The sequence below is a fragment of the Burkholderia sp. Ac-20344 genome (genome assembly GCF_017104975.1).
Lineage (GTDB): Bacteria > Pseudomonadota > Gammaproteobacteria > Burkholderiales > Burkholderiaceae > Burkholderia.
On record NZ_JAAGPP010000005.1, the window covers coordinates 1 to 114,179 of the forward strand.

The window sequence follows — 114,179 nt, forward strand, 5'->3', positions numbered from 1 at the left end:
CATCCGCTCGAGGCCGCGCGGCTGCTCGGCAGCGACACGGCGACGGTCCAGCGCGACCGCGTCGAGGCCGCGCAGGCGCTCGCCTCGCGCTACTCGGCCATCGTCGTGCTGAAAGGTTCGGGTACGGTGATTGCGGCGCCCGACGGCCGCGTGACGATCAATCCGACCGGCAACGCAGCGCTCGCCACCGGCGGCACCGGCGACGTGCTCGGCGGCCTGATCGGCGCGCTGCTCGCGCAGCGCGTCGCGCCGTACGAAGCGGCGCTCGCGGGCGTCTACCTGCACGGCCTCGCGGCCGACACGCTGACCGCGAACGGTACCGGCCCGGCCGGGCTCACCGCGGGCGAGCTCGCGCCGATGGTGCGCACACTGATCAATCGCCTTTTTTACACGTCGCCGCGCGCCGACATATAACGCCGCTATACTGACTGCCCCGCCGCACGGCGGGCCCTCTCGTCCGCCGGCCTTCCGATCCCGATGAGCCGGCGCGGCATTCCTCCCGATTCACGCTTCACTCGAACTGCCATGACGCTGAATTCGCTCCCCGCCTGGACTGCCCTTCAATCCCACTTCGAACAGATCCGTCACGCCCGGCTGCGCGACTGGTTCGCACCGGAAAACGACCACGCGCCGACCCGTGCAGAACGCTTCACGATTCCGGGCGGCGGTCTCGCGGCCGATTTTTCGAAGAACCGCATCAACGACGACACGCTGCGCCTGCTCGTGCAGCTCGCGCGCGACGCGGGCGTCGAAGCCCGCCGCGACGCGATGTTCGCGGGCGAGATCGTCAATCCGACCGAAGGCCGTGCCGCGCTGCACACCGCACTGCGCGCGCCCGATCCGCACGCGCCGTTCCATGCACAGGTCAGCGCCGAGCGCGCGAAGATGGCAACCTTCGCGCGCGCCGTGCGCGGCGGCACGTGGACGGGCTACACCGGCAAGCGCATCCGCCACGTGATCAACATCGGCATCGGCGGCTCCGATCTCGGGCCGAAGATGGTCGTGCATGCGCTGCATCACGTCGCGACACCTGAGATCGCCACGCACTTCGTGTCGAACGTCGACGGCGCCGATCTCGCGCGCGTGCTCGAACAGGTCGATCCCGAGGAAACGCTCGCGATCATCGTGTCGAAGACCTTCACGACGCTCGAGACGATGACGAACGCACGCTCGCTACGCGACTGGTTCGTCGCGCGCGGCTGCCCCGAGGACGCACTTGCGAAGCACTTCGTCGGCGTATCGGCGAACCCCGCCGAAGTCGTGAAGTTCGGCATCGCCGCGGACAACGTGTTCGAAATGTGGGACTGGGTCGGCGGCCGCTATTCGCTGTGGTCGGCGGTCGGGCTGTCGATCATGATCGCGATCGGTCCCGAGCAGTTCGACGAATTGCTGGCCGGCGCGAACGACATGGACCGCCATTTCCGCGAAGCGCCGCTCGAGCGCAACCTGCCCGTGCTGCTCGGCCTGATCGGCATCTGGTACCGGAATTTCTTCGGTTCGCAGAGCTATCTCGTCGCGCCGTATTCGGAAGCGCTGCACTACCTGCCGTCGTACCTGCAGCAGCTCGAAATGGAGAGCAACGGCAAATCCGCGCGCCTGGACGGCACCTTCGTCGACTACCCGACGTCGGCCGTCACGTGGGGCGAGCCGGGCACCAACGGCCAGCACGCGTTCTTCCAGATGCTGCACCAGGGGCCGACGATCGTGCCGATCGACTTCATCGCGGTGCTGACGCCCGAGCATCCGCTCGCGAGCCATCATCCGAAGCTGCTGGCGAACTGCTTCGCGCAGAGCGAGGCACTGATGCTCGGCCGCACGCTCGACGAAGCGCGCAAGGTCGCGGGGCCGGGCAAGGAAGCGCTCGCGCCGCACCTGACGTTCCCGGGCAACCGCCCGACGACAACGCTGCTCGTCGATGCACTGACGCCGCGCACGCTCGGTGCGCTGATCGCGCTGTACGAACACAAGGTGCTCGTGCAGGCAACGGTGTGGGACATCAATCCGTTCGACCAGTGGGGCGTGGAGCTCGGCAAGATTCTCGGCAAGGTGGTGGAAGCCGACCTGTCGGCCGAGTCGGTCGATCCGGCGAAGCACGACTCGTCGACCACCGCGCTGATCGAGCGCGCCCGCGCGGCGCTGAAGCGTTGAAGCGCTGACGCAGCGGCGTCATGCCGATGCCGGCCGCTCGGCGCACACTGCGCGGCCGGCAAAAAAATTCAGACTTTGCGTTGCGCCGCGTGCGGCTCGACGATGCGCCCGGCGTCGAGCGTCACCGTCGTCGCGCAGCGGCGTGCGAGTTCGGCATCGTGCGTGACGAGCACGAGCGTGGCACCGTGCGAGCGGTTCAGTTCGAACATCAGGTCGATGACCGCATGGCCCGTGGCCGCATCGAGGCTGCCGGTCGGCTCGTCGGCGAACAGGATCGCCGGACGCGTGACGAATGCGCGCGCAAGCGCGACGCGCTGCTGCTCGCCCCCGGACAACAGCTTCGGATAATGGGCGGTGCGTTCGCCGAGACCGACCTGCACGAGCAGCGCCCGGGCGCGATCGGCTGCGTCGCGCGCGCTGATGCCGCCCTGCAGCTCGAGCGGCAGCATCACGTTCTCGAGCGCCGTCAGGTGCGGCATCAACTGGAACGACTGGAACACGAACCCGACTGCGCCGTTGCGCAGCGCCGCGCGCGCATCCTCGTCGAGCTGGTCGAGCGCGCGACCGAGCAGGCGAACCGTGCCGCTCGTCGCGCTGTCCAACCCCGCAAGCAGGCCGAGCAGCGTCGATTTACCCGACCCCGACGCGCCGACGATCGCGAGGCTGCTGCCCGGCCGCACGGCAAGCGTGATGCCGTCGAGGATCGTCAGCTCGCCCGTTGCATCGGCGACCCGCTTGCACACGTCATGGACTTCGATGATCGGATCGGTAATCTTGAACATGGACACGACATTTCGCTGGAAAAGACGCGCGGCGGTCGCCGCGCTGCTGGGCACCCTGCTGGCTGCCACCGTGCCGGCACGCGCCGCACCGACGCCGGCCGCGACATCGGGCCAGCCCGTGATCGTCGTGCTCGGCGACAGCCTGTCGGCCGAATACGGGCTGCCGCGCGACACCGGCTGGGTGGCATTGCTGCGGCAACGGCTCACGACCGAGCGAATCGATTATAGCGTCGCGAACGCCAGCGTCAGCGGCGACACCACGAGCGGCGGCCGCGCGCGGCTGCCCGCGGTGCTGCAGCGGCTCAAGCCGTCGATCGTCGTCGTCGAGCTCGGTTCGAACGATGCGCTGCGCGGCGTGCCGCTCGCGACGACCGAGCAGAACCTGCGCGACATCATCGCCGGCGCGCGACAGGCTCGGGCGAAGGTCGTGCTGGTCGGCATGTATGTGCCACCAAACTACGGCCCCGACTACACGCAGAAGTTCCACGCCGTCTATACGCGGCTGTCGAAGGATCTCGGCGTGCCGCTCGTGCCGTTCCTGCTGGCCGGCATCGAGAACAAGCCCGAGATGTTCCAGGCCGACCAGATGCATCCTGCGCAGCAGGCGCAGGGCATTCTGCTCGACAACGTCTGGCCGGCGCTGAAACCGCTGCTCGGCAGGCCGCGCAGTTGACGACGCAGCCTCGCCCCAAAGCAAAAAGCCCCGCACGAAGCGGGGCTTTTTGCTTTGGGGCAAAACGACGCTCAGTTGCCGCCGTCCTGCGACTGGCTGGCCGTCGAGCCGTACAGCTTCACCTTCGAACGATCGCGCAGCGCGGCGAGATACGCTTCGCCTTCGCTCTGCGCGTCGACCTGCGCCATCTGCTGCTGCGCGGCCGCCAGTTGCTGCGGATCGACCGCCGAACCCGGGATCACCGCATTCACGCGGTAGATCGCATAGCCGTCCGCGCCGAGATCGACCCCGACGTAGGCCGGCAGCGTCTTCGCGTCGACCTTGTAGACGGCGCTCAGCGCAGCCGGCGTCAGGCCCTGCGACTGCGTGCGCGATACCTTCTGCGCAACCGCGAACCCGTCGGCCGACTTCGACTTCTGCAGTTCGGCGAGCTTCGCTGCACCGTCCTTTTTCGCGAGTTCCGCGGCCTGCTCGGCGACGACCTTCTGGCGCACGACGTCCTTGATCGCGTCGAGCGCGGGCACGGCCGCCGGCTTGTAGTCGGTCACGCGCGCCGAGATCAGCGTGTTGTTGCCGACATCGATCGCCTGCGTATTGTTCTGGCTCTTCACCGAGTCGTTGGCAAACACGGCAGCCAGGAACTTCGGATTGTTCAGCGGGCTCGTCGGCGGCAGTTGCGGATTCGGCGTCGGCGTGACGGTGGCCGTCTGGATCGTCAGCTTGTACTTGTCCGCCGCCGGCTGCAGCGTCTTCGCCTTTTCGTAGACAGTGGACGTGAAGCCTTCCGCGTTGTCCGTGAACGCCTTCGATGCGTACTGCTGCTTCAGGTCGACTGCGATCTGGTCCTTCACTTCCGCGAACGGCTTCATGGCCGCCGGCTTCACTTCGGTCGCCTTCAGGATGTGAAAGCCCAGATCCGACTGCACGACACCACTCACGTCGCCCTGCTTGAGCGCGAACGCGGCATCGTCGAACGCCTTGCCGCCCGCCGTCGAGCCGCGCGTGATGAAGCCGAGGTCGCCGCCCTTCGCGGCCGACGGTGCGTCCTGCGAGTCCTTCTGCGCGAACTGCGCGAACTGGTCCGGATGCGCCTTCACGTCGGCCAGCAGCTGCTCGGCCTTCGTCTTCGCTGCAGCCTTGTCGGCTGCGCTTGCGCTGCCCGCCGCGGCGATGAAGATGTGGCTCACGCGCACCTGCGCGTCGGTGCGGAAGTGCGTCGGGTTGTCATCGTAGAACTTCTTGACGTCCGCATCGGTCGGCTGCGCGCTCGCGGCCGCTGCGGCCGGCGAATAGACGAGGTACTGGATCGTCGCGGTCTCCGGCGTCGCGAAGCTCTGCTTGTGCGCGTCGTAGTACGCGGTGAGCTGCGCGTCGGTCGGCTGGACCTTCGCTGCGAAGTCGCTCGTCTTCAGCACGAGCGCCTGCACTTCGCGCTGCTGTGCGGCGAGTTCGGACAGACGTTGCGCGAGGCTCTTCGGCGTGAACGCGCTCGACACGATGCTGGCCGGAATCTGCTGCAGCGCGAGGCTGTAGCGCACGCGCTCCTGGTACTGCTCGGGCGTCATCCCCTGGAACGACAGCAGCTGCGCATAGCGCTCGACGTCGATCGTACCGTCGGGCTTCTTCAGCGACGCGATCATCGGGTCGCTCATCAGCGCGTCGCGCACGGCGTTGTCGGATGCGGTCAGGTGCAGACGCTGGGTTTCGTCTGCCAGCACGCGTTGCTGGATCAGGCCGTCGAGCACCTGCTTGCGGTGCTCGGGCGTATCGAACATCTTGATGTCGAATTGCCCGCCGAGCGCCTGACGCGCCTGGTCGATCTGCTGGCGGAACGCGCCGTCGAATTCGACCCGCGTGATCTTGTGCCCGTTGATTGCCGCGACGTTCGCGCTATCGTCGAAGAAGCCGCGGAAGCCTTGGATCCCGACGAAACCCAGCCCCGGCAACACGATCAGGAGCAGGAGCGCCATCATCAGGCGCTGGTGATTACGGAAGAAATCGAGCATGCGTGACGGGAAAATTGGACAAAACGACCGATATTACAACATACGGGGTGGGACGGGAGAAAAGCAGTCGTGCTGCGGGCGAGTACGACGCGGCAAACAGGCGCACAAAACGAAAATGCCCGCACAAGGCGGGCACTTTCGTTTGCTTGGCGGAGCGGACGGGACTCGAACCCGCGACCCCCGGCGTGACAGGCCGGTATTCTAACCGACTGAACTACCGCTCCTTGGTCTGGCTGAATCAGGAAACTGGTGGGTGCTGAGGGGTTCGAACCCCCGACCTACGCCTTGTAAGGGCGCCGCTCTACCAGCTGAGCTAAGCACCCGTTTCCGATTCATTCTGGCTGCGATCTGCGTTTCGGCATCAACAACCAGCGAGCCCGCAAGTTTAATTCATCCCCGATCATTTTGCAAAGCCCTGATGTGAATTTTTTAGCACTCGCGCGCACGATTCCGATACGCATAAAAAAACCCGCGGCCACGCCGCGGGTTTCGTGAACAACCGTCAGGACGGACGGCGTCCTGATGCTTAGTGCTTGACGAATTCCGTCGAGCCGGCATCCTTCGCCGCATCGGCGACCGGTGCCGCCGCCTTCGCCTCTTCTTCCGGCGGCAACGGGGTCGGCGAACGCTCGAGCGCGAGTTCCAGCACCTTGTCGATCCAGCGGACCGGCACGATCTCGATCGCGTTCTTCACGTTGTCCGGAATCTCGGCGAGATCCTTCACGTTCTCTTCCGGGATCAGCACAAGCTTGATGCCACCGCGATGCGCTGCAAGCAGCTTCTCCTTCAGGCCACCGATCGGCAAAACTTCACCACGCAGCGTGATTTCACCCGTCATCGCGACATCGGCACGCACCGGGATACCCGTCAGCACCGACACCAGCGCGGTCGTCATCGCACCGCCGGCGGACGGACCGTCCTTCGGCGTCGCGCCTTCCGGCACGTGGATGTGGATGTCCTGCTTCTCGAATGCTTCGTCCTTGATACCCAGACGACGCGAACGCGAGCGCACGACCGAACGTGCCGCCTCGACCGACTCCTTCATCACGTCGCCGAGCGAACCGGTACGGATCACGTTGCCCTTGCCCGGCATCACCGCGGCTTCGATCGTCAGCAGGTCGCCGCCGACTTCCGTCCACGCGAGGCCCGTCACCTGACCGACCTGGTTTTCCTTCGCCGCGAGGCCGAAGTCGTACTTGCGCACGCCAAGGAAGGTATCGAGGTTCTCGCCGTCGACCTTGATCGCGCCCGACGCCTTCTTCAGCAGCAGCATCTTCACGACCTTGCGGCAGATCTTCGACACTTCCCGCTCGAGCGAACGCACACCGGCTTCACGCGTGTAGTAGCGGATGATGTCGCGGATCGCCTGCTCGGTGACTTCGATCTCGCCTTCCTTCAGCCCGTTGTTCTTCTTCTGCTTCGGCAACAGGTAACGCTGGGCAATGCTGACCTTCTCGTCTTCCGTGTAACCCGACAGGCGGATCACTTCCATCCGGTCGAGCAGCGGCGGCGGGATGTTCAGCGAGTTCGACGTCGCGACGAACATCACGTCCGACAGATCGAAGTCGACTTCGATGTAGTGGTCGGCGAACGTGTGGTTCTGTTCCGGATCGAGCACTTCGAGCAGCGCCGACGACGGATCGCCGCGGAAATCCATGCCCATCTTGTCGACTTCGTCGAGCAGGAAGAGCGGATTGCGCACGCCGACCTTCGTGAGGCTCTGCAGGATCTTGCCCGGCATCGAACCGATGTACGTACGGCGGTGGCCGCGGATCTCGGCTTCGTCACGCACGCCGCCGAGCGCCATGCGGACGAACTTGCGGTTCGTCGCACGGGCGATCGACTGGCCGAGCGAGGTCTTGCCGACGCCCGGGGGCCCGACGAGGCACAGGATCGGCGCCTTGACCTTGTCGACGCGCTGTTGCACCGCGAGATACTCGAGGATGCGCTCCTTCACCTTCTCGAGGCCGAAGTGATCCTCGTCGAGCACCTGCTCGGCGTTCGACAGGTCGTTGTTGACCTTGCTCTTCTTGCGCCACGGCAGGCCGATCAGCGTGTCGATGTAGTTGCGCACGACGGTGGCTTCCGCCGACATCGGCGACATCAGCTTCAGCTTCTTCAGCTCGGCGTCGGCCTTCTTCTTCGCTTCCTTCGGCATGCGCGCGGCGTTGATGCGCTTCTCGAGCTCCTCGAGATCGGCACCCTCTTCACCTTCGCCCAGTTCCTTCTGGATCGCCTTGACCTGTTCGTTCAGGTAGTACTCGCGCTGGCTCTTTTCCATCTGGCGCTTCACGCGCCCGCGGATGCGCTTTTCGACCTGCAGGATGTCGATCTCGGCCTCGAGTTGCGCGAGCAGGTGCTCGAGACGCTCGATGACCGGGAACATCTCGAGGATGTGCTGCTTCTGGTCGAGCTTCAGCGGCAGGCGCTCGGCGATCATGTCGGCGAGGCGGCCTGCTTCGTCGATGCCCGACAGCGACGTGAGGATCTCCGGCGGGATCTTCTTGTTCAGCTTCACGTACTGGTCGAACTGCGACACGATCGCGCGGCGCAGCGCTTCCGTTTCAGCGCTGTCGGCGTGATCGGGCTCGAGCGGCATCACTTCGCAGGAGAATTGCGTCTCCTGCTCTTCGATCGACAACGCCTTCGCGCGCTGCAGGCCCTCGACGAGCACCTTCACGGTGCCGTCCGGCAGCTTCAGCATCTGCAGGATGTTGGCGATACAACCGACCTCGTACATGTCCTTTTCGGTCGGTTCGTCCTTGGCCGCGGTTTTCTGGGCGACGAGCATGATGTGCTTGCCGCCTTCCATCGCTGCTTCGAGGGCCTTGATCGATTTCGGCCGGCCCACGAAGAGCGGAATTACCATGTGCGGGAAAACGACGACATCCCGCAGCGGCAGCAGCGGGAGCGTGATGCGTTCCGGCGGAAGAAGTTGGGTGCCTGACATTTCATTTCCCCATGAGTGGAATCAATTGTTCGGTAATTGAGGCCGCCACAACGAATTGCAAGCCTTCAAGTGCGGGAAATATTCGGTAAGAAAGTAACCACCGCGTGTCGAGTCAGAGTTACCCACAAGATAAACGAAAAAAAGCCGCCCACGGTCTCATGAACGGCCTTTTTCGCAGAACATCGTCGGCAAGCCGGTCAGTTCGAACCCGCCACCTTCGGCGTGTCCTCGTAGATCAGCAAAGGCTTGCCGTCGCCATCGATGACGTTCTCGTCGATGATGACTTTGCTGACCCCTTTCATCGTCGGCAGCTCGTACATCACGTCGAGCAGCGCCTGTTCGATGATCGAACGCAAACCGCGCGCACCAGTCTTGCGGCGGATCGCCTTGCGGGCGACTGCCTGCAGTGCGCCCGGCCGGATCTCCAGCTCGACGCGTTCCATCGCGAACAGCTTGTGATACTGCTTGACGAGCGCGTTCTTCGGCTCGACCAGGATCTTCATCAGCGCGGCTTCATCGAGCTTGCCGAGCGTCGCGACCACCGGCAGGCGGCCGATCAATTCGGGGATCAGACCGAATTTAATCAGGTCTTCCGGTTCCGTTTCGCGCAGCACTTCGCCCGCGTCACGTTCCTGCTTGCTCTTGACCGTTGCGCCAAAGCCGATGCCGGTTTTCTCGGTACGATCGGTGATCACCTTTTCGAGGCCATCGAATGCACCGCCGCAGATGAACAGGATGTTGGTCGTGTCGACCTGGATGAAATCCTGGTTCGGGTGCTTGCGGCCGCCTTGCGGCGGCACCGACGCCATCGTGCCCTCGACGAGCTTCAGCAGCGCCTGCTGGACACCCTCGCCCGACACGTCGCGCGTGATCGACGGGTTGTCCGACTTGCGGCTGATCTTGTCGATTTCGTCGATGTAGACGATCCCGCGCTGGGCCTTGTCGACCTCGTAGTTGCAGTTCTGCAACAGCTTCTGGATGATGTTCTCGACGTCCTCGCCGACGTAGCCGGCTTCGGTCAGCGTCGTCGCATCGGCGATCACGAACGGCACGTTGAGCAACCGCGCGAGCGTCTGCGCGAGCAGCGTCTTGCCGGAGCCCGTCGGGCCGATCAGCAGGATGTTGCTCTTCGACAGCTCGACGTCGTCCTTCTTGTCGAGATGCTTCAGGCGCTTGTAGTGGTTGTACACGGCCACCGCGAGGATCTTCTTCGCGCGCTCCTGGCCGATCACGTACTGATCGAGGATGTCGCGAATTTCCTGCGGGCTCGGTAGATCCGACCGGGACAGGCTGGCCTCGACGCCGGCGGCAGCCGCCTCGTCGCGAATGATTTCGTTGCAGAGGTCGATGCATTCATCACAGATGAACACCGACGGGCCCGCGATGAGTTTTTTCACCTCATGCTGGCTTTTTCCGCAAAACGAGCAATACAACAGCTTCTCGCTGTTCGAACCTTTTTTGTCCGCCATGAATGTAGAGCCTCCGGACAGGTAAATGACATGATACGCCGAATGCTCCGAGCGCCGCGCCTAGGGCGCGACCGGATCCGGCTGGATGCGCTTGCCGCAGATGCTCAGGGCGTTCGGGACGTCGCAGGGGGTGCCGCACGAATCGGGGCGGCACCCCACTTAAGCTCACGGGCGCTTCAGCAGCACCTGATCGATCAGCCCGTACGCCTTCGCATCCTCGCTCGACATGAAGTTATCACGGTCGGTGTCGCGCGCGATGCGCTCGACGTCCTGACCCGTGTGCTGCGCGAGCAACTGGTTCAGCCGCTCCTTCAGGTAGAGGATTTCGCGTGCCTGGATCTCGATGTCGGATGCCTGGCCGCGTGCGCCGCCGAGCGGCTGGTGAATCATCACGCGCGAGTTCGGCAGCGCGAAACGCTTGCCCTTCGCACCCGACGCCAGCAGGAACGCACCCATGCTGGCCGCGAGGCCCATGCACAGCGTCGACACGTCCGGCTTGATGAACTGCATCGTGTCGTAGATCGCCATACCGGCCGATACCGACCCGCCCGGGCTGTTGATGTACAGGCTGATGTCCTTGTCGGGATTCTCGCTCTCGAGGAACAGCAACTGCGCGACCACGAGGTTGGCGGTCTGGTCGTTCACTTCGCCGACCATGAACACCAGGCGCTCCTTCAGGAGACGCGAATAGATATCGTACGAACGCTCGCCGCGGCCGCTCGTTTCGACGACGATCGGCACCAGCCCCAGCGCTTGCGCCTCGAAACCCTGCGGCGCGTTCGAAGCAAGCATGTCCAGCAATTCAGCGCGAGTGATCATTCAATGAACCTTGTTCGAATGGAAAATTGAACGGAAGGAAGCCGCCCGCTCAATCGCCATATTAATGGTAACCGTGCGCTTGACGTAAAAACGGCGTGCGGGCCGTCGCTCCGACAGCCGGCACGCCGCTAGAGCAACACTTACGCTTGCGCCGATGCGCTCGCGAGTGCTTCGAAGCTCACTTCCTTGTCCGTCACCTTTGCCTTGCCCAGCACGAAATCGACGACGTTGCTTTCAACGACGAACGCTTCCATCTCGGCGAGGCGCTGCTGGTTCGAATAATACCAGCGGACCACTTCCTTCGGGTCTTCGTAGCTCTTCGCGAACTCGTCGACTTCCGCGCGGATCTGTTCCGGCTTCGCTTCCAGGTTGTTCGACTTCACCAGCTCGGCCAGCACGAGGCCCAGCTTCACGCGACGCTCTGCCTGCTCGGCGAACATCTCGGCCGGGATCGGTGCGTCCTTCGCGTTCGGCACGCCGCGCTGCGCCAGATCCTGGCGAGCCATTTCGACGAGGCGTTGCTGGTCCTGCTCGATCAGCGCCTTCGGCACGTCGAGTTCGGAAATCTTCAGCAGCGCGTCCATCACCTGGTTCTTGACGATCGACTGCGTGCGGCGCTTCGCTTCACGCTCGAGGTTTTCCTTGATCTCGCCGCGCATCTTCGTGAGATCGCCGTCTTCGATGCCGAGCGACTTCGCGAATTCGCCGTCGATTTCCGGCAGGTGCGGCCACTCGATCTTCTTCATCGTGACCGTGAACTGGGCCGTCTTGCCGGCCACGTCCTTGCCGTGGTAGTCGTCCGGGAACTTCAGGTCGAACGTGCGTGCCTCGCCGACCTTCAGGCCCAGCGCCGCGGTTTCGAATTCCGGCAGCATGCGGCCTTCGCCGAGCACGAACGGGAAGTCTTCAGCCGTGCCGCCCTGGAACGCGACGTCGTCGATCTTGCCGACGAAGTCGACCGTCACGCGGTCGCCGTTCTTCGCTGCGGTGTCCGCGCCGCCGTCGCCGTGCTCGCCGGCTTCGCCACGTGCGTGGAAGTGCACGCGCTGCTTGCGCAGGATGTCCAGCGTGCGGTCGATTTCGGCGTCGCCGATCGACGTCGTCGAACGCTCGACTTCAGCCGTCGCCAGGTCGCCAATCTTCACTTCCGGGTAGACCTCGAACGTCGCGTCGAACGCATATGCATCTTCAGCCTGCTCCTGCTTCGGCTCGAAGCTCGGCTGGCCAGCGACGCGCAGGTTTTCCGCGCGGCTGATCGTGAAGAATTCCTGGCCGATCTTGTCGCTCAGCACTTCCGCTTCGACCTGGCCCGCGTATTGTTGCGCGACCATCTTCACCGGCACCTTGCCCGGGCGGAAACCCGGCATGCGCACGGTCTTCGCGAGTTTCTGGATACGGGTGTCGATTTCCTTCTGCACGGTGTCTTTCGGCAGGGAAATCGTCACGCGGCGTTCAAGCTTGCCGAGGTTCTCAACAACGTTAGCCATGGCTTCAATCGTCCTAAAATTATTCGAGCGAATCGGGTTTTCCTTGCCGTGCCTGCCTGCGGCGTGATGTGCGTCACATCCACTCGCCGCGCCGGAGCGCCACGCCATCCCTGCACGCGCCGGATGGCTAGCGCAAGCGGCTCGGAGCACGGCTTTGGCCGGAAGAATCGACTATTCTAGCAAACAATTTTCCTCACACCGCCAGATTGGCGCGACGCACACGCGTCTGCGCCGCGTCGGCAACCCTTTGCACGGCAATGCGCGCGGATCGCCGCTATGCCGCACGCCGTATCCACCACGGGCCCGCCATCCTGTAAGCTCCGATTCAGGGGGCGCCGTCGCTGCGGCCCCAGCATTCTTCACACCAATCACGCCTTCCGGAGACACCATGCCGCAACACCCGTCCGCGCCTGTCGTCGTCATCGCGCCCGATTCGTTCAAAGGCTCGCTTTCCGCCGAGCAGGTCGCGGATGCGATCGCCACCGGCATCCGCCGCGCCCGGCCCGACGCCGTCGTGCGCCGCTGCCCGATGGCCGACGGCGGCGAAGGCACGCTCGACGCGATGCTGGCAGGCGGCGGCACGCGGCGCGCGCTGAGGGTGGCCGGCGCGTCGCTCGCGGCACGCGACGCGGCGGTCGGCGTGATCGACGCGCGCACCGCGATCGTCGAGACGGCCGAGATCGTCGGCATTACGGATCCGGTCGGCATGAGCGTGCCGGTCGACGCGCGCAGCACGCGCGGGATGGGCGAGGCGATCCGCACGCTGCTCGACGAAGGTGTACGCCGCTTCTTCGTCGCGCTCGGCGGCAGCAGCACCAACGACGCGGGCGCCGGGCTGCTCGCGGGCCTCGGCCTGCAGTGCTTCGACGCGGGCGGCCAGCCGGTCGAACCGGTGCCGTCGCGGCTCGCCGACATCGCGCGCATCGATGCGTCGGGGCTCGACCCGCGCCTGAAGGAAGCCGAATTCATCGGCATGTCCGACGTCGACAACCCGCTGACGGGCGCGCACGGTGCAACCGCCGTATTCGGCCCGCAAAAGGGCGTGACGCCCGAGTTGGTTGCGACCCTCGACGCCGCCCTCGCCCGCTTCGCCGATCTGCTCGAAACCGCGCTCGACCGGCGCAGTCGCGACCTGCCCGGCGCCGGCGCCGCGGGCGGCCTCGGTTTCGCGCTGCACATGCTCGGTGCGCAGTTCGAAGCAGGCGCCGAAGTGGTCGCGCGGCAGGTCGGGCTCGACGCGGCGCTCGCCGGCGCCGACTGGCTGATCACCGGCGAAGGCCGCTCCGACGTACAGACGCTGCACGGCAAAGCGCCGTTCATCGCGTGCCGCCACGCGCAGGCCGCCGGCGTGCCCGCGTCGCTGCTGTCCGGCGCGGTCGACCCGGCCGCGCTGCCGCGCCTGTCCGAACATTTTTCCGGCTGCTTCTCGCCGGCTCCCGGGCCGATCACCCTCGACGTCGCGATCCGCGCCGCGGCCAATCTGCTCGCGAACGAAGCGGAACAGTTGACACGCCTGAAGTACGGCGCACACTGACCGTTGACCCGAGCGCGCGATACAGGAACAATCGGGCCCGCCCTTTTTCTTCAGGATTCGACATGAAAGGCCGTCAAGCCGGGCTCGATCAGTTTCTGACCTATCGCCTCCACGCGCTCACGAAGCGATCCGACCGCGGAATCGGCGAGGTGTACCGGCACAAGCTCGACATCTCGCTGCCCGAGGCGCGCGTGATCGCCGCCGTCGGCGCCTTCGGCCCGTTCTCGATCATGGATCTCGCGCGCCACACCAATCTCGACAAGAGCCAGGCGAGCCGGGCGGCCGAGGCGCTGCTGCGCCAGGGGCTGCTCGAGCGCAGTGCGAGCGAGGAGGACGGCCGGATCGTGCTGATCGCGCTCACCGCCGACGGCCGCGCGCTGCATCGCAAGATCATGCCGATCGTGCGCAAGTGGAACGACGGTTTGCTCGCGTGCCTGTCCGACAGCGAACGCCAGACGTTCGAGCGGCTGCTCGACAAGGTCGTCGCGCACGCGACCGAGCGGGACGACTGAGTGGCAACACGAGCACAGCGCCCACCGTATTGATCCGATGAATTCGACGGGCCGCCACGGTCGCCTCACCCGCGACGCGGGCGGCCCGCTTTGCGTCATGTGCGGCGCACTGCAAGCGGATTACAGCCCCCCGCCTCCCTAGCGTTGCGCATGCAGCCGCCCAGCACGCGTTACAGCCCGCTGTTCGTCGCGCGCTGCCGGAGCAGCCCGAGCACCGCGTCGCAATACGGGGTCGGCACGCCGAGCTTGCGCCCGAGTTCGGGAAACACGCCGAGGATCGGCCCGATTTCGAGCGCGCGCCCCGCTTCGAAATCCTGCAGCATCGACGTCTTGAACGCGCCGAGCTTGCGCGTGACCGCGATCCGCTCGGGCCCGCTCATCCCCGTCGACAGGCCGAGCTTCGCGCCGATCGCGGCCGCCTCCTCCATCATGCGCAGCGCGAGATCCTGCGTGAACGGATCGTCGAGCAACTGCTCGGCCGTCGACCCTGTCAGCGCGCTCAGCGGATTCATGTTCATGTTGCCCCACAGCTTCGTCCAGATCTCGGTCCGGATCGCGGGCGTCGACTCGACATCGAAACCGCCCGCCGCGAGCGCCGCGGCGAACCGGGCGGTGGCCGTGTCGAGCCGCGCATCGGGTGCGCCGACGATCAGCCGGTTGCCGCGCCCGCGGCGCACGATGCCTGGCGCGTCGGTACTCGACGACAGGTGCACGACGCACCCGATCGCCTGTGCGGGCGGCAATGCCGCCGACACTGCACCGGCTGGATCGACCGCGTCGAGCGGCACACCGTCGAGCGCGCCTTCGAGCCCGTGCGTGAACCACCACGGCAGCCCGTTCATCGCCGCGACGATCACGGTATCCGGCCCAACCAGCGGCGCAATGTGCGCGGCCAGCGCCGGCAGTGCCTGGGCCTTCAGCGCGATCACCACGTAGTCCTGCACGCCGAGCGCGGCCGCATCGTCGCTCGCTCGCACCGGAACCGACGATGTCGCGCCGGCCTCGTCGATCACGCGCACGCCGTGCGTGTTCAGCGCGTCGAGCGTCGCGCCGCGCGCATACGCGCTTACGGTCATGCCGGAGCGCGACAGCGCGGCCGCGAGCAACCCGCCGATCGCGCCGACCCCGACCACCGCCGCGCGCACCGACCCTGAATTCGTGTCGTTCATGATGGAATTCCGTCTCCTGGGAGCTGACGAGCATAACGCCCAATGGTTGCGGGCACAACCATTCACGCGATCGCGTGCAACGCGCGGCGTTCGTGCGATTCAGCGCGGTTCGCCACCGGCTTCCGCCGGCTCGTCGTCGGCCGCGCCGCCCGTCGCGCCGAGCACGCCGGCGATCTGGCTCTTGTCGTGCATGCCGAGCTTGCGGTACGCGCAGCGCAGGTAGTGACGCACGGTCGTCGGCGAAATCGCCATCTGTTGCGCGACTTCCTTGTGCGAGCGCCCGGCGCCGTAGTAGCGGATCGCCGCAAGCTCGCGCGGGCTCAGGCGGTCGAGCAGCGAGCGCGGCCGCGCCTCGATCTGGAACAGCCCCGCTACCGGCACACACTGGATCCGCAGCGCATCGCCGACGAACGGCTGGCCCGACTGGCGCCGCAGGTGCGCGACGAGCGGCTCCGGCACGCGCGCACCGGCCCATGCCGGCCATTCGGTGCGCAGCACGTCGTCGAACCCGTGATCGGCGTGGTGAAGCACGCCGAAGTTGTCGCACAGTGCGCGCACCGCCGGTGCGACTGTATCGCCGCGCTCGCGCGTGAGCTGCGCGGCGCGATTGATCGTCAGCGCCGCCGCGAGATGCGGAATCACTTCCTCGAATCGGTGTGCATCGTCGTCGCTGAACGGGCGATTCAGGCCCTGGCGGTAGATCGACATGAACGTCGTCAGGCCGAACCGGCGATCGAGCGTGCATACGCACATCAGCTGCGCGAGCCCGTACTTCACGCACCAGTCGCGAAACCGGGCATCGAGCCCCGGCTCGACGACCGACAGCCGCACCGCGTGGCCGTGCGCGCCGCGCAGCGTGCGGTGCGCGAGCGGGTCGCAATCGCGCACGCGCTTCCAGTCGCTGAAGAACGCGTGCGGCAGACGGTACAGAAAGCTGTTGTGCATCACCGGGCCGGTCGGCACGTGGGTCGCGACGCCTGTCCATGCGGCGTCGAACGGAATGAGCGCCTGCAGCAGCGAAAAGAAGCGGTATTCGAATTCGCCGATGCCGGACCGCGCGGCAACCGCGTACAGGTCGAGCAGCATCAGCCCGAGTTCGCGCTGCGATGCGTCGCCGCGCGCGACGCCGTCGAAATCGGCGCGCCGGGACGGCAGCGGCGGCCACGCGAAGTCGTCGAGCACGATGGCGGCCGGCACGTCGCGCAGCGCATCGAGATCCGGCCCGATATCCGTCGTGATCCTCACCTTCCGCTCCCCTGCCCGATCGGGCTGCTGATGTGCGCAACGACACCGGCCGATTATAGCGATCGGCTTTTTTGACGGGCCACGGTGCCGGAACGGCTGTCAGCCCCATCCATTTGAACGGTGCGCGGCACGTTGCTGCTCCGCAGCACGCCGCGCCACGGCAGCGCGCCGCATGCATGCCGCGCACCGCGGGTTTTCCACACCGTTCATCTGTACGACTGTTCGCCGGCTTTCCCGCTGCGGACACTGCGTCGCGACAACACCAACGACACATCGATGCAGGACGGTATGGAGAACCCCTCGTGACGAAACCCCGCTTCATCCGCACGGCCGCGGCCGTCGCGACACTTGCCGCGTGCAGTGCCGCCGCGCACGCGCAGTCGACCCTCACGCTGTACGGCGCGCTCGACGCCGGCGTGCAATACCTGACGCATGCCGACGCGCGCCACTCGGCCGTGCAGTTGCAGAACTACGGCATCCTGCCTTCGCAGATCGGGCTGAAGGGCCACGAGGATCTCGGCGGCGGCTGGCGTGCGCTGTTCAAGCTCGAACAGGGCCTCAACCTCAACGACGGCACCGCGACCGTGCCCGGCTACGCGTTCTTCCGCGGCGCGTACGTCGGCATCGCGGGGCCCGTCGGCACCGTCACGCTCGGCCGGCAGTTCAGCGTGCTGTTCGACAAGACGCTGTTCTACGACCCGCTCTGGTACGCGTCGTACAGCGGCCAGGGCGTCATCGTGCCGATGAACGCGAACTTCATCGATCACTCGGTCAAGTACCAGTCGCCGACGTTCGCCGGCTTCGATGTCGAGGCGCTTGCCGCGACGTCCGGCGTCGCCGGCAATACGCGCGCCGGACGCGTGCTCGAACTCGGCGGCCAGTACACGAGCAACGGGCTGTCGGTCAGCGCGGTGCTGCATCAGGCGCACGGCGACGTTTCGGCGGCCGACGACACGTCGGCGCGCCGCCGCGAACTCGGCACGCTCGCCGCGCGCTATGCGTTCGCCGCATTGCCGCTCACCGTCTACGCAGGCGTCGAACGCCTGACCGGCGACCTCGACGCGGCGCGCACGATCGTCTGGGGCGGCGCGCGCTACCAGATGTCGAGCGAGATCGGCGTGAACGCGGGCGTCTATCACACCGACTCGCGCACGCCGGCGATCGGCCACCCGACGCTGTTCATCGCGAGCACCACGTACGCGCTGTCGAAACGCACCGTCGCCTACGTGAACCTCGGCTACGCACGCAACAGCGGCCAGAGTTCGCAGACCGTCTACGAATACGACCCCACGCCGCTCGCCGGCGCATCGCAGTTCGGCGCGATGGTCGGCATGTACCACCTGTTCTGACTCCCCCAACGAGATCCCGCCATGAAAACCCTGTCCCCGGATGCCGCACTCCCGCCCGACGATCGCGCATCGACCTTCGCGCGCTCGACGCTCGTCGCGCTCGTCGTGTTCGCGGCCATCACGCCGCTGCTGCTCCTCGTGGCGCCCGCCGTCGCCGGCCAGCTCGCGACGCAGCTCGGGCTGTCCGCGTCGCAGATCGGCACCTACTTCTTCGTCGAACTCGGCGCGTTCAGCCTCGCGACCGTGCCGTCGTACCTGTGGCTCGGCCGGGTCGACGCGCGCCGCGTCGCCGCGTTCGCCATCGCGCTGTTCGGCACGGGCAACCTGCTGACCGCGCTGTGGATGCCGGGCTTCGCCGCGCTGCTCGCGCTGCGCGCCGTCACTGCGCTCGGCGGCGGTTCGCTGATGGTGCTCTGCATGACGAGCGCCGCGACGAGCGAGAACAGCGATCGCGTGTACGGCTTGTGGGTCGTCGGCCAGTTGATCGCGGGCGCGATCGGCCTATTCGTGCTGCCGCATGTGTTCGCTGTGTTCGGGCTGCGCGCGCTGTATGTCGCGCTTGCCGCGCTCGCACTGCTCGCGGCGCCGCTGTCGCGCGGCTTTTCTTCATCGCTGGGCGCACATACCGCGGCTGCACAACACGCGCGCGGCACGGCGGCGCAAACGCCGCAAAGTTTCGTCGTGCTCGCGATCGGCGCGGTGCTGACGTTCTATCTCGCGATCGGCAGCGTGTGGACGTTCGCCAGCCGTGCCGCGGCCGAAGCCGGGCTCGATCCGCAGTCGACCGGCAACGTACTCGCGATCGCGAGCGTGATGGGCATCGCCGGCGCGGCGCTCGCGTCGTGCGCGGGCGGCCGGCTCGCGCGGCGTGCGATGCTCGCGGCCGGTTACGCGCTGCTGGCGGCCTCGCTCGTCGCGCTCGCCGTCATGCGGCACGCCAGCGGCTACAGCGCGGCGATCTTCGCGTTCAAGTTCGCGTGGACGTTCGTGCTGCCGTTCATCCTCGCGACCGTCGCGCAGATCGACACGTCGGGCCGCCTCGTGGCCACGCTCAATTTCGTGATCGGCGCCGGCCTCGCGGCCGGCCCACTGCTCGCCGGGCTGATGCTCGACGCCGGCGGCACGATGCGCGTGCTGTTCGCGGCCGCGACGGCCGTCGCGATCGTGTCGTTCGCCGCGCTGCGCCACATCGATCGCCGCACGCGCCCCTCCGTTTCCTCCCAACCGTGACAGGTCACGCACATCCATGAATCGCACTGCCTTCTTCACCGACGAACGCACTTTCTGGCACACCGGCGGCACGCACGCGCTGTTCTTCCCCGTCGGCGGCTGGGTCCAGCCGCCGTCGAGCGCGGGCTACGCGGAATCGCCCGATTCGAAGCGCCGCTTCCTGTCGCTCGTGCAGGCCTCGGGCCTGGCCGCGCAGCTCGACCTGCGCGGCGCCGAGCCGGCCGCGACCACCGACCTGCTGCGCATTCATCCCGCGCACTATCTCGACGCGTTCCGCGCACTCAGCGATGCGAACGGCGGCGACCTCGGCGATCTCGCGCCGTTCGGCAAGGGCAGCTACGAGATCGCCGCGCTGTCGGCCGGCCTCGCGATCGCGGCCGTCGACACGGTCCTCGGCGAGCGCGCGGCGAATGCGTTCTCGCTGTCGAGGCCACCCGGCCATCACTGCCTGCGCGACCGCCCGATGGGCTTCTGCCTGCTGGCGAACATCCCGATCGCGATCGAGGCCGCCCGTGCGAAACACGGCATCGAGCGCGTGGCGGTGATCGACTGGGACGTGCATCACGGCAACGGCACGCAGTCGATCTACTACGACGATCCGGACACGCTCACGATCTCGCTGCACCAGGATCGCTGCTTCCCGCCCGGCTATAGCGGCGCAGACGATCGCGGCGAAGGCGCGGGCGTCGGCGCGAACCTGAACGTGCCGCTGCTCGCAGGCAGCGGCGACGATGCGTATTGCTACGCGTTCGAGCGGATCGTGCTGCCCGCGCTGGAGCGTTTCCGGCCCGAGCTGATCGTCGTCGCGAGCGGCCTCGACGCGAGCGCGGTCGATCCGCTCGCGCGCATGCAACTGCATACCGACAGCTACCGGTTCATGACGCATGCGGTGAAGGATGCCGCACAGCGTCATTGCAACGGGCGGCTCGTGATCGTTCACGAAGGCGGCTATTCGGAGGCGTACGTACCGTTCTGCGGGCTGGCGATCGTCGAGGCGCTGGCCGGTGTTCGCACCGACGTCGCCGATCCGATGCTCGACCTCGCGATCGCGCAGCAGCCGGGCGAGCGGTTCATCGCGTTCCAGCGCCGACTGCTCGACGAACTGGCCGCGTCATTCGGGTTGTAACGCTCGCCGGCAGACGCGACGGGGGCCGGCCTGCGCCGACCCTCTTGCGCGATCGGCGCGAATGGGGTTTCCTGTGCTTTTAGCCCCGTTCCGGCCCGAAGCCGCACTCTTCCGATGAAATCGTCCCCGCGCGACAACAACGACAACGTCAAGACGCGCCGCCAGCCTTCGAAGCTGGTCCTGAACATCGCCGCCGTGACGGTCGGCCTCATCACGTTCGCGATCGGCGCGGCGTGGGTGATCTATAGCTGGGTCGTCGATCGCGAAGCGCAGTATTTCGCGATCCCCCTGGTGTTCTCGGTGCCGGTGATCGTGGCGGTCGCGATCCGGAGTTTCTGGGAATAAGCGCCCTGAAATGACGAAGCGCCGCGGTCGGGAGACGCGCGGCGCTGGGTGTCGGGCTTGTTTCAGATAAAGCGGGAATCCCCGCGGTTCGCTTGCGGGCCGGTCACAGGCCAGGCCGCGCGCACGGATTGGGGGCTGCGCCCTGATATCCACCCGCGACAGCGCCCAGCGCGGCACCGGCCAGCGACGTGCCGATTGCTTTCAGCACGTTTTCCGTGGAGAACGACTCGCCGCTCGACATCACCCGCCCCGAGTATGCAGAGCACACGGACGGCGACGACGATGCAACCGTCTGCACGGGTCTGGCGCTCCATGCAATGTTGTCGGCAGGCGTCGACGCAAATGCCGGCACGGCCAGCATCAGCGCCCAAACGGAAATCGACATGCGTGTGGTGTTTTTCATCGGCGGCCCTCGGTGTAATTGTGCTTCTTATATGAAAGGTGAACACGATATTACACGCGGCACGAATTTTCTTGCCCGTCGACTGCCTGCATCAGATGCCGTGCGCGTTCAACCGCGCCGCATACCAGCGCGAAAACTGGTCGACGTAAGCCTCGGTGAACGGCGAGAACGCGCTCGGTGAATACGCCGGATCCTGCGTGCCCGCGTGCGTGATTTCCACGAGGTGCTTGTCCTGCGTATTCGTCGCGACCCACACCGCGGTCAGATCGGATAGCTGGTAATCGATGCCCTCGACCGCATCCGCATGGACGAGCCATTTCGTGCGCACGAGCGTCTTGTCGGGTGCGAGCGGGATCACGTACGAAACCACCGCGTGGTCGCTCATCACGTGGGTCCACGAGTTGTGCGTCCACAGATGCGTATCGCCGAGATCGCGCCGCTGCAGGTTGCCGAACAGCTTCGTGCTGGCCACCTTCGTGCTCATCGTTTGCGACTCTCCGTCGCCGGCGATCACAAGCTGCTGCGTCCTGAATTGCGTGACGGCCTCCTCGTCGAGCCATTCGACGGTCGAACCGAAGAAGCCTTCGCGCTCCCAGTTTGCCTGGCAGCCGGCATTGCGCGCCTTGTATTCTTCGAACGCCTGAAGCTGTTCCTCCGTGAGGTTTTCCGGACAGAAGCCGAAATCCTCCGGCAGGAACGAAGCGGTCAGCTCGGGATGGGTGCCCGCGCAGTGGTAGCACTCGCGATTGTTCTCGATCACCAGCTTCCAGTTGCCGTTCTCGACGATCTCCTGCTCGAACGCGATCTTCGTGTTCTGCAGGTCGTACGGTGCGAAGCGCGGCGCCATCGTCTCCGCCAGCTTCGAGATGTCTTCGGGCGCATGGTCGTCGAGGCACACGAAAATGTGCGTGCCGATGATGCGCGTCTTCACCGGTATCAGGCTTCGGCATGTCGTGTCGAAATCCTTGCCCATGTGCGTCGCGTGGCGCAGCGTGCCATCGAGGTCGTAGGTCCATTGATGATAAGGACACACGAGCATTCCGACCGTCGACCTCCCGGCCTCCTTCAGGCGCGCGCCACGGTGACGGCACACGTTCCGGTAGGTCCGGATGTTTTCGTCGTCGTCGCGCACGATGAGGATCGACGACTTGCCGATGTCGACGGTCGACACGTCGCCAGGCTCCGGAACGTCGGCGGTCACGCCGACGAGGATCCAGTGCTTCTGGAAGAAGATCTCGACATCCGTTTCGAAGACGTCCTGACGGCCGAACAGCTCGCCGGACATCCCGTGGCCCGGCTGGCGACCGCGGATCAGGTCACCATGCGTCTTGACATGCACTTCATACATCGTCTTTCTCCAATCCAGCGTTGATGGAATCTCGCGGCTTCGAATGTTCCGCGTGGATTTCAGTATTGGATTGATGAAAAAGAGCGTCAACGCGCTTTATTTTCGTTCTGGCATGACGTGGAATTATGCGAATCGCAACGAGCGGGAATCGCCGGGACAATCGGCCGCCATGCCCGCATCACGCCTTCGGAACGTCCGCACGCAGCCATTCGACGAGGCCGTCGATCGCCGGCGTGATCGTCTTCCCGTGCGGCACCACGATGTAGTAGGCGTCCGTCATCTGCAGGGTCGCAACCGGCAATCGCACCAGTTCCCCGGCGTCGAGCAGGTCATGGACGAGCCGCCCCCAGCCGAGCGCGACGCCGTGACCGTAGCGCGCGGCATCGATCGCATCGGTGTACAGGCTGCACCGCAGCGCGTAATTCAGCCGGTCGGGACGAAAACCGGTGGCGTGGAACCACGCCTCCCACCCCATCCAGCCCTCCGACGTCGAATCGGACTCCACCAGCGCGACGGCGGCGAGTTCCGCCAGCGATTCCGGGGTATCGTGCTGCCGCAGCCAGGCCGGCGAGCAGACGGGAAAGACTTCTTCGTCGAACAGGTGGATCGCGGTACCGTCAGTCCAGCGGCCATTCCCGTAGCGCACCGCGATATCGATTTCGTTGTGTCGAAGATCGGCGGTAAACATCAGCGTCGCGAGACGAAGCTGCAACTCGGGCTGCGTGGCCTTCAGCGCGGCGAGCCGCGACAGGAGCCGGAAATGCGAGAACGCGGAGGTCGCCGCGAGGACGAGCTCCTGCCGGACCGGGCCGCTCGCCAGCCGGTCGAACACGCCGGCAATCTTCTGCATCGACTCGGCGACCACCTGGTACAGCGCCTCGCCCTCGTCGGTCAACGCGATCGAGCGATGCAGCCGATGGAACAGGCGTGTGCCGAGCAGGTCCTCGAGGAACTTGATCTGCCGGCTCACCGCAGCCTGCGTGACGCCGAGCTCGTGCGCGGCCAGCGTGAAGCTGCCGAGGCGGGCAACCGCCTCGAACTCGACGAGCGCCGTCACGGACGGAATGAGCCGACGATAGCCTTTGGGGGTTGCCGACGCAGGTTTCATCTGACGGGCCAGTCGTTCGAGGTTGGACGAATTCTATCAAGCGGCGAATCCGTCATCGATGGTCTGTCGCCGGCTCCGCGCGGGGAGCCGGCGACAGACCATCGGCTGCAATCAGAACCTGTGCCGCAGCGCCACGCGCGCGACGACCTGGTTGCGGCTGGACGAAACCCCGTCCGCGCCCGGCACGTACGCGACATCCAGCACGGTACCGGTGCGATCGCCGCCGACGTGCTGATACGTGCCCTGTACGTACACGTCGGTCCGCTTCGACAGGAAGTAGTCCGCCATCAGCCCCGCGCTCTGGTAGTTCGGATGCTGCTTGCCACTCGTCGCGTCGAAATCGGCCCGTGTGTAGGCATACATCGCGCCAACGAAGAACGCAGGCGTGAACTGGTATTTGCCGTTGATTTCGAAGTTCCGGAACCGCAGCCTCGACAGAGTTCCCGCCGACGGGGTGACCGCGCCGACATACCCCGAGCTGAGCGGATTCGCGATGTAGGTGTCCCAGCGTCACGGTGCCGAGCCGGTCCGATGCAATGCCGACGTAGGCCTGGCGGCCGAACATCAGCCCGCCCTGGCCGAGGCGGCCGCTGTTGACGTCGAAGCCGTTCTCCAGCTGGAACACGGCCTTCACGCCGGCGCCCAGATCCTCGGCGCCCTTCAGGCCCCAGCGGCTCCCCTGGACGAAGCCGCTCTGGAGTTCATAGACTTTCTTGCCCGATACGTTGTTCGTATAGTTGACCCCTTCGTCGATCAGGCCGTACAGCGTCACGGTACTTTGTGCCATCGCCGGTGCGGCAATCGCCGACAGGATCATGCAAGCGGGAATCTTCCTTTTCATTCAGGTATCCGAACCTAATTTTGCGATGATTGTTATCCAACCTGGCAAACCACTGGTGAAGCAGTTCGGAGCGTACCAATCCAAATAATGCTCGCCAGAAACATTTCCTGCGGCATATACGATACTTCTGGTTATGCAGGCGCGGCGTGCCGGGCGGGCGCGGCCGACGACGATGCAGCGCCCTATTGCCCGATCTCGACGCCGGCATCGAGCCAGCCACGCATCATCACCCCCACCTCGTCGCTCAGCCATTGACGGAACAGCCGGTACTCCGGGCGCGGCTGCGCATTCCGGTGCGTAATCAGATAGTGATGGCGATCACGAAACACCAGCACGTCCTGTACCGGGCGAACCAGGATGCCTTGCTCGATCTGCCGGTGCACGAGGTGATGCCAGCCGAGCAGCGTCCCCTCGCCGGCCTCGGCCTGCGCGACGAGCAGCCGGTAGTCGTTGCTTTCCAGGTACTTGTTCTCGGTCAGCGTGTCGGTACCGTCGCCTTGCTGGAACCAGTTGCGCCACACGCGCCAGTCGACGTGCTCGCATACCTGCGCGCGGCCCAGCATCGACAGGTTCAAGGTGGGGCGCGACAACAGGTCCAGCGGCTTCAGCGACCGGCCGTGAAAATGACGTTCGTGAAACGACGGGCTGCACACCGGATACACGATGTCGTGAAACAGCGGCTCGACTTCGAACTCGGCCTCGCGTGGCGGGTTCTTCGTGATGATCACGTCGGGCTCGATGAGCCCGTCGAGTTCCATGAAGTGCTCGGTGACGATCACGTGCAGCCGGATATCCGGAAACTGCTCGCGAAACGCAGGCAGCCGCGACGATAGCCACAGCGCCGAGAACGTGTGCGACACGCATACCATCAGCGCGTGCTTGTCGGTCCGGCGCACCGCCTCCGCCGCCTCGGCGATGTTCATGATCGACAGGTACGACGCGTTGTAGAGGATGCGTCCCGCATCCGTCAGCGCGATATGCCGGCCGGTCCGTTCGAACAGCGCGACGTCGAGCGAATCCTCGAGTTCCTTGATCTGCCGGCTGATCGCGGCCTGCGTCACGCACAGCACCTCGGCCGCCTGCGTGAAGCTCTCGTAGCGCGCCGCCGTCACGAAACACCGCAGCGCCCGAAGCGACGGCATCTGTGCCAAGAGCCGGTCTGCAAACAATTGCTTCTTCAACATGGCTTTCACTCTCAAAACGGAGGCCGGACGCGGCGCCGACGCACCCATCGACGACGGTCCTCCCGGCTGCCTGCGCGCAGGCTCATCGCAAACCTTTCAATTATCCGAATATTGCAGCTTGCGAGTCGGCCGGGCGGCGGCTGGCAAGGGCCGCGCCGCCGGAGTGGCGTCGCGATGACGCCATTCTCGACCGTTTGTGCACTGCATCGCTATTATCGGAAGCGATGATGGGGACTGCAAGGCGCACGTCGGATCGGCATGCCGCCTGCCGCGCCAGCCCGCCGGATCGCGCATTGGCGCAGCGCACCACACGTGATGCGTCTCGTCGTGTGTCCCGCAGCTTGCGCGGGCGGCCGAAGCCGTTCCGCGCAAGCGCGTCGCTCTTGCGCGCGCACTCAGTCGAGCTTCAGCCAGGTGGTCTTCAGCTCGCAATACTGATCGTGCGCGTAGACGGACTTGTCGCGCCCGCCGAAGCCCGATTGCTTGAAGCCGCCGAACGGCGTCGACAGGTCGCCTTCGCCGAAACAGTTCACCGTGACCGTCCCCGCGCGAATCCGCGCGGCAACCTTGTGGGCGCTGTTCACGTTGTCGGTCCACAGCGACGCGGCCAGCCCGTAGCACGTGTCGTTCGCAATCCGCACCGCGTCGTCGACGTCGTCGTATTCGATGAAGCACACGACCGGCCCGAACACCTCGTCGCGGGCGATGCCCATCTCCGGCGTCACATGATCGAAGATCGTCGGCTCGACGAACCAGCCGCCCGTCTCCGCGAGGATCGCGTGCCCGCCGCATACCACGCGCGCGCCCTCCGCCTTCGCCTTCTCGATATGGTCGAGCACCTTCTCGTAGTGCTTCCGCTCGATCAGCGCACCGAGCTTCACGTCCGGGTCGAGCGGATCGCCGGTCTTCCAGCCGGCGAGCACGGCCTGGACCTTCTCCAGCAGCTCCGCCTTGCGGCTCGACGGAACGAGGATCCGCGAGCCGGCGCTGCAGTTCTCGCCCATGTTCCAGAACGCGGCCGCCACCGCCTGTTCGGCCACCGCAACGAGGTTCGCGACGTCCGGCAGGATGACCTGCGGATTCTTGCCGCCACACTCGAGCACGACGCGCTTCAGGTTGGTATCGGCCGAGTAATGCAGGAACCGCTTGCCGGTCGCGGTCGAGCCGGTAAACGCGACGAGATCGACGTCCGGATGGCGGCCGATCGCCTCGCCGGCCTCGCCCCCGAACCCGGTGACCACGCTGAACACGCCCGGCGGCACGCCGGCCTCGAGCGCGAGATCGGCGATCCGCAGCGTCGACAGCGATGTTTGCTCGGCCGGCTTCACGACCACGCTGTTGCCGACCGACAGCGCAGGGCCGATTTTCCATGCGAGCATCAGCGCCGGGAAGTTCCACGGCAGCACGACACCGACCACGCCGATCGGCTCGCGCGTGATCATGCTCACGACGCCTGCACCCGACGGCGACAACGCGTCGTAGCGCTTGTCGGTCACCTCGGCGTGCCAGCGAATGCACGCGGCCGACTCGGGAATATCGAGCCCCAGGCATTCGCCGATCGGCTTGCCGGCTTCCAGTGCCTCGAGCAGCGCGAGTTCCTCCGCATGCTCGTCGATCAGTTGCGCAACGCGCAGCAGGACCGCCTTGCGGTGCGCGGGCGCGGCCTTCGACCAGACGCCCGATTCGAACGCGTCACGCGCAGCCGCAACCGCCCGGTCGACGTCCTGCCCGTTGCATCGCGCCACCTCGGCGAGCACCTGGCCGGACGCGGGGTTGAGCGTGGCGAACGTCTCGCCCGACGCCGCCGCGCTGCGTTGCCCCGCGATGAACGCGCGGCCGTCGAGCGACAACGCACTCGCCTTCTGTTTCCAATCCTGATGGGTCGTCATGTCTTTTTCCTCAATCATCAAAGCTCGGCACCGGCCGAGAATTCCTTGGCCCAGATCGTCGCCGACACGGCCAGGTCGACGATCGGCCGAACCGGCAGCGGGCGCGGATGCGGCTGCTTCAGCAACTGCTGCACGAGGCTGCTCGATTTGCCGAGCGCGTACTCGGCGATCAGCTTGCCGGAGGCCGACCCGCGGCTCAGGCCGAGGCCGTTGCAGCCGATCGCCTCGTAGAGGCCGTCGTCGCGCCTGCCGAACAGCGCACCGTTGTTGGCGGACAGGCACAGCGGCCCGCCCCACGTATATTCCAGCTCGACGCCGCCGAGCATCGGGAAGCGGCGCTCGAACGAGCGCTGATGCAGCTGCCGCGACTTCGCGAGATCGACCTGCGACACCTTCACGTCCGGCCTGAACGCGAAATGGTTACGCACGCAAATGCGATCGGTGACAAGGCGCCGCACCGTCGTGCCCATCGGGTCGGCCGGAATCAGCGACCACGAACGCGTGCCGCCGAGTTTCGCCACTTCGTCGGCGCTCATCGGACGCGTGAGCGACGCGAACGTGTAGACCGGCAGCAAACCGTTCGAATGCATGCCGAAGGTCGCCGCGTACGCGTTCGTGCACAGGATCACCTGCTTCGCGACGATCGTGCCACCGGCGAAATGCAGGACTCGCGAGTCGCCGCGATGTTCGATCTGCGTCACCGGACTGAGCTCGAACACCGTCACGTTGTCCGGCTGCGTCGCGGCCAGGCCGCGCATCAGCGCGGCCGGCTGCACCGTGCTGCAGCCCGGCGTGAACAGTGCGCCCGTGTAGAAGTCCGTGCCGGTCACGGCCTTGATCCCAGCGTAGTCGAGCCATTCGAACGCTTCGCCGATGCGGGTCAGACCGTCGGCAAAATGCGCGAGCGCGGCTGCGCCCTTCGTGTTGACCGACGCGTGGAATTTGCCGTCGTCGCGCCAGTCGCAATCGATGCCGAAGCGCCGCACGATTTCGCGCACGTAGTCGATGCCGTGGCGCTGAAATCGCACGTCGGCGCGATCCTCCTCGATGCTGCGCGAGTAGCTTTCGCTGCTGATGTCGTGCGGCAGGTCGACGAAGAATCCGGAATTGCGCCCAGCCGTCGTGCGGCCGATCCGGTCGGCCTCCACGAGCGCGATCGACGCGTCGGGCGCCAGCTCCGCGAGCCGGCGCGCCGCGCAAAGGCCGGTGATGCCGCCGCCCACGACCACCCAGTCGAACCGACTGTCGGACACGACGGTCTTCGCTTCCTGCGCCGGCGGCAGGCTCTCCCACCACCCGTTCATCCCGTCCGGCGCCGGAAACCGCGCGAATTCCAGATTCGAACGCATGATGGATTACCGGGCGTCGCGCAGCAGCGGCTTCACGAGCTTTGCAAACGCGTCGCGCTCGTTGGCCGACAGCGCGCCGAGCGGTGCGCGGGCGATGCCGACCGGCAGGCCCGCCAGTTCGCAGCCGTAACGCACGTACTGAATGAACTTGCCGCTGCGCTCGAGCAGTTCGAGCACCGGCAGCAGTTGGGCCATCAGCTTGCGGCCGGTCGCGAAATCGCCGCGCTTCACGCATGCGTCGAACAGGTCGGTGTGCGCTTCCGGCAGGAAGTTCGACGCGCCGCCGACCCAGCTGCGTGCGCCCCAGGCGAAGAATTCGAGCGCCTGGTCGTCCATCCCGCAGCTGAGCACGAGCCGGCCGCTGAAATGCGTCGACAGATGATGCAGATGCGCAATGTCGCCGGTGCTTTCCTTCATTGCGACGAAGTTCTTGCGCTCGAGCAGCGTCTCGAGAATGTCGTCGCCGATTTCCGTGCCCGTGCGGGCCGGGAAGTTGTACAGCATGATCGGCATGTCGAGCGCATCGTCGACCGCGAGCAGATGGGCGAGCAGTTCCTGCTGGGTCGGCTGCGCATAGTACGGCGCGGCAACCAGCAGCGCGTTCAGCCCCGCGCGTTTCGCTTCGCGGCCGAGGCGCAGCACCTCGTTCGTCGTCGTCGCGTTGATGCCCGCGGTCAGGAACGTCTTGCCGCCGGCCGCGGCGGCAACCGTGTCGAACGTGCGCACGCGCTCGTCGAAGCTCAATGCGTAGTATTCGCCCGTCGTCCCGCCGATGCCCAGCCCCGACACGCGGCCGGCGAGATCGGCCGCATGCCGGCCCAGCAGGTCATGGTTGATTTCGCCGTCCGCGTCGAACGGGGTGACCAGTGGTGTGTGTACGCCCTCGAAGCTCATTTTCGATTCCTCAATCAAGTGGTTGTGCCGAGTTCCTGCCGTCACGCGGGAAACCGGCCATTCGACAAAACGTCGCCGGTACGTCGCTGCAGGTGTGCAGCCACGCCGATCGATTCACTACGTTATCCGGACAATGTTCCGGTCCCGGCCCGATTCAGGAATCAGGCGAACGCCTCCGCATGCGCGTAGATGGGGAACTGGCTGCACAGGTCGCGCACGCGGGTCCGTACCGACCGCTCGACCGCTTCGTCACCGTTCGGATCGCGCTCGAGTGCGGCCAACACGTCGACGATCATTTCGCCGATCTGCTCGAACTGCGCCGTTCCGAAGCCCCGCGTGGTGCCGGCCGGCGTACCGAGCCGGATGCCGGACGTGACGGTCGGGTTTTCCGTATCGAACGGGATCCCGTTCTTGTTGCAGGTGATGCCGGCGCGCTCCAGCGCCTTCTCGGCCTGCGTGCCGGTAATACGTCGCGAACGCAGGTCGACCAGCAGCAGGTGGTTGTCCGTGCCGCCCGTAACGAGCGAGAGGCCGCCGGCCGTCAGGACGCCGGCGAGTGTCTGCGCGTTGCGCAACATCTGGTCGATATAGCGGGTGAACTCGGGACGAAGCGCTTCCGCGAACGCCACCGCCTTGCCCGCGACGACATGCATCAGCGGGCCGCCCTGCAGCCCCGGAAATACCGCCGAATCGATCTGCTTCGCGACCTCGGCGCGGTTCGTCAGGATGAAGCCGCCGCGCGGGCCGCGCAGCGTCTTGTGCGTGGTGGACGTCACCACGTCGGCGAACGGCACCGGGTTCTGATGCCGGCCGGCCGCGACGATGCCGGCGATGTGCGCCATGTCGACCATCAGCTTCGCATCGACGCTGTCCGCGATCTCGCGGAACGCGGCGAAATCGAGCGTGCGCGGATACGCGGAGTACCCGGCGATGATCAGCTTCGGACGATGCCGCTCGGCGAGCCGGCGCACGTCGTCGTAATCGATGCGTAGCGTGTCCGGACTCACGCCGTACTGCACCGCGTTGAACCACTTCCCCGACAGCGCGGGCCGCGCGCCATGCGTGAGGTGGCCGCCCGCATCGAGGGACATGCCCATCACCGTATCGCCGGGCTTGACGAGCGCGAGCATCACCGCGCCGTTGGCCTGTGCGCCCGAGTGCGGCTGGACGTTCGCATGGGCCGCGTCGAACAATGCGCACGCGCGGTCGATCGCGAGCGCCTCGATCCGGTCGACATGGTCGCATCCGCCGTAGTACCGCCGGGACGGATAGCCTTCCGCGTACTTGTTCGTCAGCACGGTGCCCTGTGCTTCCAGCACCGCCGCCGACGCGATGTTCTCGGACGCGATCAGTTCGATCTGGCTCTGCTGGCGGCGCAGCTCCAGCGCAATCTCCGATGCGATCACCGGATCCCGGCTCTGGAGCGTTTCGGAAAAAAAGCGGGCGTTCTCGTTCACTTGTTGACTCCGCGACGCGATTCGTGACGTACTGCGTGGACTGCATGTACCGCACCCTGTCGAGCCGGCGCCGACGTTGCGGCCCCGGCCCCATCGTCATCCGGCGATACGCCGGCCGGATCGCGAAGACGCCGATCGCGCCGTCCTCGCTACCGGGGCGCGGCTTTACTGCTGCAACCAGGCCTTCAGCTTCTCGGGATGGGCATCGACGAACTTCTTCGCGGCCGTCGCGTAGTCGTTCGTGCTGTTGCCCTCGAACTCGATTGCCTCGACGTCGGCCAACGTCAGCTTCAGGTGCTTGAAGAACACGTCGGCGCGCGGGAACTTGCCCGCGAACTTCTTCGATGCGAACGCGTGAATCTGCTCCTCGCCACCCAGCGTGCCCTTCGGATCCTTCAGGTAGCGCATCTGCCACTTCTGGAAAAGCCAGTGCGGGCTCCAGACCGTCGCGACGATCCACTGCTTCGACTGGTACGCGCGCGACACGCTCGCCAGCATGCCGGCCTCGCTCGACGCCTGGAGGTTGTAGCCGTCCAGGCTGTACGCCTTGATGGTCTTCTCGGAGGCCTGCATCAGGCCGCCGCCCGGCTCGATGCCCTGGATCGTGCCGTTCAGCTTGCTCTTGACTTCCGGCTTGTTCAGGTCGGCGATCGACGACAGTTCCGCTTCCGGAATGTAGGCCGGTACCGCCCAGCCGTTCTTGCCGCCGGTATAGATGATGCCGACGTCGTCCAGGTCGTTCCTGTACTTCGCGTAGTACGCCCCGTGCGTGATCGGCAGCCAGCCACCGACCATGATGTCCAGATCCCCGCGCGCGACGCCCTGGTACTGGATGCCGATGTCGGCCTGGACGAACTGAACCGGTTGCTTGAGTTGCGTCTCCAGCACGTACTTCGCGACGTTGGCCACCGCCAGCACGTCCGCCCAGTTGGTCACCGCGATCTTGACCGGCTCCGCCGCCACTCCCGCACCTGCGCTGCAGGCAACCACCGTCGACACCGCAAGTTTCGCCAGAAGTGATTTGAACGTATGGGTATTCATCTAGTACTCCTTTTTAATCACGCGATTCTTTCAAGGATGAGGAACGCCTTCAGCCGACGTTTCTGGTCTCCATGCACTGCCACACCGGTTCAGCCGCGGCACCGCTGCCGCGGCCCTGCATCGTTCGTCGACTGCGTCGAATTGCCGTATCCGTCAGGTGCGTGCCGCACCGCGCGGGCCGGCCTTGCCTGCACGCGCCGCCGGCCTTGCCTTCTTCTTCGCCTTTACGCCGAAACTTTCCGTCAGGCGATCCAGCACGATCGCGAGCAGCACGACGCCTAGCCCGCCTTCGAAGCCGATCCCGATGTCGAGACGCTGGATGCCGCTCAGCACGTATTCGCCGAGGCCGCCCGCGCCGATCATCGATGCGACCACCACCATCGACAGCGCCATCATGATGGTCTGGTTCACGCCGGCCATGATCGACGGCAGCGCATTCGGCAACTGGATCTTCCACAGGAGTTGCCAGTCGGTACTGCCGAACGAGCGGCCAGCTTCGATCAGTTCCTCGCGAACCTGCCGGATGCCGAGCGTCGTCAGCCGGACCACGGGCGGCATCGCGAACACGATCGTCGCGATCACCGCCGGCACGCGTCCAAGCCCGAACAGGATCACGGCCGGGATCAGGTACACGAACGCAGGCATCGTCTGCATGAAATCGAGCAGCGAGCGCAGGATCATGCCGATCCGGTTGTTGCGAGCCCCCCAGATACCCAGCGGGACCCCGATCACCAGGCTGAAGAAAGTCGCCGCGGTGACGAGCGCGAGGGTCGATACCGTCTGTGCCCACAAGCCCATGTAATGGATGACGAGCAGCGCGAAGCCAACGAAGATCGAGAACACGATGCCGCGCCGCCACAACGCCAGCCCCACCATGATCACGACCATCGCGATGAACGGCACGGCGGCCAGGCCGTCCTCGAGCAGCTTCACGACCGTGCCGAGCCCCGCCGAGAAGGTGTCGAAGCCACCGCGGAAATGCAGAAACAGAAAGTTGACGAAATCTTCCGCGAACTTCCCGATCACCGACGAATTCATGCTGCCCTCCGTTGCATCATCTGCTTGAGTATCGTCCGGCAGGACACGACACCGGCCAGTTGTCCCGCTGCATCCGTCACCGGAACGTCGTGCTGCTGCGTCAGCGCGATCGACGCAAGCCGATGCAGATCCGTATCGATCGAAACAGCGTCGAAGTCGGGCAGGAATGCCTCGCGAATCGGCCGCGCGCCGGACCGATGAAGCGTGGCGGCCGTGACGCAGCCCAGGTAATGGCCAGCGTCGTCGCACACGTAACCGCATTCCGCTCCGCTGTCGATCAGCTGGTTCAGGTAGCGGCTGGACGGCGCCCCCGCATCGCATCGCAGCAGCCCGCGCTCGATCTTCGTCATCAGGCTGGATGCCTTCAGGAAGCGCGACACGTCGACGTTGCGGAAGAAGTCCTGCACGTAGGCATCCGCCGGTGTCTGGATCAATTCGGCCGGCGTGCCGACCTGGATCAGGCAACCGTCCTTCATGATGCCGATGCGGCCGCCGATCTTCACCGCTTCCTCGATATCGTGCGAAATGAACACGATCGTCCGCTGCTCTTCCTTCTGCAGGCGCAACAACTCGTTCTGCATTTCGAACCGAATCAGCGGATCGAGCGCGGAGAAGGCTTCGTCCATCAGCAGGACCGACGGATTCACCGCCAGCGCCCGGGCGAGACCCACGCGCTGCTGCATGCCGCCGGACAGCTCGCTCGGCAGCAGCTTCTCATACGACCCGAGGCCGACGCGCTCCAGCGCGGCACGCGCGACCTCGTAGCGCTGCGCCTTCTTGATCCCCGCGACCTCCAGCCCGTAGGCGATGTTGTCGAGCACGGTCCGGTTGGGCAGCAATGCGAAAGACTGGAACACCATCGCCATCTTCTGACGCCGAACGGCGCGCAGTTCCGGCGTCGACATCGGGGCGATGTCGCGGCCTTCGAGTACGACCTGCCCGGACGTCGGCTCGATCAGCCGGTTGAGCAGGCGCACCAGCGTCGATTTCCCGGAACCCGACAGCCCCATGATCACGAAGATCTCGCCCGCCCGGACGCTCAGGCTCACGTCGTCAACCGCCACCATGTTGCCGGTTTCGGCGAAGATCTCGTTGCGCCCGACGCCGCGCTTCATCAGCTCGATCGCCCGCTCGGGTTTCGGACCGAAGATCTTCGACAGGTGCTTGACGGTCAGGATGTCGGTTCCGGTCGCGATACTCGACCGGGCAATCGACGGCGCACCGTCGGCGTGGATCGCTCCGGGGGGAAGTACGTCGCCCGGTGCAAACGTCAGATTTGGGGCCATTCTGCCATCCCGACTAACTGGTAACGGAAACCGAGAACTTCACATGCGACGGCATCCATTGCCCGCTTGCTGCCGAGGCTCGATGCCGCGCTCGCGTGGTTGACGGCGCTGATTCATTGATTGCAGCGTATCAATCCAATTTCGTCGTTCCAGATACATTTTCTGTGCGCTTTTCCATACCTTTGGTAATGCATCGAATACGTGCATTAACGCGTGACGCGCACTGAAATGTACGAAAAACGTCCGAGCCTGTAACGGCGCGGCTGAGCGGACGTTTGACGGGATTTCGACAATGTGGCGCGCGCGATCGACGCAATGGCCTGCTAAGGGAAAATCCCGACGCGTCGATTTAAGGGAAAGTACCGAGACGCAGCGGAGAAATCCGGCATCCGACAGTACTGAGGATAGGGAAGAAGGCTATATGCACCGCGACGACGTCCTGATCGTCAGGCTGAGCCTTTCCCGGCGGGGACGCGCGTCACGCATAACCTGATGTAATGGCGCGCGGAAAATATAGCGCGTTGACGCTGTTCCAGTGCATGCCAATACTCGGCACACAGCGAAGGCCATCCGGACACGGAGCGAGAAATCCAAACGGAGCACACTCCTGGTCGGTGATCGACACCCGGCTTTCGCGAATGACAGCGTGCACGTAGAACGTGCAACGCGCCCCAAGGAAGCGACGCCATGAACTCCGTAGACAGCATGTTCGATCCCGTACCCGAAGCACACGACCGATTCTCCAGTTCCGGCACGTGGGACAGCACCGGAAGAACCTGGGCGAGCGGCGAACGGCAGGTACTGACGTGTTGCCGTGTCGTCGACGAAACACACGACGTCAGGAGCTTCGAGTTCCGCGTGGGCGACGGCTCGCCCGTTCGCTTCGAACCTGGGCAGTTCATGACGGTGTCGGCGAACGCCCACGGCCAGACGGTCGAGCGCTGCTATACGATCTCGTCGCCGCCGACACGCCCCCATCTACTCTCGATCACGGTCAAGCGGGTCCCCGGCGGCGTCATGTCGAACTGGCTGCACGACAACATGAGACCAGGCGGCAAGTTGCCGGCATACGGCCCGTCGGGCAGCTTCACGCCGACCGCCGCGCCCGCCGCCAAACTGCTGTACCTTTCCGCCGGCTCGGGCGTGACACCGCTGATGTCGATGACGCGCGCGAGCATCGACCTCGGGCTGGACCTGGACATCGTATTCGTCCACAGCGCAAGAACGCCCGCCGACATCGTGTTCCGTGACGAGCTGCAGCGGCTCGAGGCGCTGTCGCCGCGCCTTCGCACGTTCTTCGTCTGTGAAGGCGCCGGCGACGACGCACAGTGGTCGGGATCGATCGGCCGGCTCAGCCTGCAGCTGCTTGCCGAACATGTGCCCGACTACGCCGACCGCGAAGCGTTCACCTGCTGCCCGGCCGGCTACATGACTGCGGTACGCGACGTGCTGCGCAGCGGCGGACACGATCCCGCGCGCTATCACCAGGAAAGCTTCGACATCAATGCCGGCGTCGCGCCGGCGCCCGCCACCGATGCATTGTCGGAGACATTCACGATCAAACTGTCGCGCTCGTCGAAAACGTTCACGATGCACGCCACCGACACCGTGCTGTCGGCGGCGAGAAAGGCCGGCGTCGCGATTCCGTCGTCCTGCAGCCAGGGCATCTGCGGCACCTGCAAGACGAAGGTACTCGAAGGCACGGTGGACATGCAGCACAACGGCGGGATTCGCGACCGGGAGGTCCAGAAGGGTTTCCGGCTGCTGTGCTGCAGCCGCCCGACGTCGGACCTCGTGCTGGAGTGCTAGTCCGTCGGCACACCGCGCGCCATACGGTCACGGGAGTGCCACGCGCGCGCGACCATCGCATTTCCCCGAAACACACGATGAGAACGGCTTAAGGAGGCAGGAAAGGCGATGGATCGGCTCAAATATTTAAGCGATGCTAACGATAATAATGGAAAGGATGCCGTGCTGCGCGGCGTACGGGCATACCGACTGGCGCGGGTTCAGGAACAGCTGCTCGCGCGCAACGCTCCGGCGATCCTGCTGTACGACCCGGTCGACATTCGCTACGCAACCGATACATCGAACATGCAGGTGTGGGCCGGGCGCAATCCCGCGCGCTACGTGATGGTGTTCGCCAACGGACGCATCGTCGCGTGGGAATTCCACAGCAGCGCGCACGTGTGGGACGGCCTGGATCTCGATGTGGAATTGCGCAGTGCGGTCAGCTGGACCTACTTCAATGCGGGTCCCGATGCGGAGCAGCGCGCCGCGACGTGGGGCGCCGAGATCGTCGACGTGTTCCGCAGCCATGCGCCGGGCGAGCGCTTCCTGGCCGTCGATCGCCTCGACCCGTTCGGCACCGCGTATCTGGAGAAGCACGGACTCGCGCTGACGGACGGCCAGGCACTGATGGAAACCGCCCGGCTCATCAAGTCGCCGGGCGAACTCGCGCTGATCGGCGAATCGCTGCGCACCGCCGAGAAAGGGATCGAGCGGATGCGGCGCGAACTGCGCCCGGGCCTGACCGAGAACGACATCTGGGCGAACCTGCATGACGAGAACATCCGCAATGGCGGAGAATGGATCGAAACGCGTCTGCTGGCGTCTGGCGACCGGACCAACCCGTGGATGCACGAGTGCTCGTCGCAAGTGCTGAAAGCAGGTGACCTGCTTGCGTTCGATACCGACATGGTCGGGCCGCACGGTTACTGCTCGGACATCTCCCGCACCTGGCTCGTCGGCGACGGCCGCCCGTCGGACGAGCAGCGCAGGCTCTACGCGCATGCGTACGCGCAGGTTCATTTCAACATGGATCTGCTGCGGCCCGGCATGACGTTCCGCGAGTTCTCGGAACAGGCGTGGAAGATCCCCGGCCCGTTCGTGAAGAACCGCTATTGCTGCCTCGCTCACGGCATCGGGATGGTCGATGAGTATCCGTCGGTCGCGCACCAGGTCGACTGGGACAGTTCGGGTTACGACGGCCGGTTCGAAGTCGGCATGACGGTCTGCGTCGAAAGCTACATCGGTGAGGAAGGCGGCCGCGAGGGCGTCAAGCTCGAACAGCAGGTCGTACTGACCGAGCGCGGCTGCGTGTCGCTCACCGATTGTGCATTCGAAACCGACTGGCTGTAACGCTTCACGGAAAGCGCCGCTTTCCGGCGTATGCATGGCGGCTGCGGACAAATCGGCCGCCCCGTTTCACCGTCCCGACCTGCGCGTTTCCGCATAGACTCATCAAGCCAGGTGACCACGGGAGCAGAGACCAGGATGAGAGAACGCCCGAAGGACATTGCGGATTTCGTCCGGATAGCCGGCGATCTGTTTCAGTCGGACAAGCTTCCCCCTGCGGCGCGCACGTTCGCGCCGCGGGTATTCGCACGGCTGCAGAACCCGTCGGATAACGGGGCACGGCTCGCAGTGCGATATCCCGCATGCGCATGGCTCGACCGCGCGCTCGAGTCAGTCGCGCGCGTCAACCCGACGTTCGCCACCGTCACGCAATTGATCAAGTCGCTCGAGCCGGCGGTCGGATGGTCGCGTCGCACGTCCGGAAAGGACGGCAGTCCGAACTACATCGAAGGGCACGTGAACGGGATGATCTGCGGGCCCGGCGGCGCGGAAAGCCGCGACGACATCCAGCTCGGCTTCTCGTTGATGATGCCCGGCGTCCGATATCCGGACCATGGTCACGCGCCGGAGGAAGCGTACGTGCTCATGACCGCCGGTGAATTCCGGCAGCAAAACGGCGCGTGGTTCGATCCCGGGATCGGCGGCGGCATCCACAACGCGCCGGGCGCGCTGCATGCGATGCGCTCCGGCAACGCGCCGTTTCTTGCGATCTGGTGCCTGCTGAATTGATCCGACGATAGTCCGAGGTCAGACGGCATTCATGGCGGCCGACGGGTCAGGCAGCGATCTTGAAGCGGTACTCCAATCAACTTCACCCTGCAACGTTCGGACCATCGCAGCATAAAAAACCCGCGAAGCCTTACGCTATCGCGGGTTTCATAAACTCTCCGGAACAAACCGGAACGGGAGTTGGTGCGTGAGGCCGGACTCGAACCGGCACACCCTTGCGGGCGTCAGGACCTAAACCTGGTGCGTCTACCAATTTCGCCACTCACGCGCCTTTTCCGTCACCTGACCGCGCGGGACGCAAGATGCGTGCCCCACGCGCCCGGGACATCTCGCCGGCCCGAAAACCGGCATGCCCGATCAGGCGAGCCCGCGATTCTACCCGATCCGTGCGGGCTTGTCTCGCCCCTGCCGGCACCCGTCGTGCTGCGGTGCTAGAATGCCGCGCTCGACGTTTCGGCACCGCGCCGCCACGCGTCCCCCGAACCCGCCCCCACACGATTCCGCCCGTGAACTTCGACGACTACTGTCAGCAAAAGGCCGCCCCTGCGGGCTCCAGCGTCTACTACGCGCTGCGTCAGGCGCCGCTCGCCACGCAGCCGCGCCTGACCGCCCTGTTCGCGCTGCGCCGCGAACTCGAGGAAACCGTCAAGGAAACCAGCGACCCGACCGTCGGACACACGAAGCTCGCGTGGTGGCACAAGGAACTCGCGGCGCTGGCCGACGGCCAGCCGTCGCACCCGGTCACGAAGGCGCTCGCGCAGCATCATCCGGCGATTGCCGCCGAGGCCGATGCATTGCGCACGCTCGTCAACGGTTACGGGATGGATCTCGAACAGGCGCGCTACCTCGATTTCGCGAACCTGCAGCGCTATATCGCGCAGGTCGGCGGCACCTTTGCGTCGCTGGTCGCGCGCGCCAGCGCCGCGAACCCGGCCGACCCGCAACCGTGGGCCGCGGACACCGGCCGCGCGCTGATGCTCGCGCAATTCGTGCAGGAACTTGGCAACGACGCGCGCCACGGCCGCATCTACCTGCCGATCGACGAACTGCAGCGCTACAACGTGACCGCGGCCGATCTGCTGAACCGCCGCTACAGCCCGGCCTTCACCGAATTGCTGCAATTCCAGACGGCCCGCGCACGAGAAGCGCTCGCGGCCGCCGAAGCGGCGATCCCCGCATCCGAACGCCGCGCCCAGCGCACGCTGCGTGCGCAGATCGCCCTTGCCGGCGCGCTGCTCGACGAAATCGAGCGCGACGGCTTCCAGGTGCTGCACCAGCGCATCGCGCTGACGCCGATCCGCAAGCTGTGGATCGCGTGGCGCGCATCGCGCCGGCGCTGACCCGGGCTCCTCACGCCTTCAGCAACGGCAGCGTGTCGAAGCGCTGCTGCAGCACGCGTGTCGCGTCGAGCCCCCACCACGGCCCGAGCACGGTCGCGTAGAGCTGGCGGAAATCGACCGCGACCGGCAGGTTGCCGTTGCCGTCGAGCCGCCCGAGCGCCGGCGGCGCACCGTACAGCCCGCCGGCCACGCGGCCGCCCATCACGAAATGCGGCGCGGCCGTGCCGTGATCGGTGCCGTTGCTCTGGTTCTCGCGCACGCGCCGCCCGAATTCCGCATACGTCATCACGAGCGTCTGGTTCCAGCGCCCGAGTTCGATCAACGCGCCGCGCATCGCGCTCATCCCTTCCGCGAACTGCTTGAGCAACGCGGCCTGCTGCCCCGGCTGGTTCTGGTGCGTGTCGAAGCCGTTGAGCGTCAGGCGCAGCACCGCGACACCGTCCTGCGCGCCAGGCCCGGACGCCTCGCAAGCGGCCAGCACCTGCATCGCGGTCTTGACCGACGTGCCGAACGCGCCAGCCGGAAAGGCCGTCCGGAATTCACGCATCCCGCCGCGCGGGCGCAGCCGGTCGGCCGCCTTCACGATGTCGTTCTCGACGTCGATGATGTGCGCGAGCGCGGGGTTCTCTTCGCGCAGCGACGACGGCTCGGCGAGCCGGGCCGCACGGATAAACTGTGCGGGATTGACGAGCGCGATCGCGCGCGCACCGTTCCCGAGCGGCCCCATCTCGGCACTGCCGAGCACGACGCCGTCCGCCGCGAAACCAGGCGGCACCGGCGCCTGCGCGAACGTGCGCGTGAGCCAGCCTTCGTGCAGGTACTGGTCCGAGCGCGACGCGGTATCCCAGATCTCGATCGAGCGGAAATGCGACAGGTTCGGCTGCGGATAGCCGACGCCCTGCACGACCGCAACCTGCCCGTCGCGCCACAGCGGCATCAGCGGCGCGAGCGACGGATGCAGCCCCGTGTGTGCGTCGAGCTGCAGCACCTGTTCGCGTTTGATGCCGATGCTGCGCCGGAACTGGTAGTACAGCGGGTCCGCATACGGCACCACCGTGTTGAGGCCGTCGTTGCCGCCCTTCAGTTCGACGAGGATCAGCACGTTCGCATATCCGGCCGCCGGCTGCCGTCCGGTCGCGGCCGCGGCCATCGCAGGCGCCTGCCACGGCGACACGCCAGCCGCGGCCGCCGCGCCCGTCAGCGTCAGAAAATCACGTCGGTTCATCGTGCATCCTTTGGTTCGCCGCCCGGCACCGTTGCCGCACCGGCTTCCCGCTTCATCGTCGTTCGAATCATTTCAGTTGATAGGCCGGATCCATCAGCAGCGCTTCGAGATATGCGCTGCCGGTCGAATCCGTGTCGATCGCCGCGACCGGCGAAAGCTGCAGCACCGCGTGCTGCAACTGAAGCTCGGTCGACAAACCCGCGATTGCCTGCGGCCGTGCGCGATATTGCGCAAGCCAGCGTTCGAGGTCGAAACGCAGGCCGGCGCGCGCGGGCCTGGCGGGCGTTCCGCGCATGCCGGCGGCGGACGCCGTATCGACCACCGGCATCGCGTGTGCACGGACATTCGCCGGCGGCACCATCGCATGCGCAGGCGGGTGCATGCCGGCCGTCTCCGTCGCGCGGAACAGTTGCTCGACGAACTGCTTGCGCGCGAGCAGCGTGGTGCTGTTGATCCACAGCGCGCCGCCCGGCCAGCCCTTCACGTTCGGCGGGTAGAACAGGTTCTGCCCGAGCGTGCGCACGGTGTTCGCGAGCATCTGCGGGTCGCCGTATGAAACGTCGAACAGCCGCACCGAGCCGACGACGAATTCCGCCGGCGACTTGACGAGCACACCGCGGTTGCGCGGCTCCCAGAAGGCGTCGGTCGACCACAGTGCGGCGAGCGCCGCGCGAATGTCGTAGCCGCTCGAACGAAACCGTTCGGCCACCGCATCGAGCGCGCCCGGATCGGGCGTATCCGACACGAACTCGCGCCACAGCTTGCCGGCGATGAAGCGCGCGGTGCCGGGCCGCTTCAGCAGGATGTCGAGAAAGCCGTTGCCATCGAACGGTCCCGTTTCGCCGAGGATCGTCTTGTCGCCCGCATCGTGCCATTCCGGCCGCACCGCGAAGCGCAGCGTATCGGGATCGATCGTCCAGCCCGTCATCGCGCGCGCGGCTTCGGTCACGTCGTATTGCGTGTAATGCCCTTCGCCGAGCGTGAACAGCTCCATCACCTCGCGCGCGAAATTCTCGTTCGGGCGCCCCTTGCGGTTGCTCGCGCCGTCGAGGTACTGCAGCATCGCCGGATCCTTCGCGACCGCGTGCAGCAGTACGCCGAAGTTGCCGAGCGCCTCGCGGCGAAACAGCGCGTTCTGCGCGGCCATCGTCTGCGGGTAAGGCACCTTGTCCTGCCCCGACGTGAAGTGCCCGTGCCAGAACAGCGTCATGCGCTCGGTCAGCGGCGACGGCGTGACGACCATCTCGTTGACCCACGCCGCACGCAGCGCATCGTACCGAATGTTGCGCTCGCGCTGCTCGTCGCGCCGCATGTCGGGGGTCAGCGCCTGGCGCTGCGCGCGCGTCGGCGGCAGCTCGGCGATCCAGTCGGGCCACGTCGTGACGGGGTCGCGGCGAACACTGCCGAGCGTGTCGGCCACGACCTGCGCGCGCGTCATGCCGACGATGCGCGCGACGTCGGCGGGCGCGGGAGAAAAACCGGTACGACTCAGGAAAAACAATGCATCGTCGGCATCGAGCGGCGACTGCATGGCGGGCGACGGCGCCAGTGCGGCAGCGTTCGCTTTCATCGTCATGGACTCCCGGAACGCACCGGCGGTGCGGATGCCGGTACAACGGCAATCGGCAGGCGAAAGTTGACGGAAAAATTGCTACGAATCTTTTCCGTGCGATGGATTCCGCACAGGGCGAAAGACGGCGCGTCAGCGCTTGTACAGCTCGCGAACGGCGTCCTCGATGTGCTGGCGCAAAAGGTGGCGCTCCTCGGGCGTCATGTGCCCGTCGCGGCGGTGCTGTTCGAGATCGGGAGGCACGGCGGAACGGACCGTCATCTCGGCGGTACGATCGGACTGCGGCGCTTTGCCGCGCGGCAGCTTGCGCGACGGTGCGCCCTGCTCGGGACGCTGCGCATACGCGAAGTTCGACGCATACGGACCGGCAAGCGCGATCGTCAGCATCAGTGCAATCCGGGCAGATCGCATGACCGTCCTCGCTTCTTTGGTCGATTTGTTCCCTTCGTCACGCGGCAACCGGTTACCTCTGGTACTTGAAAAACCCTGCGGAATTCGGGTGTGCAAAGATGAAAGATGGAGTGCAGGGGAGTATCTACCGAATTTCGGCTTCGAGTAAAGGAATCTCTATAGCCTGCCTTTACTCCGCGCGACACTACGGGTAAATTTTGTAACTGACTGTAACGCACGAAAATACGTGGCCGTGCGTCAATTCCCATTCGCGATAAGATGCCGATCATGGAAACGAAAAACCCCTCCAAGATTCTCGTCGTCGACGACGACCCGCGCCTGCGCGATCTGCTGCGCCGCTATCTCGGCGAGCAGGGTTTCAATGTCTACGTCGCGGAAAACGCGACCGCCATGAACAAGCTGTGGGTCCGCGAGCGTTTCGACCTGCTCGTGCTCGACCTGATGCTCCCGGGCGAAGACGGTCTGTCGATCTGCCGCCGCCTGCGCGGCAGCAACGACCGCACGCCGATCATCATGCTCACCGCGAAGGGCGAAGATGTGGATCGCATCGTCGGCCTCGAGATGGGCGCCGACGATTACCTGCCGAAGCCGTTCAACCCGCGCGAGCTCGTCGCGCGCATTCATGCGGTGCTGCGCCGCCAGGCGCCGGCCGAACTGCCGGGCGCGCCGTCGGAAACCACCGAGGTGTTCGAGTTCGGCGAGTTCTCGCTGAACCTCGCGACGCGCACGCTGACGAAGTCCGGCCAGGAAATTCCGCTCACCACCGGCGAATTCTCGGTGCTGAAGGTGTTCGCACGCCATCCGCGCCAGCCGCTGTCGCGCGAGAAGCTGATGGAACTCGCGCGCGGCCGTGAATATGAAGTGTTCGACCGCAGCCTCGACGTGCAGATTTCGCGCCTGCGCAAGCTGATCGAACCGGATCCGGGCAGCCCGCGTTTCATCCAGACCGTCTGGGGCCTCGGCTACGTGTTCATCCCGGACGGCGCCGCCTGATCTTTTTCCTTTCCGGTTTCGCCCGCCCACGGCCCGTCCCATGCGTATCGACCGGCGCCTCCTGCAGCTCGCGTTCGGCGGGCTGTTCTGGCGCACCTTCCTGCTGATCGCGCTGCTGATCTCGGTCAGTCTCGCCGCGTGGTTCCAGAGCTTTCGCGTGATCGAGCGCGAGCCGCGTGCGCAGCGCGTCGCGCTGCAGCTCGTCGCGATCGTGAAGCTCACGCGCACCGCCCTGCTCTATTCCGATCCCGATCTGCGGCGCGCGCTGCTGCAGGATCTCGAGAGCAACGAGGGCGTGCGCGTTTACCCGCGCGAGAAGACCGACAAGTTCAAGCTGCAGCCCGACGAATCGCTGAACCGCCTGATCGAACACGACATCCGCAGCCGCCTCGGCGACGATACCGTGATCGCGCAGTCGGTCAACGACATTCCCGGCGTGTGGATCAGCTTCAAGATCGACGACGACGATTACTGGGTCGCGCTCGACCGCGACCAGCTCGACAACGTCACGGGTCTGCAGTGGGCCGGCTGGGGGCTGTTCGCGCTCGCGTTGTCGCTGTTCGGCTCCGCGTTCATCACCAGTCTGGTGAACCGGCCGTTCTCGCGGCTCGCGCTCGCCGCACGCCAGATCGGCTCGGGCCAGACGCCCGAACTGCTGCCCGAGCGCGGGATGGGCGTTGCAGCCGAGACCAACCGCAGTTTCAACCAGATGGTGCGCGACCTCGAGCAGCTCGAGGCCGACCGCGCGCTGATGCTCGCGGGCATCTCGCACGACCTGCGCACACCGCTCGCGCGGCTGCGGCTCGAAACCGAGATGAGTCCGTCCGACCAGGCGACCAAGGACGCGATGGTCGACGACATCGAACAGATGGACCGCATCATCGCGGCGTTCATCGACTACGCGCGCCCGTCGCAACGCAAGCCGGAGCCCGTCGACCTGTCGTCGATCGCGCAGGAAGTCGCCGCGCGCGTGTCGGGCGAGGACGGTGTCGAGATCCGCACGCGGCTCGCGCCGAGCGCGGTGATCGAAGCCGACGAAACCGACATGCGCCGCGTGATCGGCAACCTCGTCGAGAACGCGCGCAAGTACGGCCAGAGCAAGCAGGACGGCGTGTCGCGCATCACGCTCGAGACGCGCGTGTCGCACGCGCGCGTCGAGCTGTCGGTGAGCGACGAAGGCCCCGGCATCCCCGAGGATCAACTGCCGCTCGTGATGCGGCCGTTCTACCGCGTCGACACCGCACGCACCAAGGCGGACGGCACGGGCCTCGGGATGGCGATCGTGCTGCGCCTCGTCGGCCGCTATCGCGGCGCGCTGCGCCTGCGCAATCGCAACCCCGACGCGGGCCTCGAAGTCACGCTCGAATTCCCCGGCGCCGGCAAGGCACGTGCGACTGCGTGACGCGCTCGCGCACGCTCCCCACCCTTCACACTATCGATCCGGTTGAAAAAAACTATGAAGATCGTTAGTCAAAATCTATTGAAGCGTTTTGCTAATAGTGTTATAGTTTTACCCATGCTGTCACACCATCGTTGCAGCACCGAGGTAGCTTGACTCAGTCTTCTTCCCAACTCATACAGGAGTATCCGCATGAAAACCGTGGGCGATAAACTCGAAGCTTTCACCGTCGTAGCCGCGAAGCCGGGCTTCAACAATCACGAGGAAAACGGCCAGTCGGCATTCGAGACCGTCACCGAAGCGTCGTTCCCGGGCAAGTGGAAGATCATCTACTTCTATCCGAAGGATTTCACGTTCGTGTGCCCGACGGAAATCGTCGAGTTCGCGAAGCTCACGAAGCAGTTCGAAGAGCGCGATGCGATCCTGCTGGGCGGCAGCTCGGACAACGAATTCGTCAAGCTCGCATGGCGCCGTGAGCACAAGGACCTCGACAAGCTGAACCACTACTCGTTCGGTGACGTCAAGGGCGAGCTGATCGACCAGCTCGGCGTGCGCGACAAGGAAGCCGGCGTGGCCCTGCGTGCAACGTTCATCGTCGATCCGGACAACACGATCCAGCACGTTTCGGTGAACAACCTGAACGTCGGCCGCAGCCCGGAAGAAGTCCTGCGGATTCTGGACGGCCTGCAAACGGACGAACTGTGCCCGTGCAACCGTGCAGTCGGCGGCGCAACGCTGTAAGCGCATCGATGCACGAAGCCCGCGGCGCACGTCCTGCCTGCGGGCTTTTTTAACGGCCAACCCATAGGAGAAATCAATGGAATTCATCGACTCGATTAAGGCGCGTATCCCCGACTACGCGAAGGACATTCGCCTGAACCTCGACGGCACGATCTCGCGCTCGTCGCTCGAAGGCACCGACGCGGTCGGCGTCGCGCTGGCTGCCGCAATCGCAGCGAAGAGCACGGTGCTCATCAAGACGATCCGCGAAGCCGGCGTCCTGTCGCCCGAAGAGACGAACGCCGTGCTGACGGCGGCCGCGCTGATGGGGATGAACAACACCTGGTATCCGTATGTCGAGATGGCCGACGATGCCGACCTGAAGACGCAACGCGCCGAGCTGCGGATGGGCGCGTATGCGACGCACGGCGGCGTCGACAAGCGCAAGTTCGAAATGTATGCGCTCGCCGCGTCGATCGTCGGCAAGTGCCACTTCTGCGTGAAGTCGCACTATGCGCTGCTGAAGAACGAGCAAGGGATGACCGTCACGCAGCTGCGCGACGTCGGCCGCATCGCATCGGTGATCAACGCCGCCGCGCAAGTGATCGCCGCAGAAGGCGAATGAGCGGTTACTCCACCCGGCCGGCAGCCGCGCCGGCCCGGTAGCCGCTCCAAACGAAAATGCCACGCATCCGCGTGGCATTTTCGTTTCCGCGGCGCGCCGGGCGAACCGCGCGCCGCAGCCGGGCCTCAGCCGCCCTGCTTCACCAGCAGCGCGGCGGCCTGTGCCTCGATTCCCTCGCCGCGGCCGAGATAGCCGAGCTTCTCGTTGGTCTTCGCCTTCACGTTCACGCGATCGAGCGGCAGCCCGAGATCGGCCGCGATGTTCGCACGCATCCCGTCGATATGCGGTGCCAGCTTCGGCGCCTGGGCGATCACGGTGGTGTCCACGTTCTGGATCGTGAAGCCGGCCGCCTTGATGCGTGCGGCGCACTCGCGCAGCAGCACGCGGCTGTCGGCGCCCTTGAATGCCGCGTCCGTGTCGGAAAAATGGCGGCCGATGTCGCCGAGCGCCGCCGCGCCGAACAGCGCGTCGGTGATCGCGTGCAGCAGCACGTCCGCGTCCGAGTGGCCGAGCAGGCCGCGTTCGTACGGAATCGTCACGCCGCCGATGATGAGGGGGCGCCCCTCGACGAGCTGGTGCACGTCGTAGCCTTGTCCGATTCTGAAATCCATGCGTGTTCCGATTGAGAGGGGGTGAATGTCAGGAAGCGTTCGCGGGGCGCGCGAGGATCGCTTCCGCGAGCGCGAAGTCTTCCGGATACGTGACCTTGAAATTGCGCAGGCTGCCCTGCACGACGCGCGGCGTATGGCCGGCCCATTCGATCGCGCTCGCTTCGTCGGTCAGGTCGTGCCCTTCGCGCTGCGCGCGCAGGATCGCCTCGCGCAGCATGCCGATGCGGAACATCTGCGGCGTCTGCGCCTGCCAGAGCGCGTCGCGCGACTCGGTGCGCGCAATCGCGTCGCCGCCGGCCGGCACGCGCTTGAGCGTATCGGCCACCGGCAGCGCGACGATGCCGCCGACCGGATCGTCCTTCAGCGTCGCCACCAGCGTGCGGATCAGCTCCGGCGTGATGCCCGGGCGCGCGGCGTCGTGCACGAGCACCCAGTCGTGGTCGGTCGCGCCGAACTCGGCCAGCTCGAGCAGCCCGTTCAGCACCGACGCCTGGCGCGAGCCGCCGCCGCAGCGGCGCACCGCGAAGCGCAGGCCCGCGAAGCGGCGCGCGTCGAAATGGGAATCGTCGGGCGCAAGCACGACGAGGGTCTGCGCGAATTCGCTGCACGCGTCGAACGCGGCGAGCGTGTAGTGCAGCAGCGCGCGGCCGGCCAGCGTGCGGTATTGCTTCGGCACGGCCGAACCGGAGCGGCTGCCCGTGCCGGCACAGGGAATCAGGGCGAAAAGTCGGGGAGTCACGAAGGGAAACGCCGGAAAGATGAAATCGAGAAGCGGATTTTATAATAGGTCTTTCGTCTCGACCGGCGCACCGTGATGCGCCCGTGCACGCCACCCCTGTCGTCCCTATGCCAGATAACGCTTCCACCCCGTCCGCCTCGCCCGTTGCCCGCGTCAAATCCGGCCAGCGCTTCGCCTTCGACGGCGCGCATGGTTCCGCCGACGCGCTCGCCATCGCCCGTTATCTCGCCGACAACCGCCAGGACGTGCCGCTCCTCGCGGTGATCTGCGCGAACGCGGTCGACGCGCAGCGGCTCTCTCAGGAAATCCGCTACTTCTCGCCCGACGCGCGCGTACGCCTGCTGCCGGACTGGGAAACGCTGCCGTACGACACGTTCTCGCCGCACCAGGATCTCGTCTCCGAGCGTCTCGCGACGCTGCACGATCTCGGCGAGGGCCGCTGCGACATTCTGCTCGTGCCCGCGACCACCGCGCTGTACCGGATGCCGCCCGCGTCGTTCATGGCCGCGTACACGTTCGCGTTCGCGCAGGGCGAGCGGCTCGACGAAGCGAAGCTGAAGGCGCAGCTCACGCTGGCCGGCTACGAACACGTGAGCCAGGTCGTGCGGCCCGGCGAATACTGCGTGCGCGGCTCGCTGATCGACTTGTACCCGATGGGCTCGCCGCTGCCGTACCGGATCGACCTGTTCGACGATCAGGTCGACTCGATCCGCGCGTTCGACCCCGACACGCAGCGCAGCCTCTACCCGGTGCGCGACGTGCGCCTCCTGCCCGGCCGCGAGTTTCCGTTCGACGAAGCCGCGCGCACGGCCTTCCGCAGCCGCTGGCGCGAGACCTTCGAAGGCGACCCGAGCCGCGCGCCGATCTACAAGGACATCGGCAACGGCGTGCCGTCGGCCGGCATCGAGTATTACCTGCCGCTGTTCTTCGACGAAACCGCCACGCTGTTCCACTACCTGCCGCAGGACGCACACCTCGTGTTCGCCGGCGATCTCGAGGCGTCGATCCGCCGCTTTACGGCCGATACGAAGCAGCGCCATGCGTTCCTCGCGCACGATCGCGAGCGGCCGATCCTCGAACCGCAGCGCCTGTTCCTGTCCGACGAGGATTTCTTCGCGTTCGCAAAGCCGTTCGCACGCGTCGTGCTGCCCGCGCAGCCGGCCGGCGGCTGGGCGACGGCCCTGCCCGAGCTCACCGTCGATCGCCATGCGGACGATCCGCTCGCGTCGCTGCGCACGTTCGTCGAATCGTCGGGCAAGCGCATCCTGCTGACCGTCGAATCGGCCGGCCGGCGCGAGACGATCCTGCAACTGCTCGCCGAACACCATCTGCGCCCCGCGTCGAACGACCACTTCGCGGGCTGGCTCGAGAGCGATGAACGCTTCGCACTCGGCGTCGCGCCGCTCGCGAACGGCTTCGCGGTGCCGGGCGAAGGCTACGCGATCGTCACCGAAACCGAGCTGTACGGCGCGCTCGGCCGCCGCGCGGGCCGCCGCCGGCAGGAACAGGCCAGCAACGTCGACGCGATGGTGCGCGACCTGTCGGAGCTGAAGGTCGGCGACCCGGTCGTCCACGCGCAGCACGGCATCGGCCGCTACATGGGCCTCGTGTCGATGGATCTCGGCGAAGGCGAGACCGAATTCCTGCACCTCGAATACTCGGGCGACAGCAAGCTCTACGTGCCCGTCGCGCAATTGCACGTGATCTCGCGCTACAGCGGCGCCGATCCCGACAGCGCGCCGCTGCACGCGCTCGGTTCCGGCCAGTGGGAGCGCGCGAAACGCAAGGCCGCGCAGCAGATCCGCGATACGGCCGCCGAGCTGCTGAACCTGTACGCGCGCCGCGCGGCCCGCGAAGGCCACGCGTTCTCGCTCGATCCGCGCGACTACGTGAAGTTCGCCGAAAGCTTCGGCTTCGAGGAAACGCCCGACCAGGCAGCCGCCATCGCGGCCGTGATCGGCGACATGACGAGCGGCAAGCCGATGGACCGCCTCGTGTGCGGCGACGTCGGCTTCGGCAAGACCGAGGTCGCACTGCGCGCCGCGTTCATCGCGGTGCTGGGCGGCAAGCAGGTCGCGCTGCTGTCGCCGACCACGCTGCTCGCCGAGCAGCACACGCAGACCTTCGCCGACCGCTTCGCGGACTGGCCGGTGCGGATCGTCGAGCTGTCGCGCTTCAAGACCGCGAAGGAAGTCAACGCGGCGATCGCGCAGATCAACGAAGGCAGCGTCGACATCGTGATCGGCACGCACAAGCTGCTGTCGTCGGACGTGCAGTTCAAGCGCCTCGGCCTCGTGATCATCGACGAGGAACACCGCTTCGGCGTGCGCCAGAAGGAAGCGCTGAAGGCACTGCGCGCGGAAGTCGACGTGCTGACGCTCACCGCGACGCCGATCCCGCGCACGCTCGGGATGGCGCTCGAAGGGCTGCGCGATTTCTCGGTCATCGCGACCGCGCCGCAGAAGCGGCTCGCGATCAAGACCTTCGTGCGCCGCGAGGAAGAGAGCGTGATCCGCGAGGCGATGCTGCGCGAGCTGAAGCGCGGCGGCCAGGTGTACTTCCTGCACAACGAGGTCGAGACGATCGAGAACCGCAAGGCGATGCTCGAGGCGCTCGTGCCCGAGGCACGCATCGTGATCGCGCACGGCCAGATGCACGAGCGCGAACTCGAACGGGTGATGCGCGATTTCGTCGCGCAGCGCGCGAACGTGCTGCTGTGCACGACCATCATCGAGACCGGCATCGACGTGCCGAGCGCGAACACGATCATCATGCATCGCTCGGACAAATTCGGCCTCGCACAGCTTCACCAGCTGCGCGGCCGCGTCGGCCGCTCGCATCACCAGGCGTATGCGTACCTGCTGGTCCACGATCCGCAGGCGCTGACCAAGCAGGCGCAGCGCCGGCTGGAAGCGATCCAGCAGATGGAGGAACTCGGTTCGGGCTTCTATCTCGCGATGCACGACCTCGAGATCCGCGGCACCGGCGAAGTGCTCGGCGACAAGCAGTCGGGCGAGATCCACGAGATCGGCTTCCAGCTCTACACGGACATGCTGAACGACGCGGTGAAGGCACTGAAGAACGGCAAGGAGCCCGACCTCACCGCCCCGCTCGCCGCGACGACGGAAATCAACCTGCATGCGCCGGCGATCCTGCCGGCCGACTACTGCGCGGACGTGCAGGAGCGGCTGTCGCTGTACAAGCGTCTCGCGAACTGCGAGCACGGCGATGCAATCGACGGGATCCAGGAAGAGCTGATCGACCGCTTCGGCAAGCTGCCGGCGCAGGCGCACGCGCTCGTCGAGACGCACCGGCTGCGGATCGCCGCGAAGCCGCTCGGCATCGTGAAGATCGACGCGAGCGAGATCGCGATCGGGCTGCAGTTCGAGCCGAATCCGCCGATCGATCCGATGCGGATCATCGAGATGGTGCAGAAGCACCGGCACATCAAGCTCGCGGGCCAGGACAAGCTGCGCATCGAGACACGCTCGCCCGATCTCGCGATCCGCGTGTCGACGATCAAGGAAACGCTGCGCGCGCTCGGCCCCAAGCAGGGAGCGGCGGCCGCGGTGCGCTGACGCGATACTGACGGGTGCGGCGTTGCTGCACCGCATCGCGTCCGGCGAAGGCGGGCCGACGCGTTTTTGAGTATGATTTTCCCATTCATCAGACGGAGTTTTGCCATGTCCACTCTCGACGCGACGGCGCCGTCCGCCGCCGACCAAGGCGACGCGTCGCTCGTCAGCCTGCCCTGGATCAAGCAACTGGTGTCGATGGACACGACGAGCCGCGTGCCGAACCTCGGCCTGATCGAAACGGTGCGCGACGCGCTCGCCGCGCAAGGCATTGCTTCGACGATCACGCACGATCCGCGCGAAGGCTGGGCAAACCTGTTCGCGACCGTGCCCGCGCACGACGGCTCGACGAACGGCGGCATCGTGCTGTCGGGGCATACCGACGTCGTGCCGGTCGACGGCCAGCAATGGGACAGCAACCCGTTCGCGCCGGAAATCCGCGACGGCCGCCTGTACGGCCGCGGCACCTGCGACATGAAGGGCTTCATCGGCGCGGCGCTCGCGCTGCTGCCCGAGATGCAGGCGACGAAGCTCGCGAAACCGATCCATTTCGCGCTGTCCTACGACGAGGAAATCGGCTGCGCGGGTGCGCCGCTGATGATCGCCGACCTCGTCAAGCGCGGCGTGCAACCGTCCGGCTGCATCGTCGGCGAACCGACCAGCATGCGGCCGATCATCGCGCACAAGGGCATCAATGCATACCGCTGCTGCGTGCGCGGCCACGCGGCGCATTCGTCGTTGACGCCGAAGGGGCTGAACGCGATCGAGTATGCGGCGCGCCTCATCTGCCATATCCGCGACATCGCCGACCGCTTCCGTGCCGAAGGCCCGTTCGACGCGCTGTACGACGTGCCGTTCACGACCGCGCAGACGAGCACGATCCAGGGCGGCAACGCGATCAACACGGTGCCGGCCGAATGCCGGTTCGACTTCGAGTTCCGCAACCTGCCGACGCTCGATCCCGAGCAGATCTTCACGCGCATCGAAGCGTATGCCCGGGACACGCTGCTGCCGCAGATGCTGCGCGAGCATCCGAATGCCGCGATCGAGTTCTCGAAGATCGCCGCGGCGCCCGGCCTCGACGCCACCGAACAGGCCGCCATCACGCAGCTCGTGCGCGCGCTGACGGCCGACCAGGACAAGCGCAAGGTCGCCTACGGCACCGAGGCCGGCCTGTTCGAACGCGCGGGCATCCCGAGCGTCGTATGCGGGCCCGGCAACATCGAGCAGGCGCACAAGCCGAACGAATATGTCGAGCTCGCGCAGCTCGCCGGCTGCGAGCAGTTCCTGCGCAAGTTCATCCGCAGCATGTCGGTCGACGCGCACTGACTGCCTCCCGCCACGCCGGCCCGCGTGTGCGGGCCGGCCCACTCCGCCACCCGCCACGTCATGTCGACTGAACAACAGGGCATCGCCCATACGACGATCGACGGCGAGCCGATCCCGACGCTCGACGAAATCGCCGCGCAGCATTTCGCGTTGTCGCCGTGGGTCGCGCGCACGCCCGTGTTCGAACGCGCCGACCTGCCATCCCTCGAGGGCACGCACGTCAACTTCAAGTTCGAGTTGCTGCAGGTCAGCGGCAGCTTCAAGGCGCGCGGCGCGTTCACGCACCTGCTCGCGCTCGACGAGGCGCGCAGGAACGCGGGCGTCACCTGCGTGTCGGCCGGCAATCACGCGGCGGCCGTCGCGTATGCGGCGATGCGGCTCGGCAGCAGCGCAAAGGTCGTGATGTTCCATACCGCGAGCCCGGCGCGCATCGCGCAGTGCAAGCAGTACCGCGCGGAAGTCGTGCTGGCCGGCAGTGCATCGCAGGCGTTCGATATGGTCCGGCGGATCGAGGCCGAGGAAGGCCGTTTCTTCATTCATCCGTTCAACGGCTATCACACGATCCTCGGCACGGCGACGCTCGGCTACGAATGGGCGACGCAGACCCCCGACCTCGACGCGGTGATCGTGCCGATCGGCGGCGGCGGGCTCGCGGCCGGGATGGCGACCGCACTGCGGCTCGCGAATCCGCGCGTGCACGTGTATGGCGTCGAGCCGGAAGGCGCCGACGCGATGAGCCGCAGCTTCGCGGCGAATCACACGATCAAGATGAGCGCGATGCAGACGATCGCCGATTCGCTGATGGCGCCGCATACCGAGGAATACAGCTACCAGCTGTGCCGGCGCCACGTCGACCGCATCGTCACCGTGTCCGATGACGCGCTGCGCGCGGCGATGCTGTTCCTGTTCTCGCAACTGAAACTGTCGGTCGAACCGGCGTGTGCGGCCGCCCTCGCCGCGCTGCTCGGCCCGCTGCGCGAGACGCTGCAGGGCAAGCGCGTCGGCGTGCTGCTGTCTGGCACCAATACCGACCCCGGCACGCTCGGCATGCATCTCGCGCACGCGAAATTGCAGCCCTGACCCCGCATCGGGCACACGTGGACAAACCTAGGGTTATCCCCAGATTATGTTGACAGCCCTGTTGATAACCCGCCGCACAAGCATGCAAGTAGTTGAGCGCGCAGCGTTTTGCACGCGCGAAGGTCGATCGTCACGAAATGGGCAGATGCGGCCGCCACGCCTATGCGCCGCGACCTGGAGGCGCCGCGCAGCGCCCGTGATCGGCGCCATCGCGATCGCGCTGCTCGCCGGTTGCGCGGCACCGCCCTCGCCCGTCGTCGGCGCACCGTCGGCCTGCACGCAGCCCGGCGAGCACCCCATGCTGCAGGCCGACCTGCTGTTCGGGCGCGACATCGCCGAGCGCGGCCCCGTCACCGATGCGGAACGCGCGGCGTTCCTCGCCGACACGGTCACGCCGAGGTTCCCCGACGGCCTCACCTACTGGGACACGCACGGCCAGTGGCGCGACCGGGCAAGCGGCGCGGTCACCCGCGAAGACAGCTTCGTGATCCGTATCGTCGCCGACGATACGCCTGACACGCGTGCGCGGCTCGCCGCGATCCGGCAAGCGTACACGGAGCGGTTCCATCAGCAATCGGTCGGCATGACGCTCGTGCCGGCCTGCGCGTCGTTCTGATTCCGCTTCTGCCGCTGCTGTTCATGCCATATAAAAACGGGCGCCCGAAGGCGCCCGTCGCATGCCGGAACAGCGGCGTGCCGCTTACTTGTTCTCGAACATGTCCATGATCTGCTGCTTCTCCTGAGCCGTCACGGGCGGCGGCGCAAGCCCCGCCGCACCGGCCGAGCCGAGTGCGTCGTTCGCGCTGATCGCGTTCTCGGCCGGGTTGATGTCGACGTTCGCGACGAAGCCGTTGCCCGGCGTGCGATCGGCATAGTACAGCTCGCCGTCGATCGAGGTCAGGCCGTCCGGCATCGGCATCTGCTGCTCGGGCACGCCGTTCAGCGCGGTGCGCATGTAGTTCACCCAGATCGGCAACGCGAGCTGCGCGCCGAATTCGCGGCTGCCGAGGCTCTTCGGCTGGTCGAAGCCCATCCATGCGACCGCGACGAGCGACTGCTGGTAGCCGGCGAACCAGCCGTCCTTCGCGTCGTTCGTCGTACCGGTCTTGCCCTGCAGGTCGCTGCGGCCCAGCGCGTTGGTGCCCGCGCCCGTGCCGGCCGTCGCGACCGAATGCAGCAGGCTGTTCATCACGTACGCATTGCGGCCTTCGATCGTGCGCGGCGCCGTGCTGCCCGCGAGCACCGGCTGCGACTTCTGCAGCGGCTGGCCGCGTGCGTCGTCGACCTCGGCGATCAGGTACGGATCGACCTTGTAGCCGCCGTTCGCGAACACCGCGTAGCCGGTTGCGAGCTGCAGCGGCGTCACGAGGCCCGCGCCGAGCGCCATCGGCAGGTACGGCGGCGTCTTCGCGGGATCGAAGCCGAAGCGCTGCGTCACATACTGCTGCGCATACTGCGTGCCGATCGACGCGAGGATCCGGATCGACACGAGGTTCTTCGAGCGCTGCAGGCCGGTACGCATCGTCATCGGGCCGTCGGGCTGGTCGTCGTCCTTCGGCTCCCACGCGGTGCCGCCCGGCACGCTCGGCGGGAAGTACAGCGGCGCGTCGTTGATCATCGTCGCCGGCCCCATGCCCTTGTCGAGCGACGCCGAGTAGATGAACGGCTTGAACGACGAGCCCGGCTGCCGCCATGCCTGCGTCACGTGGTTGAACTTGCTCTTGTTGAAATCGAAGCCGCCGACGAGCGAGCGGATCGCGCCATCCTGCGGCGCGATCGCGACGAGCGCGCCTTCGACCTGCGGCAGCTGCACGACCTGCCAGCCCGTCTTGCCGTCCCTCAGCACGCGCACGACCGAGCCCGGCTTGATGCGCAGCGTGTCGTTCGCACGGGGGCCGAGCGCGGCCGCCACGAAGCGCAGCCCGGCCGGGCCGATCGTCGTGGTCGCGCCGCCGACGAACTGCACCTCGACCGCGTTCGGCGACGCCGACAGCACGACGGCCGACTGCAGGTCGCCGTTGTCCGGGTGATCGGCGAGCGCATCGTCGATCGCCTCGTCGCGGTCGTCGCCGGCCGCGGGCAGCTTGATCGACGCTTCCGGCCCGCGATAGCCGTGGCGGCGCTCGTAGTCGAGAATGCCACGACGCACGGCCTGGTATGCGGCTTCCTGGTCGGACGAGTTGATCGTCGTCGTGACGGTCAGCCCGCGCGTATAGGTTTCGTCCTTGTACTGCTGGTACATCATCTGCCGCACCATCTCGGCGACATATTCGCCGTGCACCGCGTACTGGTTGCCCGGCGTGCGCACGTGGATCTCTTCCTTCACGGCCTCGTCGTACTGCGGCTGCGTGATGTAGCCGACCTCGAGCATGCGCTTCAGGATGTATTCCTGGCGTACCTTCGCGCGCTTCGGATTGACGACCGGGTTGTACGCGGACGGCGCCTTCGGCAGCCCGGCGAGCATCGCCGCTTCCGCGAGCGTGATGTCCTTCAGGTCCTTCCCGAAGTACACGCGCGCGGCGGCCGCGAAGCCGTACGAGCGCTGGCCGAGATAGATCTGGTTCATGTACAGCTCGAGGATCTGGTCCTTCGTCAGGGCCTTCTCGATCTTGTACGCGAGCAGCATTTCGTAGATCTTGCGCGTGTAGGTCTTCTCGCTCGACAGGAAGAAGTTGCGCGCGACCTGCATCGTGATCGTGCTCGCGCCCTGGCGTGCGCCGCCGTGCATCAGGTCGGCCACACCCGCCCGCAGGATGCCGACGAAGTCGACGCCGCCGTGTTCGTAGAAGCGGTAGTCCTCGATCGCGAGCACGGCCTTCTTCATCACGTCCGGAATGTCCTGGAAGCGCACGAGGCTGCGGCGCTCCTCGCCGAACTCGCCGATCAGCACGTGATCGGCCGTGAACACGCGTAGCGGCACCTTCGGCTGGTAGTTGGTCAGCGCATCGAGCGACGGCAGCTGCGGCGCCATCACGACCAGCGCGTAGCCGACGATCAGCGCGCCGACGATCGCCAGCGTCGCGAACAGGCCGGCGAACCACAGCACGACGCGCGAGCCGAACGAGCGACGGTGCCCGCCGCCGCCGCTGCGCTGGGTGCGGCGGTCGTCGTCGCGATCGTCGTCATCGGGGTAATAGGCTCCGGACGGCGAACGGCGCAGCGTGTAGTGGGGTTCGTTCCTGTCGGAAGAAGAAGGCGGTCGTTTGATAATTGGCATGTCGGAATGGCGGGCGGTCGTGGCGCCCTCGGACGCATGCGGAAATGCAAGCGGATGAATCAGAGCAGGTGCAGCGTGATGCGGCTGTCACGTCGACAGACCCCGCCGCGCGGCGATCCGTTCCCGCGACGTGACAGCGCATTTTAATGAAATCGACCGGGTGCCTTCGCGATTTTTTGTAAAAATTCCCGCAATGGCGTGATTTGAGGAACGTATTGTCGGCATCCTCTGCCTATCATGGACACGCTATATGGCGCGCACTGCCGATTTTCTTTCAATCGCGAAAGGTTCGACATCCTGATGCGCAAGCCGCTTGAACTCGCGCGTTTAAGCCGTATTTAAGTGAAACGGTGGTGTAATATCCGCCGGCTCATGCGGGTCGGAACCGGCTCGCAACGGGCACTGCCGCGGTCGCGCGGCGCCTTTCAACCACGGAGGATTTCATGTCGCTTTTCGACTCTGTTTCGCGCACGATCAAAGGCCTGCTGAACGATGCGGCCGATTCGGTACAGGATCCGTCGCGCGACGCACGGCAGATCGTGCGGGAGCTCGACGACAGCATCGGCCGTGCCGAGAATTCGCTGATCGAGATCGAGGCACAGGTCGCGACCCAGCGCAGCAAGCGCGATGCGGCCGACGACAAGGTAAAGAAGTACGAGGACGGCGCGAAGCGCGCACTGCAGGCCGGCGACGAAACGCTCGCCCGCGAGGCGCTCGGCGCACAGTCGAACGCGGAAGCCGAGCGCGACGCACTCGCGTCCGAGCTGTCGACGCTCGAGCCGTCGGTCGACAAGCTGAAGGGGCAGATCGCCGACATGCGCCAGCGCCGCAACGACCTGAATGCGCGCTCGAACATCCTGCAGGCCAAGCAGGAAATCGCGCAGGCGAAGGACGTCGCGGCAAGCGCCTTGGGCGGCATCGGCGGCAAGAACCTGTCGGAGGACTTCCAGAAACTCGAGGACAAGGTCGCGCTGCAGAATGCACGTTCGGACGCACGCCTGAATTCGGCCGATACGTCGAGCGGCAAGGCGCTCGACGACAAGCTCGCCGCGCTGAACAAGGGCCCGTCGGTCGAGGATCGCCTCGCCGCGCTGAAGAAGCAGCTCGACACGCCCGCGCAGTAACGGTAATTGCGGGCAACCGCGCCGCCGCCCGCCCCGGGCGTGCGGCGCGAACCGATCGTCAGGAGACGGGCGCCTGCGCCCGGTTCGACCATGAAGAAATCTCTCGCCGCACTCGGCCTCTCGCTGATGTTGCTGTCGTCCGCCGCGTTTGCGGTCCCGTCGCTGCAGCAGGTCGAGCAGTCGATCGCGCAACGCAACTGGCAGCAAGCCGACACGCAGCTGTCGCAAGTCATCGACGCCCATCCGAACAACGCGCACGCACGCTACCTGTACGCGCAGGTGCTGGATCGCGAGGGCCGCGCATCCGACGCACTCGCACAGCTGCAGCGCGCGAAGTCGCTCGATCCGCAACTGAAGTTCACCGACGCGTCGCGCTTCGCGCAGACGGAGTCGCGCATCCGCGCCGACGCCGCGCGCGTGAGCGGCAATGCGCCGTCGGCCGCGCAGGCCGGCACGCTGCAATCGTCGCTCGCGCCCGCTGTCGCGCCGGCCGAAAAACACGGCCCGTCGACCGGCATGTGGATCGGCCTCGGGCTGATCGTCGCGGTGATCGCGCTGGTGCTGCGCTGGACGCTGCGGCGCGCGCGCACGGCCGACGACAGCCGCGCCGACGACGAACGCCGCACGCAGCTCAAGCGTGCCACCGACGTGCTGAACGACATCCGCCCGCTGAAACTCGACGCGAAGCTGTCGACGGCGCCCGGCGCCGCGGCGCTCACGGGCGAACTCGAAGCGATCGAGACCGATGCGCGCACGCTCGTCGAGGCGCTGTCGAACGGCAAGAATCCGGTGCCGCCGTATCGCGTCGATGAACTCGAGCAGCGCCATGCGAGCGTGAAGGCACGCGTCGAAGGCCGTCCCGATCCAGCCGTGCAACCGGCGGCACCGGCGAACGGCAGCGGCTCCGTGTATGCGCAGGAAGCCGATCGCATGACGGGCGCGCAAGGCCAGCCGTATCCGCAGCAGCCCTACCCGCAACAGCAACCGCCGGTGGTGATCCAGCAAGGCGGCGGCGGTTTCGGCGGCGGCATGGGCGGGCTGCTGACCGGCGTCCTGCTCGGCGAAGCGATGTCGGGCGGCCGCGAGCGCGTGGTCGAACGCGACGTGATCGTCGACGGCGAGCACCGGCGGCAAGAGAACGACCCGGGCTTCGACCTCGGCCGCGGCGATGCGTCGAACTGGAGCGACGGCAACGGCGGCGGTATGGATCTCGGCAGCAACGACGACGGCTGGACCGACGACAACACCTGACACCGCGCAGCGCGTCGACGCACCCGCGACGCACTGCAGCGCACGCCACGCTTCCCTGCATGCCGGCCGCGCCGACGCGCGGATTTGTCAATCATTTCAAGATGGGCTACCGGCAATGGGGAGCGTTCGCTATCATGCGGCCATCGGCGTGCCACCGACCCTCATTCGACGCTCTGTACCCCTGCGCGTCGCGGCACGCCTCCCCTCGCCCCAACCAGGAGAAAGCCGCTCATGAGCATCATCAAGGAATTCAAGGAGTTCGCCGTCAAGGGCAACGTCATGGATCTCGCCGTCGGCGTGATCATCGGCGGCGCGTTCTCGAAGATCGTCGACTCGGTCGTGAAAGACCTCATCATGCCGGTCATCGGCGTGCTGACGGGCGGTCTGGATTTCTCGAACAAGTTCGTTCTGCTCGGCACCATCCCCCCGACGTTCAAGGGTAATCCCGATTCGTTCAAGGACCTGCAGGCCGCGGGTGTCGCCGCGTTCGGCTACGGCTCGTTCATCACCGTCGCGATCAATTTCGTCATCCTGGCGTTCATCATTTTCCTGATGGTGAAATTCATCAACAAGCTGCGCAAGCCGGAAGAAGCCGCGCCGGCCGCGACGCCGGAAGACACCGTGCTGCTGCGCGAGATCCGCGATTCGCTGAAGCAGCGCTGAGCATCGAGCGCCCCGCGTGCCAGGCCCGCCCCGTGCGGGCCTTTTTATTGCGCGCGATGCACCGCCGCATGCGGCGTGTCTCATTTTTTTGTGACCGGCGAATGCACGCGCGCGGAAAGCAGGTCTATGATGGAGACTAAACGACAGTACGGGCGCCAAGACGCTGGCTGTGTCGATCATGGCGAGCAGGTCGACGGGAGACATTGATCGTCGTACTGCACGAAGGCAGCATTTTCGTGTGCTATAAAGGATCGACATGCGGCGTACATAGCCGGGAGTGGGTCGCATGAAAGTGCCGCATTTCTTGCAATTGTTTTTGAGGCGAGTGTTTATGTCCTTCCCGAAAAAACGTCGGCGTGCCCAGCAGGATGGCCAGGAGTCATTCCTCGCGGTATTGCGCCACTCGAAACCGTTTGCCCAGCTCGACACCAAGATTGCACGCGCCCGTGCGCAGGACGAACCTGTCCTGTACGCACATGTGCTGCCCGGTCTCGACGTGCTCCTGTGCAGCGTGCGCGGCGCCCAGCCGCCCTATCCGGCCATCGCCGAGCTGCGCAAGCGTTGCATCGAATCGATCGCCAACGCGCTCGAGCAGCCGCTGGACGGCCTCGAGAACGGCGGTTATTGGTACGAAGCAAACGGCTTCGGCTTCCTCGTGTTCGCCAGCCGTGCGCGTGCGCGCATCCTGCCCGAGTTTGGTGCAGGCACGAAAGCGAGCCTGCGCGGCGGGCTCGGCCGCCAGAACGCCGGCGACACGACACCACGCTCCCTCGGCTGATCAGCCTGCCATTCGATGGGCCGCCTCCGGGCGGCCCATCTGCCATTCACGCGCCCCGCTTGCCCGTCACGATGCCGGCTGACGCCCGTTGCCGGGCCGCACGATGTCGATGAACGCGGCGAAATCGGCGCCGGCGAGCCCTTGCGCGGCGCCGAGCCGCAGCACCTGCTGCACGGTGGCCGACACGGGCATCACCGCGCCCGTGTCGCGCGCCGCGTCGGCGATCGCATCGACGTCCTTCTGGAACGTGCTGAGTGCGCCGATCGGCGGATGGCCGCCCGACGTCATGCGTGGCACGAACGTCTGCAGCAATACCGAATCGGCCCAGCCGCCGGCCAGCGCTTCGGCCAGGCGAGCGGCATCGATACCGCTCGCCTGCGCGAGCCCAACCGCCTCGGCGATCGCGGTCACCGTCGCGGTGACGATCGCCTGGTTGCACAGCTTCGCCGTCTGCCCCGCGCCCGCGTCGCCCATATGCGTGATGCGCGACGCGTACGTGTCGATCAGCGGCCGCACCGCGTCGAGATCCGCCGCGCGGCCGCCGGCCATCACCGCGAGCGTGCCGGCCTGCGCGCCGGGCACGCCGCCCGATACGGGCGCATCGATCCAGCCGACGCCGAGCGCAGCCGCGCGCGCCGCGTAATCACGCGTCGCGGCAGGCGGGATGCTCGAATGATCGACGATGCGCTGCAGGCGACGCGCAGCGGCGTCGCCGGAGAGCAGCCCGTGCGCGCCGTATGCGACGTCGCCCACCGCACGGCCGTCGAGCACGCACACGAATACCGTATCGACGCGCTCCGCGAGTTCGCGCGGCGTGGCGACCACCTGCGCGCCGTCCTTCACGAGTGCCTCGGCCTTGTCGCGCGAGCGATTCCACACGCTGACGCGATGCCCGGCCGCCAGCAAATGCCGAATCATCGGCGCGCCCATCAATCCCGGTCCGCAAAATCCGACTTCCACGATGTTCCTCGTCTCCGATATGGGTTGAACTTGCCGCCCATCATACCTATCACTCAAGAAGCCGGACACGCGCGGCGCCGCTTCGGGACCACGGCTTGCACCGGCAATCCATACCGATATCCCAGGGAGCGCATCATGAGCGACCACGTGTACAAGATGATCGAGCTGACCGGTTCGTCACAGCAATCGAGCGACGACGCCATCCGCAACGCGATCTCGAAAGCCGGCAAGACGCTGCACAACCTGCACTGGTTCCAGGTGACCGAAACGCGCGGTCACATCGAAGGCGACCAGGTCGTTCACTGGCAGGTCACGCTGAAGGTCGGCATGCGCATCGACGACTGACGCGCACATCGCATCACCCGCCGCGCCGCGATCCGGATCCGCTCGTCGCGCATCCGCGCGGCGCCGCGCGCTTCACATCGCCCCCGGCCGGGCCCCTTGTCGCGGCCCGGCCGGCGGGTGCCTGCGGGTATCCATCTCTTGACGCTGGCCCGGCTTCATATTAAAAACGATATACCCCCATACCCCCTCGATCAGCCCGGACATATAACCTGGAGATATCATGAGTCAGCAACGCGAGGCGATCGACACGTACCTCTTGCGCGTCTTGCACACCTTGTTGATGGAGCGCAGCGTCACGCGCGCGGCCGTCAAACTGAACCAGTCGCAACCGGCGATCAGCGCCGCGCTGCGGCGCCTGCGCGACATCACCGGCGATCCGCTGCTGGTGCGCGGCAAGTCCGGCATGGTGCCGACCGAATATGGGCTGCGTCTGCTCGAGCCCGTGCAGAACGCGCTGCGTGAAATCGAGCGCATCAAGTTCCAGCAGCACAACTTCGACCCGGCCACGTCGATCCGCTGCTACCGGATCGGCTGCCCCGACTACCTGAACGTGCTGTTCGTGCCGACCGTCGTCGAGCGCTTCCGCCTGGCCGCGCCGAACGCGACGCTCGAATTCCATTCGCTCGGTCCCGCGTTCGACTACGAGCTCGCGCTGGAGGACGGCAAGCTCGACATCGTCGTCGGCAACTGGCCCGAACCGCCCGAGCAGCTGCACCTGTCGAACCTGTTCGTCGACGAAATCGTCTGCCTGATGAGCAACACGCACCCGTTCGCGAAGCGCGGCGGGCTCACGCTCGACCAGTACCTGAACGCACCGCATCTCGCGCCGACGCCTTACTCGGTCGGCCAGCGCGGCGCGATCGACGTGCATCTCGCGCGCGAACGGCTCAAGCGCCACGTGGTCGTCACGCTGCCGTACTTCAATCTCGCGCCTTACGTGCTCGTGAAGTCCGACCTGATCTTCACGACGACGCGCCTGTTCGCCGATCACTACGCGAAGTTCCTGCCGCTGTCGGTCGTGCCGGCGCCGCTCGACTTCCCGCCGATGCAGTACTACCAGCTGTGGCACGAGCGCTGCCACTACTCCGACGAAGTGCGCTGGCTGCGCAGCCTCGTCGCCGAAGCCACCCGCACGCTGATCGAGACGTAATCGCGCACGACGCGGGCGCCGGCCATGCCGCTGCCGCGTGGCCCGGCGCAATGCGTGCGTGTGGCGGCCACGGCCGCCGCCGCGCGCCCGATCCGCAGCGCGCGAGCGCGACCTTCACGCCGACGCGTCAGCGCGACGCCTCCACGAGTGCCTGCGCCAGCGCGTTATGACGCGCGATGACGGGCGGCAGGTCGAGCGTCGCCAGCCGCCCTTCCCGCACCACCACCTTCCCGTTCACCACCGTGTACGCGGTCTGCGACGGCGCGCAGAACACGAGCGCCGCGACCGGATCGTGCAGCGCGCCCGCGAACAGCGGCTGGCGCAGGTCGAACGCAGCGAAGTCCGCGGCCATGCCGGGCTTCAGCGCGCCGATATCGTCGCGGTTCAGCACCTTCGCCCCGCCGAGCGTCGCGATCTCGAGCGCTTCGCGCGCGGTCATCGCATCGGGCCCGAAACCGACCCGTTGCAGCAGCAGCGCCTGCCGCACTTCCACGACCATCTGCGCGCCGTCGTTCGATGCCGAGCCGTCGACGCCGAGACCGACCGGCACGCCCGCGAGACGCATCTTCTTCACCGGCGCGATACCCGACGCGAGCCGCATGTTCGAGCACGGACAGTGCGCGACACCCGTGCCGGTGCGCGCGAACAGGCCGATGCCCGCATCGTCGAGCTGCACGCAGTGCGCATGCCACACGTCGTGGCCGACCCAGCCGAGATCTTCCGCATATTCGGCCGGCGTCATCCCGAACTTCTCGCGGCTGTACGCGATGTCGTTGACGTTCTCCGCGAGGTGCGTGTGCAGCGACACGCCGTATTCGCGCGCGAGCACGGCCGCGTCGCGCATCAGCTCGCGGCTCACCGAGAACGGCGAGCATGGCGCGACGACCACGCGCAGCATCGCGTAGCGCCCTTCGTCGTGATAGGTCTCGATCAGGCGCTGCGTGTCGCGCAGGATGTCGGGCTCGCGCTCGACGACCGAATCGGGCGGCAGCCCGCCGTCGCGCTGGCCGACGCTCATCGCACCGCGGCTCGCGTGAAACCGCATGCCGATCCGCTGCGCGGCGCCGATGCTGTCGTCGAGGCGGCTGCCGTTCGGGTAGATGTACAGGTGGTCGCTCGACGTCGTGCAGCCCGACTGCAGCAGCTCGGCCATCGCGGTGAGCGTCGACACCTCGATCATCTCGGGCGTCAGGTGCGCCCAGATCCGGTACAGGTTCGTGAGCCAGCCGAACAGTTCGGCGTTCTGCGCGGCCGGCACCGCGCGCGTGAGGCTCTGGTACATGTGGTGGTGCGTGTTCACGAGCCCCGGGATCACGAGGTGGCCGCGCAGGTCGAGCACCTCGTCGGCCGTATCGGGCAGTCCAGCGGTCGGGCCGACCGCGACGATCCGGTTGTCTTCGATGTAGAGCCCCGCGTCGCGCAGCTCGCGGCGCGTGTCGTCCATGGTCACGAGCACGTCGGCGTGCTTGACCAGCAGGGTTTTCGGGCGGGATGAGGAAGGGTTCGGCGCGCGTGCGCCAGCGTGCTGCTCGAGGTTCATGCGTTCTCCGCGTCGGTCTGCCCCAGGGGCGGATCCTGGGGACGGTCACACAGCCGTTCGAACGCTGAATCGCGGCACGCTCCGGTGCCAGCGTCCGTTCGAACGCCCTGGCCCGGTTACCCGGCGTGCTCGCCGTCTTCGGGGTACGCGCGGGCCATCGGCCGACGCGCACGGCGGGAGGATCGCCCAAGCGCGCGCCGCACACAATGCGCGATCCGGAATACCGCGCTTCACAGATTCGATATGGTACCCGCGCAACGCCTTGCCGAGTGCCCGACACGCCTGCCGCAAGCCGTATCCGGCGGGCCGTCGACAGCCGCTCATGCGCGGCGCATTATCTTTGATATCGCGCCCGTATTTGCGCGGGGAACCTTTTTACAATGCCTGCACGGCGCTCGCTTCAATCTCGCCGACGGGTATGTAGCCACGTGACGTGGAGCCTCGATCCGCCGCACAGTCAATGGATCGGGTCGCCGCCGAACCTCGCATTCACACAAGGACAATTGCGAATGGGAAAGCTCACTACCCACGTACTCGATACGGCGCACGGCCGTCCCGGCGCTGCCATCAAGGTGGACCTCTACGCGCTGGACGGCGAATCGCGCCGCGCGATCAAGACCGTGCTGACCAATAGCGACGGCCGCTGCGACGAACCCCTGCTCGAAGGCGCCGCGCTTGCCGCCGGCGAATACGAACTCGTGTTCCATGCCGGCGACTACTTCGCGTCGCACGGCGTGAAGGTGCCCGAACCCCGTTTCGTCGACCGCGTCGTGCTCCGCTTCGGCATCGCCGACACCGGCTCGCACTACCACGTGCCGCTGCTCGTGTCGCCGTGGTCGTACAGCACCTATCGCGGCAGCTGACATACGCATCGGCGCCCGCATCAAGACAAAATCTGAGTCTGGAGGAGTTTCATGGAAGGCTTCATCACCGACTGGCTGAACCTCGCGCTGCGATGGCTGCACGTCATCGTCGCCATCGCGTGGATCGGCGAGTCGTTCTATTTCGTCGCGCTCGACAACAGCCTGAAACCGCCGACGGACCCGAACCAGCGCAAGCGCGGTGTGTTCGGCGAGCTGTGGCACGTCCACGGCGGCGGCTTCTACAACATGCAGAAGTACACGGTCGCTCCGCCGGAAATGCCGGATGACCTGCACTGGTCGAAGTGGCCGTCGTACACGACCTGGCTGTCGGGCTTCTCGCTGTTCTTCGTGCTGTACCTGCTCGCGCCGAACACGTACCTGATCGACAAGAGCGTGCTCGACATGGGCCCGGTGGTCGCCGTCGCCTCCGCACTCGGCTTCCTCGCGGCAGGCTGGATCGTCTACGACTCGCTGTGCCGCATCCTCGGCACCAACGACCGTGTGCTCGGCATCTGCGTCGGCCTCTACGTGGTCGCCGCCGCGTACCTCGCGTGCCACATCTTCGCGGGTCGTGCCGCGTACCTGATCGTCGGCGCAATGCTCGCGACGATCATGTCGGCGAACGTGTTCTTCGTGATCATCCCCGGCCAGCGCAAGATGGTCGACAAGATGCTCAAGGGTGAAGAGCCGAACCCGATCTACGGCAAGCGCGGCAAGCAGCGCTCGGTGCACAACACGTACTTCACGCTGCCGGTCGTGTTCGCGATGCTGTCGAACCACTATGCGATGACGTACACGAACAAGTTCAACTGGGTCGTGCTCGTGCTGATCATGCTGGCCGGCGCGCTGATCCGCCAGTTCTTCGTGATGCGCCACCGCGGCAAGCAGCTGTGGTACCTGCCGATCGGCGGCGTCGCACTGCTGGCAGGCGCACTGGTCTGGACGACGCCGAAGCCGGTCGCGCCGGAAGCGCAGGCCGCGAACGCGCCGAAGGTCGTGATCAACGACATCATGCCGATCCTGCAGCAACGCTGCGTCGAGTGCCACTCGTCGAAGCCGACGCTGATGGGCAGCGCCCCCGCGGGCGTGATGTTCGACACGCCGGATGAAGTGTCGAAGAACGCGCAGCGTATCTACGAGCAGGCCGTGCGCCTGAAGGCGATGCCGATCGGCAACGTCACGCACATGACCGACGACGAGCGGACGAAGCTCGCCGCCTGGTTCGAGGGTGGCGCGAACAAGTAAGCCGCCGTGCGCCCGGGGTCGTTTTCCGGCGCACTCCTCTCCGTTCGCGGGCCCGGTGACGGGCCCGTTCTTTTGCGTGTTTCGGATGCCCTTCGTGCTTCAGCCGCGCATCGCGTCGCGCTGGAGTGCGACGAGCGCATCGAGCGCACGCGGGCCGTCGTCGAACGGCACGAAGATGTGATCGTGACATGCGGCCGCCATCACGTTGCAGCTGATGCCGGCCGCGCCGAGCGCCCGCGCGAACGCCGCCGTAAGGCCGACGGCCGCGAGGTCGGAATGCACGGTCAGCGTGATCCACGCGGCACGGAACAGCACGGGCCAGCCGCGACGCGCGGCCGTCTCCTCGTCGACGACGACCGTCAGTCCTTCCGCTTCACGAAACGTCGCGATCGCTTCGGATAACGATACGTCTGCATCGAGCGGCAGCGATACGAATGCGAATGCCCCCGGATGCAGTTCGGGCTGCATCGTGCGCAGCAGGATCGCGAGGTCGTTTTCAGGTTGGCTCATCGGAGGAACCCGCCCGGAGTCGGGCATCGTGCGGTGGAGATGCGGGCACGATAGCACGCGCCGACGCCAACGCTACGCGCGAAGCATCGCGCCGTGATGCGCGCCGCCCCGCTCACCCGTCGACCGTCTCCGCCAGCCGCGCGATCGCCTTGATCTCGAACTGGAACCCATACAGCCAGGTCACGCCGACGGCAGTCAGCGTCGGATACGGCGCGTCGCCCCAGTATTCAGGGACGATCTCCCAGATCCGCTCGAACGTCGCTTCGGGGTCGACGAGAAACACCGTCACGTCGACGACGTCGTCGAACGTGCAGCCCGCCGCGCGCAGCACCGCATTCAGGTTGTCGAACGCGCGGCGGACCTGCACGCCCAGTTCCGGCTCGGGCGAGCCGTCCTCGCGGCTGCCGACCTGCCCGGACACGAACAGGAAGCCGTTCGAGCGCAGCGCCGGCGAATAGCGGTTGCGGTCGTACAGTGCCTGGCGACCCGGCGGAAAAACCACGCTACGCTTTACCATCCCATACCTCCTTCGGTTTGTGGGGCGAAATCGCCCCGGCATCAACGATGAAGGCACTTTAAGATCCGTTGCACGGCGGATAAACCGGCAACCCTGTCCAACACTGTTTGCACGTCCCAAACAATTCCGACCGACGCGGAGCCCTGACCCGATGGATCGATTCGACGCAATGCAGGCGTTCGCCCGCGTGGTGGAAGCCGGCAGCTTCACGAAGGCAGCCGACACGCTGCACATGAGCCGCACCACCGTCACGCAACTCGTGCAGCAGCTCGAAGCGCGGCTGCGCGTGAAGCTGTTCAACCGCACGACGCGCAAGGTCGTCGTCACTGCGGACGGCGCCGCGTACTACGACCGCGTCGTGCGGCTGCTGGCCGACATGGACGATGCCGAAACGAGCCTGTCCGCAGCGTCCGCGTCGCCCCGCGGGCGGCTGCGCGTGGACGTGCCGAGCCCGTTCGCGCGCCTGATCCTGATCCCCGCGCTGCCCGCGTTCCATGCACGCTATCCGGACATCCAGCTCGACATGGGTGTGAGCGACCGCGTGGTGGACGTGATCGGCGAAAACGTCGACTGCGTCGTGCGCGGCGGCGAACCGACCGACCGCGCGCTGGTCGCGCGCCACGTCGGCGATCTGCGGCTCGGCGTGTACGCGTCGCCGGCCTATCTCGCGCGCGCCGGCACGCCGACTCAGCCGGACGAACTGGAGGACTCGCATCACCGGATCGTCGGTTTTCTGTGGGCGCGTACCGGCAAGGCGCTGCCGTTTGCGATGGCATGCGACGGCGAGCAGATCACCGTGCGCGGACGCTACGTGCTCGCGGTCGACGACGGCAATGCGTACCTCGAGGCCGGCCTCGCCGGGCTCGGCATTCTGTGGCTGCCCGACTACATGGCCGGCGCGCATCGCGCCCGTGGCGAACTGGTGCCGCTGTTCGAGCGATGGCAGCTCGAACCGATGCCGATGTACGTCGCGTTCCCGCCAAACCGGCACGTCAGCGCAAAGCTGCGCGTCTTCATCGACTGGGTCGCCGAGCTGATGGCGCAGCATGCGCCGGTCGCGAACCGGCGTCGCGGCACCGGCGGCTCGCGCGACACGCGCAAAACCGCGGCGACCTGAACCGCGCGGAACCGGCGGCACATAAAAAAACCCGCGCACGATGCGCGGGTTTCGACAAGCGATGGCGGAAACGCCAGTGACTCAGGCGGTCAGCGCGTGCAGCGCGTCGTCGGTGAGCCACAGCGATTCCTGCAGGTCCTGCTCGTTCAGGTTCAGGCCGTCGCCGCCGCGATCGATGACGATGAAGTCGCTGACGCCGCCGAGCGCGATCAGCGGGTGATGCCACACGCCCTTCGCGTAGTTGACGCCCTGCCACCCGCTCGTCACGAACGCGCGGATCTTCGCCGGATCGAGATCGCCGGCGGGCGCCACGACGACGAGATACGGCTGGTCGTTCAGCGGCACGAAGGCCTGGCTGCCGAGCGGGTGCCGCTCCAGCATCTTCACTTCGAACGGCAGCGTGCGCGGCTGGCCGCGGAACAGGTTGACGAGCGTGCGGCCGTCTTCATCGGTCACGTCGACCTTCGCGAGATCGTGAAAGCGGATCGTGGTGCCGAGGTTGATCGGGATCTGCTTCGCCCCTTCCGTTTCGATCACGTCGCCGAACGGCGCGAACGCTTCCCGGGTCAGCGGTTCGATGGCAAGCGTCTTCATTTGTCGAGCGTCCCCCACAGACGCAGGCGCGACACGCCGCCGTCCGGAATGATGTTCAGTCGCACGTGCGTGACGGGGCCGAGCGACGCGATGTCATGTTCGAAGTAGTGCTGCTTGTCCATCTGCAGCTTCTGCTCGCCGAGCAGCACCGGCCAGAACATCGACTGCGTGATCAGCGAGCTGTCCGTGCCACCCGACACGTACGCGGCCTGGATCGAGCAGCGGTCCGGATAGTTGCCCTTGAAGAACGCGGTATCGACTTCGATCTTGCGGATCACGCCCGGCTGCGCAAGCGCGATGATCGCCCAGTCGTTGCCCGGTTCGCGGCGGCGGCGGGTTTCCCAGCCGTCACCCATGTTCACGCCGCGGCCCGGCAGCAGCAGGTTCGACGCGACGCCGAAGTGCTGGTTGTTCGCGGCCACCACGTAACCGCCGTTTTCCATCGCCGCGAGATCGAACTGCTCGGTCGCGCTCGCGCCGGCCCAGTCGAGCTGCGGCTGGCCGTACACGCGCAGGCGTGCAATGCCGCCATCCGGGTAGATGTTCACGCGCAGGTGCGTGAACGCACGCGCGTCGCCCGCTTCGACGTAGTGATGGCTGTTGCCCTGCAGCGTCGTCGACGGCACGATCTCGACCCACTCGGTCGCCTGCGTCGGCGCGCCGTCGGCCACGAACGCGGCCTCGATCGACGCGGCCGGCGGGAAGTTGCCGGTGAAGTGGCTCGTGTCGATGTCGAAGCCCTTGATCACGCCCGGGCGCGCGAGCTTGACGATGCACCAGTCGTAGCCCGTCGTGCGCTTGCGGCGCGTCTCCCAGCCGTCCATCCACTTGCCGTGGTCGTCGTACTTGCCGGGGATGAAGACGGCCGGCTCGGGGTTCAGCATCCGGTCCTTCGGCGCGAAGAAATCGTCGCTGGCTTCGAGCGCCTGCGCACCGAGACGCGGGTCGGCAAGATTCACGTAGCGCCGCGTGAAGTCGGGAGCGTTGGGATCGAGAAGCGGAACAGCCATGAAGTTTCCTTGTTTCAGTGATGCGATCAGGCCGCTGCGACACAGCAGGCCGTATGCGGTGTCAGGCGTCGATCAGGTCGTCGAGGCGAAAGCGCGCGATCCGGTAGATCTGGTCGAGGCTCGCCCGCAGTTCCTCGGTGCGCGAATGATTCACGCGCGACTCGAAGTTCGCGATGATGCCGTGCCGGTCGTAGCCGCGCACCGCGAGGATGAACGGGAAGCCGAATTTCTCGCGATACGTGCGGTTCAGCGTCAGCAGCTTGTCGAACTCTTCCTGCGTGCACTGGTCGAGGCCCGCGCCGCTCTGCTCGCGCGTCGACTCGGCCGTCAGTTCGCCGCGCACGGCGGCCTTGCCGGCCAGCTCCGGGTGAGCGTTGATCAGCGCGAGCTGGCGCACTTCGCCGCCCGTTTCCACGGCGCCCGCCATCGTCTTGTGCAGCGCGTCGATGCTCGCGAACGGCCGCTCGCCCGCCGCGACTTCGGCCACCCACGGCGAATGTTCGAAGATCCCCGACAGCGCCGCGACAAATGCGCTCGGCGCCATCGTGTTCAGTTGATCCAACGTGTAGCGCATCGCCTTCATGCTTTCCCTTCGTCTCGATGATTGGGCTGATACGGATGATGTTCACGCCAGTGACGCGCGATATCGACACGGCGCGTCACCCATACGCGATCGTGCTTCTCGATGTGATCGAGGAAACGCTGCAGCCCGCGGAACCGGCCCGGCCGGCCGAGCAGCCGGCAGTGCATGCCGATCGACAGCATCTTCGGCGCCTCGTCGCCCTCCGCGTACAGCACGTCGAACGCGTCGCGCAGGTAATCGAAGAAGTGATCGCCGGTATTGAAGCCCTGCGGCGTCGCGAAGCGCATGTCGTTCGTGTCGAGCGTGTACGGCACGATCAGCTGCGGCGACTTCTTGCCGCCCGACACTTCGACGTCCATCCAGAACGGCAGGTCGTCGCCGTAGTTGTCGGAGTCGTACAGGAAGCCGCCGTATTCCGCGACCAGGCGGTGCGTATTGGGGCTGTCGCGGCCGGTATACCAGCCGAGCGGACGCTCGCCCGTCACGCGCTCGATCGCTTCCATCCCGAGGCGCATGTGCTCGGCCTCGAGCTCCGGCGTCATGCTCTGGTAGTGGATCCAGCGCCAGCCGTGGCACGCGATTTCATGGCCCAGCTCGACGAACGCGCGCGCGAGCTCCGGGTGGCGCTCGATCGCCATCCCGACGCCGAATACCGTCAGCGGCATCCCACGCTTCTCGAATTCGCGCAGGATCCGCCATACGCCGGCCCGCGACCCGTATTCGTAGATCGACTCCATGCTCATGTGGCGATCGGGATACGCGGCCGCGCCGACGATTTCGGACAGGAACTGCTCGGAGCCCGGATCGCCGTGCAGCACGCAGTTCTCGCCGCCCTCCTCGTAGTTCAGCACGAATTGCACGGCGACGCGGGCGCGCCCCGGCCAGTTCGCCTGAACGGGATGGCGGCCGTAGCCGATCAGGTCGCGAGGATAGTTGGGATCGAGTGACATGGTTCGAAGTGCGGCGAAGGCTCGCTGAAATAATGGGTTCGCATCGACCGCGCGGGGCCGGAGGCCGGCTGCGCAAGCCGATGCGATGACGGCCCAGTGTAGCGAAAACGCCCATACGCGCCCATACAGCGGCGCAGATAGTGCGTGTCAGACGGTGTGTATGTGCGGTTGCGGCAAATTCGGCACCGGTTCCGCCTGATCCCCGTCCGGCGGGCTGAAGCGGGCGAACGCGCCGTCGTAGCGCTTCGGCAGCGGCCGCGCGTAATCGCCGCGCTTCGCGGTCGCGAGGCGCAGCGCAACGAGCGCCTCGGCCCACTTGACGGCCGCCGTGACGCCCTCGACCACCGGCGCGCCGATCTGCTGCTCGATCTCGTGCGCGAACTCGGCCATCCCGGCGCAGCCGAGCACGATCGCGTCGGCGCCGTCCTCGTCGAGCGCGCGCCGGCATTCGTCGACGATGATCCGGCGCGCGGCCGAGCCCGGCCGGTCGAGCTCGAGCACGGCGACGTCGGTCGCGCGCACGTTGCGGCAGAACCGTTTCATCCCGTAGCGCTCCGCGAGGTGCCACGCCATCCCGCAGGTGCGCGCGAGCGTCGTGACGACCGAGAAGCCCGGCGCGAGCACGCTCGCCGCATGCATCGCGGCCTCGGCGATGCCGATCACCGGCCCGCGCGCGAGCTCGCGCGCTGCGTAGAGGCCCGGATCGCCGAAGCACGCGATCACGTACGCGTCGCAGCCGTCGCGCTCGCCCTGCGCGATCTCGGCCAGCAGCCCCGGTGTCGCGAGCGCCTCGTCGTAATACCCTTCGATCGACGGCGGCCCCATCGGCGGGCTCACCGCCACGATCTCCGTGCCGGCGGCCGCGACCTCGCGCGCGCAGCGGCCCATCGCGTCGGTCATCCGCCGGGTCGTATTCGGATTGATCAGTCGGATCTTCATCGCACGCTCCTCAGGCCTTCGCGCTCACGAGCAGCCGGTAGAACACGAAGCCGAGCCCCGCGCCGATAAACCACGAGAAGTTCGCGACGCCCTGCCAGCCCGGCACCATCACGCACACGATCGCGATCACCGCGGCCGGCAGGAGCGCGGCGAGCGCACGGCGATTCACGCCGCCCGTGTACCAGTACGTGCCGCTTTCCGACATCGTGTACAGGTCGTCGCGCACGAGCCGGCCGCGCTTGACGAGGTAGAAGTCCGCGATCAGCACGCCGTACAGCGGACCGATGAACGCGCCGAGTATGTCGAGCGTGTAGTGGATCACGGCCGGGTTGTTGAACAGGTTCCACGGCGTGATGAAGATCGACGCGACGGCCGCGAGCATCCCGCCCGCGCGCCAGCTGATCAGCCGCGGCGCGACGTTCGAGAAGTCGAACGCGGGCGACACGAAGTTCGCGACGATGTTGATGCCGATCGTCGCGATCGTGAACGTCAGCGCGCCGAGGATCACCGCGGTCGGATGGTCGATGCGGCCGACCGTCTCGACGGGATCGGTGATGAGTTCGCCGAACACCGGCAGCGTCGCGGCCGTCGTGATCACCGTGACGAGCGAGAACGCGAGGAAGTTGACGGGCAGCCCCCAGAAATTGCCGCGCTTCACTTCGCCGAACGAGCGGCAGTAGCGCGAAAAATCGCCGAAGTTCAGCATCGGCCCGGAGAAGTACGACACGACGAGCGACACGGCCGTGATCATCACCGGAATCACTTCCGCCCCGTGATACTTGACGCCGCCGAGGTTGATGCCGATGTTGCGCCAGCCCGCGCGCCACACCATGTAGCCGGCGAGGATGAACATCACGACGTAGACGGCCGGCCCCGCGAAGTCGATGAACTTCTTGATCGTCTCCATCCCGTTCCAGAACACGAACGCCTGGAGCACCCACAGCAGCATGAAGCCCGCCCAGCCGACCGCCGACAGCCCGAGGAAGCCATAGCGATGCACATCCGCGTAAGGCAGCCATTGCGGGAAGAATTTCAGCACGACGATCACGAGCGCGCTCGACGCGAGATAGGTCTGGATGCCGTACCACGCGATCGCGATCAGCCCGCGGATCACGGCCGGCACGTTCGCGCCGAGCACGCCGAACGTCGCGCGGCACGCGACCGGGTACGGCACGCCGATCTGCTGGCTCGGCCGCGCGATCAGGTTGCACAGCAGGTTCACGATGCCGATCCCGACAATCAGCGCGATCAGCACCTGCCAGCTCGTCAACCCGAGCGCGAACAGGCTGCCCGCGAACACGTAGCCGCCGACGCTGTGCACGTCCGACATCCAGAACGCGAAGATATTGTATGAACCCCATGTCTGATTTTTAAGGGGTGCCAAATCTTCGTTGTACAGACGTTCGCTGTAACCATTCGGCAGTGTCGGGTCGCCGCCCTCGCCGCCTTCTTCCGCCGGATAAGCGCTGTCGTGCGCCACACTGAACTGAGCCATGACTTCTCCTTGACGCGGCCGCATGGCCGCTCCACCGTCATCGATATCGCTCCGGGTCGACGCCCGGAGTCGGACCAGCGGCCCGCGGCAAACACCGCGGGCCTGCATTTCGCTCGTTCTGTGGCGCGCGGCCGGGTTCGCGTCGCCGCTCAGGCGCCGCCGAACACTTCGCGCAAATCGACCTGCCCTTGTGCGGGCCGGTCCAGCATCTTCAGTTCGACATGCTGCAGGTGGTGCGCCATCAGCGTCACCGCCCGCTTCGGATCGCCCGCCTCCAGCGCGGCGAGGATCTCGTCGTGGTCGTCGCACGAGCACGGGCTGCGCCCGTGCGATTCGTACAGCGCCGACATCAGCGTCGAGCGTGCGACCAGCCCGTCGAGGCACTCGCTGAGCGTCGCATTGCCCATCAGCGTGGCAAGCGCCGTATGGAATTCGCCCGACAGGCGGATCCAGGCCGCGAAGTCGTGCCGCTCGAACGCCTTGCGTTCCTTGTCGATCAGCGCGGCGACCCCTTTCAGCCGCTTCGCGCCGGGCCCGGTCGCGAGCCGCTCGACCACGGCGAGCTCGATGATCCGGCGCATCTCGAACACCTCGTGCACGTCCTGCAGCGTCGGGCTCGCGACGAACGCCCCACGGTTCGGCTCGAGATCGACCAGCTTGTCGGTCGCGAGCTGCGCGAGCGCCTGGCGGATCGTCCCCCGCTTCACGTTGAACACGTCGCAGAGCTGCGCCTCCGTCAGCTTCGCGCCGGGCGCGAGCCGATGCTCGAGGATCGCCGTGCGGATCCGCTCGGCGATCGCTTCGGGGCTGGCTGCGCCGGACGGGTGGGATTCGGGCTCGTTCATGATCGGCATCGTGTGATGATCCTCATCCTAGGGCGGACATAAAGATTGTCAACAATTCTTTTCCGGCATTGCGCACAATTGGCGTGCATCGGTGTGACCTCGTTCGGTGCACGATGCGTCGAATCCATGCACGACAAGGTTCGGAAGTACGACAGAGGCGCTTCTCGTCGTATACCCTCCCGGTCATTTTGTTGACAAAACTGGTGCAAAAATCCGCGCCGACGCTGCGGGTGTCGACGAAAATTCTTGACCGTTAGTTGCGTATTTGCATAAAGAAAAAGGCGGGGTCAGTTCACACGTGCCCGCCTTTCGATCGATCGCTCCCGCCTCAGCCAAGGTGCGGATAGTCCGACAGCGTGAGCCGGAAGCCATGCGCATTCGCGACCAGTTGCGCCTGCGCGCCGAACGGCAGCGTCAGCAGGTCGGGCACATGGCCGAACTGGAGCCCCGTGACGACCGGAATCCCGACCACCGCACGCACCTGGTCGATCATCGCCTGCATGTCGTAGCCGTTGTCGTACTCGAACGGCCGCGCGCCGGTGAACTGGCCGAGCACGAGCGCCTGCTGGCGCGCGAGCAGCCCCGACAGGTGCAATTGATAGATCATCCGTTCGATCCGGAACGGCTGCTCGTTGACGTCCTCGATGAACAGGATGCCCCCTTCGATGTCGGGCATGTACGGCGTGCCGACGAGCGACGTGAGGATCGCGAGGTTGCCGCCCCACAGCGTGCCCGTCACGTTCACGCTCTGCACCTGCGGCGCGTCGGCGACGATCGTCGTGCTCGGCTGCGTCAGCGTCTGCCAGAAGTGCTGCATCGTGAAATCGCTCGGCGTTTCCGCGCCGAAGTCGGCGGACAGCATCGGGCCGCCGAACGTCTTGATGCGCGCCTTCGCGTACAGCGCGAGCTGGAGTGCCGTGAAATCGCTGTGGCCGACGAGCGCGACCGGCTGGTCGCGCAGCCGGCGTTCGAGCCCGCGATAGTCGAGCCCGTGCAGGATACGCGCGGCGCCGTAGCCGCCGCGCACCGCGAGCGCGATGTCCGGCAGCGGCCGCTCGGGATCGGCAAGACGGTTCAGGTCGCCTGCCCGCTCGCCGTCGGTGCCGCCGAACCGCTGGAAGCGCCGCTGCGTCGCCTCGATGTTCTCGATGCGGTGCTGCGCGGTGCTGAGGCGCTCGAGCGCGCGATTGATCGCGTCGGGGTCGTGCGGATAGCCGGACGGCGCAAGCAGGCGGATGGTGTAGGACGCGGCGGGCTGGAAGGACATGGCGAAGAAAGGTGTCGGGTCGTCAAACCTGCTTAGAGGGTCCGAACCGTCTCCGGTTCACGAAGCCGGGCGCGCCCGGTTCTTGGCGGGCGACGGGCGCGGCGGGCGCGCCTATGACGCGCCGGATTCGGCGTCGCGGGCCAGCCGTGCTTCGCGCAGCGCGCGACGGCGCTCGGCGAAGAACGACTTCAGCGCGGCGCCGCACTCGTCGGCGAGCACGCCGCCGGTCACTTCGGTATGGTGGTTCAGCTGCGGATTCGCGAACGCGTCGATCACGCTGCCGCACGCGCCCGTCTTCGGATCGGCGGCGCCGTAGACGACCCGCGCGATGCGCGCATGCATGATCGCGCCCGCGCACATCAGGCACGGCTCGAGCGTCACGTACAGCTCGCAGCCGGGCATCCGGTAATTCTGCAGTTGCTGTGCGGCCATCCGCAGCGCGGCCATCTCCGCATGGGCCGACGGGTCGTGCCCGCCGATCGGATGGTTGAAGCCGCGCGCGATCACTTCGTCGCCACGCACAAGCACCGCCCCGACCGGCACTTCCCCGGCTGCGCGCGCCTCTTCGGCGGCGGCCTGCGCGAGACGCATGAAATGCAGGTCGCGCGCCGATACGGGCGCAGCTTCGGGAACGGGAGAATCGGCGGCGGGCTCGGCCGCCGGGGCGGCTGCCGACCGGGCTGCGTCGTGCAGCGCGTCGGACGTCACATCGGCCCCGCTTCAGCGGGCGCTTCGTCGAGCCCGCGCTCGCACAGGCGCTCTGCGATGCGCCGGCAGTAGTCGCGCGGCATCACCATCGGGCCGCCGCGCAGCGATTCGAGCGCCATGTCGAGCGCGAGGATCTTCGCCTGCAGCCGGCACCGCGCGGCACGGTCGCTGACCGCCTGCACTTCGTCATGCAGGTTGCGCAGCGCGCGCAATTGCTCGACGGCCGGCGGCACGAAGCCCGCGTTCTTCAGGATACGGTTGGCCACCCGCACCTCCTCGGGTACGAGCAGGTCGTCATCCAGCGCCTGCGGCGCGCCGGTACCCGGCAAATCGTCGAACTCGCCCCGCGCAGCGGCGGCGGCAATACGTTGTTCGACCAGGGCGTCAAGCAATCTCATCAGTCAATCGGAACAATGCGGCAGGCCGAATTCTAGCAGGGTGACGCGGGTATGACAGGCCCTTCGAATACATGCTCGATATTGTGCTTTTTAGGGGCCGAATCGTGGCGCATGCGCGCCGATCGGCATCATTTGCCGCTCCGCTGCGCTGCAGCGGGCTGCGGGCTGTCCGGACACCCTCGAACGCACGCGGTGTCGGGCCCTGTTTTTTGTCTGCAACGACGCGCGCCAGGTCGCGCCGATCCGGCAAAACGGAAAGCCGCCCCGCTTCCGTCGCGGGGTCACGCGGCCGCCGTTTCCGGTCGCGCTTTCGCGAACGGGCGGAACATCATCGCCATCAGGAACGCGCCGACGCCGATCGCGAACGAACCGACGTACAGCCAGCCATAGCTGCCGAACGTATCGACGATCAGGCCGCCGGCCACGGGGCCTGCGGCCATCCCGAGGCTGCCGGCCATCGCGCAGCCGCCGATCACGGTGCCCATCATCCGCAGCGGGAAGTTCTCGCGCGCGAGCACCGAATACAGCGGCATCACGCCCGCATAGATGAAGCCGAACAAGGTCGCGACCGCATAGAACCCGTCGAGCGTGCGCACGAAGTCGTACCCGAGCGCGCCGAGCGCCTGTGCAAGCAGCCCGGCCACCAGCATGCGCTTCGCGCCGATGCGGTCGCCCAGGATCCCGAACGCGATCCGGCCACCCATGCCGGCGAGCCCTTCGACGCTGTAGATCGACACCGCGACGATCAGCGGGATCCCGCACGTCACCGCGTAGCTGACCGTATGGAAGATCGGGCCCGAATGCGTCGCGCAACAGAAGAAGTTGGTCAGCAGCAGCACGATGAACTGCGGCGAGCGCAGCGCATCCGCGACCGACATTGCCGCGGGTGCGCCGGCGGGCGCAGGCGCCGCGTGCACATGCGCGGTTGCATGATCGAGCGCGGGCGCCCGTCGCACCAGCAGCGACACCGGAATCATCACGACAGCCGCCAGTGCCGCAATCAGCAGCATCGACGCACGCCAGTCGCGCACCGACACGAGCCACGCGGCCAGCGGGGCCATCGTCATCGGCGCCATCCCCATGCCGGCCGACACGAGCGACACCGCGAGGCTGCGGTGCGTGTCGAACCAGCCCGTCACGCACGCCATCATCGGCGCGAATATCGCGGCCGTCGCACCGCCGACGGCGAGGCCGAAAGTCAGCTGGAACGCGAGCAGCGACGGCGCGCGGCTCGCCAGCGCCAGGCTTGCCGACAGCAGGACGGCGCCCGTCATGACGACCGGGCGCGTGCCGATACGGTCCGACAGGCTGCCCCACGCCATGCTCGCAAAGGCCATCGCGATGAAGCCGAGCGTCATCGCGCCGGAAATGCCGGTCATCGACCAGCCCGTGTCGCGCGCGATCGCGCGCAGGAACACCGGCAGCGAAAACATCGCGCCGATCGCGATGCAGCCCATCAGGCCGCCCGCGGCGACGATGACCCAGCGATATCGGGAGTCCTGCATGGGGTGCCTCGTTTGCGTGACGGCGATCCTCGGGAACCGGGTGCCACCTGCGTGGCGCAATGCCCGGTCGACATGGATACGACGGACGACGGATCGGGAAATCGACATGCGCGGCACATGCGCCGGCAAATTTTTTATTGTCGTCCGACCCGCTCCACCCGTAACGGGTGGGCCAGGCCGACACCACGAGCCGGATCGTCGGTTCGGTCCGCCCGCTGCCGCCACGCTTTTCCGGAATCGGAAAGTCGAAATCAGAAATAGTTGGTTTGGACGCGCGACCGCGCTGACTACACTCCAGCGATCTTGTCATAACAAGTTGACCGATGACCTCCCCCAACGTCGTGCCGCTGTCTGCGGCCCCGCTCTACGTGCAGATCAAGGACACGCTGCGCGCACGCATTCTCGACGGCACCTATGCACCGCACAGCCGGATGCCTTCCGAGCACGAACTCTGCGCGATGTTCGACGTCAGCCGCATCACGGTGCGCCAGGCGCTCGGCGACCTGCAGAAGGAAGGACTGCTGTTCAAGCTGCACGGGAAGGGCACCTTCGTGTCGAAGCCGAAGGCGTTCCAGAACGTGACATCGCTGCAGGGCTTCGCCGAGGCGATGTCGTCGATGGGCTACGAGATCGTCAACCAGGTGCGCAGCTTCCGCACCGTCAAGGCCGACCGCCATCTCGCGACGAAGCTGAACGTGCCCGAAGGCGCGCCGCTCGTCGAGATTCACCGCGTGCGGCTGCTGAATCGCGAACCCGTGTCGCTCGAACAGACCTGGGTGCCCGAAGCGCTCGGCAAGCGCCTCGCGGGCGCCGACCTCGCGACCCGCGACATTTTCCTCGTCCTGGAAAACGACTGCGGCATCGCGCTCGGCCATGCCGACGTGTCGATCGACGCAATCCTCGCCGACGATGAGATCGTCGATGCGCTGCACGTCGAGGAAAGCAGCCCCGTGCTGCGCATCGAGCGCCTCACGCATGACGCGTCGGGCGCACCGATCGACTACGAAACCCTCTACTTCCGCGGCGACGCCTTCCAGTACCGGCTGCGCATCGACCGGCAGAAGCCGCGCAAACCTGCAAGGAAACAACGATGACTACCCACGTGCTCGAATACGACATCGTCGTGGTCGGCGGCGGCACCGCCGGCCCGATGGCGGCGATCAAGGCGAAGGAGCGCGACCCGTCCCTGCGCGTGCTGCTGCTCGAGAAAGCCAACGTGAAGCGCAGCGGCGCGATCTCGATGGGAATGGACGGCCTGAACAATGCGGTGATCCCCGGGCATGCGACGCCCGAGCAGTACACGCGCGAGATCACGATCGCCAACGACGGGATCGTCGACCAGGAAGCCGTGTACGCGTATGCGACGCACAGCTTCGCGACGATCGAGCAGCTCGACCGCTGGGGCGTGAAGTTCGAGAAGGACGGCACCGGCGACTACGCGGTGAAGAAGGTCCATCACATGGGCTCGTACGTGCTGCCGATGCCGGAAGGACACGACATCAAGAAGGTGCTGTACCGGCAGCTGAAGCGCGCACGCATCGCGATCACGAACCGGATCGTCGCGACGCGCGTGCTGACCGACGTGCAGAGCCGCGCGAGCGGCGTGCTCGGCTTCGACTGCCGCACCGCCGAGTTTCACGTAATCCGCGCGAAGGCCGTGATTCTCTGCTGCGGTGCGGCCGGCCGCCTCGGCCTGCCGGCCTCGGGCTACCTGATGGGCACGTACGAGAACCCGACCAACGCAGGCGACGGCTACGCGATGGCCTATCACGCCGGTGCCGCGCTCGCGAATCTCGAATGCTTCCAGATCAACCCGCTGATCAAGGACTACAACGGCCCCGCGTGCGCGTACGTGACGGGCCCGCTCGGCGGTTTCACCGCGAACGGCAAGGGCGAACGCTTCATCGAATGCGATTACTGGAGCGGCCAGATGATGTGGGAGTTCTACCAGGAACTGCAAAGCGGCAACGGTCCCGTGTTCCTGAAGCTAGACCATCTAGCCGAAGAAACGATCCAGACCATCGAGCAGATCCTGCATACGAACGAGCGGCCGAGCCGTGGCCGCTTCCATGCGGGGCGCGGCACCGATTACCGCAGCCAGATGGTCGAGATGCACATCTCCGAGATCGGCTTCTGCAGCGGCCACAGCGCATCCGGCGTGTACGTGAACGCACGCGCGGAGACGACCGTGCCCGGGCTCTACGCGGCCGGCGACATGGCGGCCGTCCCGCACAACTACATGCTCGGCGCCTTTACGTACGGCTGGTTTGCCGGGCAGAACGCAGCCGACTACGTGGCCGGCCGCGAACATGCGCCCGTGGACGACGAACAGGTCGCCGCCGAACGCGCGCGCGTACTTGCCCCGCTGCTGCGCGAGCGCGGCCTGGCACCGGCGCAGGTCGAATACAAGCTGCGCCGCATGGTGAACGACTATCTGCAACCGCCGAAGGCGACGCGCAAGATGGAAATCGGGCTGCAACGCTTTGACGCCATTACCGAGGATATCGAAGAGATCAAGGCAAACCATCCGCATGAACTGATGCGCGCCGCCGAGGTGCGCGCGATTCGCGACTGCGCGGAAATGGCCGCGCGCGCATCGCTGTTCCGCACCGAGAGCCGCTGGGGGCTGTACCACCATCGCGTCGACTTTCCGCATCGCAACGACGCCGAATGGTTCTGCCACACCTGGCTGCGCAAGGGCGCCGACGGTGCGATGCGCAGCGAGAAGCGGCCGGTCGAACCGTATCTCGTGCCGATTGCCGACGACGATCGCGGCGCTTACACGAATCTGCGTATCCGCGAACCGGCCTCGCTCGCGGCCGCCCTCTGAGGAGCCTTACCGTGTCCCATACTCCGCACGACATCTTCCAGCGCAGCAGCGCACCCGTCACGATCGACGAGGCCCTGTGCATCGCCGACAAGGGCTGCACCGTCTGCGTCGACGTGTGCCCGCTCGACCTGCTCGCGATCGACGTGACCAAGGGCAAGGCGTACATGCAGTTCGACGAATGCTGGTACTGCATGCCGTGCGAGCGCGACTGCCCGACCGGCGCCGTCAAGGTCGACATCCCTTACCTGCTGCGCTGACCGCGTCCCTCAACGCTCTTTCCCGTCGCCCATGACCGACTCCTCCTTCGCTGCCGCGCTGCCCCGCGCACACGCCCCCGACGAAGCCGCACTCGTCGCCCGCCTCGCCGCGCCCGATGCCGCCGTGCGCCGCGTCGCACTGTTCGAACTCGCCGATCTCGAGAACCCAGCGTTCGTGCCCGCGTTCGTCGCTGCACTGCGCGACGATCCGTCGGCCGACGTGCGCGGCGAAGCCGCCCGCGTGCTCGGCGCGTGGGAGCAGCCCGATGTCGTCGACGCACTGTGCGGCGCGCTGCTCGATCCGTGCGACGACGTGCGCGCTGCCGCGGCGCAGAGCCTGTCGGAACTGAAGGATGCCGCATCGGGCGCCGTGCTGTGTCGATGGGCCGACCGGCCCGAACCTGACGTGCGCCGTGCCGTACTGCGCGGATTGCGCGAGTTGCGCGACCCCGACGCGTTCGCGCCCGCGCTGAACGCGCTCGCTGCCGAACACGCTGCCGTGCGCGCCGAAGCCGTGGCGGTGCTCGGCTGGCTCAAGGATCCGCGTGCGCTGCCGCCGCTCGCGCGCATCGCGACGACCGATGCCGCAGCGGACGTACGGCGCGTCGCGGTCGGCGCGATCGGGTTCGCGTCACCCGACGATGCGTCCACCATCCACGCGCTGTTCGCCGCGCTGCGCGACCGCGAATGGCAGGTGCGCGAGGAAGCGGCCACGACGCTCGGCAAGCTGCGCGTCGCGACCGCGCGCGAACCGCTCGTCGCTGCGCTCGACGACGACTACTGGCAGGTGCGCTTGCGCGCCGCGCGCGCGCTCGGGCAACTGCGCGATGCGGCCGCGGCGCCGGCCGTCGTCGCGCTGCTCTCGCACACGATCAGCAACCTGCGCAAGGAAGCCGCGCGCGCGCTCGGCGAATTGCGCGACCGCGCGACGTTGCCCGCGCTGACCCATGCGCTGGAAGATCACGATCCGGAAGTACGCAAGGCCGTGCGGATCGCGATCCGGCAAATCGACGAGGCGTCGCAATGATCTCCCCGACCGAAATCGCACTCGATCACCCGGCGCGCACGCTGACCCTCCGCTGGCCGGACGGCCACACGCAACGCATCGGCTATACCCAGCTGCGCAGCGATTGCCCGTGTGCGGAATGCCGGAGAATCCGGCTCGACGGCGGTCGTGTCGATGCACGGCCCGACCTGACGCTCGACAACGTCGAAGCAGCCGGCTACGGCATCCGCGCGGTGTTCGGCGACGGTCACGCGCGCGGCATCTATCCGTGGCCGTATCTGGCGGACATGTCGGTGCGGCCGTGACGGGGCTCCCGCGGGTGCGCGGACGACATGGCAGGCGTACGGAAACGCTGCGATACTGACGCCCACGATCGTCTCCCTCCACCGTGAGAGCCAGAACATGCAAACCGCAGTCGGATTCGTCGGCCTCGGCGTGATGGGCACGCCGATGGCGCTCAATCTTGCGCGGGCCGGCACACCGCTCGTCGCGTGGAGCCGGTCGCACGGCAGCGACGATGCGCTGCGTGACGCCGGCGCGCGCGTGGCTGAACACATCGACGACGTGTTCGCAGCCTGCCGCACCGTGATCCTGATGCTCGCGAACGACACGGCGATCGACGCCGTCCTCGCGCGCGGCACGCCCGGTTTCGCCGCCCGTGTCGGCGGGCACACCATCGTGAACATGGGCACGAACGCGCCCGAGTATTCGCGCACACTCGCCGATGACATCGCTGCCGCGTCGGGCCGTTACGTCGAATCGCCCGTGTCGGGGTCGCGCAAGCCGGCCGAGGCCGGTCAACTCGTCGTGATGCTTGCCGGCGCGCCGGAAGACGTCGACGCCGCTCGCGCGCTCGTGAAGCCGCTGTGCCGCGACAGCTTCGTGTGCGGCGACGTACCGTCGGCGCTGACGATGAAGCTCGCCGTGAACCTGTTCCTGATCACGATGGTCACCGGCCTGACCGAAGCCACGCACTTCGCGCAACGCCACGGCATCGATCTCGCCCGCTTCGCCGACGTGCTGAACGCAGGCCCGATGACGAGCGACGTGTCGCGCGTGAAACTCGGCAAGCTCGTCGCCGCGGATTTCTCGGTGCAGGCTGCAATCACCGACGTGCTGAAGAACGCGCGCCTCGTCGCCGAATCCGCGCGCGGCATCGGCATCGCGTCGCCGCTGCTCGACATCTGCCATGCGCTGTACGGCGAGACCGAGCGGGCCGGACATGGCGCGGACGACATGGTCGCCGTGATCCGCGCAATCGAGCGGCGCACCGACGACGCACGATGAATCGTCGCCGGCCGCCCCACCCACTCGAACGCGCCCGCGCGTAGATCCATCATGTCCGATTCACCCCGCTCCCCGACCGGCGTCACTTCCTCCGTCCGGCTCGACCGCGACGATTTGCCGATGAGCGCGGGCGTTCTCGACGTCGCGCGACGAGCGATCGAGCGCGCTGCGGAAGTTGGCGACGCACGCCGTCCGACCTATACCTGAACTGGAACACCGCCGTCTTGCCCGCTTCCCTTGCGAGCGGCCCGATCGGGGCCATGACGGTGCCGGCTACCCGCCGAACTTCAAATTACAAATCAAAGATGGGCCAAACCATGATCAGAATTCGCAAGTCCACCCAGGCCGACGGCGCACGCGTGCTGGATATCTGGCGCAACGCGGTCGACGCCACGCATCACTTCCTGAGCGACGACGACCGTCGCGCGATCGAATCCGAAGTCGTCGCGTTCCTGCCCGGTGCCCCGCTCGATCTCGCCGTCGACGAGTTCGACCGCGCGATCGGCTTCATGCTGCTCGACGGCAGTCGCATGGAAGCGCTGTTCGTCGATCCCGCTCACCATGGCGCGGGTGTCGGGCGCCTGCTCGTGGAAGATGCGCTCAGGCGTCATCCCGACCTGTCGACCGACGTCAACGAACAGAACGAAGCGGCGGCGGGATTCTATGAACGGCTCGGCTTCGAGCGCTGCGGGCGATCGGCGCTCGATGGACAAGGGCGGGCCTATCCGCTGATTCATCTGCGCTATCGTGCTGCGCCTCAGCGCAACGCGCAAGAAGGCTCGTAGCTGCGTTTCGTGCGGCGACGCGACTCGTTTACGACCGTCTTGACAGATTCCGGCATCGCCGTTTGAGCAATCGCCCCGCGTCACGCGCAGCCACGAGTCGCAGCCTGCCAAAAACCTTGCCACACACGCTGAACACGGCGACACGCCCCATCAAGCAGTTTCAGTGCCACTCGCCCACTGAGCCAAAAACGCCGTGATCTTTTCTTCGATGTGACTCTCAACAGTCTGCAATCGGAGCAAGGGGATCTCGCTTTTCTTCAAAATGCTGTCTTTGAGCGCATCCCGCTCGATTTGCTGCGCCATGCCGTGCGATCCGCCATCGACTTCGATCACGCCCAACGGCGTTTTCCCCACCTTGAAATACAGCACAAAATCGCAACTGGCACGATTTCTCATGAAATCCCGCTCCCGCGGCGTCAGTGTGCGGTTGGTCAAGGAGACCAACTGATTCATGGCAATCTGCGAGTGAAACGTCATCGCCCGATACGCGTCGCCGGACAGTACCTCACGCAGTATCTGTGCCACGATCTGCTCCGACTTGTATCGAGAATCGCTTGGACGCAGCCTGGCGTTGAGCCGCTCAAGTGATGCATCGTATTCCTTGTAGAGCAGGTCGAAGGCTGACACTACCGGGGCTCGATGGACCTGCTTTTCGTCCGCGTAGTACTCGATATAACGGATCAACGCAGCGATATGTCCGTTGCGTGCCGCAAAGACATCATCCCCCGTCACCAACGTGAATTTGCGCTTCGCTCTCGATACCGCCACATTGACCAGGTGCGGATCATCGACGAAACCCAAGCCTTTCTGGCTCCAGTACTTCTTGTCCAGCACGGTGGAAAAGACGATCTCGTCGCACTCCCTGCCCTGAAACTTGTGTACCGTGTCCTTGACGAAATCGGCCGGCAATTGCGTGCGGGAGAGCGCGACCTGTGCATTGTACGGGGCTATGAAGCCCCTGCGGTGCTCGCCGTCCCAGTCGCTTTCGCCATCCCATTTGAGCGTCTCAAGCAGAGAATCCAGCTCGCGTCGATTCGCATTGTTTCGAGTGTGATTTCCCTTGGCCGTAACGAGCAGCTTCAGCGAATTTTCACCCGCGTCTTGCGTCATCGGCACGAGTTGGTTGTCGTAAAACTGCTGATTGCAAAACTGGATGATTCTGGGGTGGCACCGATAATGCTCCTTCAGAAGCGTTATCGGTATCGAATCCTTGAACACGCCGACGCACGAATCGAGCAGGCTGTATTTGTCGCAGTCATAGAACTCGCCAGGCGCGCCAATACCAAGCTTCTCCGGAATATGCGGCAGCTGCTTTCGGTCGCCGACGATGATCAGGTTCCGGGCGCAGCCCAGTGCCAGTATCCCGGGGACGATGTCTTGCTGCGATGCCTCGTCGATGATCACATAGTCGAGAATCGCACCGCCGACAGAGTTGACAATGGAGTGCGTGCCGCTACCGACAATCGGAAAACGCCGCACGAACGCATCGAAATCTCTCCTGTAATTTTTTGCATCGAACGACTCCTGCCGCAGGATGTGCTGATAAAGATGGCGCTTGAGATGGGCCATCGACCCTGTGACCAGCTCATCCAGCAATGCGTCGAAATTGCCACGTACCAGCGCTTCGCGATGGGCTTCCAATGCCGATTTTTTCTCCTGCAATGCCCTTTCATAATAGTGCTTCTGCAGCGCATAGATCACTGATTTGCGCTTTTCCCAATCATCGAACGGTTTCGCCCGCAGGATTTTGAAATTGAGCAGGAGTTCGAGTCTATCCTTGAGCCGGATACGGCTCTCGGCAAGATAGGACAAGTAAGCCATCAGGTCCGACGATTTTCGTGGGGACAGTTTGTACCTATCCAGGGAAACCGGCATCGCCACCGAGTTCTCGCGCTGCCATTCCAGCAGGTAGTTCAGCTCTACGGTCAATTCATCGACCTCGGCCTGCAGTCGCGCCACGGTATTCTGAGCATGCAGATGCTGCTTCAGCGTCTGCAGAACGGCTTGAATCTGTTCCATGGCAGGCGCAGGTGCAGGAGGCTCCAGCGGCACGACGGGAACATCGCCGAAGAAGTCCTCGCGATTCGCCGCCCGCCCGAGCTTGGCAACAACATAGTCCAGCCCGGCCTTATCCAGTTTTTCATAAACGTTTTCAACAGCGGCGTTGTTATTGGACAGGACAGCGACCGTGCCTCCCTGCAACAGGATATTGGCCAGGATGTTCAGGATCGTTTGCGTCTTCCCGGTGCCGGGCGGCCCTTCTATCAGGCTGATTTGCGAGGTGAAGGCCTGCTCCACGGCCTTGAGCTGACTCTCGTTGACGCCAAAGGGGTAAATAAAGCTTCGCCCTTGCGCCCGCCGCTGGTGCTGTGCTGTGCAATATGCGTGCAACACCGTGTCTTCGTAAGGCGTCACCTTCTCCAACTGGCGCAGCACATTGTCGGCAATAGGCTTGCTCTCCGGGCTTGCTTGCTCTGCCCGGGCCTTTGCCACGTCGACGAAATAGCGAAATATCGGTTCGTCCTTGATGTTGGTCGCGGGGGTGAGCGCGATATCATGCGCGTTTCTGACGTATATCTTTCGCGTCCCCGGGTAATGGATGGCCGCATATTTCCCGCCATAGATCACCACCTTGTCGACGACGCGGAATACCGTGCCCCCTTTCTTTGACAGAAGCTGGCCTTGCACGACCTTGGTGGGTTCAATTCTGCAATTGCGGAGCGGACTATGAAAAGACTTGCCGGACGGGAAATGGCAAGTCAACATCAACTCCTCATCATCGGTACCCCACCATATTTTCCAGTCGCTGATTTGCCTGGTTCTGTCTTCGTCGTTTACCCAGATGGAAACCATATAATCCTTATGCATGTTTTATGAAACGCATAAAAATTCAGATTTTTCATTCTAAACGACACTTAGCCACAACGATCCATCAATAGACACGACACCCAACAGTTCAGGTTATTCATGAAGATAAATTAAACGGCATCGATAGTCCGTTATTCGAGAATAGCGGAGCCCACAAACGGCCAGATGCTATCTCAAGGAGACCGGTAGACCGCATCGACATCGCCCCACAGCCGAATCATCGCCTATCGGCCGTCGCCCAGCACGACTCCGATTCATCGCCGGATTGCACATCGCGAACGGCTCAGTTTCTCAAATCGTCGGAGCGCTGTCCGTCAACGACATATCGAAGCCCCGCGCGCATCGCACCGCTAAGCGCGTCGACGCGCAAATATGCTCCAGGCGGCTGGCAACATCGCGACCGCGGGCGGATGCCTTGCGTCGCTCTATCTGACGGGATGGCTGGTGGAATCGATGTTCGATGCGGACAAACGGCGCGAGACGCTCCTGCCGTGCTGCCTGCCGGGCAACGAGAGATTGACGAAGACCTGATCGAGTTCAGCATCAGGCAGCGTGCTGGACAAACCACGGGCCCGATCCGGATGGTCGAAGACGAAAACGGGCTTGCGGCACGACACGCGGACCAACGGACTGCCGATAGCCGGCTGCCAGCCCCCTGTTGCATCGCCGTGCGTGCTGCCGAGCCAACGGCGGATCGGGACGCATTCGCGGGCGGACCGGCGTTCGCCGCACGGGGAGGGTCGTTTCCCGGGCTGAACGACTCTGTCGCGGGGCTGAAGATGCTAACCTCTCGGCCACTCTAAACGACACCGCGTGAAGCAACAGGATTCGACCATGCAAACCGTTGCGGTACTGGACTTCGAAACAACCGGACTTTCGCCGAATATGGGTGATCGTGCGACCGAAATCGCCGTCATCCTGCTCCGGGACGGACAAGTCGTCGACCGTTTCCAGAGCCTGATGAATGCAGGCAGACGCATACCGTCCGATGTCGTCGCGCTGACCGGCATCACAAACGAAATGATCGCATCGGCTCCCCCGGCGTCGACAGTCATGAAGGAAGCCGCAGCGTTCGTCGGCAAGCATGCGGTCGTCGCCCACAACGCCGGTTTCGACAAACGGTTCTGGCAGGCAGAACTCGGGCTGCTCGGCATGTCGGCCGAGCATGCCTTTGCGTGCACGATGCTGGTGGCGCGACGCATTTACCCTGACGCGCTGAGTCATCGCCTGTCGAGCCTGGCAGACATGCTGCGGTTGCCGAAATCGGGACGTGCGCACCGGGCGATGGTCGATGCCGAGATGGCCAGCCATCTGTGGTGCCGGTTGCAGCAGGACATTGCGCGGGCGTACGGACTAAATCGTATCGATCACGCGCTCATGACGCGCGTCCAGGCAACGGCGAAGGTGAAAGTGCCGATGTACCTGCGTTCGCTCGTGGGCTCGCACGCGTGAGAATCCGACGCGCGATGGCGCTGACTTGCGCAATCCGATTACGAAAAACGGCTTGGCAAGCTGCCAGGCCGTTTTCTTGTCGCAACAGTCTTCCGGTGATGCCGAATACAAGGCAACGGCAGGACGGCCATTTTGTGGCCGCCCACGACGCTGGCCGACTGAGCCGCGACTTGTTTTCGTGCTATGCAAGGCCGATAAGGAGCACTTTGAGGGTACCGCCGTGGTTGAGGTCTCCCAGATAGGCTACGACCTTCTGCTTCTGTCCAAGCGCTGTGACTGCGTTTCCAATCTGGATCAGCAACGCCGTGTTCGAGGCATTCACTGCAAACGAATTCCCGCCCTCGTTATTGAGCATGAAAGGAAGGGTATCGTGATTGTCCCAATAGCCCAGCTGGATTGACTCGACGTCCACGCGTTTCAAATCGTCCGCCTGCTCCGCGAACTTCTGAACTTCGCTGAAATTTTCGTTCGACATGACAATTTCTCCTGATGCGAGTTGAAAGAAGCCGAAAACCGGTGTCGTATAGTCCGAATCCGGCTTGTGCGAGTTACACATCGATAACGTTCATCACCATCTCCGCGGCGGCTTGGGCCAGCCATCCGCGAAGCGCACCTGCCAGGAAGAAATTAGGTCGAGCGCGCGGAGCAATCAATTACACTCGATTACAGTCGCGGCGAAATCGGGGGGAGCAGCACGTCGATTGCCGACTTCTCCGTCACGCGGGCCTCGCAGATACGCCACACACGGACGCTGTTCCAAACCCGCGCCTTTTGCGCGACGACGGGTTGCAGGTACCGATTGGGGACGGCATCGTGCAGTCGATGAGCGGAGCCGCCGGTTGCACGGTCTTGTGCAGCCGTTCGACGATCCCGTTGGTTTGCGGGCGACTGGGCCTTCGCTCGGGCCGGGTCGATGTCCTCCAAGGCCAGATGCAGCGCGTATTCGTGACGCTCGGGGCTACCGCAGTATTCGGTGCCGCGGTTTGTCGGCACGCGTAGCACCGGAATGCCGAATCCGTCGAAGAACGGAACAACGCGATCGTTGCGCAGGTCCGCCGCCGGCAAAGGTGTCTTGCGATCGTAGCGCTTGGCGAACGCAACCTTCGAGCAGGCATCGACGAACGTTTGCCGGTAGACACGGCCGACGCCCTTGAGGCCGCCGACATGGAACGTAGCCGCGAACCCTCAGCTCGCGATCGCCGGGCCGGCCTGCTGCAGCTGACCGAGCATTTCTTCCATGCCGTTGTCGGCGATCCGCTTGCCGATCGCGTCGAGGTCGGTGTCGCCGGGCGCGGCAATCAGCGCATAGGTGACACTGGCACGGCGCCAGGTCACGACATCCATGCTGCCGACCTGTTGTCGGGCGAGCTTCGTGTCGGGCCGTTCGTCCTTCATCACGCACAGCGCCACGGGCAAGCCTTTTTCGGGGAGGTAGACGATCTCCACCAGCGGCTTGTGATTGAAATTCAGCCACTGTATGCGTTTGAATGTCAGCCCGACCGAGCGCAGGTCCGGAATGCGGATCCGCAGCCCGTCGTCGCGGCGAATGTTGTCAACCCTATGCGCCGCGGCCGCGAGATTCGACGAATCGAAAGCAACGGTGTCGCGCGTATAGAGCCGCTGATAGTTCACGGCCGCCATGATCCACGGGGACATCTGCGTCTGCGCGGTCATCAGCGCATCCTGCGGCGCGAAGTGCAGGATGGCACCGCAGCAGAACGCTCCCGCGACGAAAGCGGCCGCGAGCCACGGCACCATCATGCGAACGCGCGAGCGAATCGGCGCGGACGACGGCGCGCGTGCGTCCGGCTGCGACGCCGGCGCATCCCCCCGACGCGCGCCGCCGACCGCGGACCGCGCCAAAGGCCCGGCATACGCCTGCGCGATTTCAGCGACCTTGCTGGCCAGCCTCTGCGGCAGCGGCGGCCCTTCCTGACGCTGGAACGCATACCGATAGGGCAACACCGATGCTTCGAACAGGGCAACCCGCCTGGCGATGTCGGCCGACGTGCCGATCGCCCTATCGACTTCCTCGCGCTCGTGCGACGTGAGTTCGCCATCCACGTATGCCATGAGCAGGATGTCGTCCATTTTCATGCCCCCTGATCCTCACGCTGCGCTGCGCCTTTCATGGCTCGTTCCTTTCCATCGCCGAACAGGGCGCCGATCGTCTGGCGGGCACGCGAAAGCCGGCTCATGATCGTCCCGATGGGTACGCCGAGCGCCTCGGCCGCTTCGCCATAGCTGAGCCCCTCCACGGCGACCAGCAACATGACCACGCGCTGCGCTTCGGGCAGCTGCTGCACCGCCCTGACGATCTGCGCGTCCAGCGCCTGCTGTTCCAGTGTCGGCGCGGCGGGATCGGCGACGGTTTCGAGCAGGTCGTCGTCCCAGTCCACGCCCGAGCGCCGACGCACGCTGCGTGCGCGAAGCTCGTTGAGCCACGTGGATTGCACGATCGAGAACATCCAGCTGAGCGGCGCGGTTCCCGGTCGTAGCTGATGCGCTCGTTCGAGTGCACGAACGCACGCGCCCTGCACGAGATCCTCGGCGTCGTGCCGGTCGCCGGAGATTCGCAGCGCGAAGGTCCAGAGGCGCGGCAGCATCGCGGGGAGCATGGCGGACAGTTCGGCTGCGGTCATCTACGTCGATCCTCCCGCGGTGCGACCAAGCCGACGTTGACGAACTGCAGTATCTGACATGTCTCTTTGGGTTTAGGCGAAATCAAGCGGGCAACAGCCCTGCAGTCCACGTAAACAGCTGGACGGCGCAGATATTCCATCCGCCGTCGCGTATTGCCCGGGCCCTCGTGGCCAGGGAGCGCGTTCGCTCAAGCCCGGGCGATGAATGGATAGGTCAGCAAGCCGAACTGCACCAGGTTGACGCCGAAGTGCGCGAGCACGGCCGATTGCAGACCGCCGGCGCGATAGGCGAGCCCGTAACCGATGCCTGACAGGCCGGCCAGCAGAACCAGCAGCGCGCCGCCCTGGTAATGCGCAAGGCCGAACAGCACGGCGCCTGCGACAAGCGCCAGCCAGCCGGCATTCGGTTGCGCACGCATCAACCGCGTCGCGCCCGCCTGGATATAGCCGCGGAAAAACGCTTCTTCCGCGAACGCGACCAGCAGCAGGTTGTCGAGCACCCACAGCCATGCGAAATGCGGCCACTTCGGCGCCCACGCAATCAACCCGGCCCACCAGGCAATCGAGAAGCAGACCGCCGATGTCGCCGCGCACGCGACGACCGCCGCGATCACCCGTGCCGACAGCGGCTTCTCCGGCAGAACCCATGGGTAGACCAGCACCAGCCAGAACGCGATCGGCGGCTTGTCGAAGTTGAGATACATCGTGTACGGCGCCGCATCCGGCGTCAGACGTGCCGCATGAATCACCCTGAGATTGTCGAAACCCGGCAGCCAATGCTGAAACAGACCGACCGCAATGACGCAGAAGACGACGTTGCACAAAACCTTGCCGGCGAACGGCAGATTCCGCTGCAACAGCACGCCGGTGCCGACCAGCAGCGCGATCGGCACGAGCGCGATCGGCTGCAACTGCCGCGACGCGAACGCGATCGCATAACCGGTCGCGAGCAGGATCAGCGTCAGCCCGCGCGGCATCCTCGAGATCGCCGTCAGTGCGGCAAGAAAAATCGCACACCACGTCAATGCGGTCATGGCACCTTCCGGAGCGTTGTCAACAGGTCGCCGATCGCATCGAGCGCCGCATGCGTATCAGACCACCGTGACGACCACGTCGATGTTGCCGCGCGTCGCCTTCGAATACGGACACGTCTGGTGCGCCGCGTCGACCAGCGCCTGTGCGACGTCGGCGTCGACGCCCGGCACGGTGACGTTCAGCCGTGCCTGCAGGAAGTACGCGCCGTCGTTCATGGCCAGATCGATCTGCGCATCGACATGCGTGTCGCGCGGCAGCGAGACCTTCAGCTTTTGCGCGGCCAGACCCATCGCGCCGATGAAGCATGCCGACCAGCCCGCGGCCAGCAACTGCTCGGGATTCGTGCCGGGCGCGGCCGAGCCCGGCGCGGAGAGCTTCACATCCAGGCGACCATCCGTGCTGTGCGCGGCGCCATCGCGGCCGCCGGTGGTGCGAACTTCGCCGGTGTACAGAATTTTCGTTTCGTGGTGCATGAGCGGTACCGTGTTGAACGGGGTGGATGAATGACGATGCCGAAAACCGGCATCGCGTCGGCAGCAGGCAATCAACTGCCTCGATAGAGCTTGTCGAGCGCCGCAAGCTGACCGTCTTTCTCTGCCTGCACCAGTTCCGCGCGAACCTGGGCGCGCGTCTTGCCCTTCGGCGCCTTGACGCCCGTCGCCCATTGGCTCGCTTGCCCGACGGCCTGGTCGTTGACGCTCGTGTCGACGGGGCTGCTTGCAAAAGCGGAAGTGGTGGCTGCAACGGCGGCGCACGCCGCGAAAACCAAAGCGATCGTCTTTACTTTCATGTCGTTCTCCTGGATAAATTCGGTTGCCGCGAATCTGTCCGGGCGCCCGGCGGTCGCTGATCTCGCGAAGCCGGCTCGAGCGTCCTGATCGGATTCGATCGGTGAGATGCATTAAATCCAGATCACGTATCTGACGTGTGTCTCGAGAAATAGCTTTTGCAAGGCCATGTATCCAGACCGGTTTCATACACATTGAGAAACAAATCTGCCGTCTCGTTTTCGATCGATCGCGAAACGAAGGCGGGTTTTTCCGACAAAATGGCGCCACGACAGCGCGTTCACCCTTTACGTCGCTGCCACGAAAAAACCGAAGGAGAGATAGCCGATGTCCAGATACGCCCTCGCAGCGCTGCTGTCGTTCAGCGTCATGACTGCGGTCGACGCGCACGCCGAAACGATCAAGCCGATCAAGGCGTCGAGGTCCGACCTTGCCGGTGCGATATTCAATCGCGCCGATGCCGTGAAAAAAGACGAAGGCGGCGAAACGAGCGCGGACGTCGCGACGTTCACGTCGACCGACAACGCTTACCAGACCGGCGTGTATCGATCCGGCCCGTCGCATGAGGAAATCAAGGGGCCGCACGGGCTGCCGTACAACGAGTTCCTGTACTTTCTTTCAGGCAGCGTGAAGCTGACGTCGTCGGACGGTTCGGTGATGCTCGTGAAGACCGGCGAGGCCGTCACCCTTCCGAGGGGATGGACGGGGCATTTCGACACGCCGGGCTATACGAAGCTCTATGTGACCTACAACCCCGACGACAGGAAAAAATAGTCCGGCACATGTCGAGCAATCCGGCCATGGCGGAATAGCGCACCCTCCTCGATTGTTCTGTTGAGGCAGACCATCACTTCGGGAGTCAGACGGTGCGGAATCAATCGCAGGAAATCGACGACAATCAGCGGCTCGTGCGGGCACTCGGGAGCACGGAACACCTGTTCTGGCTGCTCGACCAGAATCGGCCGACGCACTTCGCGATGGTCGCCGAGATCGACCGGCGCTTTGCGCCGGACGCATGGCACGCGGCGTTTCAGGCGCTGCAGCACAGGCATCCGCTGCTATCGACCTGCATCGCCGTCGACGCGCAACAGCATTCAGGCTTCTATCGCGTGACTGACGCCGCGGTGCCGTTGCGCGTGCTCGAGCAAGACCCGACTGCGTGGCAGGCGGAAGCGGCCCGCGAAATCGCCACGCGCTTCGACTGGTCCGCGGCGCCGCTGCTGCGCGCGACCTTGCTGCAAGACGAACGCAGCTCGACGCTGATTCTGGTTGCACATCATTCCGTGGTCGACGGCATGGGCAGTGCATCGCTGATCGACGATCTGTTGCGCATACTGTCGGGCGAGCGGCTGGCACCGCTGCCGTTAGTGCCGTCGCTGGAGACCGTGCTCGAGACCGATCTGACCCACGCCGCCGTCTTGCCGGCCCCCTCGCCGGCGCCCTCGCCGGCGCCCGCGCCCAAGCCATTTCGTCCGGACGCCGCGCAAGCGCCGCATGTCGACGCCATTGCGCTTTCCGCGGACGTGACCCGCCGGCTCGTGGTGCGCGCACGTGCCGAGCAAACCACCGTGCACGGCGCGATTGCCGCGGCCGTTCACGAAGCCGGCCGGCGTCTGTCCAGCGCGTGGACCGAACGCGCGTTGAGAACCGTCACGCCGATCGACCTGCGCGGTCTCTCCAACGACGCGCGTGTCGCCGCCGGCGTCTACATCACGCAGACCGTCACGGTCGACGATCACCCGCGCGGTACGGACGTGTGGACCGCCGCCCGCAAGATCAAACAGGATCTTGCCCCGTCGCAAGCGCGCGCGAGCGTGGCGGCGGAACTGAAGGCACTGGATGCCGCGATGTCCGCGCGGCCGAGCGTCGAGCACGCGGCCGGGTTTCTATCGGCCGTGCTGGCCTTCGACGTCATGGTGTCGAATCTGGGCAATCAGCCGATTGCTTGCGCGTACGACGGCGTGTCCCTCAAGGCGCTGTGGGGCCCCATCGTGACGTCGGGCTTCGCCGACGACCAGATCATCGGCGCGTGCACGATCGATGGCGTGCTACGTCTCACGCATACGAGCCATGGCCCAATTCGCGGACTGCTCGAAGAAGTCCGCGCAATTCTCCAGGAAGCCGTGAGCTGACCGTCGGAGGCTGCCCGTCGCGCGTCGCAGCGGCAGAGGGATTCCGGAACACCGGCGCGTGCCTTCAGCACGCCACCGTCAATTCCCGCTTGCGGTGCTCGACGATCGAGAGAAGCAGTGCCGCCACGCCGCATGCCGCGATCAGTATCAACAGCATCGTCTTGCCCATGCTCACCAGCACCATGCTGCCGAGCGCGGGGAATCCGAATACGCCGACGAAATACGACGCCACGAACCACGTCAGCACGGCGTGCCGGTGCCGCGCATCGGCACTGTTGACGGCCTGCGCCTGAACGATCGGATAGACGAGGCCATACCCGGTGCCGAGCAGCACGGCGCTGGCCGAATGAAGCAGCGCGTTGTGCGGCACGGCGAACGTCACGGCGACGCTCAGGATCATGAAGCCGAGCAGGATCTGCGTCGTCGCGCTGACGCGGATCTGAATCACGACCGCACCGAGCAGCCCGCGGATGACGACCACCGTGGCGGAATACAGACCGAAAAACGTTCCGGCCTTCACGCCGGGGCCTTGCGCCATCGACATCTGGAACGTCATCAACCCCGAGAAGACGCTCGAGCCGAGCGCGATGATCGCGATCGGATAGATCGCATGCGTGCGGGCGATCGCGCGTAGCTCGCGTACCCAGCGATCCCGCATCGGCGGCGCAACGGCATGCGACGCAGGCGAGAGGCGTCCGAAACATTCCAGCATCACCGCAGCCGTCACGCACAGCCCGCCGACGGTGAAGAACACCGCGCCCGTCGTCCAGTGCCAATTGCGAATCGCGAGTGCCGCAACTGCGGGACCGCCGCCGACGCCGGCCATCTGAAACGACCCGAACCGCAGGAACCAGCGTTCACGTTCGATATCGGCCGTGCGCTCCGCGAGCGTCATCGGCGCCGCGAGGCAGAACCCGCCCCAACCGATGCCGACCAGCAATCCGGGCACGCCGCTCAGCGAGCCGGTGCGCCCGATCAGCGCGAAGCCGACGACGCCTGCGCCGACGACCAGCGCCGCCAGCGCGGTCGCCCGCGCGGCGCCGATCCGGTGCGCGCACCACGCGACCAGCGGCAGGCCGATCAACGCACCGATCATCGCTTCGGCCAGTGCGGCCCCCGTGTCGATGTCGCTTCCGCCCGCCAGATGGAAATGCATCGACAACAGAAATGTCGCGCCGTAGCCGCATGCCGTCAGCAGCGCGCCGAGCAGCACGAACGAGGCGACGCGCGGCGACATCGTGCGTGGATCGACCATCATGCTTCCCCTTGTTTCAAGACGCCTGTCGATTCGGGCGGCGGCGCGAAAAGCTCGCCGCTCAGGGCCATCGCGATATGATCCGCACAATCCGTCATCGAAGAAATGAACTGTTCCGATGATGCGCCGCATACGTTCGTATAGGCGCAGACGACAGCCCACGTTCCCGCACGCGCGTGCGACGCGCTCAGGTATCGGCGAGCGGCGGATCAGGACGCTGCGCGACGGTTGCGGCCAGGATCGTGAGTTCCCGGCTCGCCGGAACGCGCGCCTCGCCGGTGTGAGGGCGATACACCGGATCGCCGCGATCAATGCAACGGCCGGTCAGTGCACAGACAGCCGCGCCGTCGGCAAAACCTTTGCTCCAGATCTGCTCGGTAGACTTGCCCAGACACGCGTCGCTCCACGAGACGCTGATCGCGCTTGCCGAAATCCGCCTCACGATCACGACGTTGACTGGCCGCCGCGCCGTGCGCGAACCCACACGCGCACGGCGCGGCCGGTACCCGATGGACCACTGCTTCGTGCACGCCTGGAGCTGCTCGGCGGACGGATCGAGAACGTTCAGCAGCACCCGCGCCACGATATTGGCTTCGGACAGCGCGGTCATCGGCGGTCTCCGGCAGCCGACTTCATTCGGGCTGCGCCGGCGGAAACGAAACCGATTCGCTCAATTCGCGCCATTGTGCGTCCTCTTCCGCACGGAACCTTGCCGCCGCGCCGGCTACCGCGACCGCGTCGCTGCCCATCAGCAATCGCAAAGGCGCTGTCGGCGAGCCGGCAATGCCGAGCAGCGCCCGGGCAATCCGCGCGGGATCGCCGGGTTGCATGCCGTCGATGCTGCGCAAGCGTGCCGCTACCGGTTCGATGATCGGCTTGTACGCGTCGCTGATCGGCGGAATGGTCATCGACGAGCCGGCCCAACGGGTCCGCATCGATCCCGGCTCGACGATCGTGACCTGGATACCGAAATCGCGGACCTCCTTCGCCAGCACTTCGGAGAACCCGCCCACCGCCCATTTGGCGGCCTGATAGGCGGCGAGCCCGGGGCCGCCGACTCTTCCGCCAACCGACGAGATCTGAATGATGTGGCCGGCCCGTTGCCGACGCATGAACGGCAGTGCCGCACGCGTGACGTTGCACACGCCGAAGAAGTTGACCTCGATCTGCTCGTGCAGCGCGTTGTCGGTGACGTCTTCGATCGACGCCAGATCGGCGTAGCCCGCGTTGTTCACCAGCACGTCGAGACGACCGAATTGCTCCACCGCCAGGCTGACGGCGCCGCGCGCCGCGTCCGGATCGGTGACGTTCAGCGGGATCGCCAGAATCCGGTCGCCATAGGCGTCCGTCAGGCTGGCCAGACGCGTCACGTCCCTCGCCGTTGCCGCCAGTTTGTGGCCGGCGGAAAGCACCGCGTCGGCAAGCTGAAGACCCAAGCCGCCGGAGCAGCCCGTGATGAACCAAACTTTGCTGTCGTTCATTGTCGTACTCCCGGTCATTTGTGATCGACGTCAGGTTCCCCACACGTCGTGAAAACGGGGGGTTGCCGTGCGTCCGCGGCATCGCGGACCCGCCGGACTCGACGTCATGCATCATTGGGCGCCCGCCATGTATCTCGCGTATGTCGCTGGCGTATCGGCATGTATCTGGCGATACCGTGCGTACGACGCGGAGATCGCGCAATCGTCCCGAACGACTTTCCGCAGTCCATGAGAGACCTTCACAAACCAGCCCATCATTCGGATAACTACACGATTTCATGCGCGTTGTTGAACGGCTGGCACGGTCGACCGCAGGACACCGGCAACCGATCATGAAACGCACGCCGAGAAGAACGGTGTTCTTTGCCGCGATGGCGATCCAGTCGGTCTACGCGAAAAGCGATCGGCTCCAAGTGAGTGAATGCCGGCAGGATGTCGCCGACGAGCTCACCGACGAGAGCATTCGGGCACATGCGGCTGAGCGCACCGCCCGCAAGCGCGGTTCGGAAAGCGGAAGTCGAGGCAATGCCGGAACGCCGCGCTGCACACATCGCCTGCCTGCCGTCATGCGACGGCGAGCGGCAACGTCACGCGCGCTTCGAGGCCTCCGGTGCTGCGATTGTTCAGCTGCAGGTCGCCCTGCATCGCTTGCGTCAACCGCCGTGCGATCGCAAGCCCCAATCCGGATCCCGGCGCACGCGCCGATGTCTGCGGCGCCCGATACCACGGCGTGAATACCGCTTCCATCTCCGCCGGCACAATGCCCGGCCCTGAATCCACCACCGCAAGCATCACGCGCCGGGCATCGACGCGAACGCACAGGCGGACATCACGCCCGTAACGCAGTGCGTTGTCGATCAGGTTGACGAGCACGCGCCGCAGTGCATGCGGAAACGTCACGAGCGGACTGTCCAACCGCCCGTCCAGCGCGACGGCAAGCCCCGCGTCGCGATAGTTGTCGACCAGCGAGCCCAGCAACTCGTCCACGTCGACGCTGCGCGGCGGCTCCGCCACGCTGCACTGAAGCCGTGCGCAGGCAAGGCTCGCGTCGATCAGTTCTCCCATCTCGGCAAGGTCGCGCTCCATCGCATCGCGCAACGTGCGATCTTCCAGCATTCCGCTACGCAGCATCACGCGCGTCAGCGGCGTGCGCAGATCATGCGCGTAGGCCGCGAGCACATGCAGCAATTCCGTCACGCGATCCGCATGCTGGCGATGCGCGTCGTTGATTGCGGCCGCCAGTCTCGCGATCGGCGGCGTACCGCGCTCGACCAGTGAACGGGGCAACTCTTCCAGCCCGTGGTCCTCGATTGCCGCGGCGAGTTGCCGGATTGCCGCGTCCAGTCGCAGCGCGCGCAGCCACAGCACTGCCACCACCAGCGCCAGCATCGCGCCCGCCACGCTCGCAATCAGAAGATCGCCGTCGACGGCGGGACGCAATGCATTCGCGAGCAGGTCACGAGCGTCGTACAGCGCCGCTGCGACGAACAGCACGCCTGCCACGATGAACAGCCGGGCCGGACACGCGACGAGACCGCGTGCATGCCCGCGGCATGCGCGGCTGAGGTTGCGTATGGAGCGCGTGAGCCGAGCCTCGAACCAGGCTTCGGACGATAAGGTAGGAATGTTGGCCATCTTCGTTCTCCTGTCGCCGTCGCGGCGGACGGTACAGGAACGATGAAAACATGCGTGCGGGGGTTCGCACCATCAAACAAGCGGCCATCTACCCCCTACGAAGGTTTAGGTTACCGTTGCGGCGCCGACCGGCAATCAGCCGTATCCGAGCGCACGGGCGAGCCAGCCTTCGAGCTCCTGTGCGTCGATCGGTTTCTCGAGGAGACAAAGCGCGGTGCTGGCCCGCGCCAGCTCGGACGTGCGGACGCTGACGAACGCGGTGACCAGCACGGTCGGAATGCGCAGGCTGCGTGCTTCCATCTTGGCCAGCACTTCGAGGCCATCCATTTCGGGCATCTGGAGGTCGCAGATCAGGCAACCCGTGCGCGACACCACGTCCGACGCCAGAAATGCCGCGCCCGACGCGAACTCGCGCGCCTCCCCGCCCAGCGAACGCACGAAACTTCCCGCGGCGGCGCGTACGAAGGGATCGTCGTCGACAATGGATACGAGATCGGAGGCTGAGAGTGAAAAAGACATCCCTGCTTATGGCGAGGGGGACGGAACGGCCCGTCCCGAGCACTGTTACCCAAGTCGCCAGCATACCGTCACGCCGCAGCATCGCCATCATACCTACGTATGGGTACGCTCGGCGCGGGTGCATGGGCCGGTCGCTGAAGGATGCGGGAAACGCGTGGCGCTAGCGCGACGGCACGTTGATGCCGAGCGCAGTCATCTTGCGCACCAGCTCAGCCACCGAGCGGCACTTCATTTTTCGCATCGCCTGGCTGCGATGAATCTTGGCCGTGATCTCCGCGATGCCCATGTTGCCCGCGACCTGCTTGTTCATCAGGCCCGTCGCGACGTGTTGCAGCACCTCGCATTCGCGCGGCGTGAGCGATTCCCAACACGCGCGCAGATCGAGCAGCGAGTGATCGTCCTGCAGCCGTTTCGCATCGCGCTCGAGCGCCGCGATCACCGCATCGATCACGTCCTGGTCGCGGAACGGTTTCGTCAGGAAATCCATCGCGCCGGCTTTCATCGCCTTCACCGTCATCGCGATATCGCCGTGCGCCGTGATGAAGATGATCGGCATCTGCGGACCGCCGCTCTCCACCAGCGACGTCTGAAACGCGATTCCGCTCTGCCCGCGCAGCCTGACGTCCAGTACGAGGCACGACGGTCCCGCGCCCTTCGGCGCCGCGAGAAACGCTTCCGTCGACGCAAAGGCGCGAACCTCCAGGTCGATCGATCGCAGCAGGCTGATCAGCGCGGTACGGACGAATTCGTCGTCGTCGACGACGTAGACGACACGGCTGTTCCGATCAGGTGTCGCGTGGGGCATTCTGGTTTCCGGCATCGATATTCGCTGATGAATTTTCAGGAGTGGCCGCGCAGCGGCTCAAACACAACTCGAAGAACCTGTCCGCCCGCTGCGCGTCGCGCCGACGGACGACACATCATGAATCGACACGCGGCAGCGTCACGGTTGCTCGCGTACCGGCACCCTCGCGCGGCGACAGCGTCAACGTTCCGCCGTGAGCGTCCACGATCGAATGCGAGATGGCGAGGCCCATGCCCATCCCGTTCTCCTTGGTCGTGAAAAGCGGTTCGAGCAGCCGATCCGCGATGTCGGGAGCAATGCCGCTGCCCGAATCCTCCACGCTCACGCACACACTGTCAACGCCGTGCACTTCGCACGCTAGCGAAAGACACCGGGCCGTCTCGAGCTCGGCCATCGATTCCGCACCGTTCGTCAACAGGTTGATCACGACCTGCTGGAGCTGGATCCGGTCGCCGTATACGTAGACGGGGCCATCGTGACTGCGCAGCTCCAGCACCACGTCCAGCGTGTCGAGCTGCCGCGCGACGAGCGCCGCGGCCTCGCGAACGGCCTCGGCGAGGTCGACCGTCGCAAACTGCGGCGCGGCCTTGCGTGCCTTCGCGCGCAGCGTCTGGATGATGCTCTTGGCCCGCGCGGCGCTCCGGTTGATGTGCTCGAGCATCGCCCGCGCTTCGCCGACGTCCGGCGGTTCCCGGTTCAGCCAGCGCAATGCGGCGCTTGCCGACGTGTCGACGGCGGCAATCGGCTGTCCGATCTCATGGACGATGGACGCGACGAGCTCGCCCATCGCGGTCAGCCGGCTGGCGCGCTCGAGGCCGGCCAGTGCGGCACGCAACTGTTCCTCGGCATGCGCGCGCTGACGGTTCTGCTCGACCAGCTCCTCATAGAGCCGCGCATTCTCGAGCGCGAAAGCGGCCTGCGACGCGATCACCTCAACCAGCGCCGCCTTGGCCGCGGTAAACATCCGCGCCGCCAGATTGTTTTCCATATACAGCACGCCGACGAGCGTCGCATAACGCATCAGCGGTACGCACATCACCGAACGCGGGCGCCGGCGGCGAACGTAAGCATCCTGACCATGAACCGGCGACTCCGATGCATCGTCGATCACCACCCCTTCCTGCGTCCGGGCGACCGCCTGCACGACGGAGACAGGCAGCACGCTCGCCGTCAGCGACACGGCCTCCTGCGTCACGACGATCGTACCGTCGATCACGTCCGCACGAGCCGGTACATGCCAGACGCCCTCGCGCAGCACCGCGAGCGCGCCATGCTCCGCCCCGGCGCTTTCGAGCGTCGTGCGCAACAGCGTTTCCACGAGACGCGCCGGCACGATGTCGCTCGCCAGCGCGTTCGACACGCGCAGCACCGCGCTCACGTCCAGTGCGTGCATCCGGCTCCCGACGGGATTGCCGGCTCCGGCATCGAATACATCGGGATGTGCGGCCTGCAACTGACGCACCTTCGCGAGCGCCCCCCAACGCTGCCAGGCACTTTGCGCATGACGCAAATAAGCGTGCGCGGCAATATTGTCGCGACCCGCATGGAATCGCGCCGCATACTCGGCCGCCAGCGCCTCGACCTGCGTAAAGCCATGCCTGCCCGCGTGCATCACGGCGCGCGCATAGGCTTCCGCCGCGTCCAGCGGCTGCCCGTTCACGCGCGCGTGCTCGGCGCGCACCAGCTCGCGTCGCGCGTCGAAGTTCGCCGGGCACGCCCGCGCCCAGACATCGAGTTGCTCGACATGGCGCTGCAACGCGGCCTCCTCGGACGCATCGCGGCCGGGCAGCGCAAGCAGTGCGAGCGCGCCGTAGAACGGCAAATCGGCCCGCTCGGCAAACGAACGCGCCGCATGCTCGCAAGCTTCAGCGTGCCGACGCGCATCGAGCGCGTCCGGAAGATCGCCGAATAACAGTGCGGCCTGCAGCCTGTAGACCCAGTAGGCGAGATCGACCAGGTTCGCCGGCCGGCCCGCCTGCGGCGGCAACACGTCGCGATCGTCGCTCTCGCCTTCCTGTAACCGCCTCAGCAGCATCTGCTGCACGAGCAGCCCATCGATCACGAGCTGGAAATTCGCATCGCGCGCAATCACGAGCCCGTGCGCCACCGTGTCGCGTACGTCGCCGAGAAATTCGCCGGCGAACAGCATGCCGGTCGCCTCGTTGCGCTTGCAATAGAGCGCGAACGTATGATCGCAGCACTCGACCGTGATCTCGAATGCCCGCGAGATATACCCGCGAGCCGAGCGCGCCGGCAACACCCACGGCACCACGATCGTGCCGTGCGCCATGTATACGCGGCCGCGATACCGATCGAGCCCGCGCTCGTCGACCAGATGCAGCGCGAGCTCGCCGAATGCCAGCGACGCGGCGTAATCGCCGTAACGTACGCCGAAGATCTGGTTCATGCAGACGTAGACGTCGGCCGAAGCATCGGAATGGCCATGCTCGATCGCCAGATTCACCGCGCGCAGCAGAATCATGTCGACCAGATCCTGGTCGGAATAGAGTGCCGGCGGGATCAGGTCGGCAAAGATGTCGACAATCGCGCGCTGCAGCGGATCGGCGATGATCGGCAGGTCGCGCAGCGCGTCGATCCCGTTGCGATCCAGCCAGCCGCGCAGGCGCAGGTATTCGCGATGCACGTCCGCGCTGTCCGGATGGGGCGGGATATCGATGCCGGCGCGCTTCAGGAACGCAAGGCCGACACCGAGCGCCAGATCGAAGCGGCCCAGCGCCGTGTACAACGCCGCGCGCAGGCGCGTGAGATCCGCGCCGAACGTGCCGTCGCCGGCTACCCGCTCCAGCTCGGCCAGGCGCGCTTCGGCGGCTTCGAGCGCACCGGTCATGAACTCGGCCTCGCCGCACAGCATGCGCGCCTCGAGCCCGTCGTCGCTGGTGTCCCGTTCGCCGAGGAAATCGACCGCCGCGCGAAAAAAGCCGAGCGCGGAATGATGCGCGGTGGCAGCCCGGGCTTGCTGCCCGGCCTCCAGATTCACGCGCGCGAACGCGCGGCGCTGCGCGGGCGTCTCGACCACGGTCCTGCCGAGGTTCGCCTGCGCGGCCAGCACGAACGCGTCGGCGCAGGCATCGCCGGCCGCCAGCAAACGGCAGGCGATTGCATGATGCAGCGGCGCCCGCTCGTCCTCCGGGATCGATGCATACGCGGCCTCGCGAATGCGGTCGTGCCAGAACGTCCAGTCGTCGCCGTCGCGCTGGAGACTGCCGGCCTCGAGCGCTGCCTGCAGCCCCGCGATCGCATCGGGCTCGCTCAAGCCGGCCGCCGTGGCCAGCAGGCGCGTCGACGCACGCTGGCCGATGCAGGCCAGCAGGCGCAACATGAATCGTGCGGCATCCGGCAGCAGCTCGAACTGCCGCGCCAGCATCATCGCGACGTCATCGCCGCCTCGATGCGCGGCGATGCGCGCCATGTTCCAGCGCCACAGGCCGGCGCCCGCATCGTAATCGAGCATGCCTTCGTCGGCCAGCAGGCGCAGCAGATGATGCACGAAGAACGGATTGCGGCCGGTTCTCTGCCCGATCAGGTCGGACAATGGGCGAAGCACATCGGTGTCCCGATGCAGCGCGTGGGCGATCAGCTCGGTCGTCGCGCGCTCGTTCAGCGGCCCGAGCTCCACCGTCAATGCATCGGGCACGTCGGCCAGTGGGCCTGCCCGCAACGGGTGACTCGCATCGATCTCGTTGCCGCGATAGGCGCCGACGAGCAGCAACGCCGTGTCGTGGTGTTGCTGCACCAGCCGCTCCAGCACCTGGATCGTGCCCGCATCGGCCCATTGCAGATCGTCGAGCAGCAGCGCGAGCGGGCGCTCCGGTGCCGCGAAACATGCGATCAGCCGGGCGATCGCTTGCAGCACGCGCTCGCGCTCCAGCCCCGGCGCCAGTTCGGATTGCTCCGGCGGCCCCGCCTGCGGGCCCAGCACCGCCGAGAGCGCCGGCAGGAATCGCGCGAGCGTGCGTCCGACGGGCGCGACGGCCGTTCCGATTCGCGCGCGCCACATGTCGAATTCGTCGTCCGCGCAACCCAGCACGAACTGCAGCAGCGGCTCCAGCGCCTGGGCAAGCATCGCATACGGCGTGCCGCGGCGCCCCTCCTCGCCCTTGCTGGTGGCCACGAGCGGCGCCCCGTCGTGCCTGATTCGCGCGACGGCCTCCAGCAGCAGCGTCGACTTGCCGATGCCCGAATGGCCGGAAACCCATGCGACGCGCATCTCGCCACTGGCGGCGACGGCACGGTACTGCGCGCGCAACGCATCGATCTCCTGGTCGCGGCCCACCACGTGATCCGCTTGCTGCAGACGCTGCAGCGCCGCATGAACATCGAGCGCGAACATCGGAATGCGCTCGTCGCGGCGCAGGCACTGCTCGCATCGCTGCAGGTCGGCGACGAGCCCCGCGGCCGTGCCGTAACGCTGCTCCGGCGCCTTTTCGAGCAACTTCACGACGATCCGGGAAATCTGCTCGGGTACGTGCGGAACGAGTTCGTGAGGGGCGCGCGCCGAATGCGTGGCGTGCGCATGCACGAGCCCGGCGGCATCGGTGGCATCGAACGGCGGCACACCGGTCAACTGCTCATAGAGAATGCATCCGAGCGAATAAAGATCGGCGCGCGCGTCGACACGCAGGTTCATGCGCGTGCCGAGTTCGGGCGCCGTATAGACGAAATCCGTGTCGTCCCACTCGAGACCGGTGTCGCGCAACGGGTCGGTCGCATCGGGGCCGATCGCATAGCCGAAGCCCGTCAGAAACGCACGATCGTCGTCATCCACGAGGAAGCGATGCGGCGCAAGCGCGCGATGCACGATGCCGGCCGCATGCATCTCGCCCAGCGCAGTCGCGAGCGAAATCGCGCGCCGCAGAAACGCGGATAACCGCGGCTGCGGGACATCTTCAACGGAGAGCGGCATCCCGCCCGGATCGGCCAGGATGAGCACGGCGCCGCCACCATGCGACACGATGGCTTGCGGCACGGCGGACCAGCGTTCGTGCAGTGCCGCACGCAACACGTATTCGCGCTGCAGTGCAGCGACCGCGGACGGCGCCGCGACGCCGCGCCCCGCGACCAGGACCGGCGGCGCATGGTCATCGATCGCACGGTGCAGCCGTGGCGGGCCGGGGCTCAATTCGATAAAGCGGCGTGTCGAAAGTTCGATCATGCGAATGCAGTAAGGAAACGGTGGCGTCATCGACTCGAACGCCGCCGGCACGGCGGCGTGGAGCACGGCATGCGGCACCCCTGCCACGTGCCGCGGCGGGATGCCGGGTTGTATCCGTTCGTTCGAACACGCGGTCGCGACGCGGGCCGCGGGGCGCCCTCGATTTCGCTCGTGCGGTGTTGCACCTCACCGGCCGCCGCGCCCTTCTTCCAGGTACCCGTAATAACACGTGAACCCGCCGATTATTCCAGCACGATATCGTCAATGCAACAATGCGCGCCGGTCAATGCATGCGAGCTGCCGAAGCGCACTCGCATCGCGTCATGATCGGCGCTTTCGTATCCGGATGTATCGCGTGTCCGCATCGATACATGACATTGCAAAACGCCGCACCGCGGACACATGCGGGATACCTTTGTGGCGCTCAATACACGTACGGCGGATTCTGACGACATTCGCGACGCGGCCGGCGCATCCGGCTCCCGCGTTCGCCAGATACCGTGCGTACCGCTCGACCGACCCACTTTCCGGATTCCGACATGAAGACCTCAAGAATCATCTTCGCGCTCGTCGCGTTTGCTACCGCAGCCTTCGCCCATGCAGCGGCCCCTGTCGATTCGACGACAGGGAATCAAGATGCCATGGCCACGACCCAATGGGCACCGGCCATCGCGATGCCGATGGGAAAGACACGAGCCGAAGTGCGCCAGGAGCTCGCGCGCGCGCGCCAGAGCGGCGAGCTCGACGCACTCAGGAAACTCTATTCCGGCCATTGAAGCACCGACGTTTTCCAGAGGGCCGGCACGGGCAGGCGCAATGCTCGCCCGCCGGCTCGATATGGCTCGGTGACTTGCGGCAACGCCATCATCGCAACGGCCTCGTGCTCGAACTGAGCGACGCATTGCTGGAAACGGTCTCCGATTCCGGCTCCCCCTGAAACCGGACTGGCCATCCGCCCAATCGTCGACGCCGTCGAGCGGCTGCCGGAATCCCCACGCACTGCATTGCGGCTCGTCAGCGTCGACGGGCTCGGCGATCGGCAAGCAGCCGATACGCTCGACACACCCATCGACACCATCCTGAGCCGGATCTCCCGTGCGCGCAAAGCGATTCGGATGGTGTTCGACGGATCCGGCGAATCACGAATGGAGACGGGACATCGGATCGACGCGCGACGTCGTGCGCCTGCCGATGCGAACCGGCCGCGACACGATCGCCCGCGCGGGGAATCGCATGGGAATAAACGATCGCCATCGCGTGTTCAGTGTTGGCAGTCGCGCCCGCTTCCGTGCATGTGACCGAACGCCGACTGCCTGTACCGGTGCCCGTCATGGGCGATCTTGTTCCCCGCCGCCCATATCGAAGATGTCATCGCTGTCCAGAATGCTGCTCGTCTATGACGGAACCAACGAAGCAAACGCCGCGCTCGCACGATGTGCATCGCTTTCCCGCGCATTGTCGGCCACGGTCGACGTCGTCGCCATCGTCGACAATGTCACCGCCAACGCACGGTCGGCCGGACTGCTCAGCGAGCTCGCCCATCAGCATCTTGCAGAATCCGCCCATCGCGATCTTCAACGGGCGATCGACACACTGACGGACGACGGCATCGCCGCGCGCGGCTATCTCCGCTTCGGACGCGCGGCCGATGCTGTCGCCGCCCATGCGTCGACAACCTGCGTGGACATGATCGTCGTCGGGTATCGCGCCCCCACCGGGTTCGCTCGCTGGTGGCGCGAGCCTCCCGTTCACTTCGACCTGGCCGAGCGCGTTCCGGGTGCCGCGCTTGTCGTCGTCACGATCCCATCGACCTAGCGTCGGCCGCAGCGACGCACGACTGAACGGTCGCGGCAAGAATCATCCGCTGCCGGTTGGCGGGCAGACAGACCTCGCTCCTCCGCGGACGAAACACCGGGTCCCCGCGTTGTATCGCACGCCCCGTCAGCGCACATATCGACGGGACACGCGCGCGGCTCCTGCACCAGATTTGCTCGGCATACCGCCCGGAACACGAGTCGCTCCACGAAACACTGATCATGTACAACGACAGGCGTTCCATCACGGCTATCCTGGTAGGCGGCTCGGTGCGCGCACGCGCATCGTCCTCGCCCCATTGACGCAGCCCGACGCGTCGCGCCTTGTATCGCGTGCGCTGCGCTCGCAAACACACGCTGCGCTGCTCCGGCGAAGGATCCAGGACATTGATCAATGTGCGAGCCACGATTTCCGCTTCATGCAGCATCACCATCACCTCTTCTCCCAATCAATCGGATCGATCATGTGAAAGCGGGCGCACGAATCGCCGACACACCGTCATTCGGCCCCGCGATGCGCGCGCCCTCGCTCAGGCGCCGCCTTTCTCACGCAGCATCAGCTCGCTTTTCACCGATTTGACGCCGCGGATCTTCCTGGCCGACTCGACCGCGAGATGGTCTTCGTCTTCGGTCTGCACCTGGCCGGCCAGCGTCACCTGTCCGGTCGCGGCATTGGCGAAAACCGTGATCGCTTGCCCTTGCAGCCCCTTCGTTCGCGACAGCGTGTTCTGAATCGACCGCGAGAACCTGCGATTGGCCGCACGCGTGGCCTTTTTCGCCTGGGTGGATGTCTGGGCAGACGTTACCGCTGCATCCGTGCCCGCCGCATTGGCACTTTCGTCGGCAAATGCCTGCAGTTGCAGGCAAGCGAGCAGGACGGCCGCCAGGCCGCCATTCAGGATGACTTGTCGAATTTTCATGATGGGTTCCTTGGGTTGCGGGTATCGAATGGCACGCATGTTCCGGTCGTGTGCATCGTCGCGACGCACGCGAATCGCATCATTGCCATATCGCGAAGCCGACTCGATCACCTGTCGCCGGCGTCGTCACCGATGCGATTCGTGTACCGGTGGAACCAGAATAAGGCGCGGCGTCAACGGCATCCATAGCATCTGTAGCTAGCTGCACAACCCGTCAGGATAGATGGCCACATACGTTCGTATAGGCTGTGGAAATGACTGCACGCGTCGCTGCGCATCACGCCGCCTGATTGCTACGTACGACCAAATTCCGTTTCTTGCCGCGACCCTGACCCAGGAAATAGTCCGGACCGAAAGCAGGGAAATTCGGCATGATGTGTCCGGTCGGACACGAAGGCCATGCCACGAAGACGTGCAAGTTTACGGAAGAGCAGATCGCATTTGCACTGAAGCAAGCGGAGCTGGGCACGAAGGTCGAAGAAATCTGTCGCAAGCTCGGAATGAGCGAGGCAGCGTTCTACAACGAGCGAATGAAATTGGGGGACCGGGGCATTCCGATCTACGCCGATTGCGACAGCTTGAAGAAGAGAACGCGAAGTTCAAGCGGCTCGTGGCAAACCTGAGCCTGGACAAGGCCATGCGGCGGGGCGTACTTGCAAAAAAGCGCCGAGCCTGCCCGTCGGCGCATGCTGATCGATGAATTGCGTGATCGCTATCGAACGAACCTGACGAAGACCTGCGCGTTGTTTGGCATGTCCCGTTCGCTGTATCGATATCGGTCGATCGCTCGCGATTCGTCGGTGCTGCTCATGTTGACCTGCGTCAAACACGGCGATCCGGGTGCAAACGGGTACATTCTTGAGCACGCAGACGTTCGAGCTCAAGCGACGGACTCGCGAATCTTGGCCGGCTGTGCCAGTGCTAAGACGCTCGCCTTTGGATTCGTAGCAATCCGGCCGTCCAGCCTATCTGCCCACGCCTGGAGCATCGCCCTTCTCTGCCCTGCATACTCCGCCTTGTTGTGAACCGCGCGCACGCCACGCTGTTCGTGAGCGCGGCATTTCTCGATCCAGTGGTGTTGAACCTGCGTCGTGCGACAGCGTGCCGGCAATCCGGCGCAGATCGCGCACGGTGAAAGGATCAAAATCTGCCCCGTCGTCGCGCATCTGCTTGACCGTGCTGTCTATGACACGATTCGGGGTCGCCGCACTTGTTGGGGAAGCCGTCGCATAGCGGCTGGAATGCACGGACGAACTCACTCCGAAGCACGTCTTGAATCTGATAGCAAGACGCGGCGCAGGCATCGCCGGCGTCCGTTCCAGCGCACCGAAAAACACGTGGATTTCGGCAGGCGACCGTGCCCGATCACGCGGCTTGAAGCGGGCGACGGCCGACGGGCGGATGGCCTCCGCTGGACTGTCCATCCTCAGGTCCCGCGCCTGAGGGCGCTGGAATACACCAGCCATTGCCAGACCGGAATGCAAAAAAGCCCGCAAAATCGCGGGCTTAGGTGTGTTTTACTGCCAGCAGATGCCGGCCGGTGCCGGACGCCGAATCACTCCCACTCCATCATCAACAGGTCTCGCAAGCCCGCGTAGTTAAAGGGATTTGCGATGATCGACATGGGCCGTTACCGTCGCTTTTACCGTCATCCGACAAGCGCTTTGTCTGGTGCGGAACATGGAGGGATTCGAGGGGCGACGATTCTGGCAACACCATCATCAATCGCCTTCTAGCATACCGCAGACACGCGCATTGGTCTGCCTCCAATCTTCACTTCGAAGTTGCGTGCCCTCCCCTTTTGAAACCCCGATTCCCGCGACGAACGCCTCCAACTGCACGGGGTCAGAGTCGTCGCCTCGACCGCTTCGCCGTAGGTCTGCGCATATCGCCTAGCTCAGGCGAAACGCGACAGGTCGAGCGCGGGCAACGGACCACCAGGGAACTGCGTCAGCCGTCCACCGACGGTTAGCGTTCCGAGGTCGATTCCCGCGAAACCCAGGCGACCAATCAGCGCGCCAACCGCAGCCTTGGCCTGATCGTCATCGCCTGCGTAGAACTGCACGCGCTGCCCGCCGTGTTCTGCCGGATCGGCAGCCAGCCATTCGGGCTTGAGGTGATTGAAGGCTTTGACCACGCGCGCGCCTGGAACCAAACTGGCGAACACCTCGCTGGATGTGCGGCCGTGTAGCTCGGCCGGCTTGAACAGTGGTGCTTCGATCGGATTGTTGGCGTCGATGACGATGCGCCCGCCGAAGTCCGGCAGTCCGGCCAGTGCCGGAGGCAACTTCGACCAGTTCACCGCCACCAGGACGATGGACTGGGCAGCCGCCTCCTCGCGGGTGCCGGCACGGATGCTATCGTCGATGGATCGCACCAGCGCCTGTAGGCTCTCCGGCCCTCGGCTGTTGGACAGGATGGCCGGGATGCCTTGGCGCGCCAGCGCGCGGGCGAAGGCGGTTCCGATATTGCCGGCACCGATGATGCCGATGGAAGTGGTGTTCGTGCTCATGATGGAATCCTCGGGATTCGGTTGAAGGTTCAGGACGTGAAGCCGCCGTCGGCCAGAATGTCGGCGCCGGTCACGAAGGACGCCGCCGGGCTGGCCAGAAAAGCGACCACGTTGGCGATTTCGGCCGGCTGGCCGTAGCGCCCCACCGCCATGCCGGGAATCAGCACCTTGGCCAGGTCGCCATCGGCCGGATTCATGTCGGTGTTGGTCGGGCCGGGATGCACGGTGTTGACTGTGATGCCGCGTGGCCCCAGGTCGCGCGCCAGGCTGCGGTTGAAACCGGACACCGCGCCCTTAGTCAGCGTGTACAACGAGGCCCCCGGGAATGAGGCGTACTTGGTCATCGAACTGCCGATGTGGACGACACGGCCACCTTCGCGCATGTGGCGCACGGCCTCCTGCGTGGCGACGAACACGCCGGTGACGTTCACCGCGATCATCTTCTGGTAATCCTCGAAATTGATCTGGTCGATCGGGCCGCCGCCGAGCGCGATGCCCGCGTTGTTGACCAGGATGTCCAGGCCGCCGAAGGTCTCGACCGCCTTGGCAACAGCGGCGCGCACGGCGATTGGATCGCCTGCATCGGCCAGGATGGCCAAAGCGCGCCCACCGGCCGATTGGATGGCAACGGCCGTTTCGTCCGCCAACGCCGGCGAGCCGACGTAGGTGAAAGCGACCTGGGCACCGTCGGCGGCCAGCCGTTTGGCAATGGCCGCGCCGATCGAGCGCGAGCCGCCAGTCACGAGGGCCGTCTTACCGGCCAGAGGAAGGGTTTGGGAAGAAGCGGTGGTGTTCATGGTGTCACTCCGTTGGGTTGCCGAGAAAGTTCGGTGGAGTGACTGTCTCGCTTTCATTACGCCTTGATTAGTAGTTAATTACTTGGATCATCTTCAAGCATTCGTTTAATATCTCCACATGGAGACGCTCGCCAACTTGGAATCCTTTGTGCGCAGTGCCGAGGGCGGCAGCTTCTCAGAGGCAGCCCGGCGGTTGGCGCTGACCCCCGCCGCGGTGAGTCGCAACGTGGCCATGCTGGAACGCAATCTCGGCGTGCGGCTGTTCCATCGTTCTACGCGCAAGCTGACCTTGACTGAGGCTGGCGAGCACTTCCTGCTCGCCATCAGCGGCAACCTAGGAGCTCTGCAGAACGCCATTGCCGCGGTGTCTGCTGAAGACGGTGAGCCGGCCGGCGTGCTGAGGGTCAGCCTGGCGCCGACCTTTGGCATGAGCCACATCCTGCCGC

General features: G+C 65.8%; 102 protein-coding genes, 3 tRNA genes and 4 pseudogenes (1 of these 109 running past the window's edge). 46 read left to right on the forward strand and 63 right to left on the reverse strand.

What is annotated here, in order from left to right; genetic code table 11:
* Positions 1 to 414 (forward strand): NAD(P)H-hydrate dehydratase (locus G3N64_RS02830; RefSeq protein ID WP_205782249.1); only part of this gene is annotated, 414 nt, incomplete at its 5' end.
* 111 nt (positions 415 to 525) lie between these two features.
* Positions 526 to 2,148, forward strand: coding sequence for a glucose-6-phosphate isomerase (pgi, locus tag G3N64_RS02835; RefSeq protein ID WP_205782250.1), 1,623 nt, complete (start codon positions 526 to 528; stop codon positions 2,146 to 2,148).
* A gap of 68 nt (positions 2,149 to 2,216) precedes the next feature.
* Here the strand turns inward: pgi and G3N64_RS02840 are convergent, their stop codons facing one another.
* The gene (locus tag G3N64_RS02840) at positions 2,217 to 2,930 is read right to left on the reverse strand and encodes an ABC transporter ATP-binding protein (RefSeq protein ID WP_205782251.1); all 714 of its coding nucleotides are present in this window, start codon (positions 2,928 to 2,930) and stop codon (positions 2,217 to 2,219) included.
* Between G3N64_RS02840 and G3N64_RS02845 the strand changes: the two genes are divergently transcribed.
* Positions 2,929 to 3,603, forward strand: a complete 675-nt coding sequence (locus G3N64_RS02845) for an arylesterase (protein WP_205782252.1) — start codon at positions 2,929 to 2,931, stop codon at positions 3,601 to 3,603. The two genes, G3N64_RS02840 and G3N64_RS02845, sit on opposite strands and share 2 nt — an antisense overlap.
* Positions 3,604 to 3,674: 71 nt before the next feature.
* Here G3N64_RS02845 and G3N64_RS02850 read toward each other — a convergent pair whose 3' ends face one another.
* The 7 genes from G3N64_RS02850 to tig all read right to left on the reverse strand — a co-directional run bounded on the left by G3N64_RS02850 (position 3,675) and on the right by tig (position 12,334).
* Entirely contained in the window at positions 3,675 to 5,609 is a 1,935-nt protein-coding gene (locus G3N64_RS02850; protein ID WP_205782253.1) for a SurA N-terminal domain-containing protein, read from the reverse strand.
* A 147-nt stretch (positions 5,610 to 5,756) separates the two neighbouring features.
* Positions 5,757 to 5,833 (reverse strand) — tRNA-Asp (locus G3N64_RS02855).
* 23 nt (positions 5,834 to 5,856) lie between these two features.
* Positions 5,857 to 5,932, reverse strand: a tRNA-Val gene (locus G3N64_RS02860).
* Between the two features lie 203 nt (positions 5,933 to 6,135).
* Positions 6,136 to 8,559 carry an endopeptidase La gene (gene lon / locus G3N64_RS02865; protein ID WP_011352361.1) on the reverse strand — a complete coding sequence of 808 codons (2,424 nt, stop codon included), beginning with the start codon at positions 8,557 to 8,559 and terminating at the stop codon, positions 6,136 to 6,138.
* 197 nt (positions 8,560 to 8,756) lie between these two features.
* On the reverse strand, positions 8,757 to 10,028 hold the full coding sequence (gene clpX, locus G3N64_RS02870) for an ATP-dependent Clp protease ATP-binding subunit ClpX (protein ID WP_006489345.1): 1,272 nt from the start codon (positions 10,026 to 10,028) through the stop codon (positions 8,757 to 8,759).
* A 165-nt stretch (positions 10,029 to 10,193) separates the two neighbouring features.
* Positions 10,194 to 10,847: an ATP-dependent Clp endopeptidase proteolytic subunit ClpP gene (clpP, locus tag G3N64_RS02875; protein ID WP_010092137.1), complete on the reverse strand. Its 654-nt coding sequence runs from the start codon at positions 10,845 to 10,847 to the stop codon at positions 10,194 to 10,196.
* A gap of 140 nt (positions 10,848 to 10,987) precedes the next feature.
* Complete coding sequence (gene tig, locus G3N64_RS02880; RefSeq protein ID WP_205782254.1) at positions 10,988 to 12,334, reverse strand: trigger factor; 1,347 nt, start codon at positions 12,332 to 12,334, stop codon at positions 10,988 to 10,990.
* A gap of 388 nt (positions 12,335 to 12,722) precedes the next feature.
* On the opposite strand from tig, the gene G3N64_RS02885 reads away from it, so the two are divergent.
* Entirely contained in the window at positions 12,723 to 13,868 is a 1,146-nt protein-coding gene (locus tag G3N64_RS02885; protein WP_205782255.1) for a glycerate kinase, read from the forward strand.
* Between the two features lie 62 nt (positions 13,869 to 13,930).
* On the forward strand, positions 13,931 to 14,380 hold the full coding sequence (locus tag G3N64_RS02890; protein WP_039367176.1) for a MarR family transcriptional regulator: 450 nt from the start codon (positions 13,931 to 13,933) through the stop codon (positions 14,378 to 14,380).
* A 170-nt stretch (positions 14,381 to 14,550) separates the two neighbouring features.
* Here the strand turns inward: G3N64_RS02890 and G3N64_RS02895 are convergent, their stop codons facing one another.
* Both G3N64_RS02895 and G3N64_RS02900 read right to left on the reverse strand, forming a co-directional pair.
* Positions 14,551 to 15,549 carry a 2-dehydropantoate 2-reductase gene (locus G3N64_RS02895; protein ID WP_205782256.1) on the reverse strand — a complete coding sequence of 333 codons (999 nt, stop codon included), beginning with the start codon at positions 15,547 to 15,549 and terminating at the stop codon, positions 14,551 to 14,553.
* 99 nt (positions 15,550 to 15,648) lie between these two features.
* Positions 15,649 to 16,794, reverse strand: a complete 1,146-nt coding sequence (locus G3N64_RS02900; protein ID WP_205782257.1) for a helix-turn-helix transcriptional regulator — start codon at positions 16,792 to 16,794, stop codon at positions 15,649 to 15,651.
* Between the two features lie 302 nt (positions 16,795 to 17,096).
* Between G3N64_RS02900 and G3N64_RS02905 the strand changes: the two genes are divergently transcribed.
* The 4 genes from G3N64_RS02905 (at position 17,097) to G3N64_RS02920 (ending at position 20,844) form a co-directional block, all read left to right on the forward strand.
* Entirely contained in the window at positions 17,097 to 18,143 is a 1,047-nt protein-coding gene (locus tag G3N64_RS02905) for a porin (protein WP_205782258.1), read from the forward strand.
* Between the two features lie 21 nt (positions 18,144 to 18,164).
* Positions 18,165 to 19,373, forward strand: coding sequence for an MFS transporter (locus G3N64_RS02910; protein ID WP_205782259.1), 1,209 nt, complete (start codon positions 18,165 to 18,167; stop codon positions 19,371 to 19,373).
* Positions 19,374 to 19,389: 16 nt separating this feature from the next.
* Positions 19,390 to 20,499, forward strand: coding sequence for a class II histone deacetylase (locus G3N64_RS02915; protein ID WP_205782260.1), 1,110 nt, complete (start codon positions 19,390 to 19,392; stop codon positions 20,497 to 20,499).
* 114 nt (positions 20,500 to 20,613) lie between these two features.
* A complete protein-coding gene (locus G3N64_RS02920; protein ID WP_205782261.1) occupies positions 20,614 to 20,844 on the forward strand; it encodes a hypothetical protein in 231 nt (76 codons plus the stop codon).
* A 103-nt stretch (positions 20,845 to 20,947) separates the two neighbouring features.
* Here the strand turns inward: G3N64_RS02920 and G3N64_RS02925 are convergent, their stop codons facing one another.
* The 12 genes and pseudogenes from G3N64_RS02925 to G3N64_RS02980 form a co-directional block, all read right to left on the reverse strand.
* Positions 20,948 to 21,247, reverse strand: coding sequence for a hypothetical protein (locus tag G3N64_RS02925; protein WP_205782262.1), 300 nt, complete (start codon positions 21,245 to 21,247; stop codon positions 20,948 to 20,950).
* Positions 21,248 to 21,338: 91 nt separating this feature from the next.
* Positions 21,339 to 22,595 carry an aromatic ring-hydroxylating dioxygenase subunit alpha gene (locus G3N64_RS02930; protein WP_205782263.1) on the reverse strand — a complete coding sequence of 419 codons (1,257 nt, stop codon included), beginning with the start codon at positions 22,593 to 22,595 and terminating at the stop codon, positions 21,339 to 21,341.
* Between the two features lie 178 nt (positions 22,596 to 22,773).
* The gene (locus G3N64_RS02935; protein ID WP_205782264.1) at positions 22,774 to 23,703 is read right to left on the reverse strand and encodes a LysR substrate-binding domain-containing protein; all 930 of its coding nucleotides are present in this window, start codon (positions 23,701 to 23,703) and stop codon (positions 22,774 to 22,776) included.
* Between the two features lie 111 nt (positions 23,704 to 23,814).
* A pseudogene (locus tag G3N64_RS02940) lies at positions 23,815 to 24,544 on the reverse strand (porin).
* A 182-nt stretch (positions 24,545 to 24,726) separates the two neighbouring features.
* Complete coding sequence (locus G3N64_RS02945; protein WP_205782265.1) at positions 24,727 to 25,728, reverse strand: LysR substrate-binding domain-containing protein; 1,002 nt, start codon at positions 25,726 to 25,728, stop codon at positions 24,727 to 24,729.
* A gap of 395 nt (positions 25,729 to 26,123) precedes the next feature.
* Positions 26,124 to 27,617, reverse strand: a complete 1,494-nt coding sequence (locus tag G3N64_RS02950; protein WP_205782266.1) for an aldehyde dehydrogenase — start codon at positions 27,615 to 27,617, stop codon at positions 26,124 to 26,126.
* Positions 27,618 to 27,634: 17 nt separating this feature from the next.
* Complete coding sequence (locus G3N64_RS02955) at positions 27,635 to 28,966, reverse strand: FAD-binding oxidoreductase (protein WP_205782267.1); 1,332 nt, start codon at positions 28,964 to 28,966, stop codon at positions 27,635 to 27,637.
* 6 nt (positions 28,967 to 28,972) lie between these two features.
* Positions 28,973 to 29,860: a dihydrodipicolinate synthase family protein gene (locus tag G3N64_RS02960; RefSeq protein WP_205782268.1), complete on the reverse strand. Its 888-nt coding sequence runs from the start codon at positions 29,858 to 29,860 to the stop codon at positions 28,973 to 28,975.
* 161 nt (positions 29,861 to 30,021) lie between these two features.
* Entirely contained in the window at positions 30,022 to 31,317 is a 1,296-nt protein-coding gene (gene glyA / locus G3N64_RS02965) for a serine hydroxymethyltransferase (RefSeq protein ID WP_205782269.1), read from the reverse strand.
* A 165-nt stretch (positions 31,318 to 31,482) separates the two neighbouring features.
* Entirely contained in the window at positions 31,483 to 32,358 is an 876-nt protein-coding gene (locus G3N64_RS02970) for a glycine betaine ABC transporter substrate-binding protein (protein WP_205782270.1), read from the reverse strand.
* A gap of 153 nt (positions 32,359 to 32,511) precedes the next feature.
* Positions 32,512 to 33,396 carry a proline/glycine betaine ABC transporter permease gene (locus G3N64_RS02975; protein WP_174979728.1) on the reverse strand — a complete coding sequence of 295 codons (885 nt, stop codon included), beginning with the start codon at positions 33,394 to 33,396 and terminating at the stop codon, positions 32,512 to 32,514.
* Positions 33,393 to 34,682, reverse strand: a complete 1,290-nt coding sequence (locus G3N64_RS02980; protein WP_205782271.1) for a glycine betaine/L-proline ABC transporter ATP-binding protein — start codon at positions 34,680 to 34,682, stop codon at positions 33,393 to 33,395. The genes G3N64_RS02975 and G3N64_RS02980 overlap by 4 nt, the downstream gene beginning before the upstream one ends.
* Before the next feature lie 687 nt (positions 34,683 to 35,369).
* Here G3N64_RS02980 and G3N64_RS02985 point away from each other — a divergent pair.
* The 3 genes from G3N64_RS02985 (at position 35,370) to G3N64_RS02995 (ending at position 38,549) form a co-directional block, all read left to right on the forward strand.
* Positions 35,370 to 36,491 (forward strand): hybrid-cluster NAD(P)-dependent oxidoreductase, encoded by a 1,122-nt coding sequence (locus tag G3N64_RS02985; protein WP_205782272.1) that lies wholly within the window; start codon positions 35,370 to 35,372, stop codon positions 36,489 to 36,491.
* A 108-nt stretch (positions 36,492 to 36,599) separates the two neighbouring features.
* Entirely contained in the window at positions 36,600 to 37,823 is a 1,224-nt protein-coding gene (locus G3N64_RS02990) for a Xaa-Pro peptidase family protein (RefSeq protein ID WP_205782273.1), read from the forward strand.
* 135 nt (positions 37,824 to 37,958) lie between these two features.
* Positions 37,959 to 38,549, forward strand: a complete 591-nt coding sequence (locus tag G3N64_RS02995; protein WP_205782274.1) for a dimethylsulfonioproprionate lyase family protein — start codon at positions 37,959 to 37,961, stop codon at positions 38,547 to 38,549.
* Positions 38,550 to 38,730: 181 nt separating this feature from the next.
* Here G3N64_RS02995 and G3N64_RS03000 read toward each other — a convergent pair.
* Positions 38,731 to 38,817 (reverse strand) — tRNA-Leu (locus G3N64_RS03000).
* Between the two features lie 238 nt (positions 38,818 to 39,055).
* Between G3N64_RS03000 and hpnD the strand changes: the two genes are divergently transcribed.
* Entirely contained in the window at positions 39,056 to 39,889 is an 834-nt protein-coding gene (gene hpnD / locus G3N64_RS03005; protein WP_205782275.1) for a presqualene diphosphate synthase HpnD, read from the forward strand.
* Positions 39,890 to 39,899: 10 nt separating this feature from the next.
* On the opposite strand, the gene G3N64_RS03010 is transcribed toward hpnD, so the two are convergent.
* The 3 genes from G3N64_RS03010 to G3N64_RS03020 all read right to left on the reverse strand — a co-directional run bounded on the left by G3N64_RS03010 (position 39,900) and on the right by G3N64_RS03020 (position 43,095).
* Complete coding sequence (locus G3N64_RS03010) at positions 39,900 to 41,114, reverse strand: DUF1501 domain-containing protein (RefSeq protein ID WP_205782276.1); 1,215 nt, start codon at positions 41,112 to 41,114, stop codon at positions 39,900 to 39,902.
* A 67-nt stretch (positions 41,115 to 41,181) separates the two neighbouring features.
* On the reverse strand, positions 41,182 to 42,684 hold the full coding sequence (locus G3N64_RS03015) for a DUF1800 domain-containing protein (protein ID WP_205782277.1): 1,503 nt from the start codon (positions 42,682 to 42,684) through the stop codon (positions 41,182 to 41,184).
* Between the two features lie 132 nt (positions 42,685 to 42,816).
* Positions 42,817 to 43,095 carry a hypothetical protein gene (locus G3N64_RS03020; RefSeq protein ID WP_124450473.1) on the reverse strand — a complete coding sequence of 93 codons (279 nt, stop codon included), beginning with the start codon at positions 43,093 to 43,095 and terminating at the stop codon, positions 42,817 to 42,819.
* A 267-nt stretch (positions 43,096 to 43,362) separates the two neighbouring features.
* On the opposite strand from G3N64_RS03020, the gene ompR reads away from it, so the two are divergent.
* The 4 genes from ompR (at position 43,363) to G3N64_RS03040 (ending at position 46,832) form a co-directional block, all read left to right on the forward strand.
* On the forward strand, positions 43,363 to 44,088 hold the full coding sequence (gene ompR / locus G3N64_RS03025; RefSeq protein ID WP_004199523.1) for a two-component system response regulator OmpR: 726 nt from the start codon (positions 43,363 to 43,365) through the stop codon (positions 44,086 to 44,088).
* 40 nt (positions 44,089 to 44,128) lie between these two features.
* On the forward strand, positions 44,129 to 45,490 hold the full coding sequence (locus G3N64_RS03030; RefSeq protein WP_205782278.1) for an ATP-binding protein: 1,362 nt from the start codon (positions 44,129 to 44,131) through the stop codon (positions 45,488 to 45,490).
* Between the two features lie 189 nt (positions 45,491 to 45,679).
* Positions 45,680 to 46,228 (forward strand): peroxiredoxin, encoded by a 549-nt coding sequence (locus tag G3N64_RS03035; protein ID WP_034181176.1) that lies wholly within the window; start codon positions 45,680 to 45,682, stop codon positions 46,226 to 46,228.
* A gap of 76 nt (positions 46,229 to 46,304) precedes the next feature.
* The gene (locus G3N64_RS03040; protein ID WP_011352388.1) at positions 46,305 to 46,832 is read left to right on the forward strand and encodes a carboxymuconolactone decarboxylase family protein; all 528 of its coding nucleotides are present in this window, start codon (positions 46,305 to 46,307) and stop codon (positions 46,830 to 46,832) included.
* Positions 46,833 to 46,957: 125 nt separating this feature from the next.
* On the opposite strand, the gene ispF is transcribed toward G3N64_RS03040, so the two are convergent.
* Together ispF and ispD are read right to left on the reverse strand one after the other, a co-directional pair.
* Positions 46,958 to 47,443: a 2-C-methyl-D-erythritol 2,4-cyclodiphosphate synthase gene (gene ispF, locus G3N64_RS03045; RefSeq protein WP_124594416.1), complete on the reverse strand. Its 486-nt coding sequence runs from the start codon at positions 47,441 to 47,443 to the stop codon at positions 46,958 to 46,960.
* Positions 47,444 to 47,471: 28 nt separating this feature from the next.
* On the reverse strand, positions 47,472 to 48,182 hold the full coding sequence (gene ispD / locus G3N64_RS03050) for a 2-C-methyl-D-erythritol 4-phosphate cytidylyltransferase (protein ID WP_034201609.1): 711 nt from the start codon (positions 48,180 to 48,182) through the stop codon (positions 47,472 to 47,474).
* 107 nt (positions 48,183 to 48,289) lie between these two features.
* Here ispD and mfd point away from each other — a divergent pair, with 107 nt between their 5' ends.
* The 4 genes from mfd to G3N64_RS03070 all read left to right on the forward strand — a co-directional run bounded on the left by mfd (position 48,290) and on the right by G3N64_RS03070 (position 54,782).
* Complete coding sequence (mfd, locus tag G3N64_RS03055; RefSeq protein ID WP_205782279.1) at positions 48,290 to 51,760, forward strand: transcription-repair coupling factor; 3,471 nt, start codon at positions 48,290 to 48,292, stop codon at positions 51,758 to 51,760.
* A 105-nt stretch (positions 51,761 to 51,865) separates the two neighbouring features.
* Positions 51,866 to 53,086 carry an acetylornithine deacetylase gene (gene argE, locus G3N64_RS03060; protein ID WP_205782280.1) on the forward strand — a complete coding sequence of 407 codons (1,221 nt, stop codon included), beginning with the start codon at positions 51,866 to 51,868 and terminating at the stop codon, positions 53,084 to 53,086.
* A 60-nt stretch (positions 53,087 to 53,146) separates the two neighbouring features.
* Positions 53,147 to 54,166: a threonine/serine dehydratase gene (locus G3N64_RS03065; RefSeq protein ID WP_205782281.1), complete on the forward strand. Its 1,020-nt coding sequence runs from the start codon at positions 53,147 to 53,149 to the stop codon at positions 54,164 to 54,166.
* Between the two features lie 145 nt (positions 54,167 to 54,311).
* Entirely contained in the window at positions 54,312 to 54,782 is a 471-nt protein-coding gene (locus G3N64_RS03070) for a DUF3574 domain-containing protein (RefSeq protein ID WP_241020741.1), read from the forward strand.
* An 84-nt stretch (positions 54,783 to 54,866) separates the two neighbouring features.
* On the opposite strand, the gene G3N64_RS03075 is transcribed toward G3N64_RS03070, so the two are convergent.
* Complete coding sequence (locus G3N64_RS03075) at positions 54,867 to 57,383, reverse strand: penicillin-binding protein 1A (RefSeq protein WP_205782286.1); 2,517 nt, start codon at positions 57,381 to 57,383, stop codon at positions 54,867 to 54,869.
* Positions 57,384 to 57,826: 443 nt separating this feature from the next.
* Here G3N64_RS03075 and G3N64_RS03080 point away from each other — a divergent pair, with 443 nt between their 5' ends.
* The 4 genes from G3N64_RS03080 to G3N64_RS03095 all read left to right on the forward strand — a co-directional run bounded on the left by G3N64_RS03080 (position 57,827) and on the right by G3N64_RS03095 (position 61,199).
* Positions 57,827 to 58,507 carry a PspA/IM30 family protein gene (locus G3N64_RS03080; protein ID WP_205782288.1) on the forward strand — a complete coding sequence of 227 codons (681 nt, stop codon included), beginning with the start codon at positions 57,827 to 57,829 and terminating at the stop codon, positions 58,505 to 58,507.
* 90 nt (positions 58,508 to 58,597) lie between these two features.
* Positions 58,598 to 59,758 carry a tetratricopeptide repeat protein gene (locus G3N64_RS03085; protein WP_205782290.1) on the forward strand — a complete coding sequence of 387 codons (1,161 nt, stop codon included), beginning with the start codon at positions 58,598 to 58,600 and terminating at the stop codon, positions 59,756 to 59,758.
* A gap of 231 nt (positions 59,759 to 59,989) precedes the next feature.
* Positions 59,990 to 60,421, forward strand: coding sequence for a large conductance mechanosensitive channel protein MscL (mscL, locus tag G3N64_RS03090; protein ID WP_006487991.1), 432 nt, complete (start codon positions 59,990 to 59,992; stop codon positions 60,419 to 60,421).
* Between the two features lie 331 nt (positions 60,422 to 60,752).
* Positions 60,753 to 61,199 carry a hypothetical protein gene (locus G3N64_RS03095; protein ID WP_027784713.1) on the forward strand — a complete coding sequence of 149 codons (447 nt, stop codon included), beginning with the start codon at positions 60,753 to 60,755 and terminating at the stop codon, positions 61,197 to 61,199.
* A 66-nt stretch (positions 61,200 to 61,265) separates the two neighbouring features.
* On the opposite strand, the gene G3N64_RS03100 is transcribed toward G3N64_RS03095, so the two are convergent.
* Positions 61,266 to 62,159 carry an NAD(P)-dependent oxidoreductase gene (locus G3N64_RS03100; protein ID WP_205782292.1) on the reverse strand — a complete coding sequence of 298 codons (894 nt, stop codon included), beginning with the start codon at positions 62,157 to 62,159 and terminating at the stop codon, positions 61,266 to 61,268.
* Between the two features lie 135 nt (positions 62,160 to 62,294).
* On the opposite strand from G3N64_RS03100, the gene G3N64_RS03105 reads away from it, so the two are divergent.
* Together G3N64_RS03105 and G3N64_RS03110 are read left to right on the forward strand one after the other, a co-directional pair.
* Positions 62,295 to 62,504, forward strand: a complete 210-nt coding sequence (locus G3N64_RS03105; protein ID WP_021160372.1) for a dodecin — start codon at positions 62,295 to 62,297, stop codon at positions 62,502 to 62,504.
* Between the two features lie 220 nt (positions 62,505 to 62,724).
* A complete protein-coding gene (locus tag G3N64_RS03110) occupies positions 62,725 to 63,654 on the forward strand; it encodes a LysR substrate-binding domain-containing protein (RefSeq protein ID WP_205782300.1) in 930 nt (309 codons plus the stop codon).
* Positions 63,655 to 63,781: 127 nt separating this feature from the next.
* Here G3N64_RS03110 and G3N64_RS03115 read toward each other — a convergent pair whose 3' ends face one another.
* Positions 63,782 to 65,194, reverse strand: coding sequence for an 8-oxoguanine deaminase (locus G3N64_RS03115; protein ID WP_205782306.1), 1,413 nt, complete (start codon positions 65,192 to 65,194; stop codon positions 63,782 to 63,784).
* Between the two features lie 509 nt (positions 65,195 to 65,703).
* Here G3N64_RS03115 and uraH point away from each other — a divergent pair.
* Positions 65,704 to 66,057: a hydroxyisourate hydrolase gene (gene uraH / locus G3N64_RS03120; protein ID WP_205782318.1), complete on the forward strand. Its 354-nt coding sequence runs from the start codon at positions 65,704 to 65,706 to the stop codon at positions 66,055 to 66,057.
* A gap of 51 nt (positions 66,058 to 66,108) precedes the next feature.
* A complete protein-coding gene (locus tag G3N64_RS03125) occupies positions 66,109 to 67,302 on the forward strand; it encodes a urate hydroxylase PuuD (RefSeq protein WP_205782320.1) in 1,194 nt (397 codons plus the stop codon).
* A gap of 99 nt (positions 67,303 to 67,401) precedes the next feature.
* Here the strand turns inward: G3N64_RS03125 and G3N64_RS03130 are convergent, their stop codons facing one another.
* Together G3N64_RS03130 and G3N64_RS03135 are read right to left on the reverse strand one after the other, a co-directional pair.
* Complete coding sequence (locus G3N64_RS03130; protein ID WP_205782329.1) at positions 67,402 to 67,812, reverse strand: ACT domain-containing protein; 411 nt, start codon at positions 67,810 to 67,812, stop codon at positions 67,402 to 67,404.
* A gap of 112 nt (positions 67,813 to 67,924) precedes the next feature.
* On the reverse strand, positions 67,925 to 68,329 hold the full coding sequence (locus G3N64_RS03135) for a RidA family protein (RefSeq protein WP_205782330.1): 405 nt from the start codon (positions 68,327 to 68,329) through the stop codon (positions 67,925 to 67,927).
* Between the two features lie 151 nt (positions 68,330 to 68,480).
* On the opposite strand from G3N64_RS03135, the gene G3N64_RS03140 reads away from it, so the two are divergent.
* A complete protein-coding gene (locus G3N64_RS03140) occupies positions 68,481 to 69,446 on the forward strand; it encodes a LysR family transcriptional regulator (protein ID WP_205782332.1) in 966 nt (321 codons plus the stop codon).
* Positions 69,447 to 69,527: 81 nt separating this feature from the next.
* On the opposite strand, the gene G3N64_RS03145 is transcribed toward G3N64_RS03140, so the two are convergent.
* The 11 genes from G3N64_RS03145 to G3N64_RS03195 form a co-directional block, all read right to left on the reverse strand.
* Positions 69,528 to 70,040 carry an ureidoglycolate lyase gene (locus tag G3N64_RS03145; RefSeq protein WP_205782334.1) on the reverse strand — a complete coding sequence of 171 codons (513 nt, stop codon included), beginning with the start codon at positions 70,038 to 70,040 and terminating at the stop codon, positions 69,528 to 69,530.
* Positions 70,037 to 71,050, reverse strand: coding sequence for an allantoicase (alc, locus tag G3N64_RS03150; RefSeq protein ID WP_205782336.1), 1,014 nt, complete (start codon positions 71,048 to 71,050; stop codon positions 70,037 to 70,039). The genes G3N64_RS03145 and alc overlap by 4 nt, the downstream gene beginning before the upstream one ends.
* Before the next feature lie 61 nt (positions 71,051 to 71,111).
* A complete protein-coding gene (uraD, locus tag G3N64_RS03155; RefSeq protein WP_205782342.1) occupies positions 71,112 to 71,633 on the reverse strand; it encodes a 2-oxo-4-hydroxy-4-carboxy-5-ureidoimidazoline decarboxylase in 522 nt (173 codons plus the stop codon).
* The gene (gene puuE, locus G3N64_RS03160; protein WP_205782345.1) at positions 71,630 to 72,583 is read right to left on the reverse strand and encodes an allantoinase PuuE; all 954 of its coding nucleotides are present in this window, start codon (positions 72,581 to 72,583) and stop codon (positions 71,630 to 71,632) included. The genes uraD and puuE overlap by 4 nt, the downstream gene beginning before the upstream one ends.
* A 147-nt stretch (positions 72,584 to 72,730) precedes the next feature.
* The gene (locus tag G3N64_RS03165; RefSeq protein ID WP_205782346.1) at positions 72,731 to 73,522 is read right to left on the reverse strand and encodes an aspartate/glutamate racemase family protein; all 792 of its coding nucleotides are present in this window, start codon (positions 73,520 to 73,522) and stop codon (positions 72,731 to 72,733) included.
* A 10-nt stretch (positions 73,523 to 73,532) separates the two neighbouring features.
* Positions 73,533 to 75,017, reverse strand: a complete 1,485-nt coding sequence (locus tag G3N64_RS03170; protein WP_205782348.1) for an NCS1 family nucleobase:cation symporter-1 — start codon at positions 75,015 to 75,017, stop codon at positions 73,533 to 73,535.
* A gap of 149 nt (positions 75,018 to 75,166) precedes the next feature.
* On the reverse strand, positions 75,167 to 75,871 hold the full coding sequence (locus G3N64_RS03175) for a GntR family transcriptional regulator (RefSeq protein ID WP_205782350.1): 705 nt from the start codon (positions 75,869 to 75,871) through the stop codon (positions 75,167 to 75,169).
* A 319-nt stretch (positions 75,872 to 76,190) separates the two neighbouring features.
* The gene (gene ldcA / locus G3N64_RS03180) at positions 76,191 to 77,129 is read right to left on the reverse strand and encodes a muramoyltetrapeptide carboxypeptidase (protein WP_205782352.1); all 939 of its coding nucleotides are present in this window, start codon (positions 77,127 to 77,129) and stop codon (positions 76,191 to 76,193) included.
* Positions 77,130 to 77,240: 111 nt separating this feature from the next.
* Positions 77,241 to 77,837 carry a tRNA adenosine(34) deaminase TadA gene (gene tadA / locus G3N64_RS03185; protein ID WP_205782354.1) on the reverse strand — a complete coding sequence of 199 codons (597 nt, stop codon included), beginning with the start codon at positions 77,835 to 77,837 and terminating at the stop codon, positions 77,241 to 77,243.
* Complete coding sequence (locus tag G3N64_RS03190) at positions 77,834 to 78,235, reverse strand: DnaJ family domain-containing protein (protein ID WP_012328731.1); 402 nt, start codon at positions 78,233 to 78,235, stop codon at positions 77,834 to 77,836. Before G3N64_RS03190 ends, tadA begins: the two co-directional genes overlap by 4 nt.
* A 281-nt stretch (positions 78,236 to 78,516) precedes the next feature.
* The gene (locus G3N64_RS03195) at positions 78,517 to 79,740 is read right to left on the reverse strand and encodes an MFS transporter (RefSeq protein ID WP_205782356.1); all 1,224 of its coding nucleotides are present in this window, start codon (positions 79,738 to 79,740) and stop codon (positions 78,517 to 78,519) included.
* 323 nt (positions 79,741 to 80,063) lie between these two features.
* Between G3N64_RS03195 and G3N64_RS03200 the strand changes: the two genes are divergently transcribed.
* From G3N64_RS03200 to G3N64_RS03235, 8 genes and pseudogenes are all read left to right on the forward strand, one after another.
* The gene (locus G3N64_RS03200) at positions 80,064 to 80,834 is read left to right on the forward strand and encodes a GntR family transcriptional regulator (RefSeq protein WP_205782358.1); all 771 of its coding nucleotides are present in this window, start codon (positions 80,064 to 80,066) and stop codon (positions 80,832 to 80,834) included.
* Complete coding sequence (locus G3N64_RS03205; RefSeq protein WP_205782360.1) at positions 80,831 to 82,570, forward strand: fumarate reductase/succinate dehydrogenase flavoprotein subunit; 1,740 nt, start codon at positions 80,831 to 80,833, stop codon at positions 82,568 to 82,570. The genes G3N64_RS03200 and G3N64_RS03205 overlap by 4 nt, the downstream gene beginning before the upstream one ends.
* Before the next feature lie 11 nt (positions 82,571 to 82,581).
* Positions 82,582 to 82,827: a ferredoxin family protein gene (locus G3N64_RS03210; protein WP_205782362.1), complete on the forward strand. Its 246-nt coding sequence runs from the start codon at positions 82,582 to 82,584 to the stop codon at positions 82,825 to 82,827.
* A gap of 31 nt (positions 82,828 to 82,858) precedes the next feature.
* On the forward strand, positions 82,859 to 83,854 hold the full coding sequence (locus G3N64_RS03215) for a HEAT repeat domain-containing protein (RefSeq protein ID WP_205782364.1): 996 nt from the start codon (positions 82,859 to 82,861) through the stop codon (positions 83,852 to 83,854).
* On the forward strand, positions 83,851 to 84,138 hold the full coding sequence (locus G3N64_RS03220) for a DUF971 domain-containing protein (RefSeq protein ID WP_205782366.1): 288 nt from the start codon (positions 83,851 to 83,853) through the stop codon (positions 84,136 to 84,138). Before G3N64_RS03215 ends, G3N64_RS03220 begins: the two co-directional genes overlap by 4 nt.
* Before the next feature lie 97 nt (positions 84,139 to 84,235).
* On the forward strand, positions 84,236 to 85,120 hold the full coding sequence (locus G3N64_RS03225) for an NAD(P)-dependent oxidoreductase (protein ID WP_205782367.1): 885 nt from the start codon (positions 84,236 to 84,238) through the stop codon (positions 85,118 to 85,120).
* A 99-nt stretch (positions 85,121 to 85,219) separates the two neighbouring features.
* Positions 85,220 to 85,327 (forward strand): annotated as a pseudogene (locus tag G3N64_RS03230) (ADP-ribose pyrophosphatase); the annotation flags it as partial.
* A 110-nt stretch (positions 85,328 to 85,437) separates the two neighbouring features.
* Positions 85,438 to 85,905, forward strand: a complete 468-nt coding sequence (locus G3N64_RS03235; protein WP_205782403.1) for an acetyltransferase — start codon at positions 85,438 to 85,440, stop codon at positions 85,903 to 85,905.
* 150 nt (positions 85,906 to 86,055) lie between these two features.
* On the opposite strand, the gene G3N64_RS03240 is transcribed toward G3N64_RS03235, so the two are convergent.
* Positions 86,056 to 88,758 (reverse strand): AAA domain-containing protein, encoded by a 2,703-nt coding sequence (locus G3N64_RS03240; RefSeq protein WP_205782368.1) that lies wholly within the window; start codon positions 88,756 to 88,758, stop codon positions 86,056 to 86,058.
* A gap of 387 nt (positions 88,759 to 89,145) precedes the next feature.
* Here G3N64_RS03240 and G3N64_RS03245 point away from each other — a divergent pair, with 387 nt between their 5' ends.
* Together G3N64_RS03245 and G3N64_RS03250 are read left to right on the forward strand one after the other, a co-directional pair.
* The gene (locus G3N64_RS03245; RefSeq protein WP_241020743.1) at positions 89,146 to 89,304 is read left to right on the forward strand and encodes a hypothetical protein; all 159 of its coding nucleotides are present in this window, start codon (positions 89,146 to 89,148) and stop codon (positions 89,302 to 89,304) included.
* 303 nt (positions 89,305 to 89,607) lie between these two features.
* Positions 89,608 to 90,225 carry a 3'-5' exonuclease gene (locus tag G3N64_RS03250; RefSeq protein WP_205782404.1) on the forward strand — a complete coding sequence of 206 codons (618 nt, stop codon included), beginning with the start codon at positions 89,608 to 89,610 and terminating at the stop codon, positions 90,223 to 90,225.
* 181 nt (positions 90,226 to 90,406) lie between these two features.
* Here G3N64_RS03250 and G3N64_RS03255 read toward each other — a convergent pair whose 3' ends face one another.
* From G3N64_RS03255 to G3N64_RS03285, 7 genes and pseudogenes are all read right to left on the reverse strand, one after another.
* Positions 90,407 to 90,700 (reverse strand): hypothetical protein, encoded by a 294-nt coding sequence (locus G3N64_RS03255; RefSeq protein ID WP_205782369.1) that lies wholly within the window; start codon positions 90,698 to 90,700, stop codon positions 90,407 to 90,409.
* A 407-nt stretch (positions 90,701 to 91,107) separates the two neighbouring features.
* Positions 91,108 to 91,398: pseudogene (locus tag G3N64_RS03260) on the reverse strand (IS481 family transposase); the annotation flags it as partial.
* 12 nt (positions 91,399 to 91,410) lie between these two features.
* Positions 91,411 to 92,322, reverse strand: a complete 912-nt coding sequence (locus tag G3N64_RS03265) for an anti-sigma factor (protein WP_205782370.1) — start codon at positions 92,320 to 92,322, stop codon at positions 91,411 to 91,413.
* Positions 92,319 to 92,867 (reverse strand): RNA polymerase sigma factor, encoded by a 549-nt coding sequence (locus G3N64_RS03270; protein WP_205782371.1) that lies wholly within the window; start codon positions 92,865 to 92,867, stop codon positions 92,319 to 92,321. Before G3N64_RS03270 ends, G3N64_RS03265 begins: the two co-directional genes overlap by 4 nt.
* Positions 92,868 to 93,055: 188 nt before the next feature.
* Positions 93,056 to 93,901 (reverse strand): CPBP family intramembrane glutamic endopeptidase, encoded by an 846-nt coding sequence (locus tag G3N64_RS03275; protein ID WP_205782372.1) that lies wholly within the window; start codon positions 93,899 to 93,901, stop codon positions 93,056 to 93,058.
* A gap of 57 nt (positions 93,902 to 93,958) precedes the next feature.
* Positions 93,959 to 94,375, reverse strand: coding sequence for an organic hydroperoxide resistance protein (locus G3N64_RS03280; RefSeq protein ID WP_205782373.1), 417 nt, complete (start codon positions 94,373 to 94,375; stop codon positions 93,959 to 93,961).
* Positions 94,376 to 94,446: 71 nt separating this feature from the next.
* Positions 94,447 to 94,692, reverse strand: a complete 246-nt coding sequence (locus G3N64_RS03285; protein WP_205782374.1) for a DUF4148 domain-containing protein — start codon at positions 94,690 to 94,692, stop codon at positions 94,447 to 94,449.
* A 325-nt stretch (positions 94,693 to 95,017) separates the two neighbouring features.
* Between G3N64_RS03285 and G3N64_RS03290 the strand changes: the two genes are divergently transcribed.
* Together G3N64_RS03290 and G3N64_RS03295 are read left to right on the forward strand one after the other, a co-directional pair.
* On the forward strand, positions 95,018 to 95,464 hold the full coding sequence (locus G3N64_RS03290; protein WP_205782375.1) for a cupin domain-containing protein: 447 nt from the start codon (positions 95,018 to 95,020) through the stop codon (positions 95,462 to 95,464).
* Positions 95,465 to 95,667: 203 nt separating this feature from the next.
* On the forward strand, positions 95,668 to 96,822 hold the full coding sequence (locus tag G3N64_RS03295; protein WP_241020744.1) for a condensation domain-containing protein: 1,155 nt from the start codon (positions 95,668 to 95,670) through the stop codon (positions 96,820 to 96,822).
* A 64-nt stretch (positions 96,823 to 96,886) separates the two neighbouring features.
* On the opposite strand, the gene G3N64_RS03300 is transcribed toward G3N64_RS03295, so the two are convergent.
* The 7 genes from G3N64_RS03300 to G3N64_RS03330 all read right to left on the reverse strand — a co-directional run bounded on the left by G3N64_RS03300 (position 96,887) and on the right by G3N64_RS03330 (position 107,690).
* A complete protein-coding gene (locus G3N64_RS03300; protein WP_205782377.1) occupies positions 96,887 to 98,080 on the reverse strand; it encodes an MFS transporter in 1,194 nt (397 codons plus the stop codon).
* Between the two features lie 184 nt (positions 98,081 to 98,264).
* Entirely contained in the window at positions 98,265 to 98,687 is a 423-nt protein-coding gene (locus G3N64_RS03305) for a DUF3331 domain-containing protein (protein WP_205782379.1), read from the reverse strand.
* Between the two features lie 22 nt (positions 98,688 to 98,709).
* Positions 98,710 to 99,558: an SDR family NAD(P)-dependent oxidoreductase gene (locus G3N64_RS03310; RefSeq protein ID WP_205782381.1), complete on the reverse strand. Its 849-nt coding sequence runs from the start codon at positions 99,556 to 99,558 to the stop codon at positions 98,710 to 98,712.
* Between the two features lie 564 nt (positions 99,559 to 100,122).
* Positions 100,123 to 101,193 carry an ATP-binding protein gene (locus tag G3N64_RS03315; protein WP_205782382.1) on the reverse strand — a complete coding sequence of 357 codons (1,071 nt, stop codon included), beginning with the start codon at positions 101,191 to 101,193 and terminating at the stop codon, positions 100,123 to 100,125.
* 135 nt (positions 101,194 to 101,328) lie between these two features.
* Positions 101,329 to 101,712, reverse strand: a complete 384-nt coding sequence (locus G3N64_RS03320) for a response regulator (protein ID WP_205782383.1) — start codon at positions 101,710 to 101,712, stop codon at positions 101,329 to 101,331.
* A gap of 160 nt (positions 101,713 to 101,872) precedes the next feature.
* Entirely contained in the window at positions 101,873 to 102,532 is a 660-nt protein-coding gene (locus G3N64_RS03325; protein WP_205782384.1) for a response regulator, read from the reverse strand.
* Between the two features lie 100 nt (positions 102,533 to 102,632).
* A complete protein-coding gene (locus tag G3N64_RS03330) occupies positions 102,633 to 107,690 on the reverse strand; it encodes a trifunctional serine/threonine-protein kinase/ATP-binding protein/sensor histidine kinase (RefSeq protein WP_205782385.1) in 5,058 nt (1,685 codons plus the stop codon).
* Between the two features lie 539 nt (positions 107,691 to 108,229).
* Between G3N64_RS03330 and G3N64_RS03335 the strand changes: the two genes are divergently transcribed.
* On the forward strand, positions 108,230 to 108,466 hold the full coding sequence (locus tag G3N64_RS03335) for a DUF4148 domain-containing protein (protein WP_205782386.1): 237 nt from the start codon (positions 108,230 to 108,232) through the stop codon (positions 108,464 to 108,466).
* Between the two features lie 607 nt (positions 108,467 to 109,073).
* Positions 109,074 to 109,505 carry a universal stress protein gene (locus tag G3N64_RS03345; RefSeq protein ID WP_205782387.1) on the forward strand — a complete coding sequence of 144 codons (432 nt, stop codon included), beginning with the start codon at positions 109,074 to 109,076 and terminating at the stop codon, positions 109,503 to 109,505.
* Here the strand turns inward: G3N64_RS03345 and G3N64_RS03350 are convergent.
* On the reverse strand, positions 109,486 to 109,938 hold the full coding sequence (locus G3N64_RS03350; protein WP_205782388.1) for a DUF3331 domain-containing protein: 453 nt from the start codon (positions 109,936 to 109,938) through the stop codon (positions 109,486 to 109,488). The genes G3N64_RS03345 and G3N64_RS03350 overlap by 20 nt on opposite strands.
* Positions 109,939 to 110,034: 96 nt before the next feature.
* Entirely contained in the window at positions 110,035 to 110,424 is a 390-nt protein-coding gene (locus G3N64_RS03355) for a BON domain-containing protein (protein ID WP_205782389.1), read from the reverse strand.
* 374 nt (positions 110,425 to 110,798) lie between these two features.
* Between G3N64_RS03355 and G3N64_RS39555 the strand changes: the two are divergent.
* Positions 110,799 to 111,236 (forward strand): annotated as a pseudogene (locus G3N64_RS39555) (transposase); the annotation flags it as partial.
* Between the two features lie 1,085 nt (positions 111,237 to 112,321).
* Here G3N64_RS39555 and G3N64_RS03370 read toward each other — a convergent pair.
* Together G3N64_RS03370 and G3N64_RS03375 are read right to left on the reverse strand one after the other, a co-directional pair.
* On the reverse strand, positions 112,322 to 112,936 hold the full coding sequence (locus G3N64_RS03370) for an NAD(P)-binding domain-containing protein (RefSeq protein WP_205782392.1): 615 nt from the start codon (positions 112,934 to 112,936) through the stop codon (positions 112,322 to 112,324).
* 29 nt (positions 112,937 to 112,965) lie between these two features.
* Positions 112,966 to 113,733 carry a 3-oxoacyl-ACP reductase family protein gene (locus tag G3N64_RS03375; RefSeq protein WP_205782393.1) on the reverse strand — a complete coding sequence of 256 codons (768 nt, stop codon included), beginning with the start codon at positions 113,731 to 113,733 and terminating at the stop codon, positions 112,966 to 112,968.
* 118 nt (positions 113,734 to 113,851) lie between these two features.
* On the opposite strand from G3N64_RS03375, the gene G3N64_RS03380 reads away from it, so the two are divergent.
* Positions 113,852 to 114,179: the 5' end (the start) of a LysR family transcriptional regulator gene (locus G3N64_RS03380; RefSeq protein ID WP_205782394.1), read on the forward strand. It continues 605 nt past the right edge of the window; only the first 328 of its 933 coding nucleotides appear in the window; it begins with the start codon at positions 113,852 to 113,854; its stop codon lies beyond the right edge, outside the window.

Coding starts and splice junctions, on each gene's coding strand:
- G3N64_RS03140 (WP_205782332.1), top strand. CDS start 68,481: ATGGATCGATTCGACGCAATGCAGGCGTTCGCCCGCGTGGTGGAAGCC.
- G3N64_RS02935 (WP_205782264.1), bottom strand. CDS start 23,703: ATGAAACCTGCGTCGGCAACCCCCAAAGGCTATCGTCGGCTCATTCCG.
- G3N64_RS02970 (WP_205782270.1), bottom strand. CDS start 32,358: ATGAATACCCATACGTTCAAATCACTTCTGGCGAAACTTGCGGTGTCG.
- G3N64_RS03080 (WP_205782288.1), top strand. CDS start 57,827: ATGTCGCTTTTCGACTCTGTTTCGCGCACGATCAAAGGCCTGCTGAAC.
- G3N64_RS03105 (WP_021160372.1), top strand. CDS start 62,295: ATGAGCGACCACGTGTACAAGATGATCGAGCTGACCGGTTCGTCACAG.
- G3N64_RS03015 (WP_205782277.1), bottom strand. CDS start 42,684: ATGAAAGCGAACGCTGCCGCACTGGCGCCGTCGCCCGCCATGCAGTCG.
- G3N64_RS03135 (WP_205782330.1), bottom strand. CDS start 68,329: ATGGTAAAGCGTAGCGTGGTTTTTCCGCCGGGTCGCCAGGCACTGTAC.
- clpX (WP_006489345.1), bottom strand. CDS start 10,028: ATGGCGGACAAAAAAGGTTCGAACAGCGAGAAGCTGTTGTATTGCTCG.
- G3N64_RS03215 (WP_205782364.1), top strand. CDS start 82,859: ATGACCGACTCCTCCTTCGCTGCCGCGCTGCCCCGCGCACACGCCCCC.
- tig (WP_205782254.1), bottom strand. CDS start 12,334: ATGGCTAACGTTGTTGAGAACCTCGGCAAGCTTGAACGCCGCGTGACG.
- uraH (WP_205782318.1), top strand. CDS start 65,704: ATGGGAAAGCTCACTACCCACGTACTCGATACGGCGCACGGCCGTCCC.
- G3N64_RS03065 (WP_205782281.1), top strand. CDS start 53,147: ATGTCGACTGAACAACAGGGCATCGCCCATACGACGATCGACGGCGAG.
- G3N64_RS02845 (WP_205782252.1), top strand. CDS start 2,929: ATGGACACGACATTTCGCTGGAAAAGACGCGCGGCGGTCGCCGCGCTG.
- G3N64_RS03095 (WP_027784713.1), top strand. CDS start 60,753: ATGTCCTTCCCGAAAAAACGTCGGCGTGCCCAGCAGGATGGCCAGGAG.
- G3N64_RS03290 (WP_205782375.1), top strand. CDS start 95,018: ATGTCCAGATACGCCCTCGCAGCGCTGCTGTCGTTCAGCGTCATGACT.
- puuE (WP_205782345.1), bottom strand. CDS start 72,583: ATGTCACTCGATCCCAACTATCCTCGCGACCTGATCGGCTACGGCCGC.
- G3N64_RS03335 (WP_205782386.1), top strand. CDS start 108,230: ATGAAGACCTCAAGAATCATCTTCGCGCTCGTCGCGTTTGCTACCGCA.
- G3N64_RS03200 (WP_205782358.1), top strand. CDS start 80,064: ATGACCTCCCCCAACGTCGTGCCGCTGTCTGCGGCCCCGCTCTACGTG.
- G3N64_RS03070 (WP_241020741.1), top strand. CDS start 54,312: ATGCGGCCGCCACGCCTATGCGCCGCGACCTGGAGGCGCCGCGCAGCG.
- G3N64_RS03110 (WP_205782300.1), top strand. CDS start 62,725: ATGAGTCAGCAACGCGAGGCGATCGACACGTACCTCTTGCGCGTCTTG.
- G3N64_RS02975 (WP_174979728.1), bottom strand. CDS start 33,396: ATGAATTCGTCGGTGATCGGGAAGTTCGCGGAAGATTTCGTCAACTTT.
- G3N64_RS02890 (WP_039367176.1), top strand. CDS start 13,931: ATGAAAGGCCGTCAAGCCGGGCTCGATCAGTTTCTGACCTATCGCCTC.
- mscL (WP_006487991.1), top strand. CDS start 59,990: ATGAGCATCATCAAGGAATTCAAGGAGTTCGCCGTCAAGGGCAACGTC.
- G3N64_RS03250 (WP_205782404.1), top strand. CDS start 89,608: ATGCAAACCGTTGCGGTACTGGACTTCGAAACAACCGGACTTTCGCCG.
- G3N64_RS03255 (WP_205782369.1), bottom strand. CDS start 90,700: ATGTCGAACGAAAATTTCAGCGAAGTTCAGAAGTTCGCGGAGCAGGCG.
- lon (WP_011352361.1), bottom strand. CDS start 8,559: ATGTCAGGCACCCAACTTCTTCCGCCGGAACGCATCACGCTCCCGCTG.
- G3N64_RS03325 (WP_205782384.1), bottom strand. CDS start 102,532: ATGCCGGAAACCAGAATGCCCCACGCGACACCTGATCGGAACAGCCGT.
- G3N64_RS02910 (WP_205782259.1), top strand. CDS start 18,165: ATGAAAACCCTGTCCCCGGATGCCGCACTCCCGCCCGACGATCGCGCA.
- G3N64_RS03190 (WP_012328731.1), bottom strand. CDS start 78,235: ATGAGATTGCTTGACGCCCTGGTCGAACAACGTATTGCCGCCGCCGCT.
- G3N64_RS02895 (WP_205782256.1), bottom strand. CDS start 15,549: ATGAACGACACGAATTCAGGGTCGGTGCGCGCGGCGGTGGTCGGGGTC.
- G3N64_RS03315 (WP_205782382.1), bottom strand. CDS start 101,193: ATGGCCAACATTCCTACCTTATCGTCCGAAGCCTGGTTCGAGGCTCGG.
- G3N64_RS03240 (WP_205782368.1), bottom strand. CDS start 88,758: ATGGTTTCCATCTGGGTAAACGACGAAGACAGAACCAGGCAAATCAGC.
- G3N64_RS03175 (WP_205782350.1), bottom strand. CDS start 75,871: ATGCCGATCATGAACGAGCCCGAATCCCACCCGTCCGGCGCAGCCAGC.
- G3N64_RS03320 (WP_205782383.1), bottom strand. CDS start 101,712: ATGTCTTTTTCACTCTCAGCCTCCGATCTCGTATCCATTGTCGACGAC.
- G3N64_RS03170 (WP_205782348.1), bottom strand. CDS start 75,017: ATGGCTCAGTTCAGTGTGGCGCACGACAGCGCTTATCCGGCGGAAGAA.
- G3N64_RS03040 (WP_011352388.1), top strand. CDS start 46,305: ATGGAATTCATCGACTCGATTAAGGCGCGTATCCCCGACTACGCGAAG.
- G3N64_RS03305 (WP_205782379.1), bottom strand. CDS start 98,687: ATGACCGCGCTGTCCGAAGCCAATATCGTGGCGCGGGTGCTGCTGAAC.
- G3N64_RS02945 (WP_205782265.1), bottom strand. CDS start 25,728: ATGTTGAAGAAGCAATTGTTTGCAGACCGGCTCTTGGCACAGATGCCG.
- G3N64_RS03295 (WP_241020744.1), top strand. CDS start 95,668: ATGGTCGCCGAGATCGACCGGCGCTTTGCGCCGGACGCATGGCACGCG.
- G3N64_RS03375 (WP_205782393.1), bottom strand. CDS start 113,733: ATGAACACCACCGCTTCTTCCCAAACCCTTCCTCTGGCCGGTAAGACG.
- G3N64_RS02960 (WP_205782268.1), bottom strand. CDS start 29,860: ATGAGCTTCGAGGGCGTACACACACCACTGGTCACCCCGTTCGACGCG.
- G3N64_RS03030 (WP_205782278.1), top strand. CDS start 44,129: ATGCGTATCGACCGGCGCCTCCTGCAGCTCGCGTTCGGCGGGCTGTTC.
- alc (WP_205782336.1), bottom strand. CDS start 71,050: ATGGCTGTTCCGCTTCTCGATCCCAACGCTCCCGACTTCACGCGGCGC.
- G3N64_RS02985 (WP_205782272.1), top strand. CDS start 35,370: ATGAACTCCGTAGACAGCATGTTCGATCCCGTACCCGAAGCACACGAC.
- G3N64_RS03355 (WP_205782389.1), bottom strand. CDS start 110,424: ATGAAAATTCGACAAGTCATCCTGAATGGCGGCCTGGCGGCCGTCCTG.
- G3N64_RS03235 (WP_205782403.1), top strand. CDS start 85,438: ATGATCAGAATTCGCAAGTCCACCCAGGCCGACGGCGCACGCGTGCTG.
- G3N64_RS02990 (WP_205782273.1), top strand. CDS start 36,600: ATGGATCGGCTCAAATATTTAAGCGATGCTAACGATAATAATGGAAAG.
- G3N64_RS02995 (WP_205782274.1), top strand. CDS start 37,959: ATGAGAGAACGCCCGAAGGACATTGCGGATTTCGTCCGGATAGCCGGC.
- G3N64_RS03350 (WP_205782388.1), bottom strand. CDS start 109,938: ATGGTGATGCTGCATGAAGCGGAAATCGTGGCTCGCACATTGATCAAT.
- G3N64_RS02840 (WP_205782251.1), bottom strand. CDS start 2,930: ATGTTCAAGATTACCGATCCGATCATCGAAGTCCATGACGTGTGCAAG.
- G3N64_RS02950 (WP_205782266.1), bottom strand. CDS start 27,617: ATGACGACCCATCAGGATTGGAAACAGAAGGCGAGTGCGTTGTCGCTC.
- G3N64_RS03010 (WP_205782276.1), bottom strand. CDS start 41,114: ATGAACCGACGTGATTTTCTGACGCTGACGGGCGCGGCGGCCGCGGCT.
- G3N64_RS03225 (WP_205782367.1), top strand. CDS start 84,236: ATGCAAACCGCAGTCGGATTCGTCGGCCTCGGCGTGATGGGCACGCCG.
- G3N64_RS03300 (WP_205782377.1), bottom strand. CDS start 98,080: ATGATGGTCGATCCACGCACGATGTCGCCGCGCGTCGCCTCGTTCGTG.
- G3N64_RS03265 (WP_205782370.1), bottom strand. CDS start 92,322: ATGAAAATGGACGACATCCTGCTCATGGCATACGTGGATGGCGAACTC.
- G3N64_RS03035 (WP_034181176.1), top strand. CDS start 45,680: ATGAAAACCGTGGGCGATAAACTCGAAGCTTTCACCGTCGTAGCCGCG.
- G3N64_RS03145 (WP_205782334.1), bottom strand. CDS start 70,040: ATGAAGACGCTTGCCATCGAACCGCTGACCCGGGAAGCGTTCGCGCCG.
- G3N64_RS03370 (WP_205782392.1), bottom strand. CDS start 112,936: ATGAGCACGAACACCACTTCCATCGGCATCATCGGTGCCGGCAATATC.
- G3N64_RS03220 (WP_205782366.1), top strand. CDS start 83,851: ATGATCTCCCCGACCGAAATCGCACTCGATCACCCGGCGCGCACGCTG.
- G3N64_RS02920 (WP_205782261.1), top strand. CDS start 20,614: ATGAAATCGTCCCCGCGCGACAACAACGACAACGTCAAGACGCGCCGC.
- pgi (WP_205782250.1), top strand. CDS start 526: ATGACGCTGAATTCGCTCCCCGCCTGGACTGCCCTTCAATCCCACTTC.
- G3N64_RS03330 (WP_205782385.1), bottom strand. CDS start 107,690: ATGATCGAACTTTCGACACGCCGCTTTATCGAATTGAGCCCCGGCCCG.
- mfd (WP_205782279.1), top strand. CDS start 48,290: ATGCCAGATAACGCTTCCACCCCGTCCGCCTCGCCCGTTGCCCGCGTC.
- G3N64_RS02930 (WP_205782263.1), bottom strand. CDS start 22,595: ATGTATGAAGTGCATGTCAAGACGCATGGTGACCTGATCCGCGGTCGC.
- G3N64_RS03270 (WP_205782371.1), bottom strand. CDS start 92,867: ATGACCGCAGCCGAACTGTCCGCCATGCTCCCCGCGATGCTGCCGCGC.
- G3N64_RS02980 (WP_205782271.1), bottom strand. CDS start 34,682: ATGGCCCCAAATCTGACGTTTGCACCGGGCGACGTACTTCCCCCCGGA.
- G3N64_RS03245 (WP_241020743.1), top strand. CDS start 89,146: ATGCTCCAGGCGGCTGGCAACATCGCGACCGCGGGCGGATGCCTTGCG.
- G3N64_RS02850 (WP_205782253.1), bottom strand. CDS start 5,609: ATGCTCGATTTCTTCCGTAATCACCAGCGCCTGATGATGGCGCTCCTG.
- G3N64_RS03130 (WP_205782329.1), bottom strand. CDS start 67,812: ATGAGCCAACCTGAAAACGACCTCGCGATCCTGCTGCGCACGATGCAG.
- G3N64_RS03345 (WP_205782387.1), top strand. CDS start 109,074: ATGCTGCTCGTCTATGACGGAACCAACGAAGCAAACGCCGCGCTCGCA.
- G3N64_RS03310 (WP_205782381.1), bottom strand. CDS start 99,558: ATGAACGACAGCAAAGTTTGGTTCATCACGGGCTGCTCCGGCGGCTTG.
- G3N64_RS02885 (WP_205782255.1), top strand. CDS start 12,723: ATGCCGCAACACCCGTCCGCGCCTGTCGTCGTCATCGCGCCCGATTCG.
- uraD (WP_205782342.1), bottom strand. CDS start 71,633: ATGAAGGCGATGCGCTACACGTTGGATCAACTGAACACGATGGCGCCG.
- clpP (WP_010092137.1), bottom strand. CDS start 10,847: ATGATCACTCGCGCTGAATTGCTGGACATGCTTGCTTCGAACGCGCCG.
- G3N64_RS03165 (WP_205782346.1), bottom strand. CDS start 73,522: ATGAAGATCCGACTGATCAATCCGAATACGACCCGGCGGATGACCGAC.
- G3N64_RS03280 (WP_205782373.1), bottom strand. CDS start 94,375: ATGCACCACGAAACGAAAATTCTGTACACCGGCGAAGTTCGCACCACC.
- G3N64_RS03085 (WP_205782290.1), top strand. CDS start 58,598: ATGAAGAAATCTCTCGCCGCACTCGGCCTCTCGCTGATGTTGCTGTCG.
- G3N64_RS02925 (WP_205782262.1), bottom strand. CDS start 21,247: ATGAAAAACACCACACGCATGTCGATTTCCGTTTGGGCGCTGATGCTG.
- G3N64_RS03205 (WP_205782360.1), top strand. CDS start 80,831: ATGACTACCCACGTGCTCGAATACGACATCGTCGTGGTCGGCGGCGGC.
- ispF (WP_124594416.1), bottom strand. CDS start 47,443: ATGGATTTCAGAATCGGACAAGGCTACGACGTGCACCAGCTCGTCGAG.
- G3N64_RS02955 (WP_205782267.1), bottom strand. CDS start 28,966: ATGCGTTCGAATCTGGAATTCGCGCGGTTTCCGGCGCCGGACGGGATG.
- G3N64_RS03125 (WP_205782320.1), top strand. CDS start 66,109: ATGGAAGGCTTCATCACCGACTGGCTGAACCTCGCGCTGCGATGGCTG.
- ompR (WP_004199523.1), top strand. CDS start 43,363: ATGGAAACGAAAAACCCCTCCAAGATTCTCGTCGTCGACGACGACCCG.
- G3N64_RS03075 (WP_205782286.1), bottom strand. CDS start 57,383: ATGCCAATTATCAAACGACCGCCTTCTTCTTCCGACAGGAACGAACCC.
- G3N64_RS03195 (WP_205782356.1), bottom strand. CDS start 79,740: ATGCAGGACTCCCGATATCGCTGGGTCATCGTCGCCGCGGGCGGCCTG.
- G3N64_RS03115 (WP_205782306.1), bottom strand. CDS start 65,194: ATGAACCTCGAGCAGCACGCTGGCGCACGCGCGCCGAACCCTTCCTCA.
- G3N64_RS03285 (WP_205782374.1), bottom strand. CDS start 94,692: ATGAAAGTAAAGACGATCGCTTTGGTTTTCGCGGCGTGCGCCGCCGTT.
- ldcA (WP_205782352.1), bottom strand. CDS start 77,129: ATGTCCTTCCAGCCCGCCGCGTCCTACACCATCCGCCTGCTTGCGCCG.
- G3N64_RS03275 (WP_205782372.1), bottom strand. CDS start 93,901: ATGACCGCATTGACGTGGTGTGCGATTTTTCTTGCCGCACTGACGGCG.
- G3N64_RS02915 (WP_205782260.1), top strand. CDS start 19,390: ATGAATCGCACTGCCTTCTTCACCGACGAACGCACTTTCTGGCACACC.
- argE (WP_205782280.1), top strand. CDS start 51,866: ATGTCCACTCTCGACGCGACGGCGCCGTCCGCCGCCGACCAAGGCGAC.
- G3N64_RS03020 (WP_124450473.1), bottom strand. CDS start 43,095: ATGCGATCTGCCCGGATTGCACTGATGCTGACGATCGCGCTTGCCGGT.